This is a genomic window from uncultured Caldilinea sp., assembly GCF_937128415.1.
GTDB lineage: Bacteria > Chloroflexota > Anaerolineae > Caldilineales > Caldilineaceae > Caldilinea.
This window is the reverse complement of the sequence record NZ_CAKZMJ010000081.1, coordinates 1-115,343: the sequence shown is the minus strand read 5'-3', so window position 1 is coordinate 115,343 and position 115,343 is coordinate 1. Positions and strand designations below refer to the sequence as shown.

Annotated in this window: 89 protein-coding genes, 1 tRNA gene and 1 riboswitch (1 of these 91 running past the window's edge); of the genes, 46 read left to right on the top strand and 44 right to left on the bottom strand. The window is 62.4% G+C overall.

Features of this window, described 5'->3' with window-relative positions:
* From hisN to Q0367_RS15420, 4 genes are all read right to left on the bottom strand, one after another.
* Positions 1–388, bottom strand: partial view of a histidinol-phosphatase gene (gene hisN, locus Q0367_RS15435; protein ID WP_297632960.1) — the 5' portion only. It extends 422 nt beyond the left edge of the window; only the first 388 of its 810 coding nucleotides appear in the window; its start codon is at positions 386–388; its stop codon lies beyond the left edge, outside the window.
* Between the two features lie 11 nt (positions 389–399).
* Entirely contained in the window at positions 400–1,605 is a 1,206-nt protein-coding gene (locus Q0367_RS15430) for a hypothetical protein (protein ID WP_297632957.1), read from the bottom strand.
* 120 nt (positions 1,606–1,725) lie between these two features.
* Entirely contained in the window at positions 1,726–2,568 is an 843-nt protein-coding gene (locus Q0367_RS15425) for a VWA domain-containing protein (RefSeq protein ID WP_297632953.1), read from the bottom strand.
* Positions 2,569–2,666: 98 nt separating this feature from the next.
* The gene (locus Q0367_RS15420) at positions 2,667–3,794 is read right to left on the bottom strand and encodes an ATP-binding protein (protein ID WP_297632949.1); all 1,128 of its coding nucleotides are present in this window, start codon (positions 3,792–3,794) and stop codon (positions 2,667–2,669) included.
* A 316-nt stretch (positions 3,795–4,110) separates the two neighbouring features.
* Here Q0367_RS15420 and Q0367_RS15415 point away from each other — a divergent pair, with 316 nt between their 5' ends.
* The 3 genes from Q0367_RS15415 (at position 4,111) to Q0367_RS15405 (ending at position 7,157) form a co-directional block, all read left to right on the top strand.
* Positions 4,111–4,800 carry an RNA polymerase sigma factor gene (locus Q0367_RS15415; RefSeq protein ID WP_297632946.1) on the top strand — a complete coding sequence of 230 codons (690 nt, stop codon included), beginning with the start codon at positions 4,111–4,113 and terminating at the stop codon, positions 4,798–4,800.
* Positions 4,801–4,965: 165 nt separating this feature from the next.
* Positions 4,966–5,559, top strand: a complete 594-nt coding sequence (locus Q0367_RS15410; RefSeq protein ID WP_297632942.1) for a hypothetical protein — start codon at positions 4,966–4,968, stop codon at positions 5,557–5,559.
* Positions 5,560–5,660: 101 nt separating this feature from the next.
* A complete protein-coding gene (locus Q0367_RS15405; protein WP_298983298.1) occupies positions 5,661–7,157 on the top strand; it encodes a polymer-forming cytoskeletal protein in 1,497 nt (498 codons plus the stop codon).
* On the opposite strand, the gene Q0367_RS15400 is transcribed toward Q0367_RS15405, so the two are convergent.
* Genes Q0367_RS15400 through Q0367_RS15390 form a run of 3 tightly spaced genes read right to left on the bottom strand, consistent with a single transcriptional unit; the run spans position 7,114 to position 12,818 of the window.
* A complete protein-coding gene (locus tag Q0367_RS15400; RefSeq protein ID WP_297632937.1) occupies positions 7,114–7,950 on the bottom strand; it encodes a hypothetical protein in 837 nt (278 codons plus the stop codon). The two genes, Q0367_RS15405 and Q0367_RS15400, sit on opposite strands and share 44 nt — an antisense overlap.
* A 30-nt stretch (positions 7,951–7,980) precedes the next feature.
* The gene (locus Q0367_RS15395; protein ID WP_298983295.1) at positions 7,981–10,101 is read right to left on the bottom strand and encodes a serine/threonine-protein kinase; all 2,121 of its coding nucleotides are present in this window, start codon (positions 10,099–10,101) and stop codon (positions 7,981–7,983) included.
* Positions 10,068–12,818 carry a protein kinase domain-containing protein gene (locus Q0367_RS15390; protein WP_297632928.1) on the bottom strand — a complete coding sequence of 917 codons (2,751 nt, stop codon included), beginning with the start codon at positions 12,816–12,818 and terminating at the stop codon, positions 10,068–10,070. The genes Q0367_RS15395 and Q0367_RS15390 overlap by 34 nt, the downstream gene beginning before the upstream one ends.
* A 210-nt stretch (positions 12,819–13,028) precedes the next feature.
* On the opposite strand from Q0367_RS15390, the gene Q0367_RS15385 reads away from it, so the two are divergent.
* The 18 genes from Q0367_RS15385 (at position 13,029) to Q0367_RS15300 (ending at position 33,226) form a co-directional block, all read left to right on the top strand.
* Positions 13,029–13,670 (top strand): winged helix-turn-helix domain-containing protein, encoded by a 642-nt coding sequence (locus Q0367_RS15385; RefSeq protein ID WP_297632925.1) that lies wholly within the window; start codon positions 13,029–13,031, stop codon positions 13,668–13,670.
* Between the two features lie 117 nt (positions 13,671–13,787).
* Positions 13,788–14,483 carry an RNA polymerase sigma factor gene (locus Q0367_RS15380; RefSeq protein WP_297632922.1) on the top strand — a complete coding sequence of 232 codons (696 nt, stop codon included), beginning with the start codon at positions 13,788–13,790 and terminating at the stop codon, positions 14,481–14,483.
* Positions 14,484–14,669: 186 nt separating this feature from the next.
* Complete coding sequence (locus Q0367_RS15375; RefSeq protein ID WP_297632919.1) at positions 14,670–15,449, top strand: DeoR/GlpR family DNA-binding transcription regulator; 780 nt, start codon at positions 14,670–14,672, stop codon at positions 15,447–15,449.
* 63 nt (positions 15,450–15,512) lie between these two features.
* The gene (locus Q0367_RS15370) at positions 15,513–16,556 is read left to right on the top strand and encodes an SIS domain-containing protein (protein ID WP_298983291.1); all 1,044 of its coding nucleotides are present in this window, start codon (positions 15,513–15,515) and stop codon (positions 16,554–16,556) included.
* 34 nt (positions 16,557–16,590) lie between these two features.
* Positions 16,591–17,898, top strand: a complete 1,308-nt coding sequence (locus Q0367_RS15365; RefSeq protein ID WP_297632913.1) for an extracellular solute-binding protein — start codon at positions 16,591–16,593, stop codon at positions 17,896–17,898.
* A 118-nt stretch (positions 17,899–18,016) separates the two neighbouring features.
* Positions 18,017–19,009, top strand: coding sequence for a carbohydrate ABC transporter permease (locus tag Q0367_RS15360; RefSeq protein WP_298983289.1), 993 nt, complete (start codon positions 18,017–18,019; stop codon positions 19,007–19,009).
* Positions 19,010–19,012: 3 nt separating this feature from the next.
* The gene (locus tag Q0367_RS15355) at positions 19,013–19,894 is read left to right on the top strand and encodes a carbohydrate ABC transporter permease (protein ID WP_298983285.1); all 882 of its coding nucleotides are present in this window, start codon (positions 19,013–19,015) and stop codon (positions 19,892–19,894) included.
* Positions 19,895–19,907: 13 nt separating this feature from the next.
* On the top strand, positions 19,908–21,248 hold the full coding sequence (locus tag Q0367_RS15350; protein ID WP_297632904.1) for a hypothetical protein: 1,341 nt from the start codon (positions 19,908–19,910) through the stop codon (positions 21,246–21,248).
* Positions 21,245–22,198: a carbohydrate kinase family protein gene (locus Q0367_RS15345; protein ID WP_297632901.1), complete on the top strand. Its 954-nt coding sequence runs from the start codon at positions 21,245–21,247 to the stop codon at positions 22,196–22,198. The genes Q0367_RS15350 and Q0367_RS15345 overlap by 4 nt, the downstream gene beginning before the upstream one ends.
* A 146-nt stretch (positions 22,199–22,344) precedes the next feature.
* Positions 22,345–22,932 (top strand): PepSY domain-containing protein, encoded by a 588-nt coding sequence (locus tag Q0367_RS15340; protein WP_297632898.1) that lies wholly within the window; start codon positions 22,345–22,347, stop codon positions 22,930–22,932.
* A gap of 141 nt (positions 22,933–23,073) precedes the next feature.
* A complete protein-coding gene (rppA, locus tag Q0367_RS15335) occupies positions 23,074–23,754 on the top strand; it encodes a two-component system response regulator RppA (protein WP_308446299.1) in 681 nt (226 codons plus the stop codon).
* Complete coding sequence (locus Q0367_RS15330; RefSeq protein WP_298983277.1) at positions 23,747–25,168, top strand: cell wall metabolism sensor histidine kinase WalK; 1,422 nt, start codon at positions 23,747–23,749, stop codon at positions 25,166–25,168. Before rppA ends, Q0367_RS15330 begins: the two co-directional genes overlap by 8 nt.
* Before the next feature lie 14 nt (positions 25,169–25,182).
* Positions 25,183–25,467 carry an MFS transporter gene (locus Q0367_RS15325; protein ID WP_298983274.1) on the top strand — a complete coding sequence of 95 codons (285 nt, stop codon included), beginning with the start codon at positions 25,183–25,185 and terminating at the stop codon, positions 25,465–25,467.
* Positions 25,468–25,503: 36 nt separating this feature from the next.
* On the top strand, positions 25,504–26,154 hold the full coding sequence (locus Q0367_RS15320) for a PRC-barrel domain-containing protein (protein ID WP_298983272.1): 651 nt from the start codon (positions 25,504–25,506) through the stop codon (positions 26,152–26,154).
* Between the two features lie 133 nt (positions 26,155–26,287).
* Positions 26,288–28,831: a magnesium-translocating P-type ATPase gene (gene mgtA, locus Q0367_RS15315; protein WP_298983270.1), complete on the top strand. Its 2,544-nt coding sequence runs from the start codon at positions 26,288–26,290 to the stop codon at positions 28,829–28,831.
* A gap of 3 nt (positions 28,832–28,834) precedes the next feature.
* Positions 28,835–29,530 carry a VIT1/CCC1 transporter family protein gene (locus Q0367_RS15310; RefSeq protein ID WP_297632872.1) on the top strand — a complete coding sequence of 232 codons (696 nt, stop codon included), beginning with the start codon at positions 28,835–28,837 and terminating at the stop codon, positions 29,528–29,530.
* Between the two features lie 65 nt (positions 29,531–29,595).
* Complete coding sequence (locus tag Q0367_RS15305; RefSeq protein ID WP_297632869.1) at positions 29,596–31,926, top strand: plasma-membrane proton-efflux P-type ATPase; 2,331 nt, start codon at positions 29,596–29,598, stop codon at positions 31,924–31,926.
* Positions 31,927–31,996: 70 nt separating this feature from the next.
* Complete coding sequence (locus Q0367_RS15300) at positions 31,997–33,226, top strand: class II D-tagatose-bisphosphate aldolase non-catalytic subunit (RefSeq protein ID WP_297632866.1); 1,230 nt, start codon at positions 31,997–31,999, stop codon at positions 33,224–33,226.
* A gap of 13 nt (positions 33,227–33,239) precedes the next feature.
* Here the strand turns inward: Q0367_RS15300 and Q0367_RS15295 are convergent, their stop codons facing one another.
* The 5 genes from Q0367_RS15295 to Q0367_RS15275 are packed head-to-tail and all read right to left on the bottom strand — an operon-like array spanning position 33,240 to position 38,209.
* Complete coding sequence (locus Q0367_RS15295) at positions 33,240–34,286, bottom strand: VWA domain-containing protein (RefSeq protein ID WP_297632862.1); 1,047 nt, start codon at positions 34,284–34,286, stop codon at positions 33,240–33,242.
* A gap of 46 nt (positions 34,287–34,332) precedes the next feature.
* On the bottom strand, positions 34,333–35,340 hold the full coding sequence (locus Q0367_RS15290; RefSeq protein ID WP_297632859.1) for a VWA domain-containing protein: 1,008 nt from the start codon (positions 35,338–35,340) through the stop codon (positions 34,333–34,335).
* Positions 35,341–35,358: 18 nt separating this feature from the next.
* Positions 35,359–36,303 (bottom strand): DUF58 domain-containing protein, encoded by a 945-nt coding sequence (locus tag Q0367_RS15285; RefSeq protein ID WP_298983266.1) that lies wholly within the window; start codon positions 36,301–36,303, stop codon positions 35,359–35,361.
* A complete protein-coding gene (locus tag Q0367_RS15280) occupies positions 36,272–37,303 on the bottom strand; it encodes a MoxR family ATPase (protein WP_297632854.1) in 1,032 nt (343 codons plus the stop codon). The genes Q0367_RS15285 and Q0367_RS15280 overlap by 32 nt, the downstream gene beginning before the upstream one ends.
* Before the next feature lie 42 nt (positions 37,304–37,345).
* Positions 37,346–38,209, bottom strand: a complete 864-nt coding sequence (locus Q0367_RS15275; protein ID WP_298983264.1) for a S1C family serine protease — start codon at positions 38,207–38,209, stop codon at positions 37,346–37,348.
* A gap of 347 nt (positions 38,210–38,556) precedes the next feature.
* Positions 38,557–38,664: riboswitch (TPP riboswitch) on the top strand.
* 206 nt (positions 38,665–38,870) lie between these two features.
* Here Q0367_RS15275 and thiO point away from each other — a divergent pair.
* The 7 genes from thiO to thiD all read left to right on the top strand — a co-directional run bounded on the left by thiO (position 38,871) and on the right by thiD (position 44,122).
* Positions 38,871–40,016, top strand: coding sequence for a glycine oxidase ThiO (thiO, locus tag Q0367_RS15270; RefSeq protein WP_298983262.1), 1,146 nt, complete (start codon positions 38,871–38,873; stop codon positions 40,014–40,016).
* A 71-nt stretch (positions 40,017–40,087) separates the two neighbouring features.
* A complete protein-coding gene (gene thiS, locus Q0367_RS15265; protein WP_297632849.1) occupies positions 40,088–40,300 on the top strand; it encodes a sulfur carrier protein ThiS in 213 nt (70 codons plus the stop codon).
* 68 nt (positions 40,301–40,368) lie between these two features.
* On the top strand, positions 40,369–41,202 hold the full coding sequence (locus Q0367_RS15260) for a thiazole synthase (RefSeq protein ID WP_298983260.1): 834 nt from the start codon (positions 40,369–40,371) through the stop codon (positions 41,200–41,202).
* Positions 41,199–41,834 (top strand): thiamine phosphate synthase, encoded by a 636-nt coding sequence (locus tag Q0367_RS15255; protein ID WP_298983258.1) that lies wholly within the window; start codon positions 41,199–41,201, stop codon positions 41,832–41,834. Before Q0367_RS15260 ends, Q0367_RS15255 begins: the two co-directional genes overlap by 4 nt.
* The gene (gene thiE, locus Q0367_RS15250; protein ID WP_297632840.1) at positions 41,831–42,478 is read left to right on the top strand and encodes a thiamine phosphate synthase; all 648 of its coding nucleotides are present in this window, start codon (positions 41,831–41,833) and stop codon (positions 42,476–42,478) included. The genes Q0367_RS15255 and thiE overlap by 4 nt, the downstream gene beginning before the upstream one ends.
* Positions 42,479–42,671: 193 nt before the next feature.
* Positions 42,672–43,319 carry a TenA family protein gene (locus Q0367_RS15245; protein WP_298983256.1) on the top strand — a complete coding sequence of 216 codons (648 nt, stop codon included), beginning with the start codon at positions 42,672–42,674 and terminating at the stop codon, positions 43,317–43,319.
* Positions 43,316–44,122, top strand: coding sequence for a bifunctional hydroxymethylpyrimidine kinase/phosphomethylpyrimidine kinase (gene thiD / locus Q0367_RS15240; RefSeq protein ID WP_298983254.1), 807 nt, complete (start codon positions 43,316–43,318; stop codon positions 44,120–44,122). The genes Q0367_RS15245 and thiD overlap by 4 nt, the downstream gene beginning before the upstream one ends.
* A 58-nt stretch (positions 44,123–44,180) precedes the next feature.
* Here thiD and Q0367_RS15235 read toward each other — a convergent pair whose 3' ends face one another.
* The 5 genes from Q0367_RS15235 to hypA all read right to left on the bottom strand — a co-directional run bounded on the left by Q0367_RS15235 (position 44,181) and on the right by hypA (position 51,008).
* Positions 44,181–47,429: a BTAD domain-containing putative transcriptional regulator gene (locus tag Q0367_RS15235; RefSeq protein ID WP_298983252.1), complete on the bottom strand. Its 3,249-nt coding sequence runs from the start codon at positions 47,427–47,429 to the stop codon at positions 44,181–44,183.
* A gap of 83 nt (positions 47,430–47,512) precedes the next feature.
* On the bottom strand, positions 47,513–48,520 hold the full coding sequence (locus tag Q0367_RS15230; protein ID WP_297632820.1) for an ABC transporter substrate-binding protein: 1,008 nt from the start codon (positions 48,518–48,520) through the stop codon (positions 47,513–47,515).
* Between the two features lie 94 nt (positions 48,521–48,614).
* Positions 48,615–49,925, bottom strand: a complete 1,311-nt coding sequence (locus Q0367_RS15225) for a nitrilase-related carbon-nitrogen hydrolase (protein ID WP_297632818.1) — start codon at positions 49,923–49,925, stop codon at positions 48,615–48,617.
* 38 nt (positions 49,926–49,963) lie between these two features.
* Complete coding sequence (hypB, locus tag Q0367_RS15220; RefSeq protein WP_297632815.1) at positions 49,964–50,659, bottom strand: hydrogenase nickel incorporation protein HypB; 696 nt, start codon at positions 50,657–50,659, stop codon at positions 49,964–49,966.
* Positions 50,607–51,008, bottom strand: coding sequence for a hydrogenase maturation nickel metallochaperone HypA (gene hypA, locus Q0367_RS15215; protein WP_297632813.1), 402 nt, complete (start codon positions 51,006–51,008; stop codon positions 50,607–50,609). The genes hypB and hypA overlap by 53 nt, the downstream gene beginning before the upstream one ends.
* A 397-nt stretch (positions 51,009–51,405) precedes the next feature.
* Here hypA and Q0367_RS15210 point away from each other — a divergent pair, with 397 nt between their 5' ends.
* The 5 genes from Q0367_RS15210 to Q0367_RS15190 all read left to right on the top strand — a co-directional run bounded on the left by Q0367_RS15210 (position 51,406) and on the right by Q0367_RS15190 (position 57,638).
* Positions 51,406–52,968, top strand: coding sequence for a CpXC domain-containing protein (locus tag Q0367_RS15210; protein ID WP_297632810.1), 1,563 nt, complete (start codon positions 51,406–51,408; stop codon positions 52,966–52,968).
* 5 nt (positions 52,969–52,973) lie between these two features.
* Positions 52,974–54,224 (top strand): CinA family nicotinamide mononucleotide deamidase-related protein, encoded by a 1,251-nt coding sequence (locus Q0367_RS15205; protein ID WP_297632807.1) that lies wholly within the window; start codon positions 52,974–52,976, stop codon positions 54,222–54,224.
* An 8-nt stretch (positions 54,225–54,232) separates the two neighbouring features.
* Positions 54,233–54,820: an HD family hydrolase gene (locus Q0367_RS15200; protein ID WP_297632804.1), complete on the top strand. Its 588-nt coding sequence runs from the start codon at positions 54,233–54,235 to the stop codon at positions 54,818–54,820.
* A gap of 69 nt (positions 54,821–54,889) precedes the next feature.
* Complete coding sequence (locus Q0367_RS15195) at positions 54,890–56,020, top strand: LCP family protein (protein ID WP_297632801.1); 1,131 nt, start codon at positions 54,890–54,892, stop codon at positions 56,018–56,020.
* Positions 56,021–56,222: 202 nt separating this feature from the next.
* The gene (locus Q0367_RS15190) at positions 56,223–57,638 is read left to right on the top strand and encodes an LCP family protein (RefSeq protein ID WP_297632798.1); all 1,416 of its coding nucleotides are present in this window, start codon (positions 56,223–56,225) and stop codon (positions 57,636–57,638) included.
* A gap of 24 nt (positions 57,639–57,662) precedes the next feature.
* Here Q0367_RS15190 and Q0367_RS15185 read toward each other — a convergent pair whose 3' ends face one another.
* From Q0367_RS15185 to Q0367_RS15160, 6 genes are read right to left on the bottom strand one after another with little or no spacing between them, the layout of a single operon-like run.
* Entirely contained in the window at positions 57,663–58,448 is a 786-nt protein-coding gene (locus Q0367_RS15185) for a sugar phosphate isomerase/epimerase (protein ID WP_298983247.1), read from the bottom strand.
* 13 nt (positions 58,449–58,461) lie between these two features.
* Complete coding sequence (locus tag Q0367_RS15180) at positions 58,462–59,136, bottom strand: hypothetical protein (RefSeq protein WP_297632793.1); 675 nt, start codon at positions 59,134–59,136, stop codon at positions 58,462–58,464.
* Positions 59,133–59,627, bottom strand: a complete 495-nt coding sequence (locus tag Q0367_RS15175; protein ID WP_297632790.1) for an acyl-CoA thioesterase — start codon at positions 59,625–59,627, stop codon at positions 59,133–59,135. The genes Q0367_RS15180 and Q0367_RS15175 overlap by 4 nt, the downstream gene beginning before the upstream one ends.
* 24 nt (positions 59,628–59,651) lie before the next feature.
* On the bottom strand, positions 59,652–60,794 hold the full coding sequence (locus tag Q0367_RS15170) for a glycosyltransferase family 1 protein (RefSeq protein ID WP_298983244.1): 1,143 nt from the start codon (positions 60,792–60,794) through the stop codon (positions 59,652–59,654).
* Positions 60,795–60,803: 9 nt separating this feature from the next.
* Positions 60,804–61,277, bottom strand: a complete 474-nt coding sequence (locus Q0367_RS15165) for a GtrA family protein (protein ID WP_297632784.1) — start codon at positions 61,275–61,277, stop codon at positions 60,804–60,806.
* 40 nt (positions 61,278–61,317) lie between these two features.
* On the bottom strand, positions 61,318–62,748 hold the full coding sequence (locus Q0367_RS15160; protein WP_298983242.1) for an O-antigen ligase: 1,431 nt from the start codon (positions 62,746–62,748) through the stop codon (positions 61,318–61,320).
* Between the two features lie 243 nt (positions 62,749–62,991).
* Here Q0367_RS15160 and Q0367_RS15155 point away from each other — a divergent pair, with 243 nt between their 5' ends.
* Positions 62,992–65,451 carry a M28 family metallopeptidase gene (locus tag Q0367_RS15155; protein ID WP_298983240.1) on the top strand — a complete coding sequence of 820 codons (2,460 nt, stop codon included), beginning with the start codon at positions 62,992–62,994 and terminating at the stop codon, positions 65,449–65,451.
* Between the two features lie 326 nt (positions 65,452–65,777).
* Here Q0367_RS15155 and Q0367_RS15150 read toward each other — a convergent pair.
* Positions 65,778–65,868, bottom strand: a tRNA-Ser gene (locus tag Q0367_RS15150).
* Positions 65,869–66,118: 250 nt separating this feature from the next.
* On the opposite strand from Q0367_RS15150, the gene Q0367_RS15145 reads away from it, so the two are divergent.
* Positions 66,119–67,312: a hypothetical protein gene (locus Q0367_RS15145; RefSeq protein ID WP_297632775.1), complete on the top strand. Its 1,194-nt coding sequence runs from the start codon at positions 66,119–66,121 to the stop codon at positions 67,310–67,312.
* 71 nt (positions 67,313–67,383) lie between these two features.
* Here the strand turns inward: Q0367_RS15145 and Q0367_RS15140 are convergent, their stop codons facing one another.
* The 4 genes from Q0367_RS15140 to Q0367_RS15125 form a co-directional block, all read right to left on the bottom strand.
* On the bottom strand, positions 67,384–71,553 hold the full coding sequence (locus Q0367_RS15140; RefSeq protein WP_298983238.1) for an FtsX-like permease family protein: 4,170 nt from the start codon (positions 71,551–71,553) through the stop codon (positions 67,384–67,386).
* Positions 71,546–72,226: an ABC transporter ATP-binding protein gene (locus Q0367_RS15135; RefSeq protein ID WP_298983236.1), complete on the bottom strand. Its 681-nt coding sequence runs from the start codon at positions 72,224–72,226 to the stop codon at positions 71,546–71,548. Before Q0367_RS15135 ends, Q0367_RS15140 begins: the two co-directional genes overlap by 8 nt.
* A gap of 148 nt (positions 72,227–72,374) precedes the next feature.
* The gene (locus Q0367_RS15130) at positions 72,375–75,719 is read right to left on the bottom strand and encodes a glycosyl hydrolase (protein WP_298983234.1); all 3,345 of its coding nucleotides are present in this window, start codon (positions 75,717–75,719) and stop codon (positions 72,375–72,377) included.
* Positions 75,720–75,868: 149 nt separating this feature from the next.
* Positions 75,869–76,501, bottom strand: a complete 633-nt coding sequence (locus Q0367_RS15125) for a deoxynucleoside kinase (RefSeq protein ID WP_297632763.1) — start codon at positions 76,499–76,501, stop codon at positions 75,869–75,871.
* Between the two features lie 410 nt (positions 76,502–76,911).
* On the opposite strand from Q0367_RS15125, the gene bglX reads away from it, so the two are divergent.
* The 10 genes from bglX to Q0367_RS15075 all read left to right on the top strand — a co-directional run bounded on the left by bglX (position 76,912) and on the right by Q0367_RS15075 (position 94,251).
* On the top strand, positions 76,912–79,164 hold the full coding sequence (gene bglX, locus Q0367_RS15120; RefSeq protein WP_297632760.1) for a beta-glucosidase BglX: 2,253 nt from the start codon (positions 76,912–76,914) through the stop codon (positions 79,162–79,164).
* Positions 79,165–79,178: 14 nt separating this feature from the next.
* Entirely contained in the window at positions 79,179–80,957 is a 1,779-nt protein-coding gene (locus Q0367_RS15115; RefSeq protein ID WP_297632758.1) for a sensor histidine kinase, read from the top strand.
* Entirely contained in the window at positions 80,954–81,727 is a 774-nt protein-coding gene (locus Q0367_RS15110) for a helix-turn-helix domain-containing protein (RefSeq protein WP_297632755.1), read from the top strand. The genes Q0367_RS15115 and Q0367_RS15110 overlap by 4 nt, the downstream gene beginning before the upstream one ends.
* 226 nt (positions 81,728–81,953) lie before the next feature.
* Positions 81,954–83,456 carry an ABC transporter substrate-binding protein gene (locus tag Q0367_RS15105; protein ID WP_297632752.1) on the top strand — a complete coding sequence of 501 codons (1,503 nt, stop codon included), beginning with the start codon at positions 81,954–81,956 and terminating at the stop codon, positions 83,454–83,456.
* Between the two features lie 242 nt (positions 83,457–83,698).
* Complete coding sequence (locus Q0367_RS15100; protein WP_297632749.1) at positions 83,699–84,673, top strand: sugar ABC transporter permease; 975 nt, start codon at positions 83,699–83,701, stop codon at positions 84,671–84,673.
* 14 nt (positions 84,674–84,687) lie between these two features.
* Positions 84,688–85,584 (top strand): carbohydrate ABC transporter permease, encoded by an 897-nt coding sequence (locus Q0367_RS15095; RefSeq protein WP_297632745.1) that lies wholly within the window; start codon positions 84,688–84,690, stop codon positions 85,582–85,584.
* A gap of 18 nt (positions 85,585–85,602) precedes the next feature.
* Positions 85,603–88,308, top strand: a complete 2,706-nt coding sequence (locus Q0367_RS15090) for a hypothetical protein (protein ID WP_297632742.1) — start codon at positions 85,603–85,605, stop codon at positions 88,306–88,308.
* The gene (locus Q0367_RS15085) at positions 88,305–90,788 is read left to right on the top strand and encodes a glycoside hydrolase family 3 N-terminal domain-containing protein (protein ID WP_297632739.1); all 2,484 of its coding nucleotides are present in this window, start codon (positions 88,305–88,307) and stop codon (positions 90,786–90,788) included. The genes Q0367_RS15090 and Q0367_RS15085 overlap by 4 nt, the downstream gene beginning before the upstream one ends.
* A 71-nt stretch (positions 90,789–90,859) precedes the next feature.
* The gene (locus Q0367_RS15080; protein ID WP_297632736.1) at positions 90,860–93,229 is read left to right on the top strand and encodes a glycoside hydrolase family 2 TIM barrel-domain containing protein; all 2,370 of its coding nucleotides are present in this window, start codon (positions 90,860–90,862) and stop codon (positions 93,227–93,229) included.
* Positions 93,230–93,252: 23 nt separating this feature from the next.
* Positions 93,253–94,251 carry an alpha/beta hydrolase gene (locus Q0367_RS15075; RefSeq protein ID WP_297632733.1) on the top strand — a complete coding sequence of 333 codons (999 nt, stop codon included), beginning with the start codon at positions 93,253–93,255 and terminating at the stop codon, positions 94,249–94,251.
* A 345-nt stretch (positions 94,252–94,596) separates the two neighbouring features.
* On the opposite strand, the gene Q0367_RS15070 is transcribed toward Q0367_RS15075, so the two are convergent.
* The 11 genes from Q0367_RS15070 to Q0367_RS15020 all read right to left on the bottom strand — a co-directional run bounded on the left by Q0367_RS15070 (position 94,597) and on the right by Q0367_RS15020 (position 108,710).
* Positions 94,597–96,381 (bottom strand): hypothetical protein, encoded by a 1,785-nt coding sequence (locus Q0367_RS15070; protein ID WP_297632729.1) that lies wholly within the window; start codon positions 96,379–96,381, stop codon positions 94,597–94,599.
* The gene (locus Q0367_RS15065) at positions 96,378–98,780 is read right to left on the bottom strand and encodes a hypothetical protein (protein WP_297632727.1); all 2,403 of its coding nucleotides are present in this window, start codon (positions 98,778–98,780) and stop codon (positions 96,378–96,380) included. The genes Q0367_RS15070 and Q0367_RS15065 overlap by 4 nt, the downstream gene beginning before the upstream one ends.
* Positions 98,764–99,933, bottom strand: coding sequence for a MalY/PatB family protein (locus Q0367_RS15060; RefSeq protein ID WP_297632725.1), 1,170 nt, complete (start codon positions 99,931–99,933; stop codon positions 98,764–98,766). The genes Q0367_RS15065 and Q0367_RS15060 overlap by 17 nt, the downstream gene beginning before the upstream one ends.
* A gap of 53 nt (positions 99,934–99,986) precedes the next feature.
* On the bottom strand, positions 99,987–100,325 hold the full coding sequence (gene mnhG / locus Q0367_RS15055) for a monovalent cation/H(+) antiporter subunit G (protein WP_297632722.1): 339 nt from the start codon (positions 100,323–100,325) through the stop codon (positions 99,987–99,989).
* Positions 100,326–100,330: 5 nt separating this feature from the next.
* Entirely contained in the window at positions 100,331–100,621 is a 291-nt protein-coding gene (locus Q0367_RS15050) for a monovalent cation/H+ antiporter complex subunit F (protein WP_297632719.1), read from the bottom strand.
* Positions 100,618–101,109, bottom strand: coding sequence for a Na+/H+ antiporter subunit E (locus tag Q0367_RS15045; RefSeq protein WP_297632714.1), 492 nt, complete (start codon positions 101,107–101,109; stop codon positions 100,618–100,620). Before Q0367_RS15045 ends, Q0367_RS15050 begins: the two co-directional genes overlap by 4 nt.
* 3 nt (positions 101,110–101,112) lie before the next feature.
* The gene (locus tag Q0367_RS15040) at positions 101,113–102,732 is read right to left on the bottom strand and encodes a proton-conducting transporter membrane subunit (RefSeq protein ID WP_297632707.1); all 1,620 of its coding nucleotides are present in this window, start codon (positions 102,730–102,732) and stop codon (positions 101,113–101,115) included.
* A complete protein-coding gene (locus tag Q0367_RS15035; protein WP_297632704.1) occupies positions 102,729–103,235 on the bottom strand; it encodes a sodium:proton antiporter in 507 nt (168 codons plus the stop codon). Before Q0367_RS15035 ends, Q0367_RS15040 begins: the two co-directional genes overlap by 4 nt.
* Positions 103,232–103,699, bottom strand: a complete 468-nt coding sequence (locus Q0367_RS15030; protein WP_297632701.1) for an MnhB domain-containing protein — start codon at positions 103,697–103,699, stop codon at positions 103,232–103,234. Before Q0367_RS15030 ends, Q0367_RS15035 begins: the two co-directional genes overlap by 4 nt.
* Positions 103,692–106,109, bottom strand: a complete 2,418-nt coding sequence (mbhE, locus tag Q0367_RS15025) for a hydrogen gas-evolving membrane-bound hydrogenase subunit E (RefSeq protein WP_298983225.1) — start codon at positions 106,107–106,109, stop codon at positions 103,692–103,694. Before mbhE ends, Q0367_RS15030 begins: the two co-directional genes overlap by 8 nt.
* Before the next feature lie 681 nt (positions 106,110–106,790).
* Positions 106,791–108,710 (bottom strand): serine hydrolase, encoded by a 1,920-nt coding sequence (locus Q0367_RS15020; protein ID WP_298983223.1) that lies wholly within the window; start codon positions 108,708–108,710, stop codon positions 106,791–106,793.
* A 239-nt stretch (positions 108,711–108,949) separates the two neighbouring features.
* On the opposite strand from Q0367_RS15020, the gene Q0367_RS15015 reads away from it, so the two are divergent.
* Positions 108,950–109,585 (top strand): HAD family phosphatase, encoded by a 636-nt coding sequence (locus tag Q0367_RS15015; protein ID WP_298983220.1) that lies wholly within the window; start codon positions 108,950–108,952, stop codon positions 109,583–109,585.
* Here the strand turns inward: Q0367_RS15015 and Q0367_RS15010 are convergent.
* The 5 genes from Q0367_RS15010 to Q0367_RS14990 form a co-directional block, all read right to left on the bottom strand.
* The gene (locus Q0367_RS15010) at positions 109,579–110,535 is read right to left on the bottom strand and encodes a radical SAM protein (protein ID WP_298983217.1); all 957 of its coding nucleotides are present in this window, start codon (positions 110,533–110,535) and stop codon (positions 109,579–109,581) included. The two genes, Q0367_RS15015 and Q0367_RS15010, sit on opposite strands and share 7 nt — an antisense overlap.
* A 26-nt stretch (positions 110,536–110,561) precedes the next feature.
* The gene (locus Q0367_RS15005) at positions 110,562–110,828 is read right to left on the bottom strand and encodes a BON domain-containing protein (RefSeq protein ID WP_297632686.1); all 267 of its coding nucleotides are present in this window, start codon (positions 110,826–110,828) and stop codon (positions 110,562–110,564) included.
* Between the two features lie 357 nt (positions 110,829–111,185).
* Positions 111,186–114,281 carry a PA14 domain-containing protein gene (locus Q0367_RS15000; protein WP_298983213.1) on the bottom strand — a complete coding sequence of 1,032 codons (3,096 nt, stop codon included), beginning with the start codon at positions 114,279–114,281 and terminating at the stop codon, positions 111,186–111,188.
* Between the two features lie 183 nt (positions 114,282–114,464).
* Positions 114,465–115,019 carry a hypothetical protein gene (locus tag Q0367_RS14995; protein WP_298983212.1) on the bottom strand — a complete coding sequence of 185 codons (555 nt, stop codon included), beginning with the start codon at positions 115,017–115,019 and terminating at the stop codon, positions 114,465–114,467.
* Between the two features lie 4 nt (positions 115,020–115,023).
* Positions 115,024–115,299: an acylphosphatase gene (locus tag Q0367_RS14990; protein WP_297632677.1), complete on the bottom strand. Its 276-nt coding sequence runs from the start codon at positions 115,297–115,299 to the stop codon at positions 115,024–115,026.
* Positions 115,300–115,343: the final 44 nt, after the last annotated feature.

Sequence of the window (115,343 nt, the reverse complement as noted above, 5' to 3'; positions counted from 1 at the left end):
GGTTGATCACCCCGATCACCGGGCGTCCATCCTTGACGAGTGCGATCAGTGTGCCGAAGAGGTACGCGCCGGAGATGAACGCCTTAGTGCCGTCGATGGGGTCAAGCACCCAGCGATAGCGGGCGTCAGGGCGATGGCTGCCGAACTCTTCGCCGAGCACGCCGTGGTCGGGATAGGTGCGTTCGATCAGCTCGCGCATGGCCAGCTCGGCGTTGCGATCGGCGATGGTGACAGGCGATTCGTCGGCCTTGAGCTCCACCGCTGCACCGTTGCGAAAGTACGGGCGGATCACGGCTGCGCTCACCTCAGCAAGGCGTTGCGCGAACGGGAGAAATTCCTGCGCTTCATCGATTTCAAGCGCGCCGCTGTATTTGAAGAATGGCGTCATAACCGGAAGCTTCAAAATGGGGATGAGGTTTCAAAATAGACTTCATACTCGGGCAGGTCTGCGGCAGGAATCAGATCCTTGCAGAACAGCCACCACTCTCGCGGCAGTTTCAGTGCGATGGCCAACATCTTCGTGCGCATCAGCGCAAGTTTGAAATTCGAGTGCGCCGAGAATTTCTCGCCGCGCATCGCCCACCCCAGGCCGGCCAAATAGAATTGAGTCGCCGTGATTCTATCCTGCGCCTGCATGCTGCCCAGCACGACGCCCAGGCCGAGTCTTTCTTTGCCGCCCAGGTAATAATCTGACAGCACGATCGGCATCATATCCACCGTCTCGGACTCGGCGGCGTCCGGGAATGTTCGGACAGCCTGCCGCCACAGTCGCTCCGCCTCTGCACGCGCGCCAAGATGGAAGTGGATATAGCCGCTCAAAAATTTGATGCGCAGTGGATTCTCCTGGTCGCGCTGCACCCACTTCAGCGCCTCTGTGTACCGATTGCGTTCAATCAATTCGAGCACAAAACTATAAATGCGACCGGACGTGAGCGGCGCCTGGGCGGCTGCGTATTCCATCCAGGCCAGCGCTTCGTCCACCCGATTCTGCGCCAGGCTGAGCCGCGCCTTAAAATAGGCGAGATCCGACTGGAATGCTCGCGCCTGCGCAGCGTCGTCTAGCGTCGCCGAGGCGCGATTGACGCTGCGTTCGATCTCAAGGAGCGCCTGCTCTGCAAGATCAAAGCGGCGCCAGTGCAGCGCCTTATCCAGATAAATGTCCCAGAGCAGAAAACGTTTCTGCAAGTCCTCCTCTGACAAAATGAGTGTTTTGAGCAGCGCAAAGCCTTCGTCTTGCGGCTCGCCGAGCAGCAGCACCAATGCGCGACGGAGACGCCACGCATTGCGTTGTTCGGCAGAAAGCACTTCCTCGCTTTTTTGGAGAAGTGCGGCGGCCTCGGCAAACTGATCTCGAGACGTGAGATAAAACGCCAGCGAATCGATAGCCATGATCAAGAGATTGTTCAGCCGTTGATTGCCGGCCATTCGCATCGATTCCGGCGTTTGGAACAGGCGCTCGATCAGCTGTTGCAGCAGGACGCGACCGGACTCGTCCTGCTTTGCGAGCAGCTCCTGCCCTCGCAGCAACTTTTCCTCCCAGCTCCCCTTGGTCGGCGTCATGATGCGCTGCCCAGAGTGAGAGAAGGGCGCTTCCATTTTGTTCATCACTCTCTTAACTCCCGCTCTCCACCTCTCCCGCTCTCCCGCTCTCCCGCTCTCCACCTCTCCCGCTCTCCCGCTCTCCACCTCTCCCGCTCTCCCGCTCTCTGATCCTCCATTCCCCGCTCATCCGTCGATCTCTCTCTTGACGGTGGAAAGCAGCGTATCGGCGCGCAGGTCGGGCACATTGTAGCAGACGCCGCCGAGCGCATCGGCCAGCTTCTGCGCCAGGCCGCGATCGAAGGCTGCGTGCTCCATGTTGATGACGATCGACTTCAGCCCCGCCTGCTCGAACAACTCGGCGATGCGCAGCGACTCCTCCTGCGCGGGCATGCCGGTCATGCTGACGTTGCCGGCCCCGTCGGTGAGCAAAATCATCAGGGGGCGAATTTCGCTATCGCGGCGACGGGCGTTTTCCAGCACCTGCCAGGCCAGGAAGAGGCCGCTGCTCAGCGGCGTCTTGCCGCCGACGGGAAGGTCTTGCAGCGCGCGCTGGGCCAGTTCGACGCTGTTGGTGGGCGGCAACACCAGCCGCGCCTTATCGCGTTGAAAGACGATCAGCCCCACCTGGTCGCGACGTTGATAGGCGTCGACCAACAGGCTGAAGATGGCGCCCTTGGTGGCCTCCATGCGTTCGCTGGCCGCCATGCTCCAGCTTGCGTCCACGACGAACAAGATGAGGTTGCCGGTGCGTCGCACGCGCACCTTGCGTTGTAGGTCGCTCTTGCGCAGATGCAGCGCAAGGTCGTTGTCCGCCTGCGCGTGGCGTTGACTTTGATAGGGCGCAGCGGCGCGCAGGGTGGCGTCGAACGCAATATCCTCGGGCCGATCGCCCGCCGGACGGGCTTTGATGTAACGGCCGCGCTTGCGTTCCGTACGCGTGTAGGAGCGCTTGCCGGCGCGCTCGCGCGTGATTCTGTCCAGCGGCGTATCGAGCCGCCTGGCCTCAAAGGTTTCTCCGATTTTCACCGGTTTACGGGCGCCTTTGTTGTCGCCGGGCGATGAGCTTTGCTGAGGAGACGCGTCGGGCTGAGGGACGCCGCCTTCGCCAGCCTCTGGGCTTGGGTTCAGCTCCGACTCATCGCCCTCCAGGCTTTTTTTTCGTCGGTCGCCGCCTTTCCTTCACCTTCCTGTTGCATCTCTTCATCGCCGACTGCATGTTCGGCCTCCGCGCGCGCCTGGCGCATATTGGCCTGAAGCTGGTCAGGATTGAGGACGGAGTCCTGGAAGGGCTGTTTTTTCATGCGGTGAGGCAGCGCCAACTCCGCGGCCAGCAAGATGTCGCGGTCATTGATCTGGAAGCGGCCCTCAAAGGCAGCCTGTGCGCGCGCCGTCTTGAGGATCACAATGTCGGCGCGGTGACCATCGACCTTGAAGCTCGACGTCAGCGCAGCGATGGTGTAGAGGTCCTTCTCCGTGTACTTGACCAGCGGATAGCGTTGCCGCGCCTCCAAAATGCGGTTGCACATCTCCTTTTCGGACTCTTCGTAGGCCGCAATGAACGCCTCCGGGTCTTGCTCGAAAAAGACGCGGCGGCGCAGCACCTCGACGCGTTGCGCGGGATCGCTGATGCCAACGACGTCCACAGCGTGGGCGAAACGGTCCAGCAGCTGCGGCCGCAGGTCGCCTTCCTCCGGGTTCATCGAGCCGACCAGCACAAAGCGCGCCGGATGTTGGAAGCTGATACCTTCGCGCTCGACGACGTTGACGCCCATGGCGGCGCTGTCCAGCAGCAGATCGACCACATGGTCGTCCAGCAGATTGACTTCGTCCACATAGAGCACCCCGCGATTGGCCGCCGCCAGGATGCCCGGCTCGAAGTGACGCTCGCCCTTTTGAATCGCCTTTTCGATGTCGAGCGTGCCGACGACGCGGTCTTCGGTGGCGCTCACCGGCAGGTCGACGAAGGGGGTGGGAACATAGGTCACCGGCAGCGTTCCTTCCCGCTCCAGACGTTCGCGACACTCGTCGCAGAAGAGGTCGGGGCGCTGCGGGTCGCAGTTGAAGCGACACCCCTGCACAACCTCGAGCATGGGCAGCAGTGCGGCCAGGGCGCGCGCCGCCGTCGATTTGGCGGTGCCGCGCTCCCCACGGATCAACACGCCGCCGATCTGAGGATTGATTGCATTCAAGATCAGGGCGCGCTTCATGCGCTCCTGACCTACAATGGCTGTAAATGGATATGTCTGTCGCATGCGATCTTCCTTCGTAAGGTGCGCCGGGGCGCTCGATCCTCGATGGAGCGCGCGGCGATCCTCAATCGATCAAATTGATAATACCTGTCGAATTCCGTTCAACCACAAATTCAGATCACTTCCTCGTGACTTTTCCACTGAATGGATATATTATACTTCACGCCGAAAGCGCCTCACAAACCACTGGCGTCTTTCCAGAGAAATTGCACAGTGCAACTTTATGCCTGCGGCTGCGTATTGTCGAATGACGGCGCATGAATGACAGCGCATGAGGTCGGCGGCGCCGGCCTCGCAGAGAGAAGCGAGAATCGTAGTCATGAACGACCAGGAACAGACCTGGGTCATGCAGGCCCGCCGGGGCGACGCAAAGGCGTTCAGTCGACTTGTGGAAGCCTATCAGCGCCCGGTGTTTAATCTGACGTATCGCATGTTGGGGAATATCGAGGAGGCTGAAGACGCAGCGCAGGAGACCTTTCTGCGCGCCTACAGTCGTCTGGGGCAGTACGACCCGGCGATGAAGTTCTCGACCTGGCTCTTTTCGATCGCAAATCATCACTGCATCGACCGATTGCGTCGGCGTAAAGCCACACAGATTTCGATCGACGACAATCCGATGCTGCAGAATCTGGAAGGCGGGGATCTGCGGCCAGAGCGAAGCGCCCTCCAGGAGGAGACGCGCATCGAAGTCCAAACGATGCTCGAACGGTTGGCGCCGGAGTATCGCTTGCCCCTGGTGCTGCGATATTGGGAGGAGATGAGCTACGAAGAAATTGCCGAGACGATGAATGTGACGGTCGCCACGGTGAAGAGCAGGCTTTTTCGCGCGCGGCAGCAGCTGGCGGCGCTGTACCGCCAACAGGAGAACGAAACGCCGCCCGATGCACAGCACGCATCGTCGCAATCGCTTGCGTCTCGCCCTATGCGCAACCAGGCGCAAGCGGCGGGAGCAGAGCGTGAAAGTTGGCGCGTAGAGCGTGTTGCGTGTTGCGCGGCGTTTGGCGTGTGACGAGATGCAGAATGCGCGCTGCATTATGAAATCACGCACTACGGAACACGCACTACGAAACACGCACTACGAAACACGCACTACGGAACACGGAATACGAAACGCGATCCGTACAAAACGCGGCGGCAATACAATACGCGTTCAAGACGCGGTGGAGGTGACGCAATGAACGGGGCAAACAGGACGGACGACCATCTGCAGGAGACGATGCGCCCCTCGGAACAGGAATTTGCGTGGCTGATGTCGCTGGCGCTCGACGACCGGCTCGACGCTGACGAACGCGTCCGCTTTGAGACGCTGCTGGCGGAGCATGAGGAGCTGGCGCAGGCGTGGCGATCCTGGCAGCGGATCGACCGCCAGTTCGCAGAAACGCCGGCCATTGCACCCTCCTCCGGCTTCGTTCGACGGTTCGAGGCGCGGCTTGCGCAACAGGAACAGCAACGACAGCAGCGCGTGTTGTTGCTTTCCGCTGCTCTGGCCGTGACTGCGCTGGCGATGGTCTTTTTGGCGATCGTCGGCGTCGGCGCGCTGATCTTGTTCACGCAGGGACAATGGGTCGGCGAACAACTGCGCATGCTGGCGTTTGCATACTCATCGCTGAAACTGTGGGCTTCCTCCACGTTTGAAACAACGGCGGCGCTCGCCAGGACGCCTCAGGCGCAGCTCTTGGGCGCCGCCTACGCGCTGCTTGTTGTTCTGATGACGGCCGCCTGGGTGCAACTGCTGCGACGCAGCCACTCAGATGACAGGTTGGCGTGATGGTCGTCTTGGGGATCGCTCAGCCTTCATCCGACCGCTCCATCCAACCGTCAGGCTGATTTTGTGAATCACTGCAACCTATGGACATCAGGGACGACCTTATGCGACTTAACCACCCTTCCATCTTGCAACGAGCGCTCTCGTTGCTTTTTCTACTCGTGATTGCCCTGGCGTTGGGGGCGGCCGCAATTTCGCCGACGACGTTGCAAGCCGCTGCGGCTCAAGCCGGCGACCGGCCGGCGATTGCGCAGCGTCAAGTCTTTTACGATAACCTGCGCGTGCGCAGCGGCCAGGTCATAGAAGGCGACGTCGTCGTCTACCAGGGCAACGTCACGGTGGAGCGAGAAGGCGCCATTCGCGGGGACCTGGTCGTGTACAGCGGCAACGTCCAGATCGAACGGGGCGGCGCCGTCAGCGGCAACGTCACGGCCCTCAGCGGCAACGTCATCGTCGACGGCGCCGTCGGCGGCTCAGTCACGGCGTGGAGCGGAAACGTCAGCCTGGGCGGCGATGCAGTCGTCGACGGCGACATCAGCGTTGTGAGTGGAGAAATCAGCCAATCGCGCGGTGCGGTGGTTCGGGGCAACGTGGTGCGCGGACCCTCCGTCAGCATGAATCTGCCGCCGCTGCCCGGGCTGGGGACGCTGGCGGAGATGCCGCTTGCACCCAAGCCGCAGCCGCCAAGCGCAATAGAGATTTTTCTCGGTCTGGTTGCGCGCACTTTGCGCGCCCTGCTCCTTCTGGGCGTGGCCGTGGGAATCGGCGCGCTGCTGATGGCGTTGCGCCCGGCCTGGGTGGAGCAGACCCGCGCAACCCTGATTGAGCGCACGCCGCTCAGCTTTGCGGCCGGCCTGATTTTCAACCTCTTTGGTCTGGCGCTGATCGGTCTTCTCTGGATCACCGTCTGTTTCCGACCGCCGGCCGTCCTGCTCGGCCTGGCTCTGGCGGCGGTCAACCTGGCCGGGCTGGCCGCTCTGGGCGAGGAGCTGGGACGCAGAATCGAGAAAGCCGTCAACGTCCGGTGGGGTGTGCCCGCGCGCACCGCCGTGGGCATTGTCGTTCCCGGCGCTCTGGTCGCCTTTTTCTGGATTCTCGGCGGCTGTCTCAGCTTCTTCGCCTATCTGATCGCCGTCATTGTCGGATCGTTTGGCGTCGGCGCCATCCTGGTCAACGCACTGAGGCTGGGCGGACAGGCCGCGCCTGCCCTCACGCCTGCGACGGCGCAAGCGGCGCCTCCACCGCCTCCGAGCACCCCGCAGGCCGAACCTGAACCATCGAGCGCAGCGGAGCCCGGTGAGACGCCGGCGGCGCAACCCGTCGCAAACGAACCTGTGGAGTCCTCGACGCCGCTCGGCGCCGGGGAGGAAGCGCCTGCGCCGACGTCTCCTTCCGCAGAGGTTGACGATTTCACGCAGATCAACGGCGTCGGACCGGTCTTCGATCGCCGTCTCAAGGAAGCCGGCATTCTCACCTTTGAAGAACTGGCCCGGCGCCCGGCCGAAGAGATTGCAGAAATTATCCAATGGCCGGTGGGTCGCGTCGTGCGCACGCAGATCATTGAACAGGCGCGGGAGCTGGCGCAGAAAAAAGGACGTTAGGCTCCGTCCACAACAACGCATCGAGCTGAACGGCGCGTGCGCCGGCGGCAAGCGCCTGCTGCACATGCCGTTCGTTGTAGACGCCGCCGCAGGCGATCACGGCGCAGCCCAAATCAAGTTTCACCACCTCCACCACAGCGCGCAGCATCGGTGCGAAGGTGAGCGGGCCGTAGAGATCGCCCAGCAGCGGCGTCATCTTGCCTGTGACCGGATCGCTTTCCATCACAGCTCCCGGTAAAGGCTGCCCGACCACGACGCCGACGGCGCCCGCCTCCACGGCGTTGCGGCTCCATTCCGCTGCGCACTCCAACGGGGGCTTGATCCAGACAGGCAGTTCAACGTTCCGTGTCAGCGCGCGCACTCCATCGCACACCTGCTTGCCGGATAGCATCGTCGGCGGCGCCCATTCCACGCCGACCACAGACAGGGCCTGCGCGACGCGCCGCGCCGCCCTGACCAAATCCACCGGCGCTGCATCCACCAGCTGCACGATCACCGGGCGTTGCAGCCGCTCCCACGCAGAGGCGAAGCGGGCGACCGCCCGGGCCGCGCTGCGGCTGAAAGAAGATTTCGTGACCAGAACGCCGCCGTCCACCTCAACGAGCTGGACCGGCCCTCCGTAGCTGCGTCCTCCTGCGCTGACCGGCCCCACGACCACAGCGCCCAGGCGGGCGACATCGACGGAGCGCAGCGGCAGCTCGCCGAAGCCGGCCGCCGTCGGCGAAAGCAACAGCGGGCTGTCCACTATCAACCCGATCTTATGATTGGGCGCAAGATCAATTTCAATGGACATTCGAGCTTTTCAAAAATCGATCTTTCGCACTCACTCACCTGTGGGCAATACGGCGACCTCGGTGGCGTCCCGGTTGCCGATCAGCACGGCGCCCTCGAACGCCTGAATCACGGCTGTAAAATCGACCGGCGCCGGCTCCACTGCAAAACCCAGCCGCGTCCAGCGTCCCTCTGCTGCCCATAGAGGGGCAAAACGGCCTGTAGGCAGATACAGGCCCTCGGGCGGAGGCGGAATGTTTGGAGGAATCTCGCCCTCCTCCAGCAAGGGCAGCCGTTCCCAGCGGCCCTCGCGTAGATAGACGATGTAGAGATCCCCGGCGTCGTTCAAGCCCACCATATACCCGCGCTCAAACGGCGTCATCTGCGCCGGACCCACCTGTGCAGCCGAGAGAGGACATCCCAATGCCCTGCGTCGCTCCGCCTCAAGACTGTTGACATAACGCAAAAGCGTCTCATCCGCCAGGTTAAGGCAGGCGGCCAGCGTTGCCTCGGTGTCGGGCGTCGGCGTATCGGCGGGAGTGCTCGTTGGCGTGGGCGTCTCCGTAGCGGTGGGAGTGTAAGTCGGCGTCACGGTGGGCGCGTCCGTAGGCGTCGCCGTCGGTGAAGGCGTATCGGAGGGCGTCGCCGTGGCCGTCTCCGTCGGCGGAGGGGCCGGAGACGCTGCGGCGTCGGTGGGTTCGGCGGTCGTCGCAGCCGCCGCAGGGGAGGGGATTCCTGATGGCGTTTCCGTCGGGAAAGCCGCCGCCCCGAGGGGCGTTGCGGCGGCGTCGGCTTCGGGCTCCTCCGCAGGCGGCGTCGGCGTGTCCGTGCCGGGCGGCGCAACGATGGCCGGCAAAGGCGGAGGGTTGCGCAACAGTCGCGGAGTCTGTATGCCCAGGACAACGCCGATCGCCATCACAATGAGGCCGCCCGCGATCGTGAGCAAAATCTCATGCATGGGGGGGAAACGGCGACCGCCTGCCCCGGCGACTGCAGCTTTAGGCGGCGCCAACCGCGCTTCCACCGGCGTCGCCGTCATTCCCGCAGTTTGATGGGATGGGGAGGCGGTGCGCAAGAGCGGATGGGCGCCGCGCGTCGGACCGCCCGGCGCCGGCACCAACACCGTTGTTGACGTGGCTTCCGTCGCAGGCGCAACGGTGGGCAGCGCCGCCATCGTCAACGTGGCGGTCGCCTCCGTCGGTTCATCGCCCCGGCGCGGGGTGCGGCCCGCCGCCAACGCCAAGGCGTCGGCCATCTCATCGGCGCTGGCGTAGCGATCCTCTGGCCGTTTGGCCAGGCTGCGCTGAAGCACTTCGATCATCCGGGGCGAAAGCTGCCGGTAGAGGGCCTCGTCGATGGTGAGCGGCTCATAGACGTGCGCGTGCAAAATTTGCGTCGTCGTGCCGGTGAAGGGCAGGCGTCCCGTGATGCAGCGATAGAGCACTGCACCGAGCGCGTAGATGTCGGCGCGTCCGTCGATTTCCCGGCTGCCTGCACATTGCTCCGGCGCCATATAGGCCGGCGTGCCCACCGTGCGCCCCAGGCTGGTCAGCTCCGGCGCATCGAGCACGCGCGCAATGCCGAAATCGGTCAGCAATGGAATGATCGGATATTCGAGCGCCTCAATCTGAACGCTATGGGGCGCGCCTGGGCTGGCGGGCCGCAACAGGATGTTGCCCGGCTTGACGTCGCGGTGCACGACGCCGCGGGCGTGGGCGGCCGCCAGCGCGCGGGCGATCGGCTCCAGCAAATTGGCGGATTCTTCGGGGCGCAGGCGGCCGTGCTGGCGCAGCAGATCGGACAGGCTTTCGCCTTCGACCAGCTCCATGGCGATGTAGGCGATCTCGCCGCCGGGCGCAGCGCCCACCTGCAAAACGCGCACGATGTGGGGATGGCGCAGCGCGCTGGCGGTCATCGCCTCGTTGCGAAAGCGCAGATAGGTCTTTTCATCGGCGCCGGGCAACAGGAGTTTGAGCGCCACCGTCTGACCCTGCACCTGGTCATAGGCGCGGTAGACGGTGGCTGCGCCGCCGCTGCCCAGCCGCTGCCCGATCAGATAACGGCCAAGCTGCTTGCCGGTCAGATCGGCCAGGCCTGCGCCGGATTCCAGCTCGCTGCGCGATTGTGCGCGATCGTTGTTCAACGCGTCCACTGCACCGAATGCTCCAACCAATTCACCAGAACGCCCTGGATCTCCAGCAAGGGAAGCGTGGGTCCGCCGTCGATTGGAGTCACATACAGCCGCCAGACGCCGCCCCGATCACTGGCGAAGACGACCAGTCTCCCATCCGGGCTGATCGCCGGCAGCCCATCTTGGGCGGGATCGTTGGTCAGTTGCACCAGCGAACCGTCGCGCAACGAAAGCCGATAGACATCCATGTCGCCGTCGCGCGTGCTCATGAAGACGATGGCGCCGCCGTCCGGCGACCAGACCGGTCGCAGGTCGTTGCCATTGTCGGTCAGCCGTTGCCGGTTGCTTCCATCGGCGTTGATCAGATAGAGGCCTGGGTTTTCGCCCCGGTCATCGAAGCCGTTGAAGAGAATCCGTTCGCCCCCCGGCTCCCAAGCCGGATCCTTGCCGAAACCGAGGTCGATCTCCTCGCCGGTGTTCAGCGAGCGCACATACATGCGCGGGCGCCCGGGACTGGTGCGCGTGCTGCTGTAGACGATCCTTGCGCCGTCAGGAGACCACGAGGGCGGCGCATCGCGCGCGTCCTCCGCCGCCTGGGTGATGCGCTGCGTGCGCTCGCTGGGGCTGAGAGAGGCCGCCAGGTCAAAGAGCGCGATCCCCGGCTCGGTGAAGGAGGCGCTGTGAAAGGCGAGCAGTGCGCCGGCGTGCGGCGCACTGACCTGAGCGCCATCCGCAATCAACAGCGTCGAGAGGCCGCCGACCTGAGCGGGGGCAGCGTAGATGTTGTAGCGGTTGCCCTCCTGGGTGGAATAGAGAATGCGACCGGCGCCCGCCGCCAGGGTCTTCTCGATGTTGGCGAGCGCCTGTGCGCGCATACATTCGGCCTCGAACTGCGCCAGCGGCGTATCGGCGGCTCCCTCCGGCAGGACGGCGACCGCCGCCTGAAGCGCGCTTGCTGCGCTGCAGATGCGACCTTCTACCTCCAGGCGTCCGGCGTAGTTGAGCAGCGCGCCCCAGAGATTTTGTCGCACCGGCTGCGCCTCGGCGGGATCTACGCTGAGCAACGCCGCCAACGCGCGCTGGATGGGCGCCGCCGTCTCGTCGTTCGGGCGCAGGGACAACGCCAACTCCAGCTCCTGCGCGGCGGGCTCGAGCCGTCCGGCGATGAGATGCTCCGTCGCCAATCCGATGTGGCTCTCGAAGAGGCGGTCGGTGATCGTCTCGCGCTCGTAGTCCGGGTCGATGCGCTGGATTGAGGTGTACGCGTCGACCGCCGCCTGCCAGTTTTGTGCGGCCAGCGCCTCCTCCGCTTCCTGCCAGCGCTGCTGCAATTCCTCCGGCGGCGTGAGCGTGACTGCGCCCTCTGGAAGCAATGTGGGCCCAGGCGGAGGAGTGGGGGCGGCTTCCTCCTGTGGAGTGATTTCCTCCTGCGGGTTGACCGCAACAAGCGGCGTCACAGCCGTGGGTGCAACCGTCGGCGACGCCCCAGGCCCTGCGGCGTCGCCGACCCCAAAGGTGGACGCAGTGGGTGCGTCGACCGGGGCCGGCGTCGCCGCGTCCATCGTGCCGACGCTCTCAAGCGAATGTAACGGCGCCCCGGGCAACAGGCGAAGGGCAGCCCACCCCGCGCCGAAGAGCAAGAGCGCCGACAGGGCGACGCCGAGCAGGGCGGCCGACCATCGTTTTCTCGTCGATGCAGCGACTGCGGACGGCGACGGGCGACGTTGCTCTGGCTCCGTCGGGCGCGCCTGCACGCCCGGCACAAGCACCCGCACGTTCGTAGACGTCGCAGGCACGGCCTGCAAGGCAGGCAGGGTGGCGGTGGCCTCCACCGGCGCCTCTTCATGAAGCGTCGGCGTTTGAATGAGTTCTTCCAGCGCCTCCGCCAGTGCGTCCCCCGATGGATAGCGGTCGGCGGGGTCTTTGGCCAGAGAGCGACGCAGGATTTCCACCGCCGCCGATGGAAGCGTCGCCAGCGCGCTCTCCGGGATCGTCAGCGCTTCGTAGACGTGCGCATGCAGAATTTGGGTGGTCGAACCGGTGAAGGGAGGACGTCCGACCAGACAACGATACAAGACGGCGCCCAGCGAATAAAGGTCAGAGCGCCCGTCGATCTCGTGGCTGTCTGCGCACTGTTCAGGCGACATATAGGTCGGCGTGCCGATGGTGCGCCCCACGCCGGTCAGCTCAGGCGAATCGAGCGCGCGTGCAATGCCAAAATCGCTGAGCAAAGGGATGAAATGGCCTCTCAACGCCTCGATGAAGACGGCGCCTGAAGCGTCTGCTGCACTCGGTTGCAGCAGGATGTTGCCCGGCTTGACGTCGCGGTGAACCACGCCCTGGGCATGGGCGTAGGCGAGCGCGCGGGCGATGGGCGCCAGGACAGCGGCGGCGTCGCGGACGACCAGTCGGTCGCGCGTCTCGAGCACTTCGTTCAGCCCCGGCCCCTCGACCAACGCCATCACGAGATAGGCGATGCCGTCGCTCGCCTCATACCCTTCCTCCAGGACAGGCACGATATGGGGGTGAACGAGTCGGCGGTGTGTGCGCGCCTCCTGGCGGAAGCGCTCGCGCACCGTGGCGTCGGCGTCCGGCAGCAGCACCTTCACCGCCACCGTTTGGCGCGTCTCTACATGAACCCCGCGATAGACGGCGGCCATCACGCCGCCGCCCAGGCGCGCTTCCAGTCGATAACGGCCCAGCTGATAGCCCGTCAGCAGGCCGCGCGCGGCGTCCATCGCCGCGCGCGGCGACGTCAACGGTCCCTGCCCGGAGTCAAACGATGACCGTCCTGCTGGCGGCATACCCTTACAACCAACCTCAGGAATGACCCTGCAATCTTTGCAACTCGCCCCTGCATGCTGCTATAGTTTCAACGAACGGCGGCGCGCAGAAAGTTCGCCGCGTCATGCAACAGCTTGCAAACGAGTATAGCACACTGAGCGAAGAGGCGGCTAAAGGAGCGCAGGGTGAGCAGGCATGGACGACTGGTCTGCCTGAACGGCCCGATGGCCGGACAGGAAATTGAGCTCTGTGAGGAAGTGACGACGGTCGGCCGCGCGATGGAGGCAGGCGTGCGGCTCGAGGACCCTTACGCGTCGCGACGGCACGCCGAGATTCTGCGCCTGGAGCAAGGCTATCAGGTGCGCGACCTGCACAGCAAAAACGGCGTTTTTGTCGACGGCAGACGGTTGGAGCCGGGCGGCTCTGCCTGGCTGACGGACGGCGTAGAGGTGCAGTTCGCCTCGACGCGCTTCCGTTTCTACGACCCCGCCGCCACGGTGACGGCGCCGGCGCTGTTCGCCGTCGGCGAGCCGGGGTTGCGCGTGGACATCGCTACGCGCCAGGTGTACATCGACGGCGTGCTGCTCGATCCGCCGCTCAGCGCCAAGCAATTCGATCTGCTCTGGTTCCTCTATCAGAATCGCGGCCGCGTGGTCAGCAAAGATGAAATCGCCCAGGCCGTTTGGCCCGAGGCGCAGGGCGACGTCTATGACGCCAACATCGATCGCATGGTCAGCCGCGTGCGCAGCCGCATCGAGCCGGACGGCGACGAGAATCCCCGTTTTATCCACACCGTGCGCGGCTACGGCTACATGCTGGAAGCCTGATGAGCGTACGAAAACGGTCCGATTTCGGTCTTAAAATTTTCAAGTTCCCCTAATCTTCCTTGGGTATCATGGTCTTTGAATTGCGTATTTTGCGCAGTTGCACAGAAAGGAAAGACCATGACCTACCGTGTCACCACGGCGACCTCGGCGCTCTATGCGCTGTCGCCCCAACCCACCGGTGCGGCGACATTGACGTGGGAGCCTGCGCCGAGTCAACACCTTTCCGACCATGATCGAGCCATCCAGGCTGCCCGCCGCGGAGATGAGCGCGCCTTCGGCAGCTTGATCGACCTGTACCGCGCGGCGGCGGAGCGCGTGGCGCAGCAGATTTTGCACACCGAAGAAGCCGCCGCCGACGCCGTGCAGGAGGCGATGATCAAGGCGCATCGGGCGATGGCGCGCTTTCAAGAAGGCAACTTTCGCTCCTGGTTTCTGCGCATCGTCACCAACACCTGCTACGATCATCTGCGCCAGCAGCGCCGGCGCGCCTCCGTCAGCCTGGACGAGCTGACCGAGCGCGCCGGATTGGACTACCTGCCGGCGGAAGAGGCGATTTCGCATTATATGGATGAAGACCCGGAGACGCTTGTGCTGCAGAACGAGGGCATGCGGCTCCTGCTGTCGGCGATCGAGGCGCTGCCTTCCTACCATCGCGACGTCGTGATGTTGGTCGACGTGCATGGGTGCGACTACGCCGAAGCAGCTGAAATCTTGGGGCTGCCGCTGGGCACGGTCAAGTCTCGCCTCAGTCGCGCCCGCGCCGCGCTGCGCGACCAACTGGTCCGCTCCGGAATCGTCGCCGCACCGATGTAAACCGCTATTCACGGTAAACCTCTATTTACGGCTCCTATTTTTCGAGGGGTTCGGTGTACTACAACCGAACCCCTTTTTTATTGCGTAAAAAAACGATTGACAAGTCAAACTTTTCGCAGTACAGTATGAGTGTTCATGATTGTTTAATGATTACTTGCGATCTTATCGGTGTTCCACGGTGTCAAGATGCAGGAGCCTATCGCAGAATCAGCACTGGAGCGTCAACGGCTGCTGCTGGAGTGGATCGAGGCGCGGCAGCGCGTGACCGTGCCGGAGATCACGGAGCGCTTTGCGGTCAGCCCGGCCACGGCGCGGCGCGACCTGGACGCGCTGGCCAGTGAAGGCAAGGTGCGCCGCGTGCACGGCGGCGCCATCGCCGTGCGCCGTGCGCCGCCGGAGCCGCCGGTGATGCAGCGCGCGCTGGAGCAGGCCGATGAGAAAAAACGCATCGCTGCGCTGGCTGCGTCGCTGGTCAAAGATGGGGAGACCCTCTTTCTCAGCAGCGGCACCACAGTGATGGAGGTGGCGCATCAGCTGCGCGAGCGGCGCAATTTGACCGTCTTCACCAACTCGCTGCTGGTGGTCAACGCGCTGGCGGGCGCGCCGGGCGTGGAGGTGGTGGTGTTGGGCGGCGTGCTGCGCGCCAGCGAAAGTTCGCTGGTGGGCGCATTGACGTTGCGCGCGCTGGCCGAGCTCCGCGCGCTCAAGGTCATCTTTGGCGTGCGCGCCATCGATCTCGAACAGGGGCTGACCAACAACGCGCTCGAAGAGAGCCTAGTCGACCGCGAAATTCTGCGCATCGGCAACGAGGTGATCGTGGTGGCCGACCACACCAAGCTTGGGCGGGTCTCGACCGTCTTCGTGGCGCCGCTCGACGTGGTGGACATCCTCGTAACCGACGCTGCTGCGCCGAAGGAGATCGTGCAGTCGTTGCGCGAGCGCGGGATCGACGTGCGCATCGCGTGATGCATCGATGACGAATTTTGTGAATCGCACTCATCAAACATACAAACGAGAAGGATTTTTTCCATGACAGACCTTTCCACCTCTTTCGGGGTTCACACTCGCCAGGAAATTTTTTCCCAGCCAGAAGCGTGGCGCGGGGTGCTCTCTGCGCTCAACGCCGAACAGCAGGCGGCGCGCACGCTTTACACCTCCGGGCGCTTTGACCAGGTCGTCTTCATCGGCTGCGGTTCGACCTATTATCTCTCGCTGGCGGCGGCGGCGGCGCTGCAGCGCGTGGCCGGCGTGCGCGCCTGCGGGCTGCCGGCCTCGGAAGTTTGGCGCAACCCGTTCGCTCTGCCGCCTGCAGAGCGCACCTTGCTCGTGGCGGTCAGCCGCTCCGGCGAGACGACGGAGACGCTGCGCGCATGCGAAGCGTTCCGTCGCAACGGCGAGGGAGCCATCCTGACCTTGAGCTGTTATCCAGGCCGCGCGCTGACAAATCTTGGCGACCTCAACCTGGTCTTCCCATCGATTCAGGAAGAGAGTGTGGCGCAGACGCGCGCCTTCACCGGCCTCTATGTGGCGACGTTGGCGCTGGCTGCGCTGTGGGCGGACGACGCCGCGCTCTTGGACGAGCTGCATCGCCTGCCGGACGCGCTGGCGCCGCTCTTGGCGAAACACGCTCCTGCGCTAGAGCAACTGGGCGCAGACCTGAGCCTCGATCGTTTCTACTTCCTGGGCTCGGGCCTGCGCTATGGACTGGCCTGTGAGCTGAGCCTGAAAATGAAGGAGATGACGCTCAGCCACAGCGAGCCGTTCTATTTTATGGAATTCCGCCACGGGCCCAAGTCGATGATCACGCCCACCGCCCTGGTGGTGGGGCTGGTTTCCGAGGAGCGCCGCGACGATGACCACACCGTCCTTGCAGAGATGGCTGCGCTGGGCGGGCGCACGCTGAGCATCGGCGCCCATCAGGTGGACGTCGCTTTCGGCAGTGCATTCAGTGCAATTGCCAGCGCACCGCTCTATCTGCCCTTTGGCCAAATTCTGGCGCTGGGGCGGTCGCTGGCCAAGGGATTGAATCCAGACCGGCCGGAGCATCTGGATGCCGTTGTTGTTTTGGAGTAAGTCGTCCATTTTTCTTCTGGAGGAGGAAGACAACATGCAACGCAAGATTTTCGCTCTGCTCATCGTGATCGCTTTGCTGGCGGCGGCTTGCGGCGCGCCTGCGGCTGCCCCTGGAGGAGCTGGCGAAGGCAAAATCACACTTCGCCTCTGGTCCCATCAGAATCCCTCGTTCATTCAGGCCAATGAGACGGTGATTGCAAAGTTCATGGAGGCGAACCCCGACATTGAAGTCAAATACGAGCAATTCGAGTATGACCAGTTCATCCAGGCCTTGCAGACCTCGATGCAGGCGGGCACAGAGGCGGACGTCATCGAAATGTTCGGAACCTGGGTGTGCTCTTACGCCAGGGGTGGACGGCTGGCCGAAACACCGCTGGACGTGATGAGCTATGCGGAGGCGCAGGAGCTTTTCTTCGAGGCGCCGCTGAACGGCTATTACTGCGACGGCAAGCTCTACGGCCTTCCGAATGAGTTCAACCTCGAAGTCGGCGGCGCGCTGGTCAACCCTGCGCTTTTCGAGGGAAAGGACGTCCCCTATCCGCCTGTATGGAACACCATGGACGAACTGCGTGAACAGGCGTCGCGCCTCAGCGAATTCGACGGCGACATCATGGTGCGCGCCGGCTTTCACTTCATCGGCGGCGACGGACTGCCCTTCCTGTTGCTCGAAGGCATTCTCGAACAGGGCGGCAGTTACTTCGCCGAAGACGGCAAGCATTTCACCTTCGACACGCCGGAGGCCATCGCCACCATCCAACTGATGATGGACATGGTGCAGAAGGATAAGCTGGTCGATCCGGTGCTGTTCAACGCAGAGAGCAATCCACCTTACGATGGCTTCTTTGCGGGCGTCGTCGCGGCCAGCTTCATCGGCTCCTGGGCGGCCGGACAGGGGCTTGTCAACTATCCGGACTTCAAATTCGATTACGTCAATACGCCGGTGCTCTTTGGAACCGAGCGAAAATACGCCGCCGACTCCGGTTGGGGCAAGGTGGTCTCCGTCAACAGCAAACACCAGGAAGCCGCCTGGAAGTTGGTCCGCTTCATGACCGCCGAGCAAGAGAATGCCATCACTTTCAACGGCGTGACCGGCACGATCCCGGCCTTGAAGGCGCTGGTGGAGAATCCGCAGCCTGTGTTGGAAAAGGCGCCCTGGATCGAACCGACCTTCAAGCTGCTGCCCTATGGGCGCTACATCGGCGATCTCACCGATCGCGACAAGCTTTTCTACGAGATCATCTACCCGGCGATCTTGCAGGCGCTGCAAGGGAGCATGACGGCGGAGCAGGCGGCGCAGACGATCCACGCCCAGGCCAATGAGATGGTCGACGCAGCCCAGTAAACGACCCTGTTTGTTCTTTCACGCAGAGGCGCAGGGGCGCTAAGCCTTGCGCACTCAGCGCCTCTGCGGTGAGTCTTTGAACGAAGGCCGCTTGGTTGATCCGGCAAGGAAGCGCAGCATGACGCAAGCAGTGATGGCAAGACACGCAGGCGAGCCGCGTAAGGAGCGATCCGGACTGCGGCCGGGGCAGCGCGTTTTTGTTTGGGGGTCGTTGATCCCGATTTTTCTTTATCTCGGCGTTTTTGCTTTGTTCCCCATGGTTTGGGTGGTGGTGCTGAGTTTCTTCAATTATTCGCCGGTGCGCGTCGGCGACGGACCGCTTGGCCTGGGGGGACGCAATCCATTCATCGGGCTGGACAATTTTGCAGCCATGTTCGCCGACACTCGGGCCGGGCAGATCTTTCGCATCTCCGTGAAAAACACGCTGATCTTCGCCTTTTTGGTGCTGGTCGTGAACCTGGCGATCACGTTGCCGCTGGCGGTGTTGGTCGAAAGCGTGCACAACCGCGTCAAGGGGCTGTTTCGCGCCATCTACTTTCTGCCGACGGTCAGCTCGGCGGTGGCGGTGGCGATCATGTGGGGCTATGTCTATCACCCTCAACAGGGGCTGCTCAACAACTTCATCAAGCTGATCGGGCTGACGCCCCCCAAGGCCTGGCTCACCGACCCGAGCGCGTTTGTGTTTGGCGTGCCGCTGGCGATGATCGCAGTCATCATCGCCTACGTCTGGATGGATTTCGGCTACAATCTGGTGATCTTCATCGCCGCGTTGCAGGGCATCCCCCACGAGCTGCGCGACGCCGCGCACATCGACGGCGCCACCGGCTGGTCGGAGTTTTTTCACATCACGATCCCCTTGTTGCGTCCGACGCTGCTCCTCGTCTGCACGCTGACGATGATTTCGTCCTTCCAGGTCTTCGTCATTTTTCAGGTGATGACCGGCGGCGGCCCGCAAAATCAAACGCGCTCGTTGACGATGGAAATTTACGAAAACGCCTTTCGTTATCAGGCGATGGGCTGGGCAGCCTCGATGTCGCTTGTCCTGTTCGCCATGGTGTTGATTGTGACGCTGGTGCAATTCCGCATCCTGCGCACCGACTGGGAGTATTGAACCATGAGCGCCGTTCAACTCGCCGCCTCTTCGTCCCAACAGACGCCTCACCGACGGCGCAGCGCGCGACCACTTGTATGTCTGCTCGTCTACGCCATCTTGTTGCTCGGCCTGGCGGTGACGCTGGTGCCTTTTATTTGGATTCTGTTGACTTCACTCAAGCCGGCCAGCGAGATCGTGCGCATCCCGCCGACCTTCTTCCCGGAGCGCTGGACGCTTGACAGTTATCGCACCATCTTCACCGACCCCAAGGTGCCGCTGGCGCGCTTTTACTTCAACAGCGCCTTCGTCGCCATCAGCCGCGTGCTGATCACGCTGTTCACCAGCTCGCTGGCAGGCTATATTTTCGCCAAGTACACCTTCCGCGGCAAAAATCTGCTCTTTGGCTTCATCCTGGTGCAATTGATGATCCCCTTCCAGGTCGTGATGATTCCGGCCTATCTGATCCTGGTGCAACTGCGCCTGATCGACACGCTTTGGGGCTTGATCATTCCATCGATGGTCGATGCCTTTGGCATTTTCCTGATGCGTCAATTCATTTCCACGTTTCCGAACGATCTCCTGGACGCCGCCCGCATCGACGGCGCCGGAGAGTTCACCCTCTATCGCCGCGTGGTGATGCCGAACCTCGGCGCGCCGCTGGCGACGCTGGGCATCTTCACCTTTATGGCGACCTGGAACGACTATCTCTGGCCCCTGATCGTGATCACCACGCACGAGCGGCGCACGCTGCCGTTGCTGCTTACGTGGTACACTTCCCAGCACGGTCAGCGCTACGATCTGACGATGGCGGCTTCGATCCTCGTTTTGCTGCCGATTCTGGTGGTCTATATCTTCTTCCAACGCTGGATCGTGCGCGGGGTGGCGCTCACCGGCATGAAATAGCTCAGGAGCCCTCATGAACGAACGCATTGTCCTTGTCGGCGCGGGGAGCGCAGTCTTCACCGCGGGATTGATTGCAGATCTGATCCGGTTGGGCGAATCGGCCGAAGTCATCCTGGTCGATCCGAATCCTGACGCGCTTCGCGTTGCCCTGCGTCTGGCGCAGAAAATGACGGACGCAGCCGGAGCGCCGTTGCATCTGTGCGCAACGCCGGATCGCCGCGCAGCGTTGCCGGGCGCCACCGCCGTCATCTGCACCGTCGGCGTAGGAGGGCGCCGGGCCTGGGAGCAAGACGTTTTCATCCCCCGGCGCTATGGGATTTACGCTCCCGTGGGCGACACGGTCGGCCCGGGCGGCTCCTCCCGTGCGTTGCGCATGATTCCCGCCATGGTCGCCATTGCGCGCGATGTGCTCGACCTGGCGCCGAATGCGCTCTTTTTCAACTATAGCAACCCAATGGCGCCGATCTGTCGCGCAATTCACAAGGCGACCGGAGCGCCTGTCGTCGGCCTTTGCCACGGCGTGATGGAGACGGCGCGCTATCTGGCGCGCGTCCTGAATGCGCCGGCGGAGCAGCTGCGTTACATCGCCACGGGCATCAACCATCTCACCTGGTTTACGCAGGTGTGGGTCGGGGAGGAGGACGCCATGCCGAGGCTGCGCGCGATCGCCGCCGAGCGCGCAGCGCGACCGCCCGAGCCGCTGCCGTCGAGCGACAGCCCCTACGAATCGCCGGAAGATCACCCCTTTTCCTGGCGATTGATGCACTGGTTCGGCGCGTTTCCCGCCCCGTTGGACCGTCATGTGACCGAATTTTTCCCGCAATTCTTCCGTGACGGCGCGTACTGGCATAAGCATCTAGGGGTTGACGCCTTCAGCTTTGAGGGAACCATCGCCGACGGCGACCGCGCCTTCGCCGAAATGCGCGTCGTCGCGCTGGAGGATGCGCCGCTGCCTCCGACCTATCTCGCCCGTTTCAGCGGCGAACATGAACAGGTGATGGACATCATCCGCGCTGTGCGCACCAACGCCGGAATGGTGGTTTCAGCCAATCTCCCCAACTCCGGACAGGCGCCCTCGTTGCCCAAAGACGCCATCGTCGAAGGACCGGCCCTGGCGGACGCGTTTGGGGTGCGCGCGTTGCAGCAGCCGCCGCTGCCGCCGGCGCTGGCCGGCGTCCTGGCGACGCGTTATCAGTGGGTTGAGACCATCGTGGACGCTGCGCTGGAGCAGAGCCGGGAAAAGTTTGTGCAGGCTTTGGTTCTCGACGGCTATGTGCATTCGATCGATCAGGCCGTTGCGCTGGCCGATGATTTGCTGGCGGCGCAGGCCCCTTATTTAGGATGGAGGATATGAAAAAGTTTGACGTCGTCGCCGTCGGCGACCTCAACGGCGACCTGATTCTCTCCGGCGACGTGACGCCCGTCTTCGGTCAGGTCGAAAAAGTGATCGACGACGCCACGCTCACCGTCGGCGGCTCGACGGCTATCTTTGCCTGCGGCGCCGCGCGATTGGGGCTGCGCGTGGCCTTTGTCGGCAAAGTGGGCTGCGACCCCATCGGCGACTTTCTGCTCGACGCCTTGACGGCGCGCGGGATCGACGTCGCCGGCGTGCGCCGAGACCAGACGGTGAAGACCGGTCTCACCACCGTGCTTTCGCGCGGGGCGGACCGCGCCATGCTCACCTATCTCGGCACGCTGGCTACGCTGCACTCCGCCGACATCGCCATGGAGATCGTGGCGCAGGCCCGACATCTGCATCTGGGCAGCTTTTACATGCTGAATGCGCTGCGGCCGCACATTCCTCGCCTGTTCGCCGAGGCGAAGGCGCATGGCCTCACCGTCTCGCTCGACACCAACTACGACCCCACCGAACAGTGGGCGGGCGGCATTGACGAGGCGCTGGCGCACGCCGACATCTTTCTGCCCAACGAAACGGAACTTAAGGCAATCGCACGCTGCGAGGATTGGCGAACCGCGCTGGCGCAGCTGGCGGCGCGCACACCGATCGTGGCGGTCAAGCGCGGCGGAGAAGGGGCGGCGGCGCAGCGCGGGCAGCAAGTCGTCGAGGTCTCTGCACCCAAGGTTCAGGTCGTCGACGCCACCGGCGCCGGCGACTCCTTCAACGCAGGCTTCGTTTACGGACATCTGGCCGGCTGGCCGCTGGCGCGCGCCCTGGCCTTCGCCGTCGCCTGCGGCTCGGCGTCAACGCGCGCAGCGGGCGGCGTGGAGTCGCAGCCGACGTTGGCCGAAGCGATGGCGTTGATGAATTTGGACTGCTCTCAAACGCAGCAGATGGCGCATTAGAAAAATCTCAGATTGACTTCATCGAAAGCTCATCGGCGCGTCCCATGCTATAGACAAGCTGGCGATGAACGAGCCGGCGAGTCTAAGCGAAGAATGTCGAGAAGTTTTCAAACAAGTCAATCGGAGGTACCATCATGAAAAGCACCATGCAACACAAATTGTTCGTCGGCGCTGCGGCGGCCCTTCTGCTGCTCGGCGGTGTAGGAGGGGCTACTGCGCTGGCCAGCAACGGCCGCTTGTCGAGTCAACAGCCGACCGGGAACGTCGCCGCTCCGGTGGAGACGAAGACGGAGATGCAGACGCCGAAGTACACCGGCAGCATCCCGGTTGCGGAACAGGGAGCGGAACTGAGTGAAGCGGAGGAAGCGGCGCAGCTGCAGTCGTGGGCGAAGATCAGCGCCGCCGACGCCGAAGCGGCGGCCCTCGCCGCCCATCCAGGCGCTCAAGTCGTCAAGAGCGAGCTTGACAATGAGAACGGCTCTCTTGTCTACAGCGTGGAGCTGAACAACGGCAAAGATGTCAAGGTCGACGCCGGCACCGGAGCCATCCTTTTCGTAGAGAGCGGCGAGGACGACGAGGAGACGTCGGCGGCTGAGGAGCAAACCGAGCTGGAAGAGGCCGACGATAGCCAAGAGGAGCGCGAGGCGGCGGATCACGACAATGTTCAGGAAGAACATGACGGTCAGCCTGACGACCATGCTGAAACGCCAGGAGTGGAAGACACAGCCGGGTGAGCGTGCATTAAGGCGCATTGCATGAGCGACGGCGAGGGTTGGGGGCGAGCGGCCTGACCCTCGCCGTCGCATTGTCGGCGGCGTCCGGCGCGGCGGAGGAGAGTGAGTGCTTTGGAGAATCCATAGGGAGGAATGAGACGGGTGCGCGTGCTGGTGGTGGAAGACGAGCCAAAAATTGCTGCGTTTTTGAAGCGCGGTCTGGAGGAGAACGCTTACGCCGTCGATGTGGCGAGGGACGGTGAGGAAGGCCTGGCCTGGGCGCAGGCCTTCCCATACGATCTGATCATTCTGGACATCATGTTGCCCAAGTTGGATGGGGTGACGCTGTGCCGCCGTCTGCGCGCCGAGGGCAACCGGGCCAACATTTTAATGTTGACGGCCAAAGACGACATCGAGGATCGCGTCGCCGGGCTGGACGCCGGCGCCGACGATTACCTGGTCAAGCCTTTTGCCTTCCGTGAGCTGTTGGCCAGGCTGCGAGCGCTGCAACGCCGCGGCGGCGAGCAGCGGACGACGCGGCTGCAAGTGGCCGATCTCGTCTTGGACCTGGTTTCACACCAGGCGATGCGCGGAGGGCGCACGATCGAGCTCACGGCCAAAGAATTCGCGCTGCTGGAGTTCCTGATGCGTCATCCCAATCAGACCCTGAGCAGGACGGTCATCGCCGAACATGTGTGGGACTATGATTTCTACAATCAATCGAACGTCGTAGATGTTTACATTCGCTATTTGCGCAAAAAGATCGACGATCCTTTCAACCTGAAATTGATTCAGACGGTGCGCGGCATGGGCTATCGATTGACGGACGCCAACCATGATTAAAACGTTGCGTCTGCGCATGGCGTTGTTGACCGGCGCCCTTGCGGCGGCGGTGACGCTTCTGTTTGGCGCTTATCTCTATTTCACCTTGCGCATCCAGTTGTTGAACGCCCTGGACGATGCGCTGCGCGCGAGCGCCACCCAGTTCATGGGAATGCTCGAACAAGAGGATGGGCGTCTTGGCTTTGCGCAAGGCGACCTTGTCGCTCAACGTTCGACCCCGCGCGAGGACGTGATCCGTCTGGTGGCGCCCGACGGTCGCATTCTGGATCAGATCGGCGCCGTTGACGCGCCCGTTTTGGCCAGCACGCTGCAACCAGAGGGGGGCGTCTACACCTACGTCGTCGCCGGCGACGCAACGCAATCGACCGGCGAGGCGACAGGCGACGTCCAGCAAATCGCCGGCGAGACGCTGCGTCTGCTCAGTTGGCCGGTGCGGCTTCATGGGCAAACGGTCGCCTATTTGCAGGTGGGGCGCTCGCTTGAAAGCGTCGAAGAGGCGTTGAACGCGCTGCTGTTCTTGTTGCTGGTGGGGGCGCCGTTTATGCTTGGGGCCGGGATCGGCGGCGGCTATTGGCTGGCGGGGCGCACCCTTGCGCCCATCGACGCGATCCGGCGCAAAGCGGCGGAAATTAGCGCGCAGGATTTAAGTCAACGGCTGGCATTGAATCTCCCTGACGATGAGGTGGGCCGCCTGGCGCGAACTTTTGATGAGATGTTGGCGCGACTGGACGACGCTTTCCAGCGACAGCGCCGTTTTGTCTCGGACGCCTCGCACGAGCTGCGGACTCCGCTGACGATCGTGATGGGTGAGATCGAAGTCGCATTGGCGCAGCCGCGCGCGCCCGAAGCCTATGTGCAGACGCTGTCCTCCGTCTACGATGAAGTGGAGCGCATGCGTCGACTGACAAACGATCTTCTGTTGTTGGCGCGCAGCGACAGTGGACGTTTGCAGCTGACGCGCACCAAGCTGGATCTATCCGAATTGATCGCCTCGTTGTGCGAACAGATGGAACCGCGCATTGGCGAGGCAGGAATCGATCTGAGGCTTGATCTCACGTCTCCGTTGTGGGTGGAGGCGGACTTCGACCGTTTGCTGCAGCTCTTTTCCAATCTGCTCGACAATGCAATCGTGTATGCTCCTGGCAGCCCTCTGACGATCAAAACTTTGATTCAAGATGAGAACGCTGTGGCCGTCATCGCCGACGCCGGGCCAGGCATCCCGCCGGAGCACTTGCCGCATATTTTCGATCGTTTTTACCGCGCAGATCCGGCGCGCAGCAGCGACAACAGTGGACTAGGGCTGTCCATCGCCTTTGAGATTGCCCGCGCCCACGGCGGCGACCTCCAGGTGCAAAGCGCGCCGGGCCAGGGCGCCACTTTCATTCTGTATCTACCCAGAACGCAGAAAGCTTGAAAAGTGCAAAAGATATGGACGCTTCCCAATCACCGAACAGCACCACCTACATTCTGCCGGCAGAGCTTTTTCCCACTCAATTGCGCGCAACGGGCGTCGGCTTCGCCGCAGCCAGCGCCAAAGTCGGCGCAACATTGGGGGTGTTTTCGTTGCCGTTGCTTCAATCTGCGCTGGGCGTCTCCGCTGTGTTGATGTTGATGATTGTGGTTAGCATATCCGGGCTCATTGCGACCTGGGTTTTTGCCATTCACACAGGCTTGCTAACGCTCGAAGAACATCAGTCCTCAGCATTGCCGTAGTTTTTTAGCTTATTGAGATCATGAAAGGAGCATCTTATGGACCTGCCGCTGAATGTAGACGTTTTCTGTGAGAAGGAGCTTTGTGGGAAATCGACGCGCCTGATCATGAATCCGGAAAATAAAGAAGTCACCCACATTGTTGTGGCGGAAAAAGCATTTCCTCATGCGGAAAAGCTGGTGCCGGTCAGCATGATCACGGAGTCGACTCCGCACGGCATCTGGCTGCGCTGCTCTGCGGCGGAGCTGAAAACCATGGATGATTTTGTGATCGAGCGCTTCGTCTCGCTCGATGATTTGGAAGAAGGAGCGACAGGCGCCAGCAGTTATTACTTATACTGGCCGGCGAACTACATCGGAACTATCGGAGCCCCGGGGGCGATGTCGATCCCTTATGAAGTTGAACGCGTGGAAGAACAAGTCCCGGCGGGTGAAATTTCTATGCGGCGCGGCGTCCAGGTGCGGGCCAGCGATGGGCCGGTTGGCAAGGTCGATGAACTTCTGATGGATCCCGCCACAAACCGCATCTCACACCTCGTCATGCGGGAAGGGCACCTGTGGGGCGCAAAAGAAGTCACCATCCCTGTGTCAGAGATCGCCAAGATCGAAGAAGAAGTCATCTACTTGAAGCTATCTAAAGAGGAAGTGGCGAAACTACCTGCGACGCCGTATCGACGGAAACGGGACTAATGCCAAAACGTTGCTTGCCAATCTCCTGGTTTTAATCGTATATTCGCCGTCATCTTCCAGAACGCGTCTGGAAGATGACAGCTTACTTTGCAAATCAGAAGCGTTTGCAAATCAGAGACGATGGAAATCGTTCATGGCGTCGGAAATTTCTCACGACACGCAACACCCCTACTGGTCGCAAGCGCCGGAATCGCTTTTTACTCAGCTGCAGAGTGCGCCGTCCGGGCTGAGTCAGGATGAAGCGCTCCGTCGCCTGGAGTCTTTCGGAAAGAATACAATCGTCGCAAAGCGGGAGATGACCCCGCTTGTCTTGTTCCTGAGTCAGTTCAAAAGCTCGATTGTCATCATCCTGATCGTGGCCACCGTGATTTCGGCGTTCGTACAGGACTGGCCCGATGCGATCATCATCCTGGCCATTGTGCTCGGCAGCGCCGTCCTGAGTTTCATCCAGGAATACAACGCCGGCAACGCCGCCGCTCGACTCAAAGCGCAGGTCGACGCCAAAGCCACCGTCTTGCGCGACAATCGCCCCCAGACCCTCTCCATCGAGTCCATCGTCCCCGGGGACGTAGTCCTGCTTTCAGCCGGCAGCCTCATCCCTGCGGACGGCGTCGTGCTCGAAGCCAAGGACCTTTTTGTCAATCAGGCGGTGCTCACCGGTGAGACGTTCCCGGTGGAGAAGAAACCCGGCGTCGCACCGGCGGATGCAGCTTTAACCGACCGCGTCAACTGCATCTTCATGGGAACAAGCGTGCGCAGCGGCAGCGGCAAAGCGCTGATCGTGGAGACCGGCGCGCGCACCGTGTTCGGCCAAATCGCCAAACGCTTGACGCTGCGTCCGCCGGAAACGGAGTTTGAACGGGGCATCCGGCGGCTGGGCTACCTGCTGACGGAGTTCATGCTGGTGATGGTGGCCGCAATTTTTGCGTTGAATGTCTTTTTCCAGAAGCCGATCCTGGATTCGCTGCTTTTCTCCGTGGCGCTGGCCGTAGGTTTGACCCCACAGCTGCTGCCGGCCATCATCAACGTCAATCTGGCCAGAGGCTCGCAGCGCATGGCGCAACGCGGCGTGATCGTGCGCCGGCTCGCCTCCATTGAAAATTTCGGCAGCATGGACATCTTGTGCACGGACAAAACAGGAACCCTGACCCTGGGCGTCGTCCGGCTCGATCACGCCTACGATATACGGGGAGAGGAATCCGAGCGCGTGCGCCGCGCCGCCTGGCTCAATGCGCATTTCCAGACCGGCATCGCCAATCCTTTGGACGAAGCCATCCTGGCTTCCGTGGAGACGCCTGTCGCAGAGGCTGTCAAAGTTGATGAAATCCCGTATGATTTCACGCGTAAGCGGCTGAGCGTCGTGGTGGAAGAGCAGGGCCAGCGGCGTCTCATCTGCAAGGGCGCCCTGGAAAGCGTCCTGGCGGCTTGCACGCACGTGATGGACGCCGAAGCACAGGCGACGCTGACGCCCGCCGTCGCGCAGGCCATTCACAACAATTATTGGGCGTGGAGTGCACAAGGGTATCGCGTCTTGGGCGTGGCTGAAAAGATAGCGCCTCCTAAAACTGCATATGACCGTTCGGATGAGGCCGACCTGACGCTCTTGGGCTTCTTGCTCTTCTTTGATCCGCCCAAACCCGGCGTCAAAGAGACGATCGATCGGCTGAGAGCGTTAGGGGTGCGTTTGAAGATCATCACCGGCGACAACAAACTGGCGGCGCGTCACATCGCCGAATCGCTGGGATGGTCCGCCCCTGTCATTCTGACCAGCGCCGACCTGGATCAGCTGCGCGACGAAGCCCTCTGGGTTCAGGCGGAACAGACCGACATCTTCGCCGAAGTGGATCCGAACGAAAAAGAACGCATCATCCTTGCCTTGAAAAAGACGCGTCATGTCGTTGGCTACATGGGCGATGGCATCAACGACGCCCCTTCGTTGCACAGCGCCGATGTGAGCATCTCCGTGGCGAACGCCGTCGATGTGGCGCGCGAGGCCGCCGACTTTGTTCTGCTCAAACAAGACCTGGCGGTTTTGGCGGAAGGAATTGTCGAAGGGCGCAAAACATTCGCCAATACGCTCAAATACATCTTTATGGCGGTGAGCGCCAATTTTGGAAACATGTTCAGCGTGGCCGGCGCCTCGCTCTTCTTGCCCTATTTGCCTCTGTTGCCAAAACAAATCTTGTTGTTGAACTTTCTCACCGATCTGCCCGAGATGACGATTTCCACCGACAATGTGGATGATGCATGGGTGCAGACGCCGCACCGTTGGAACATCGACTTCATTCGCCGGTTTATGCTGATTTTCGGCCCGTTAAGCTCGATTTTCGATTACATGACCTTCGCCGTCTTGCTCTGGTGGCTGCGCCTGCCGGAGGCCTCGTTCCAGACCGGCTGGTTCTTGGAGTCCGTGATTTCGGCGCTGCTCGTCGTCCTTGTGTTGCGCACGCGCTTGCCCTTCTTTCGCAGTCGCCCTGGTCCGCTGCTGCTCGGCGTGAGCGCGCTCGTCATCGTCGTCGCCATCGCCTTGCCCTATTCGCCGCTCGCAACGGTTTTCGGGTTCGCCCCGCCGCCGGCGTCGGCGCTGCCCTGGATCGCCGGCATCATCGCACTGTATGTCGTCTCTGCGGAGTGGGTCAAACATTGGTTTTATCGAACCTGGAAGGAGAGGAGTTGACAGATGCCGGCCACGCTTCACATCGAACATCATTTCAACGCCACCGCCACCGTACGCGATATTGTCATCGGCATGTCGGACGGTCTCACCGTGCCCTTTGCGCTGGCGGCGGGCATTTCCGGCGCAGGCGCGGCGACGAACATCGTCGTCACGGCGGGATTGGCGGAGATTGCCGCCGGCGCTATTTCCATGGGGCTGGGCGGCTACCTGGCGGCTCGCACCGACCAGGAGCACTACGAGAAAGAGCGCCAGCGAGAGGTGGATGAAACCGTGCAAACGCCCGACGCCGAAAAGGAGGAGGTCGCGCAGATCTTTCGCGAATACGGCTTAAGCGAAGCTGAACTTCGGCCAATCGTCGATGCGTTGAGCCAGGACCGCGACAAATGGGTCGATTTCATGATGCGCTATGAACTCGGCCTGGAGAAACCTGAACCGCGCCGCGCCACGCGCAGCGCCCTCACCATTGCGCTCTCTTACATAGCGGGCGGTTTGATCCCGCTTTCCCCCTACATTTTGCTTCCGAGCATCCGGGAAGCCTTGCCGGCTTCCGTCGGCGTCACGATGTTGGCGTTGTTGGTTTTTGGCTATGTGAAAGGCCGCTTCACCGGCATCCATCCGTTTCGGTCGGCGGCGCAGACCGTGTTGGTGGGTGGGGTGGCCGCCATGGTTGCATTCATGCTGGCGCGCTTGATTGGATAGGAGAAGTCGTTTCTGTCATCGGATAATATCGAAACCATCTCGAAACAATAAGAAAGGGTAAAAAGATGGAATCGAATCAGACCCTTGACGGCCTGACAAGCGCGGACGCCGCCGCACGGTTGAAGCAATATGGCCCCAATGCGATCCCGGAAACCAAGCCCCATCCGGTGCTCAACTTTCTCAAACACTTTTGGGGGCCGATCCCCTGGTTGCTTGAAGTGATCATCCTCTTGCAGCTTTTTCTGGGCAAAATCGCCGAAGCCATCATTATCGCCGTGCTCGTTCTCTTCAACAGCATCGTCAGTTCGATTCAAGAAAAGCGCTCCGCCGACGCCTTGAGCATGCTGCGCCAGAATCTCCAAGTGACGGCGCGCGTTCGCCGCGATGGGCAGTGGACCGTCCTGCCGGCGGAGCGGCTGGTTCCCGATGATCTGATCCACATTCGCATGGGCGACCTGTTGCCGGCGGATGTGAAGCTTGTGGACGGTGATCTCCTCATCGATCAATCCGCCCTGACCGGTGAATCGATGCCGGTGCAGGTTTCCGTCGGTGCAACGGCTTATGCGGGGGCAGTGGTCAAACATGGAGAAGCCAACGCCGTCGTCACCGCCACCGGCGTGCACACCCGCTTTGGACGCACCGCCGAGCTGGTGCGCAAGGCCCATGTCCAGAGCAATCTCGAACAGGTGGTGTTTGCAGTCACCAGAACATTGATCATCTTTTCGGTCTTCCTGGCGGCGGCTATTCTGGCCTATGCGTTGTGGCGGCAGACGCCGCTCGTAGACGCTTTACCCTTTGCTTTGATTTTACTGGTGGCCGCCGTGCCGGTGGCCTTGCCGGCGACGTTCACCATCGCAACGGCATTGGGATCCCAGGAGCTCTCCCGACAAGGCGTCCTGGTCACCAACCTGACCGCCATCGAAGAAGCCGCCGGCATGGATGTGCTCTGCACCGATAAGACGGGAACCATCACCGAAAATCGCCTCAGCGTCGTCGATCTCCATCCCTACGGCTCGCTCAGCCCGGAGGAGCTGCTCAAATTCGCCGCCATGGCAAGCGATCCCGCCACCGAAGACCCGATCGATGCTGCGATCTTGCAGCGCGCCCAGGCGCAAGAGGCGTCGCCGGACTTCACCAAACGCACGCAGTTCTTGCCTTTCGATCCTGAAACGAAACGCTCAGAAGCGTACTATCAACTCGAGGCGGGAACGCTTCATGTCGTCAAGGGCGCCCCGCACGCCGTTGCAGCGATCTGCCAAAATCCACCCTCCTCCCTGGAGGCGGAATTCGATCGGCTGGCGGCCCAGGGCTATCGCGTGCTCGGCGTGGCGCATGGAGATGGACAAAATTTACAGATGAGCGGCTTGCTTTCGCTGCAGGATCCGCCGCGCCAGGATTCCGGCGCGTTGATCAAACAGCTGCAGGACTGGGGCGTCCGCGTCATCATGATCACCGGCGATGGATTGCCGACGGCGCAGGCGGTGGCGAGACAGGTCGGGCTTGGCGACCGCGCCTGCACCCCGCAAACCCTGGCGACGGCTGCGAAAGCATGGTCGGAGTGCGACGTCTTCGCCGAAGTGCTGCCCGAGCATAAATTCGACATCGTCCAGACGATCCAAAAACAGGGACACATCGTCGGCATGACCGGAGATGGCGTCAACGACGCGCCTGCACTGCATCAGGCGCAGGTGGGCATCGCCGTCGCCAACGCCACCGACGTCGCCAAAGCGGCCGCCAGCCTCATCCTCACAACGCCAGGCCTGGCAAATATTCGCTCCGCTGTTGAAGTGAGCCGACAGATTTATCAACGGATGTTGACCTACACCCTCAACAAAATCGTCAAAACCATCCTGCTTGGCCTCTTCTTGAGCCTGGGATTGTTTCTGACCGGAAACATGGTCATTACGCCGCTGTTGGTGGTGTTGCTGATGTTCGCCAATGATTTCGCCACCATCGCCATCACCACCGATCGCGTGCGCGCCTCCGACCGGCCCAATCGGTGGCGCGTTGCGGCGATGGCGGCGCCTGCTCTGGCATTGGCGTTGCCGCTGCTTCTCCTGATGATGGCGTTTTATGCCGTCGGGCAACATCTCCTCCGCCTTTCTCTGGCGCAACAGCAGACAGTTTCGTTTCTTGCGCTTGTTTTCATCGGCCAGGGCATCATCTATCTGCTGCGAGAGCAGCAACATTTTTGGCGCTCGCGTCCCAGCCCTACAATGATAACCGTTTCCGTCCTCGTCGTTCTGGCCAGCATTGCGTTGGCTACGTTCGGCCTCTTCACGGCGTCGATTCCTTTCTGGGGGGCGCTGGCTTTGCTTCTAAGCATCGCCGCCACTCTGATTGCGCTGGACTTTCTGAAAGTTCGACTTTTTGCACGAACTCATCTTCACGGTTGATATCAAAAACACTCATCTTGCATCTATATCAATCTATATCTAAATTTACACCCAATAGAGAAGACGCTTTATGACGCCCAATCTTCAACAGACCGTCCGACGCTTGATCGAACTGCGCGAACGCGAACAGCTTCCGCTGACGCTGCTGGCCGTCTGTCCCAACTCGGCGGCGGTGCTGGAGGCCGCGGTGAAAGTCGCGGCGCGCTGTCATGCGCCGATGCTCTTCGCCGCCACGCTCAACCAGGTGGACCGCGACGGCGGCTACACCGGCTGGACGCCTGCGCAATTCGTCGCCAAGATGAAACGCTGCGCCGTGCGCTACGGCTGCACTGCGCCGCTCTATCCCTGCCTGGATCACGGCGGGCCGTGGCTCAAAGATCGCCACACACTGGAAAAATTGCCGCTTCACCAGGCCATGCATGAGGTGAAGCTCAGCCTCACCGCCTGCCTGGAGGCCGGCTATGCGCTGCTCCACATCGACCCCACCGTGGATCGCACGCTGCCGCCAGGAGAAGCGCCGTCCGTTCCGGCCGTGGTCGAGCGCACGGTCGAGCTGATCGAGCATGCGGAACAGGAGCGGCGACGGCTGAACCTGCCGCCGGTCGCCTACGAAGTCGGCACCGAAGAGGTGCACGGCGGGCTGGTGAATTTCGACAATTTCGTCGCCTTCCTTGACCTGTTGAAGGCGGCGCTGGAGCGACGCTCGCTGCTGCACGCCTGGCCTGCCTTTGTCGTGGCGCAGGTCGGCACCGATCTGCATACGACCTTTTTCGATCCGGCTGCCGCGCAACGGCTGACCGAGATCGTGCGCCCCACCGGCGCGCTGTTGAAAGGCCACTACACCGACTGGGTCGAAAACCCCGCCGACTATCCCAGGGTGGGCATGGGCGGCGCCAACGTCGGTCCGGAGTTTACAGCCGTTGAGTTCGAGGCGTTAGAAGCGCTGGAGCAACGGGAGCAGCGGTTGTGCGCTAACCGGAAATTGCAGTCCGCCTGTTTTCTGGCGGCGTTGGAGGAGGCGGTGGTCGCCTCCGGCCGCTGGCGGAAGTGGCTGCAGCCCGACGAGATCGGCAAACCCTTCGCCGAGCTGACGCCTGCGCGCCGACGCTGGCTGGTGCAGACCGGCGCGCGCTACGTCTGGACTGCGCCGAAGGTCGTCGCTGCGCGCGAGCAGCTCTATGCGCATCTTGCTCTCGTGCAGGCGGATCCGCACGCCTACGTGGTGGAGTCGGTGGCGCGATCGATCGAGCGCTACGTCGATGCGTTCAACCTGTACGACGCCGCCACGCTGCTCGGATAAAGTTGAGCGCCCTTCACACCGGATTCCAGCGTAGCGACAACGCCGCCGCCAGGATGCTCAGAAGGGCGCCTGCGCCGGCGAAGAAGGCGCTGATCTCGGTCGTTTCATAGCGGGTGATCAGGTGGGTGGGCAGATCGAAGAAGGCGTTGTGCAACTCGGCGGCGCTCTCCGCCGAATAGTATTCACCGCCGGTCATCTCGGCGATGGCGATGAGCGTCTCTTCGTCGATGCCACGACGGAAGCCGCCGCCTCCGCCGCCAAAGCCCATCCCGCCGCCAAAGAACGGTTCATAGCCGTCGAAGGGGCCGCAATCCATCCGTCCGCCCTGCGCAGTGCCGAAGCCGATGGTGTAGACGCGCACGCCGCGTTCCACCGCCTGTTGTGCAGCCTCCAGCGGCGGCGGCCCGGCGTTGCTGGCGCCGTCGGTGAGCAGCACGATGATGCTGGGTGCATAGGCGCCGGGCGCGACGGGCGTGGGCGCCGGATCGCTGCTGCGGCGCTGAGAAGGCGCAACGTTTGGGTCCACCTCGGCGATGGCGTCGAGCGATTCCAGGATTGCGCTGCCCACCGCCGTGCGGCGTCCGGTCAGTAAACTCTGGATGACGTCGCGCAACACCCGCTTGTCGGCGGTCGGAGGATGCACCATCTCCGCAAAGCCGGCGAAAGCCACCACCCCGATCTGCGCGCCCGGCGGCTGGCTTTCGATGAATTCGATGGCTGCACTTTTGGCGGCCTGAAATCGATTCGGGGGAATATCGGTGGAGCACATGCTGCGCGAGACGTCGATGGCCAGAAGGATGGTCGTCTGATTGGTGGGCATGGCGACGACGGCCACCGGACGGCTCATGGCGAGGACCAGACAGGCGACAGCGGTCAACAGCAAAGCGAAGGGAAGATGACGCCGCCAGCGCGACTGTTTCGGCAAGGCCGGCTTTAACAGCGACAGGCTGGAAAAGCGCACCGTGAAGCGTCGTCTGCGTCGCAACATCCACCAATATCCATAGATCGCCAGCGGAATCAGCGCCAACAGCGCCAGAAACCCCGGCCAGAGCACCGTCATCTTTCACCTCCCTCTTCCTCCGGGGCGCGCGTAACGTCACCTCAATTTATAGCGCCCGTCCAAACCATAACATCGACAGGAAACCTCCGCTCAAAATGAACAGCATGGCGACGCCGGCGAACAGCGCCGTGATTTCAGTGCGCTGCGGCTTGACGACAAGCTCCAGCTCGAGCGCTTCGTAGATAGCGCTTAATTCCTCCTCGGTCTGGGCGTTGTAGTACGCGCCCGCCGTCATTTCCGCAATCGTCTGGAGCATGGCCTCGTCGAGCCGCGTATGATAGGTGAGACCGTCGATCACGATGTTGACGCCCGCGGGGCTGCCGACGCCGACGGTGTAAATGCGCACGCCTCGATCGGCCGCAATCTGCGCCGCCTCCAGAGGATCGGGTGGGGCCGTATTTTCGCCGTCGCTGAGCAGCACGATGGCGGCGGATGCATAGCTGCCCGGCGGCGCAGGCGTCGGCGTCGGAGTGGGCGTCGGCGTGAGATTGCTGTAGACGGCGCCGCTGGGTTCCGGCGTGGCGAAGATTGTGTTGAGCGCAGTGAGAATGCCGGAGGCCAGCGAAGTGCCGCGTTCCGGCTGGAGGCGCTGCAACGTGGCCAACACCGCCGCGCGGTCGGTGGTCGGCGGCTGCACGGTGAAGCCGCTTTCGCTGAACGCCACCACGCCCACCTGCACGCCGGGCGGCTGCCGCCCGACGAACTCCATGGCGGCCATACGCGCCGCCTCCATGCGATTGGGCTTGAGGTCTTCTGCGGCCATGCTGCCCGACACATCGAAGGCCAGCAGCACGACGCCTTCGATGTGGGGAAGACGCAGTTGCGCTTCCGGCCGCGCCAGCGCCAGGCAGAGCAGGATCACGCCCACCAGCAAAAGCGCATAAGGAAGATGCCGTCGCCGGCCAGGCGCTTGTCCGGCCGCGTTCTGCACCAGTCCCAGCGCGCCGCGCGCGGCCAGCAGTTGTTCGCGGCGCCGTTGTGCGCGCAGGTAGCCCAACACCAGCAACGGCGTCGCCAGCAGACTCAGCAAGGCGTAGGGCCAGAGAAAACTCATGAGAATCGTTCTTTCAAGTCAACGGTGGCGCCGTCTCTGCTTGCGCAGCGCCGCAAAACGCACGATCGCCTGCACCAAATCCTCCTGCGTGGAAAGCGCAAGCGGCTCGACGTCCGCGCGGCGGAAGAGCTCGGCCAGCTCCACCTCGCGCTGACGGGCGAGCGCCTGATAGGCTTCCCGAAACCGCCGGTCGCTTGTGTCCACCGTCACCTGCTCCCCTGTCTCTGCGTCCTGCAAAACGATCAGACCGATGTCCGGCAGCTCCCGCTCGCACGGGTCCCAAAGGCGGATCGTCAACACTTCATGGCGGCGGCTCAGCAGCTTGAGCGGACGCTCCCATCCTGCCGCGCTGATAAAGTCCGAAACGACGAAGAGCAACGAGCGCTGCTTGATGACGGTGAGCGCATTGGTCAGCAACACAGAAAGGTCGGTGAAAGGCGCGGCGGGCAACCTGGGCTGTTTCAGTAGCTCGTTGATCAGCCGCAGCACTTGCAGACGGCCGCCGCCGGCGGGAATGCGCTGCTGCACGCGATCGCCGTATAGAATCGCGCCAACTCGATTGCCGTGGCGGGTCAGCAGGCGGGCGACGGTGGCGACGAAATCGATCAAGGCGTTGCGCTTCTGCCGACTCCATAGCCCGAAATCCATCGAGGGGCTTAAGTCCAACAGAAACCAGGCCGTCAGCTCCCGGTCTTCGTGATACTGACGCACATAGGGCGCATCCATGCGCGCGGTGACGTTCCAATCGATGTAACGAATGTCATCCCCTGGCTGGTACTCGCGCAGATCGGCCAGGTCCACGCCATAGCCGTAAAAAAGCGTGCGGTAGTCGCCTTGCAAAAGGCCGTCCAGGCGGCGAATGACATGCCACTCCAGACGATAGAGAAGTTGCTCCGGCGCGCCGACGCCGCGCGCTTCCTCCGCTGCAAGGCTACGGTCCGCCTCGACGTCTGGCCGGCTCATACGTCCTGGGTTCATAGGTGGCAGCCTCCGGCTGAGGAATGCGGGCCAAAATCTGATTTAACAGGTCGTCTGCGCTCACGTTGTCGGAGAGCGCCTCGTAAGAGAGCACGAGACGATGGCGGATCACATCGTGGGCCATATCCAACACGTCCTGTGGCAGGGCGTAGGCTCGCCCGCGCATGTAGGCCAGCGCCCGCGCCGTCAAAATCAGGTTGATCGAGGCGCGAGGGCTGGCGCCAAAGGTGATGTAGCGGGCCAGGTCCTTCAGTCCCACCTGTTGCGGGAAGCGGGTGGCGTTGACGATCTGCACCGCATATTCGATGAGCGCCGGATCGACGTACACCTCGTCGACCTCGCGCTGAAGCGCCATCAATTGATCGGTCGTCAGCACGCGCTGCACCTGCGGAAGCGCAGCGGTCATGCGCTCTACAATGACGAACTCCTCGGTGAACGAGGGATAGCCCACCAACACCTTAAGCATGAAGCGATCCACCTGCGCCTCCGGCAAGGGATAGGTGCCCTCGATTTCGATGGGGTTCTGGGTGGCCAACACCAAAAAAGGCTGCGGCGCCGGATAGGTCTCGCGGCCGATGGTGACCTGTCGCTCCTGCATCACTTCCAGAAGCGCGCTCTGCACTTTGGCCGGCGCCCGGTTGATCTCGTCGGCCAGGAGCAAATTCGCGAAGACCGGCCCTAACGAAGTCTGAAAATCCCCGGTCTTCTGATTGTAGATGCGCGTGCCGACCAGGTCTGCAGGCACCAGGTCAGGCGTGAACTGGATGCGTTTAAACTCTCCGCCGATCGCCTGGGCCAGCGTCTTGATCGCCATCGTCTTGGCCAGGCCCGGCACGCCTTCCACCAGGATGTGACCACGCGCCAGCAACGCTACGATCAATCGCTCCAGCAGATGATCCTGGCCGACGATGATTTTCTTCACTTCGTAGAGCAACTGCTCGATGAGAAGATTCTTTTTACCGTCGGTGGGAGGTGAAGAGGACATTGCGATTCTCCTTCATAGAATGGCTGCGCCTGTGCGACGAAGCTAATAGGGAGGAATTTCTCCACCGCCGCCCGCCGCCAGCGTAATCGGCACGGCAAATCCGATGCCGATGAAGACATTCTGGTCCGTAGGATTGGCCAGGCCGGTGACGACGCCGATCACATGGCCGTTGCGGTTCAACAACGGTCCACCCGAATTGCCCGGATTCACCGCCGCGTCAAATTGAATTAATCCCTCCAGCCGCGGGCCGCCGTCTGGAGGTCGAAAGGTGCGGTCGAAGCCGGAGATGACGCCGGCGCTCATCGAGGCGTAGAGGCCTAGGGGATGGCCGACGACGTATGCTTCGTCGCCCACGCGCATGGCGCGCGGGTTGCCCAGCACGGCGGGCGCGATCAAGGTGGGTGGCAGCAGCGGCGCAAGCAAGGCGATGTCCAGCTCCGGTCGAGCCTCGAGGATCGCTGCAGGCGAGCGAAAGCCATCGGCGAAGGTCAGCGTGATGGCAAGCGAATTGGTCACGACGTGGAGGCTGGTGAGCACGTTGCCGCTGAGGTCGATCACGATGCCGCTGCCGATGCCTCCGATGTGCTCCGCTTCGGTGCGCTCCTCTGCGTTGCGTGCATCGGTGCGCTCCGTTTGCACCAGCACAAGAGAGGGGCGGATCACTTCGTACACATACGCAGAATACGCAGGCGGCGGCGTTGCGGAGGCCATCGCCTGCACGACGCTTTCATTGACGTCCTGCAAAGAAAGCGGCTCGGGCGGCGGAAAGAGCCGACTGTGCAGCCACAACGCCGCAAGTGTGATAAAAACGCCCAGCAGCGCCGGCGTCACCCAGTGGAGGAAAGGGACAAGCCAGGGAAAACGACCTCGCCGGCCGCGGATCGAATTGTCGTCTGTCGCGTTCATGGGCGAATGACGAAAAGAACATGCTTTCCGGCTCAGAAAGCGCCTTTGCGGGCATTATAGCACCAGAAATGAGAAGAAAAATGAAAATTTCATGTGAATTTGAATGAATACGCAAAAATTTTACAGCAATTTTACAAAATCGGCGTCCGCGCCACCGGCGACGGACGCGCCCCTTTTTGAATGGAGCCGTTGTGAACATGAGCCGATGGAAACGTTAGCCGATGAAACGTTTTTGACAGGCGGCCTGCCCGCCGATAAAATTTCATCATGAACAAGGCCGATTCGCCGCAAAGGAAGAAGGCTGACGGCCTTATGAATGCACCTTGAGACAGTTCAAACTTTCGATCTGGGCCCGTTAGGGGAGCCTGAGGACAGGCTGAGAGGACCGCTTTTGCGGTCGACCCTATGAACCTGATCTGGGTAATGCCAGCGCAGGGAAACGGATTCGCTTTGAAACAAGGCGACGCCACCCTGCGGGGTGGCGTTTTTGATCGGCCGCATCGCTGCGAGCTGAACGCCCCCCGCCTCCACTCTCAAGCTCCCCCACCGGCTCTACAAGATCGGTCGCAGCGGAGGCGATGACCTCCGCGCACAACCGGAGCTGCGGCTCGTAGCCGCAGGCGCTGGCTCATGGCGGTTCATGCAACAAAGGAAATTCCCTATGACAAAACAGCCAATCGATTCCATTTTAATTGTCGGAGGGGGCGTCTGCGGCCTAGGCGTCGGCTGGCGTCTGGCGCAGGCGGGCCGGCCGGTGACGGTGCTTGAGCGACGCGAGATCGGGCCGGGCAGCCTGCCTGCCGCCACCTGGGCGTCGGCGGGCATGCTCGCGCCCCACGTTGAAGCGGAGCCGGGCGAAGAGAAACTCTTGCCGTTGCTCCTGGAGAGCCATGCCCGCTGGCCTGCCTTCGCCCGCGAACTGCAAGAAGCGAGCGGCGTCGACGTCGGCTACCGCACCGAAGGAACGCTGGTCGTAGCCTTGGATCGCGATCAGGCCGAACGGCTGCGCTTTCAGTACGAATTTCAGCGCAGTTTGGGCCTGGAGCTGGTCTGGCTTTCCGGCGATGCAGCCCGGCAGCGCGAGCCGCATCTGAGCCGTCATGTCGTCGCCGCCCTGTACAGCCCCCACGACCACCAGGTGGATAACCGCCAGGCGCTGCTTGCGCTGCGTCAGGCATTTCTGGCCGCAGGAGGGGTGCTGCGCGAACGTGCGACTGTGGCCGAAATTCTGGTGGGAAACGGTGAAGTCCAGGGGGTGCGTCTGGCTTCGGGCGAGACGCTGCACGCTCCCGTAGTGGTCATTGCCGCCGGCGCCTGGTCGGCGACCCTGCCCGGCCTCCCGCCCGAAGCGCAGCCGCCTGTGCGTCCGGTCAAGGGGCAGATGTTGGCGCTGCAAACGCCGCCGAACGCGCCGCTTCTGCGCCACGTCGTCTGGGGGCGGGACGTCTATCTGGTTCCACGCAAGGATGGCCGGCTGCTCGTCGGCGCCACGGTGGAGGAGAAGGGCTTCGACGCTCAGCTGACAGCAGGCGGCGTCTATCAGCTCCTGCGCCGCGCCTGGGAGCTTTTGCCGGGCATCGACGAGGCGCCCCTCATCGAGCTGTGGGCGGGTCTGCGGCCAGGGAGTCGAGACGATGCGCCGATCTTGGGCGCGACGTCGGTGCAAGGGCTGATCCTCGCCACCGGCCACTATCGCAACGGCATCCTGCTTGCGCCGATCACGGCGGACGCCGTCAGCCATCTGATCTTGACCGGAGAGACGCCGGAAAGTATTCGCAGCTTTGGGATCGAACGGTTTCATCGGTAGAGGAGGGCGCGAACAAACGGCTCCCAAGTGAAAAGCGCTGGAAGGTGAAAGGATGAAAGGGGGGTGAAAAGATGAACGAGATGACGATCGTGGTGAACGGCGAACGTCTGCCGTATCGGGCGCAGACCGTCGCCGAGCTGGTGGCGATGCAAGGGATTGCGCCGGACCGCGCCGGGATTGCGGTGGCCGTCAACGGCAAGGTGATTGCGCGCAGTCGCTGGGGGGAACATCAGTTGCAACCCGATGACCGGGTTGAAATCGTGAAGGCGGTGGCCGGCGGCTAGAAAACCGATCGCACAGAGGACTGCAACCGGTAAGTTTCGTGAATTGCACAGGAAAAGGAGGCACAGTCATGACCCCATCGGTGGAATCCCCATCATCGCCCTCCGTAGAGGCAGCGGCGAAAGCGACGGCGAAGGCTGCGCCGCTCGTCATTGCAGGTCGCACCTTTCGCTCGCGGCTTTTTCTGGGCACCGCCCGCTATCCCAACCAGCAGGTGATGCTGGACGCCCTGGAGGCCAGCGGCGCCGAGGTGGCGACCGTCGCCATCCGTCGCGTTTCGCTAGGTGGCCAGAGCGAAACCGTCTTCGATCTACTCAAGGATCGCTATTTTATTTTGCCCAACACCGCCGGCTGTTACACGGCGCGCGACGCCGTGTTGACTGCGCACCTGGCCCGCGAGGCGCTGGGGACGAACTGGATCAAACTGGAGGTGATCGGCGACGACGAGACGCTTTTCCCCGACGTCGAGCAACTGCTGCAGGCGGCGCGGGAATTAGTCGCAGACGGCTTCGTCGTGCTGCCCTACTGCAACGACGATCCTGTGACCTGCAAGAAGCTGGAGGCCATCGGCTGCGCGGCGGTGATGCCGCTCGCCGCGCCGATCGGTTCGGGCATGGGCGTGCGCAACCCGTACAACCTTCAGATCATCCGAGAGCAGTGCCGGGTGCCGGTCATCGTCGACGCCGGGGTGGGCGTCCCTTCGGATGTCGCCATCGTGATGGAGATGGGCTGCGACGGCGTGCTCCTCAACTCCGCCGTGGCGCAGGCGCGCGAGCCGGTGAAGATGGCGCGCGCCATGCGGTTGGCGGTGGAGGCGGGCCGTCTGGCCTATGAGGCGGGTCGCATGCCGCGGCGGCTTTACGCCAGCGCATCCAGTCCGCTGGAGGGGCGCATTCAGCTATGAGCCTGCCCGAGCCGCCCTTGCTGGTGATCACCGATCGCCGCATGGCGCGTCGTCCGCTGCCCGCCGTCGTCGCCGAAGCGCTGGCGGGCGGCTGTCGCTGGCTTTTGGTGCGCGAAAAAGACCTGCCGCGATCTGCGCTCATCGCCTTGGTGAAGGAAATTCTCGACCTGGCGCGTCCCTACTCGGCCTGGGTGAGCGTCAGCGCCGATGCACAGGCGACGATCGAGGCTGCAGCCCACGGCGTGCATCTCCCTCAGGGCGTCGATGTGCACTCCGCCCGAGCGCAGATCGGCGCAGCGCGATGGATCGGCGTCTCCGCCCATTCCCAGTCCGAAGTGGAAGCTGCAGCCGCTGCGGGCGCAGACTATGTCACGCTCAGTCCGATTTTCTCTACGCAGAGCAAGCCCGGCTATGGCCCGCCTCTCGGGCTGACGACGTTGCAACAGGTGGCGCAGGCCGCCCCGATCCCGGTGATCGCCTTGGGCGGGATCACTGCAGAAAACGCAGCCGGGTGCATGGAGGCGGGCGCAGCGGGCGTGGCGGTGATGGGAGAGGTTATGCGCGCCGCAGACCCGGCGACGGCGGTGCAGCGGCTGGTGAAAAGCATTCAAGAAGGGAGAACTCGGCGATGAGACGCAACCTCGACTGGTCAGTGTACGTGATCACAGACCGCCGCGTGGTGGGGGAACGCGATCTGCTGGCGGTGATGCAGGCCGCCATCGAAGGCGGCGCCACGGTGGTGCAGTTGCGCGACAAAAGCGCCACGACGCGCGAACTGTTGGAGCTTGGGCGCGCGCTGCAGCGCCTGACCCGCCCCGCCGGCATTCCTTTGATCATTAATGACCGGGTGGATGTCGCCCTGGCGCTGGACGCCGACGGCGTCCACGTCGGCGACGACGACATGCCGCCCGAGCTGGCGCGGCGCCTCCTCGGCCCAGACCGCCTGCTGGGCGTTTCCGCCGACAGCGTGGAGGCGGCGCAGCGAGCGGAGCAAGCTGGCGCCGACTATTTGGGCGTCGGCGACGTCTTTGGCACGAGCACTAAACCCGACGCCGGAGCGCCGATTGGCCTGGAGCGGCTCGCCGCCATCGTGCGGGCGGTGAACATCCCGGTGGTGGGCGTCGGCGGGGTGACGCTGGCGAACGCGCCTGCGGTGCTCCAGGCCGGCGCAGCGGGCGTGGCGGTCATCTCCGCCGTGTTGGGCGCTGCGGACCCGGCGGCGGCTGCGCGCACGCTTCGTTCTATGCAGATCGATCTGTCACGGCGTAGGCGGTGACGCGCGTTGCAGCGTAGGTTCGGCTTTCAGCCGGACGTCCCGGCAGAGCCTCGGAGCGCAAGATGAGCAAGAACGCCCGACTTCGAGATGCATCTATGGATTCCCAGAGTGATTTGTTCAACTCCATCAATCGCTGGCGGACTTCATTTGTGAAAAATTTGTGAAAACGTTGGTCAAAAAGGAGCAACCCAACATGACGCTCTCCGCAACCCTCTGGCAGACCTACCAACCCCTCGCCGAAGCGTGTTTGCGGCATCCCTTTGTGCAGGGGATCGCCACGGGCGCACTTCCGACGGACGCGTTCCGCTTTTACGTGGGACAGGACGCCTATTTTTTGCAGGCGTTCGCTCGCGCCTATTGCATCGCTGCAGCCAAATCGCCGGACTGGAATGGCTTTCGCGCCTTTCACGCGCTGGCCGGCGGCGTCATCGAGGAACTGACGCTGCATGAACAGTACGCCGCCCGCTGGAGCGTCGATCTCCACGCGCTGTCGCCCGCCACCGCCACGCGACGCTACACCGACTTCCTGCTCGCCACCGCGTGGGGCGAAGATGTGGGCGTGACTGCTGCGGCGATGGCGCCCTGCATGCGGCTCTACGCCTATCTGGGGCAAGGCCTGGCCGAACAAGGCGTCGCAGCCGATTCTCCCTACGCAGCGTGGGTGCGCGCCTACAGCGGTCAGGAATTTGAGGCATTGGCCCGTCGGTTGGAGTCGCTGGTCGATGGCTACGGTCGCGACCCCGACGCCGCCCACGGCGCCTACGCCTACGCCATGCAGTGCGAGTACGATTTCTTCCAGATGGCCTGGGAGGCCGGCGCACAAGCAGGAGGCGCCCGATGAAAAAAGTGTTGACCATCGCCGGTTCAGACTCCGGCGGCGGCGCAGGGATTCAGGCCGACCTGAAAGCCTTCGCTGCACGCGGCGTCTACGGCATGAGCGCTATCACCGCGCTCACGGCGCAGAACACCGTCGGCGTCTTCGGCGTCTTCCCCGTGGCGCCCGAATTCGTGGCGCAGCAGATCGACGTCGTCATGGAAGACCTGGGCGCCGACGCCTGGAAGACAGGCATGCTGGCCAACGCCGCCATCATTCAGGTGGTGGCGGAGCGGGCCAGGCGCTATCGCATCGAACGGCTGGTGGTGGATCCGGTCATGGTGGCCAAGAGCGGCGACCCGTTGCTGGAGCCGGAGGCGCGCACGGCGCTCATCGAGCAGCTCCTCCCGTTCGCCTACCTGGTGACGCCCAACCGCCATGAGGCGCAGGTTCTGGCCGATATGAAGATCCATACGCTGGAGGACGCCCGCAAGGCGGCGCAACGCATCCATGCGCTGGGGCCGCGCTATGTGCTCGTCAAAGGCGGGCACCTGCCCGGCGCCCTGGAAGCTGTGGACATTCTCTACGACGGTCAGCGCTTTGAGGAGTTTCGAGCCCCACGCATCGAGACGAGCAACACACACGGCACCGGCTGCACGCTGGCCTCCGCCATTGCGGCGGAGCTGGCCAAGGGCGCCGACGCAATCCAGGCCGTGGGCGAGGCCAAGCGTTACCTGACGGCGGCGCTGCGCAGCGGCGCATCCCTGCGTCTGGGGCGGGGCCATGGGCCGTTGAACCATTTCCTGGGACAGACGGTGGCGGCGGTTTGAAGAAACTTCGTCAGGCGCGTCCTGCGTCGCGAGGACGCACGCATGGAGCTCGAACGTTTCAGCCGCTTGCGCTGAGCGTGCGGAAGAGCGCCTTCGTCTCCGGCGCAGGGTCTACATCCAGCTCCTCGCGCAACGTCTGGACGCAGCGTCGGTGGACGCGCGCGATCTGTCCATAGTCGCCCAGTCCGTGATAGGCGATCATCAAGTGACGATAGGCGCGCTCCCAACAGTTGTCCTGCGCAAGCATGCGCTGACAGAGGTCAATGGCGTCCTCGTAGCGCGCCTCTTCGAGCAGGCGCTCGGTCAGCCGATCCGCGTTTTCCAGAAAGATCATCGCCAACCGCTCGCGTTCGGCGATGGCCCAGGCTTCGTAGCGGGCGTCGGGCAGATATTCTCCTTGATACAGGGCCAGCGCCCGCTCCATCCGATCTGGATCGCTGCGGGACGCCTTCACCTCTTTGAGAAATTGATCGACGTCGATCCACAGGTCGGCGGAGGGGCGGATGCCGTAGGCGGCGCCATCGCGGACGATGTAGGCCGATTCGGCGCCGGCCGTGCGCGCCGGCTCCAGGACGGAATAGAGGGCGTTGAGAGCAAATTTGAAGTTCTGCTGCGCCGTGACCGGGTCCACCTCGGGCCAGAGCGCCTCACAGATTTGCTCGCGATCCAACATCTCTCCGCGATGAGTGATCAGAAGTTGGAAGAGCAGCCGTGCGGGCTTGCGTTTCCAGCCGTTGGGCGGGATCGGCTCGTCCCCGCGCCAGACGCGGAAGGCGCCTAACGTCTGCACGCGCAACTGATAGCCGGGATGCAGCTCGACTCGGGAAAGGTTCAGCGCATCGAGCAGGGAGGTGGCGTAGTCGGACTCCCAGCCGTTGCGCGTAGCCATCAACAGCAAGGGCGTGAAGACGCGCTCATCCGCCGCGCCGACCAGCGTAGGCCGCGTCCAGAGGAACCCATAGCCGTTCGCCCGACAGGTCGTCAGCACTTCGGGCAAGAGCTGCGCCAGACGGTCGAACTGCTTTTGGCGGAAGCAGGACAGGGCCAGCCAAAGTTGGGCGCTGCAACGCCCGAACGGGTCGCTGCACGCCTCAAAGCCGGCGACGGCGCGGCTTAGCCACGCCTCTGCGCCGACGAAATCGCCGGCGAGGACGTGGCCGGCGCCCAACGTCAGCCGCACCATGCTGGCGCTCCAACGGTCGCCGGCATGCTCTGCGATGTCCAGCGCCTCTTCCGCACACCGCAGGGCAGCGCTCAGGTCGCCGGCGTAGCCATAGGTGCGACAGAGCCCCCACCCGGCTTCGACGCGCAACCGCGGCACGGCCAGCATCCGGCTGAACTCCACACCTTTCTCGTAGCATTGGCGCGCCAGCGCGTAGGCCTCGGCGCGATTGGAATAGACGCCGAGAAGCTGTCGGGCGTGCCCCTGTCGGATATGCGCCATCGCCGTGATGAGTGGTGAGCGCAGCATCTCCCCGCGGCGCACGCCCTCGACGGCGGCCTGATAGGCGCGCTCCGCCTCGCCTTGAAAGGCGCAGATCAACGAAAGCAACAACAGCGTCTCGCGGTGTGCGCGCGGCGTCTGCACCGGCGTCGCCTGTTCGGCCTGCGCTTGCGCCTCCAGCCCCTCGCGCGCCTCGCGCAGGCGACCGGTGCGCAGCAGCATGTGGAAGCGAAGCTCCTCGTTGGAGGAGCCCTCTGGCCGCAGGCTTTCGGCGCGACGGCGCAGACGCTCCGCCTCCTCGATGCGACCGGCGTTCAGCTTGTTTTCGGCGAGCATCTCGAAGAGGCGAATCTGCGCTTCGCGATCCTCGTAGCTGTCGCTGAGCTGCTCCGCCTCTTCCAGCAGGCGTTCGGCCTGGCTGGGGTCGATGGTGTCGAGATAGACGCGCGCCTGACCGCGCAGCGCCCGCGCAATGCCATCGGGTTGGCCCCACGCGCGCCAGACTGCTTCCGCCTCTTTGTACCAACGCATCGCTTCATCAAAGCGGCTGCGCAGCCGTTCGAGCTTGCCCAGCGTAAGCAACAACATCGGATGCCGATGCAGCACGTCTGTGGGCAGAGCGGCGAAGTAGGCCGCCAACGTGTCGAGCCGCCCGGCCGTCACCAGCCGGTTCGCGTAGACATCGAGGAGCGTCGCCACCTCCTCCCACGCCTTGGCTTCGAGCAGATGGTGGATGGCGCCTTCCATGTCCTGCTGCTCGATGAAATGGTCGGCGGCGATGCGATGCCACCTTCGCTGCTCTTCCGGCGACGCCTGTTGGCGCAGAAAAGTGTGAAAGATGTAATGGTAGCGCAGCGGGCCGCCGGCCGTCTCCACGACGAACAGCTCTCGCTCCTTCAGGTAGGTCAGCATGGAATCGGCGGACATGCGTTGTGCAGGCGAGGCCCCTCGCAGCAAGGCGTCGCAGGCGGCGGGCGTCAACTCGCGCAACGTCGCCGTCACGATCAGAAAGTGCTGCACGTCCGCCGGTTGTCGGGCGAAAACTTCCTGCGCCAGCAGATCGAAGAGCGCCGCCGGTGAGACCGCCCGCCAATGGGGCGACCAGTCACGCGAGGCGAGCGCCTGACCGCGCAAGTTCTGCCAGATCAACTGGAGCGCAATCGGCCATCCTTCAGTGTAGTTCAGCAGCGCGTCGATCTGCGCAGAAGAGAGAGACAGGCCATAGTGCTCCGTGAAGAGGGTTGCGATTTCCGATGCGGTGAAAGCGAGCGCATGCTGGTCAAGCAGGAGCGCTTCCCCGCGCAGGCGCAGGCGGCGCAAGCCGGGCAGGGCAATCGGCGGCCGCCCCGCCAGCAGGATGTGCAGGTGAGGCGGCGCCAGATTGACCAGCCGATCCAGCAGCTGAACCATGTCGCTGTTGTGGAGCACGTGATGCACATCGTCGACCACTAGCAGCGTCGGCGCATTGAGCGAGGCGCTCAGGGCGTTGACGACCTGACCCAACACCCCGCGCCAGGGCAGCGGGCCGAGGTCGCCGTCCCAGCCCTCGATCACGGAGGTCGGCAGTCCGGCGATGGCGGGCAGCGCGCGCCGGATCGCATGGCAGAGATGGAGCAGAAAGACGGCGGGATCGCCGTCTTCGTCGCTCACTGCATACCAGATCAGCGGCTGCGCTTCGGCGGTGAGCTCCGCCAACGCCGTGCTCTTGCCGCAGCCCGCCTCCGCCTGCAAGAGCGTCAGCCGATAGTCGAACGCTTGTTTGAGCCGTTGCACCACACGCGGGCGGCGCAACATGCGCGGCTGCAAGGGCGGCGGCGTGATGCGTGTGTAGATGACCTGGGGAGCGAGATAATCTATTTTCACAGCGATGACCCCGGCGCCTCGGGATACTCAGCCAATCGAGCATCGATCGTCGAGGAGCGGCGGCGTTCTTCCTCGACCTGCCTTCACCGGACAGCCATTTCCCAAATTTCGGTCGTAAAGGCGGACTCGACGTCCACAGGGGCCGGCAACGCTTCATATTCGGCCAGCATCGCCGCCAGCTTTTGCCACTGCTCCAGCGACTGCCATCCGTAGCCATGCTCGCTTGCGGCGTCGCGCAGCTCCGTCTCCAGCATAAAGCGCATGTGTTCTCGATCGGTTTCCGGACCGGCGTAGCGAAGCACAATTTCCACCGCCTCCTCGGGATGGGCGGCGGCGTACTCGACGCCGCGCAGCGCCGCGCGCAGAAAACGCACCAGCGCCTCCGGATGCTCCTCGATGAAGGCCTCGCTGGATACGTAGGCCAGCCCCAGCGTCGGCACGCCGTAGTCGGCCGCGTCCCACAAGGTCAGATCATACCCCCATTTTCGGATCAAAAACGGCTCGTTGGACTTGAAGAGCGGATACACGTCCACCTGGCCTTCGGTGAGCACGCGCGGGTCGAAGCCGACGTTGACGAGCGCAACCTTGGCGGGGTCGGCGCCGGCTGCATGCAAGAGCGCAAAGAGGTCGGGAGGCGGCGTGCCCTTATAGCCGACCGTGCGCCCTTCCCAGTCTTTGGGCGTCGAGAGACCTGCATCGGCGAGGGCGGCGAACGCCTGCTGCCCCTTTTGTCCGATCAGGGCGATGGAGACAACCGGCAGCCCCGGCTCGGCGCGACGCTGCAGCACCGTGGCGGCGTCCATGGTCGTCACCTGCACGGCGCCGGCGACGAGCAGCTGCACGTGCTCTCCGCGTCCGGGCGAATGTTCGATCGTCACGGCGAGCCCTTCTTCGTCGAAGAAGCCTTTTTCCTGCGCCACATAGGCGCCGACGAAAGGCAAATTGGCCTGCGGCTTGTACCCGGCCATGAAGGTCATGGCGAAGCGTTGCGTCTCGCCATTGACCGACGCGCCCCCTGTTCTGGCCTCGATCGGCGAGCAGGCGGCTGCAAAAAACAAAACCAAACCAAAGAACAAAGTGCGCAAAACCATACGAACCTACTCCGCAATGTGGATAGTGGGATGAAATGAATAATTGGATGATGCCGTGGTGCGTGTTCCGTGGTTCCGTGTAAAATCTTTTTCCTTACTGTGGGCGTGGCTCCTGGTCGTCGAGCGCGTCCATCTCATCGGTTTCCTCGTCATAGCGCACCGGACGAGGTGGAGCGGGGGCTGGCGGGCCGACGATCGTCCAGCCGACTTGCTCCTGCGCCGGGTGAAGCGAATCCGGCGCTGTGTGAGGGAGCGGCCAGCGGCTGGTGACGGAGGCGATGACCGGCAGGTCGTCCAGGGAGAGCTCGGGGGGCCTCTGCGTCGGTGCGTTATGCGCCGCCGGGGGATTCGGCGGCGCATGCTGTTTCGCTTCGAGCAGCGGAGGCTCCTGCAGCTGGCGATGGACTGCGGCGAGCAGCTGGTGCGCCTGGGCCGCTGTGAGCTGGCTGCGGACGCGCACCTCGCTGCTTTCCCACAGGGCGCGCAGTTCGGCGAAATCCCATTCCGTAGTGAGCACCCCCTCGCTGGCGGCGTTGCCCATTTCGACCAACACGCCGTTGAGGCGAGGCGTCAGCTCCTGCGGCGCAAAGATGGCGGATTTGCCGACATAAGTGGTGGTGGGGCGACGCTCAAAAGGATTGGGGCCGACCAGAAACGAACAGGCGGTGTAGAGCTGATTGTCCTGCATGCGAGCCAAAGCGGCGGCGCGCAATTTGTTGTACTCCACCTGGCTGCTCGCGGCTGCAACGATGATCAGCGCCTCCGCGCCTTGAAAGGCGAGCAGTCGTCCCACTTCTGGAAAGAGCGCATCGCCGCCGATGATGACGCCCAGCGCACCGACTTCCGTATGGATGACATGCCAGTTGACGCCGGGCTGGCAGTAGCGCTCGTCTTCGCCGGAGAGCATCACCTTGGCCTGGACGCCGAGCAGCGCGCCATCCGGGCCGAAGACGCCCGTCAGGTTGCGGATCACGCCGTCTAACGGGTCGGGCAGGTAGAGGCTGGGCGCCACGATCGTCATCGCCGATTCGCGCGCCAGCTCGCCGAACAGGTGAAGATATTGCGTCCACAGCTCCGGCGCGGCGACGTCGAGCAGGTCCGCCAGGCTGAGGCGCAAGTCGGCCCGCAGCAGGTTCGCTGCGCCGCTGGAGAGCGAGCCGACGAACTTCTGCCAGAGCGAGGCGTTGCGTCGTCGCCCCCGGTCGACGCGCTTGAGCAACCTCGAGCGGAAGTCGCCCAACAGCGGCGGCGCCAGCATCAGCCCCCCTAGCTCCGGGAAAACCACCAGCCGTGCGCGCTTATTTTCCGCTGCGCGCAGGAACCGGCGTAGATTTTCGCGATAGTCATCGATTGTGGCCGGAAGTCGCAGCCGTTGTTGGACGCATGCGACGGTGTAACGTTCCAATTGGGATATCCTCGCCCTATGTTTGCTTGATTCTGTGGTCAACGAGCCGGCGCAGCCGACGCTGCAGTCGCCGCTTCCCAGTGTCGCGCCACCAGGAACTCGATCCAGCGCTCGATCCCTTCGCCGGTGCGCGCCGAGGTTTCGAAGAGGGCGGCGTGGGGGGCGATCGCCCGAACATTGGCGACGGCGCCGGCGTAGTCGAAGTCCGTTGCTGCGGCAAGGTCCATTTTGGTCAACACCACGACGTCGGCGCTGTGGAACATGGGTGGGTATTTGTTGGGCTTGTCCTCGCCTTCGGTGGTGGAGAGCAACACCACGCGCAACGCCTCGCCCAGGTCATAGTCGGATGGACAGACCAGGTTGCCCACGTTCTCGATGAACAGGAAGTCGAGCTCCTCGAGCGCCCATCCTTCCAGCCGACGCGCCACCAGTTCTGCCTCCAGGTGACAAAGTCCTCCCGTTTCGATTTGGCGCACGGGCGCGCCGCTGCGCGCCAGACGACGCGCGTCGTTCTCCGTCGCCAGATCGCCGACGATGGCCGCCACGCGCCAGTTGCGCTCGAGCATTCTGCGCATCGTCTCCTCCAGCAGCGCCGTCTTGCCTGCGCCCGGGCTGGAGACAAGGTTGACGACGAAGACGCCGGCCGCCTCAAATCGGGCGCGCAGCGTGCGCGCGATCTCGTCATTTTTGTCGAGCACTGCTTTGCGCAGCTCTAGGATGCGCGGTTTCATCATGATTCTCCTCGATCTCGATCGACTCCACCTGAAGCTCACGACCTTGCAAAAGTCGCAAACGGGATGCGCCGCACTCTGGACAACGATAGACAAAAGGCGGCGTTAACGTTCGCTCTGCATTGCACTGGCTGCAAAACACCCGCACAGGCACGCGCTCGATCGCCAGTTCCGCCCCCTCCGCCAGCGTGCCCTGCGCCGCCACCGGGAAGCTGAAGCGCAGCGCGTCCTCCACCACGCCGGCCAGGTCGCCGAGGCGCAGCCGCACGCGCGTGACTCGCACGGCGCCGGCGGCGCGCGCCGCCTCTTCGACGATCTCGACCAGATTGCAGGCGATAGACAGCTCGTGCATGGCGCTTTCTTTTCGTCGATTTTCCTGCGGCTCTTGGATCCGCCAAGAGCCTGCGGCTTGCTTGAATTCCTCAAGACCTTGCGGCTCGCCGAGCGCATGCGGTTGCAAGCCGCACGGGGTCTCATGAAAGACCCTCGCATAGGTCATCGCCTCCAGCGTGACGGGAAGATGCGCCAAAAACCTGCACCTGCAAGCCACGCCATCCTTGCCGCCTCTCTGCAATTCTATTGCCAGCTTCCACTGCGCAACTTTTGTTAGTAGTATACCATACGCTGAATTCGCAGCGGATTCGCCATCGACGCCTTTGGTCGCAATTCTGATTTGCTATACAATGGGAGCGATTGTCGACAAACAGAGCAGGCAGCATGGCTGTCATTCAACCTGAGGACCAACGACTATGAGCGGCATTCTTTTGCCCGGACAGGAAAAACAGCCGTCTTCCGGCGGCATCGAATTGCCCAAAGGCTTTGTGCGACGCCGCGAGGAAGCCGAAGCCGCTGAGACAACCGGCGCAACGCCGACCTCCCCTGAAACCATCTCTGGCGAGACAACCTCCGCCGCCCCAGAATCTGCGCAGCCGGGGCGCCGGACGGGAGCGCCGGGTGAGGATTTGCTCTTTCCACCCAGCGCGGCGCAGGTGCAATGCCCAAACTGTGGGACGGTCTATGTGATTCCGGTTTTTACCATCATCGATCTGGGCGTCAACCCCGAGTTGGGGCCTGCGCTGTTGAGCGGGCAGGTCAACATGGCGATTTGCCCGCGCTGCGGCGCCGGCGGCGCCCTCAGCGCGCCGTTGATGGTGCATGAACCGGCGCACGAGTTTCTCGGGGTCTACGTGCCGCCCACCAACGGCGACGACGCCCAACGGCAGCGCATCATCGGCGACCTGATCCAAAAGCTCATGCGCAAGCTGCCGACCGAGGCGCGCCGCGGCTATATGCTGCAGCCCAAAGAGTATCTGGATTGGAACCGTTTCATCGAAAAGCTTTGGGAGTTTCAGGGCGTCACGCCGGAGATGCTGCGCAGGCAACGCGATCAGGTGGCCGCCATCCAAAGCCTGGCGCGGCTGGCCGACGACGAGGGCGCGCTCAACATTGCGTTGGAACGCTACAAAGGGCTGGTCGACCGCCAGTTCTTCTCGCTGCTCGATCGCCTGATGATGCTCTCGGGCAGCCAGGGCGACAGCGAGGGAGTGAAGGCGCTGCAGGCGCTGCGCCGCGCGCTGCTGGAAAAGACCGAAACCGGTCGCGAGCTGAAAGCCTTGCAGGATCGCGTCGAAGAGACGGTGCGGCGCATTCGTCCCAACGCCACGCGCGAAGAAGTGTTAAACATCCTGCTCGACGCCTGGAACCAGCCCGACGGCGAATCCGTAGCTGCTTCCGCAGCGCTGGCGTTGGCGCCGCTGCTCGACTATCAGTTCCTGCTGGCGATTGCAGAGCGGCTGGAGCGCACGACAGACCCCCAGGCGCGCGAGCATCTGGAGAAATTGCGCGAGCTGGTGTTGGCGGTGCAAGATCAACAACGCGCGCTGCAACAGGACGCCGCCGCCCAGGCGCAACAGGCGTTGCAGGCCGTCCTGGAAGCCACCGACGTCGAAGCCGCGCTGCGCGCCAACGCCCACCTCATCGACGAAACGTTTCTGGCTCTGTTGGCGGCCAACATTCAGCGCGCCGAGCAGAATAAGGCGACCGCGGCGGCGCAACGTCTGCGCAAAATCTACGACGCTGCGCTCCAAATCATGCAGGAGCAGATGTCGCCGGAGCTGCGTCTGATCAACGATCTGCTCAACGCGCCCGACCAGAAGAGCCAACGCAAGCTGCTCGAAGAAAACCGCCGGCTTCTGAGTCGAGACTTCATCGAGGCGCTCAAGCAGCTAGAAGAGGAGTTCCGCGAGCGAGAAAATCGCGACATCGCCGACCGCATCAAATCGATCCGCGCTCAGGCTGCCCTGATGTTGTGACGCCGATGCCAGAACTTGCCGCGGAAATCATCACGTCGGGCACGGAGATCCTGCTCGGCGACATCGTGGACACCAACGCTGTCTGGATCGCCCAGCAGCTGCGCGAGGCCGGCGTGAACCTGTACTACAAGACCACCGTCGGCGACAACGAGCCGCGGCTGCGTGGGGTCATCGAACTGGCGATGACGCGCAGCGACGTCGCCATCATCACCGGCGGACTGGGGCCGACGGTCGATGACGTGACGCGGCAGGCCGTCGCCAATGCCACGCGCCGTCCGCTCGTCCTGCACGAAGGCGCGCTCGCCACCTTGAAAGAGCGTTTCGCCCGCTTCGGCGTGACGATGACCGAAAACAACATCCAGCAGGCGATGATCCCGGAGGGCGCCATTCTGATTGAAAATCCGGTCGGCACGGCGCCTGGCTTCATCGTGGAGACCGAACGCTGCGCTGTAATCGCGCTGCCCGGCGTGCCCCGCGAGATGAAGGCGATGATGACCGCCAGCGTTCTGCCTTATCTGCGCGCCCGCATGGGCGGCGGCGCAGTGATCCGGCGGCGCATCCTGCGCACCTTCGGCATCGGCGAAAGCGCCATCGACGCACGGCTCGGCGATCTCATGCGCCGCAGCAACCCCACCGTCGGCCTCGCAGCCAAAACCGGCCAGGTGGACATTCGCATCGCCGCCCGCGCCGACGACCCGGAAACGGCCGAACGTATGCTCGACGCCATTGAGGCGGAGGTGCGCGCCGCCGTCGGGCCGTACATCTACTCCACCGATCCGGAGGAGCGTTACGAGACGATGCTGGCGCGCCGGATGATGCAGGCGGGCGTCACGGTGGCGTTGCTGGAGACCAACACGCGCGGCGCGCTGGCGGAGCGGCTGGCGACGGCTCTGCCCGATCAGACGCCGCTGTGCAAGCGCGTCGTCGCTCCCGAAGAGGCGCCGGCGGAGCTGTCGGGCGCCTTGCAACTGGAGGAACTCGACTCGGCGGCGCGCGAGGCGCTGGCGCGCCGGGCTGCCATGTGGCTGCGCTCGGAAAGCGGCGCAACGCTGGGGCTGGCGCTGGTGGGAACCGCCGGCGCAGAGGAAGGCGTCTTCGGCCGCATTCCCGGCGAGACATGGCTGGCGCTCGACGACGGCGAACGCGTGCACACGGTGCGCATCCCCTTCGGCGGCCGCGACGAATTCACCCATGTTCGCATCGGCAACCAGGCCCTGATCGAGCTGCGTCGTTGGCTCGACGCACACCACGGCTGATTCCGCTCATGCACGAACCTGACAGACCACCGATCCCGGCCCTGTTGACCGTTCTTGAACATGCCTGCGCGCTGAAACGCCTGCCGCGCACCGGATGGCTGCTCAACGGCGTCGTCCCTTGCGAATCGATCGCCGACCACACGACCGGCGTTGCACTGCTCACGCTGGCGTTGGCGGATGCGCTCAACGCCGACTGGCAGGCGCAGGGGCTGGAGCGTCCGCTGGATGTGGGCCGCGCGCTGACGCTCGCCGTATTGCACGACCTCGCCGAAAGCCGCGTGACCGATCTCCCCAAACGCAGCACAACGTTGATCGGGGCGGAGGTCAAACGTCGCGCCGAAAACGAGGCGTTCTCCATGATTGTAGGAGCGCTGCCCGCCGCCAATGACTATACGAGCCTATGGCGGGAATATGTTGAAGACGCCAGTCCGGAAGCGCGTCTCGTGCACGACGCCGATGCGCTGGAGATGGTGCATCAGGCGTTGCTCTATGAGCGCGCCGGCCATCGCACTCTGGATGAATTCTGGCGGGGACATCGCTGGCATTATCGTCTATGCGAACAGTTATTCGACGTATTGCGCAACGCGCGCTCTTGATGTAAAGTAATACCCGACGGGGAGGGCCACATTCCTGTTCAATCACAACCGTTGAGCGAGGACGGAACGATGCATCGATCTGCTCAGCCCAATTTTCTGTGGCGCCGATCTCTGTCGATTTTTCTGCTCTTATGTTTTGTGGCGAGTCTTCTCCCCGGCTGCTCAGGAGCCACCGCCAGCGCAGCGCCTGGAAGTCCATCCGTTGCCCATGAAAACGCCCCATCGGCCATTGTGCTGACCTCTGTGGAGCAACCCGCGCAGCCGACGACGCAGCCTTCCTCTTCATCGGCGCCGTCGTCGCCTCCACCCTCACCCGCAGAAGCGCAGGCGGCGGAAACAGACGCAGCCACGGTCGACGATCCGAACCCCCTCTTGAAGACGACCAATATTCTTCTGTTGGGAAGCGATCGGCGCCCGAACATGCCCAACTGGCGCACCGATGTGATCATGATCGTGGCCGTCGATCGCGCCAACAAGCGCGTGGGCGTCATCTCGCTGCCTCGCGACATTTATGTGGATGCGATACCCGGACGCCGCGGCAACAAGATCAACGTGATCGACTATCTCGGCGAGCGAGACGAGCCGAACGGCGGCGGCCCCAAATTGCTGGGGCAGGTGATCGAGGAGAAGATCGGCGTGCCGATCCATCACTACGTGCGCGTCGAATTTGATGCAGTCAAGAAGCTGGTCGACGCCATGGGCGGCCTTGAGATCGAGATCGATTGCCCCCTCTACGACCCATACGGCTACGACCAGGGCGGGGCGCCGCTGGCGCTGGACGTCGGCGTGCATCGTCTCAACGGTGGGCAGGCGCTCAGCTACGTGCGCAGCCGGCGCATCGGCGGCGACCTTGAACGGGAGCGCAGACAGCAGCGCTTCATCTGGGCGGTGCGCACGCAGATTCAGAACGAAAACCTGCTGCCGCGCATTCCCGCCATCTATCAGGCGCTGCAAGGGTCGGTCTATACAGATTTGAATCTGATCGAAGCTGTGAAGCTGGTGCGCCTGGCGATGGAGCTGCAGAAGGAGGACGTGCACGGCTTCGTGGTCAACGATCCATCCATGATCCGGGCGGGTTACGCCGGCGCAATGTGGGTGTGGTATCCCAACTGGCCGAAGATCGCGGAAGCGGCGCAAAAGGTCTTTGAACGCCCTGCGCTCTTTAACGAAACAGAGGATGGCGAATTTCGCTGTCCATGACAGATGACGAAAGATGCAAAGGTGGCCGCGGCGCAGGCTCGATCGACTGCTCGCCCGGTTAGGCGATTTTCGTCAAAGTTATAGTATAATGAGCGTTTAAGAGCCGCCTGAGGGCTCCTAAACGCTCAAATATTTTATGTATGCATATGAATGGAACAGCAGCGCGCTCTTCCGATTCATCTGCATCAGGAGTCAGGTTTGCATGTTGTCAGACCGGAGTCGGATCATTTCGCTTGTGCTGGCGCTGTCGTTGGCGCTGACGTCATGCTCGAGCGGTGTGTTTCAAGGCTCGCGCGGGGTGCAGAAGGCGGCGCTGGAAGCCCTCCCCAAACCGCCGCTGGACATCACCGGAAGCCACAAACCGTTGCCCGGCGTCGAGGCGCGCAGCTACAATCCACCTTCTCCTCCGATTCGCCCTTTTTCTGTCAGTCGCACATTGTCTTCCGAAACCGCAGCCGCTGCGGGCCTCGGAGCGTTGTGGATGGGGCCGCCTGCGCCTGATCGCTTCTCGACCGCCTATCCGCCGGTTGGGCCTGCCTTCAACTGGAGCCAGACGGAGAACTATCTCTTGCTCGGGACCGACCATCGACCCGGGTGGACGAGCTGGCGCACCGACACGATCATGATTGTCGGCGTCGACCGCGCCAACAACCGGGTGGCGGTGTTCAGCGTCCCGCGCGATCTTTACGTGCAGATTCCCGGCTATGGATGGGGGCGCATCAATCAAGTTGACAATATTGGCGAAAACATGAATCCAGGCGGGGGGCCGGCGTTGCTTTCGCAGGTGCTGGCTAACACGCTCGGCATTTCGACCAAACACTATGTGCGCGTGCGCATGGACGGCTTCGTAGACCTGGTCGATGCGATCGGCGGGGTCACCGTTCATCTGGATTGTCCGTTTTACGAGCCGATTTTCAACCTAACCACCAACCGTTGGGACTATTTTGCATTGCCCGCAGGCGACGTGTGGCTCGACGGCGAGTCGGCCTACTGGTTCGTGCGTCTGCGCTATCGAGAAAGCGACATTGGCCGCAATCAACGCCAGCGCGAGTTTCTGTGGGGGCTGCGCAACCAGATGCTGCGCACGAATTTGCTGGCCAATTTTTTCCCGCTCTACAACGCATTTCAGAACATGATCTCCACGGACTTGAACCCGCTGGAAATTCTCGACCTCCTCACCTGGGGCATCCAGCTTGACCCGGGCAGCGTGCGCGCCAGCGGGTTGACGCTGCAGGACTTACAGAACTACACGACGCCCGAAGGCGCCTCGGTGTTGCGCATCGCCGACCCTGCGCGCGTGCGCGCCGTCGTCGAAGGAATCTGGAGCGCGCCGGCCATGGCGGAATCCTATCGAAAAGATCCAACGGCCTGTCCGCCCTTGCCGCCGGGCGTCACCTTCGCTGCGGAAGCAAACAGCCCCACGACGCCTGTCGTTTTTGAGACCGATCTCGATAGCCTGACGGCCCCGGAAGCGCCGGCGCAAATGGATGGAGAGACGGCGCCTGCCGAGGCCACCCCGGTGGAAGCGACGCGGAACGACCCGCCGTCTACGTTTGTCTTTCCCACGCCGACGCCGGCGCCCGTCAGCCTGTGGGAGGACCCCGCCGACGGCGGCTAGCCGCAGCGAAACACGGAATACGAATCACGCCCCGATCTCGGCCAGCCGCTCCTTCACCAGCTCGCGGCTGGCCACCAGCCAGCGTTCATGGCCGAAGATTTCCAACGTCATCGTGCCATCGAAGCGGAAGTCGCGCAGGACCTGCAGCTCATGTTTTAATTTGATGCCTCCCTGCTTGGGCGCGCCGAACGGCAGGTGATCGTCGGCGGAGCCGTCGTTGTCGCTGATGTTGACGTGCACCAGGCGATCCGCCAGCGCAAACATGTAATCTCGCGTCATGCTGCGCGCCGTATTGATGTTGCCGTGACCGACGTCAAAGGTTAGCTTCAGCTCCGGCAGGCGGAAGAAAATTTCGCGGAAGTATTTGAGTTGATGCTTGTTGTTGGGGCTGTTCTCCAGCGTCACCTGCACGCCCTGCTCGGCGCCGTGCTTGATCAGCAGCTGATAGGCCTGGCGGTAATATTCATAGCCCATCTCCTCCGTGAGAAACTCCGGCCAGCCGACGAAGTGCGTCGTGCAAAACGGAGCGCCCACGATGTGCGCGACGTCGATGCAGCGCCGCAGCTCATCGAGCGCCGCCTGCCGCACCAGCGGCGAAGGGCTGTTCAAAGGCAAATAGGGCGCCGCATGGACGACGACGCGCAGCCCACGATCGTGCAGGGCGGCGCGCACGGCCTGCCAGTCGGTCGATTCCGGCGCCGCACCCGGCGCTTCGACGGTCAGGTCCAGAAAGTCAAATCCCATGGCGGCGGCGCGCTCGATCTCGGTTAAGATCGGTGCGCGCGGGTTGTTCATCATTCCGAAAAGCATCGATGCTTCCTCTCTATTTTATGGTGCGTTTCCAGGTCCATCCCAGCGCCGTCGCAGCCAACGTCCACAGGCCGATCGCGCAGAGAACCATGCCCCAGCCCGGCGCTTGGGGCCGATTGTAGAGCGCGCTGATGGCGGGCAGGACGGCGAAGAATTGCTGCATCGGAAGCAGCGCCGCCGCAATGCTCAACAGCCCGATGAAGAGGCCGACGATCCGGCGTGGAAGCAAGGCCAACAACGGGCTGAACGCCATCGCCAGCAGAGAGGCCGCCAGCGCCGCCGCCTGCTGCCGAAATTCTGCGGTCAACATGCGCTGAGGCGTCCAGGCCGGCGGCAGAAGGTTGAGCGCAGCCACGACCGCCAGCGCCAGCAGAAGCGCTCGCATCGGCCAACCGTAGCGCAGCTCCGCCCGAAAGGCGATCAAACTGGCGGTCAGGCTGATCGCCAGCAGCGGCAGATAGAATCCTTCGCGCCAGAGCGACAGCTCGCCGCGGCGGATGGGCGCGAGGAACTTGACGTACTCGCCCAAATCCAGCCCTGTGATCACCAGGCCGGCCGCCTTGTGATCGACCCAAGGGCCTGTGTAGCCGAGGAAAGCCAACAGCAACGCAGTCGGCCACAGCCAGCGCAGCAGCCTCTCGAGGGATGTCAACCCGGCGTCAGGGCGTTGAGGCGGCGCTGTGCTCATGCGCTGCGTCCCGCTTCCAACAGCCGCTGTCGATGCCGCGCCTCGCCCTCGGCGAAGCGACGGCGATCCTCTTCGGTCTCCAGCAGCAGCGGCGGCACCAGCGTCGGGCGACGGTCATCGCCGAGGGCCACATAGACGAAGTAGGCGCTGTTGGTGTGCACGCGCTCGCCGGTCAACAGATGCTCGGCCTCCACGCGCAGTTCCACCTCGATGCTGGTGCGCCCCACCCAGGTGATGCGTCCATGCACCAGCACCAGCCGCCCCAACAGCACCGGACGCAGAAAGGTGACGCGGTCGACGGTCACGGTGACGGCCGGCCGTCGCGCATGGCGGCTGGCGATGATGCCGCCGCATTCGTCGCAAAGCTTCAGAATCACCCCGCCATGGACGTTGCCCAGGCTGTTGGAATGCTCCGGTTGCATGAACATCGTCATCGTGAGCGCCGATTCTTCGGGTGAACGAGGCGCAAGCGGGTTTTCAAGCGTGCTCAAGCTTCATCTCTCCTCAAATTTCAATCACATTGCCAGGAAACGTTCATAGGCTTCCAGCAAGCGCCGGGCGCTGCGCTCCCAGGTGAAATGCGCGGCATGCTGAAGGCCGGCCTCGCGAAGCTGACGGCGCAGCGCCTCGTCCGTCGCCAGGCGCACCAAGCCCTCGGCGATGCTGTGCACCTCCTCCGCCTTGACATAGAGCGCGCCGGGGCCGCCCGCCTCCGGCAGGCAGGAGTTGTCGCCTGTCAGCACCGGCGTTCCGCACGCCAGCGCCTCGACGATGGGTAGGCCGAAGCCCTCGTAGAGCGATGGATACGCGAAAAATTCAGCCGCGCTGTAGAGGGCGGGCAGGTCAGTGTCGTCTATGAAACCGGGGAAATGCACATGCTCGCGCAGCCTCAGCTCCTCGACGCGACGAAAGATCGCCTCGTACAGCCAGCCTTTGCTCCCTGCGATCACCAACCGATGCGGGAGATTCGCCTCCGCTCTCGCCAGGGCGAAGGCCTCGATCAACCTGGTGAAATTCTTGCGCGGCTCGAGGCGACTCAAGGCGAGAATAAAAGGGCGGTCGCCGATGGCGTAGCGTTCGCGCACCTGGCGCTGTCGTTGCAAGTCGCGCACGGGACGAAAATGGCTGTGATCGACGCCGCCTTGCACGACCGTAATGCGTTCGGGCGGCACGCCCCACTGCTCGGTCAGGTCGCGCGCCGTATGATGGCTATCCGCAATAATTCCATCGGCGCGGCGCACGCTGCGCGGGACGACCACATTCAGGTAGTGATGCAAGCTGGGCAGTGCAGCGTCCGGGTAAAACAGAAAGGCGAGATCGTGGATGGTCAACAGTTTGCGCCGCGCGCGCGTCGGCGCAAGCACGAAATCCGTGGCGTGAAAAAGGTCGAGCGGTCCGCCGGTGAACCACTCCACGCGCGGCAAGCCGATGTCTAACCGATGCCAGATGCGCACCAGGTTGCGTTCGCTGATGGGAGTGGCGTGCAGCGGCAGGGGCGCCCCGCTGCGCTGCGCTGCGTTCACCGGCCCGGCGACAAAAAGGCGTAGATCATAGCCAGGATTCAGGCGGACCACCGCCTCGATCTGGCCGCGTACGATGCGCCCAATGCCTGCCTGTTGACGAACTGCGGGGGTGTAATCGACCGCAATGACCGTCAAACCCACCTCTCACGCGCGCGTGCGGAAGGTCCAAAGGCGATTGGCAGTGAAGTTCCAGAAGAGCACGACGCCGATCGCCGTCGCCAACGCAAAGTTGTTGTTGATGGCGTGCGCCAGCGTCGGATCGGCGATCAGCGTCGCCCAAAATGTTTCCAACCCGTGGCTGACGGCCCAGAAGACGGCGGAGTTGATCATGAGGCCGATCACGCTGACGATGGCAAACTGCCCGAGCTGAAGACCCGCCTCGCGGCTGCGACTTTCGGGAAACGTCCAGCGTCGATTGAGGGTGAAATTTTGCACTACGGCCGCAACGAAGCCAACCGCATTGGCTAGCCGCGGGTCGAGACGCAGCCCCAGCATCAAAATATTGAAAAGGGTCATATGAGTGACCATGCCGGCGGTTCCGACCATGGCGAACTTGATGAAGCGCTTGACTTCGCGACGATTGGAGTCGCTGAGGGGAAGAGAATGCAATGCGTTCAATGGAAGCCCTCGAATAAAACCTGGCATGAAACCAAAAAATCTAATCGGTATGAAGAATCGTCAACCAAAGGCCAATATACACTAAAATGCCGCGCACAAAGAGGTTATCCACCAGGTTGTGCACTGCGAGATGGGCGACCAACCCCAAAACGCCGACCGCCACCGCCGCCCGCCAACGCTGTTGGCTGTCGACCGGTGAAACAGCACGGGAGCGCCGCCAGCTCCACGCCACGACCGCGCCCCACAGCGCCAAAAAGACGGCGAATCCGAGCAGTCCTGTTTCGGCCAGCATGTTCAGGTAGATGTTGTGTGCATGGCCGAGCGGATCCTCCCAGCGCGGCAGGCGCACCTCGGGATAGACCGCAGCGTAATTGCCGGCGCCGACGCCGAACCAGGGCGAGCGCTCCCACATGCGCTGCGCCGCCACCCAGTGCGCCAGGCGCTCCACCACGGCGAAGTTTTCATCGGTGACCGGCTGCGCCAATACATCGGTCAGGCCAAAGTACGCAGGGAGATCGGCGAGGCGATCGGTCAGCGGCTTCGGCAACATCGCCGGGGAAAATGCGCCCAGCGCCAGCCAGATGGCCAGCAACAAGGCGCTGAAGGCGGAGATCAGCGCCGCCCTGCGACTGCGCAGCACCGCCACCGCCAATGCCCCTGCAAAAGCGCCAAACCACGCCCCGCGGCTCCAGCTCGCCAGCACGCCGAGTGCAATCAGGCCGGCGGCTGCGGTGTAAAACAACGCCCAGACAATTTGTCGCCAGCGTTGCTCCTTGCAACGCGCCGCCTCCCCCCACGCCCAGATCGCCAGGCTCAGCGCCATCGGCAAGGCGAGGCCGAGAAAGCCGCCGAACGGGTTGGGTTGGTCAAAAGCGCCGCTGGCCCGCATAAAACGGCCCAGAATGATGAAATGCTCGGGGCCGACTTGAAAGATAAATTGATAAAGTCCAAGAATTGCCTGCACGCATGCGCCGAGAACGAGCGCAGCCGCCAGCCATCTGCTTCGCTCCGCCGTCAGCATCGTCGGCGCAACGAGCAACAGCACCGGCAATTGCAGCCATTTTATCACTTCGCTCACGCCTTCGCCTAAATCTACGGCGAAAAACAGTGAAACAAAGAGCGTTGCAGCAAAGACGCCGGCGAGGCTGCTCACCGGCGACCAGCGCAAGGACAGCGTGCGGCGTCGCGCGCCGTCGAAAAACCACAGCGCCACTCCCGCCGCCAGCAGCAAGTCGGTGACGCTGGCGACGCCAAGGCGCAGGCCGCTTGTGAACGGCACAAACACCGCAAGCGGCAGCCAGATCAGCCAGGGCCAGCGCAGGACAAGCGCGACGGCGCCGGCTGCCAGGAGGAGGCCGGTCAGTTCAGGCAAGGGCAGGAGCGCAATCGCCGCCGCCAACAGCAACAAGCCGAGTGCGTGGCGCAAAGGGCGCTCAACGGCGAAACGGCCCGGCCCCACCAGTTCACTCATTCCCATGCATCCATTTCGAACAAACGAAGGGTTGTCAGGATCACGGCGCGCTGTCGTCCCTGGTCAAATTCCTGCCTGATCCTAACGAGATTTCGATTTTTCTGCAACCCTGCATCCTTGCAGTTGCCTTGCGATTGAGCGCCGATCGGGCGCCGTTCGTTACTTTTCAGCCGTTTTTGCGTCAAGAGAAGAGGAGAAGCCGAGCGATCTCAAAACAGCAGGACATTCAAGGGAAAACGGCGCATGCACACCGCCTCCAGACGAAACCCCACGCGTAGCGCAAGACGGCTCCTGATCTTCCTCTTGCTCGTCGTCTTGACGACAACGACGGTCGGCAGCCCGAACACGTATGGACAGGACGATGCTCTGCTCACCGCTCCGTTTGGCCCGGCGCTCTTCCTCATCCGGGCGGAGGGTGAAACCCCGCCTGCGCTGTTGCCGCCGACGACGGTCGTGCACGCCCGCCTGGATGCGCCGTCTGCAGACCGGTGGGTGGCCAGCGGCAGCCTGGAGGACGCCGCTCTCCTGGCGAGCGCCGGCCTGGATGTGCAGATCGTCGATGCAGACACCGCCGGCGCCATCTACTACATCGCCGATGCGACGGCCCCGCGCGCCGCAGAGCTGGCCGCCGGCGTTGGCCGTCTGCTGTGGCGCAGTGAGGCGCACCTGCTTGTGGCGACGGACGCAGACCATGAGCTGACGCTGCTGGAGACCCTTCCGCCTCAAGGCGTTCCCGTCTCTTTGTTGACTGCGGCTCCACTGTACGTCGATGAGGCGCCGCCGGCCATCGCCGCTGCGCAGGCGACTGCAATCGATCCGGCGGTCGCCGCCTTGCTTGCTCAAGTTACGCCTGCGGAGCTTCAGACCCTGGTGAGCCAGCTCAGTGGGCATACGCCTGCGCCGGTCGGCGGCGGCGCCGTGACCATTCACACGCGATACACGTTCGCCGGCCGCCTGCGCGATGCAGAGCAATTTGTCTATGAATACTATCAACGTTTGGGATTGAACGTGCGCTACGCTCCCTGGAGCTATGGTCAATACAGCGGGCGGAATGTGGTGGCCGAGGTGCGCGGTTCAACGCAGCCGGAGCGCGTGCTGTTGGTCGGCGGCCATCTCGATTCGATGTCGAACGCGCCGTATTCCAGCGCGCCGGGAGCGGATGACAACGCCACGGGCACGGCGGCGACGCTGGTGATCGCACGCCTGCTCGCCGCCTATCGTCCTGCGCTGACGGTGCGTTTCATCCACTTCACCGGCGAAGAGCAAGGGCAGTGGGGCAGCAAAGTCTACGCAGGGGCATTGCGTCGGGCCGGAGAACAGGTGCTCGGCTTCATTAACCTCGACATGATCGGCTGGGACGGCGACGGCGACCGCGTTGTGGAAATCCACACCGGGCGCGGCCCCAAATCCAACGCGCTGGCCGACCACTTTCTGGAGCGCAACGGGCGCTACGGCCTCGGCCTGAACTTTGAGCGCAAAACGACAACCGCCAGCCGTTTCTCCGATCATTCGCCCTTCTGGGACAACGACTACGCCTCGTTCCTGGTCATTGAGAATTTCTTTGACGACGCCCTCCCTAGAGACCGCAATCCAAACTATCACACCACCGGAGACGTTGCCACGCAAGTCGATTACGACTATGTGGCGCGCATCGCCCGCGTGGCGCTGGCGACGGTGGCGGAGCTGGCGGGCTACACATTGGAAGGCCCGCCTGGTGCGCCGACGCCCACGGCGACGCCCTCGCCCACCCTCACTCCTCCGGCGACGCCGACGACCCGACCTGATGCTTGCGCCTCCATCCTGCTCAACGGCGACTTTGAGGGCAGCGGCGGCTGGCAGTTCGGCTCGACGCCTTTCCCGGCGCGCTATACGGCGACCCCCGTCTACAGCGGCGCACGCGCCGTCCAGCTCGGCATTCCGACGGGCTTCGCCAACCGCCGCGCCTACTCGACGGTCTTTCAGCGCATCACCATTCCCGCCGACGCCGAAACGCCGGTGCTGCTCCGCTACATGGAGCGCACCTACGGCGCGGCCGACAACGCCGACTATCGCGAGACGCTGCTGCTCAACAGCAACTATGGCTTCGTGGCGCGGCTGACGCGCAGCTTCGCCGCAGGCGACGAGACGTGGCGCGAGCGCGTCTTCGACCTCAGCGCCTACCGGGGGCGGACGCTCGTCATTTACTTCAACGTCTACAACGACGGCGCAGGCTCGCAGATGTGGAGTTTCCTCGACCGCATCGAGCTCGGGAGCTGCGTGCGCATCAGCAGCCCGGAAACGCCGACGCCCGAACCGACAACAACGCCCGAGCCGGATGCAACGCCGACGCCGACCGCCGAGCCTACGCAGGAAAGCAGGCTCACCCTGTCGCTGACGCCCGACCGCTTCTATCTGGGTTCGCTTTTTGAAACCGCCGTGGTCACAGGTGTGGTGCAACTGGGCGAGCAACGCGCAGGCTTCGCATGGAGTGCATCGACCGACGCCGCCTGGCTGCAGCTGACGCGCGTCTCCGAGGCGGACCGGGAGCTGCTGTCGGTGGCGCTCTCCGAAACGCCGCCGGAGGACGGCGTCTATACGGCGACGGTTCGCATCGAAGCCGCCGCCTTGCCTGACGTCGTCCTGGAAGCGCCTGTGCTTTACGTGCAGGGAGAGGTGCAGCGACTCTACTTGCCGAACATCGCAGTTGAATCCTCCGCTCCATAGCGGCGTCGCGCAACAGATTATTTGCTTACGTTGCGCAGTTCGATGACGCCTTCGCGGAAAATGTCTCCTTTCAGGGAGTGGAGGGAATTTCAGAAAGGATTCCGGCGACCCGGGTTCAGGCGAGGGAATCCGCCATAATCACCACAAAGACGCCAAGGCGCAAAGGACACTCATAAGAGAGGAAAAGATGCAAATCCTCGTATTCCTTGCGTATTTCTTGGCGTCTTCGCGCCTTTGTGGTGATATTTCAGAGCGAGCATCTTCTGCGTAATGGAGTTATTTAGACGAAAGGCTTCGGAAACAGCTCCGAAGCCTTTTCTTTGATGTGGCGGAGAGGGAGGGATTTGAACCCTCGAGGGTGGTTAGCCCTACCCGTTTTCGAGACGGGCGCACTCGACCAGGCTATGCGACCTCTCCTCGTCGACAGAATGAATGCACAACTTCAATGATAACATGGGTGCGCCAGGCTGGCAATTTGTCGCGCACAGGAAGCGGCTTTTCTCCATGGCGTCCATCGGTCAATCATCCCATAGTGTAATCGCATTTTTCAGACAAACTGACGCTGACGCAGGGCATGCGAACGTGATAGCGTGATCTCCAGACGTCAACTTGCAGGAATTTTCAGGCGTCAGACCGCTGCGTCTATCGTTGGGCTCTGGAGGCTTTCATGAAACGCGTCTTTCTTGCGCTTGCGATCACGCTGCTGCTTCTCGTCGCGCCGCTCGGCGTCGCTCTTTCCAATATGGAGGCCGGCAATTGGACGAAATACGCCGGCAATCCGATCCTCTTTTACGGCGCGCCGGGCAGCTGGGACGATTTCAACGTCTACGCCGTGCACGTAATGTACTTCGACAAAAACACGCCGGACCGCAACGACGACGAATATCGCATGTGGTATTCAGGCACGTCGTTCACCCGCAACAGCAAGGACATCGGATTCGCCACCTCGAAAGACGGCATCACCTGGTCGCGCTATGTCGGCAATCCGGTGATCCGCAGCGGGAGCTTTGGCTACTGGGATTATGAGCGCATCAACGCTCCTTCGGTGATCTACGACAAGGAAGAGCGCATTTGGAAGATGTGGTATGCGGGGTACGCCAGCTATTTCTCCGGATTCGGCATCGGGTACGCCACCTCGACCGACGGTATTCACTGGGAAAAATACAACAGCCAAGGCAATGAGGCGGGGCTTGTGTTTGAATCCTCCGGTTATGCCGATGATTTCGACGGCTACAGCATCTTTTCGCCCGACGTGCTCAAGTTCGATGGAAAGTACCACATGTGGTATGCAGGGTTCGGCGGCGCATTCTCGGGCAACCAGATCGGCTACGCCTACTCCAATGACGGCGTCACCTGGACGCGCTACATCAAACCGGGTGCGCAACACGCCGAGCCGGTGCTGTCCGTCGGTGGCCCCGGCGCATGGGATGAAGGCGAGGTGGCCTCTCCCTCCGTGATTCGTCTGAACGACGGTTCACTGGTGATGTTCTACCAGGGCAGCAATTTGGATCAGACGCGCACCGGCATCGGCCGCGCCTGGTCCACCGACGGCGGCAAGACATGGACCAAAGACCCCAACAATCCTCTCGTCACAGGCTCGCCGGCCGGTTCATGGGACTTCAACCGCGTCTTCTATCCTTCCGCCGTGCTCAATCCCGACGGCAGCATCTACCTCTGGTATCACGCGCGCAGCCGCAACTCGGACCTCACGCCGTTTAAGCTGGGCCTGGTCTTCGGCGAGAACGCGCCGATCATCTATCCGACGCCGACGCCGACGCTGCCGCCCGGCGTCACGCCGACGCCGACGCCGCCCGATCCGGGGTTTGTCATGTTGCCTATGATTCAGAAAGGAGCGCCGTAGTTCAGATGCACGGCTTGATCGCTTTTCTGTGCAATCTGCGGTTTCCTTACGACCGCAGATTGCACAGAAGTTCATTCATAGCGGAGCGCTTCGGCCGGGTGGACGCGTGAGGCCTGCCAGGCCGGCGCAAGCGTGGTCAACAGCGAAAACAGATAAGCGGTCAGCGCCATCAACCCAATCTGTGACCATGGCGCCCCGACCACTTCTTCTGTAATCTGCGGGAAGAAAGAAAGCACCAGGTTATCCCCCAGCACGACGCCGGTGAGCACACCGATGGCCAGCCCTGTGAGCGACACAAAGCTGGACTCGATCAGAAAATTCAGCCCCACCATGCCGCGTTGATAGCCCAGGGCGCGCAACATGCCCACCTGCTGACGACGCTCATAGACCGAACGCGTCGAGATGACGCCCAACGCTGCAATGCCAACGAGGAGTCCCAGCGCCATGAAACCCTGCAACAGTTGCAGCGCGCCGCCGGTCAGCCGTTGGCGTTGCGCGTACTGGTCGGCGAGCGTGACGGCGTCGAGACCGCTTGAAACAAACGCAGCTTCGATGGCGGCGGCGACCGAACGCGCATCTTCGCCAGGCTTCGCTTTCACGTAAATGCGGTCTCCTGTCACCGGGATGCTGCGCAGATGTCGCAGCGTCGTTTCACTCCCGATCAGCGTCGATGAAACGAGATTGGCGTCTTCGGCGAGCACACCGATCACCTGCACGGTGTGCTCGCGACGCACGCCGTCGGCACCATCGGTCGCCAGCGTCAGAAAGATGTCGGGGAGGACCTCTCCCTGGCTCTCCTCCAGACGCAGCGGCGGCAGAAATCGGTTGCGGCGCTCGACGCGCACCGAAGCCTCACCCGATTCGAACTGAGAAATCGTTTCTGGAGTCTCTTCATCAGACAGATCGGACGGCGCAAAGGGAAAGACCGGCGCTGCGTCGAAGAGATGCGGCCGCGCAATCACAACGTCGTCGCGCGTCGCCAGCGCCTCCCACACGGCGGCGTCGTCTTCATAGCCCGCCGCCCGGCTGCGCAGGCGATAGACCTGCTGCGCCGATTCGATGTATCCTTCATTGACGCCCGCCATGCTCGTGCGGCGAAATCCACCGCTCTCGCCCGCCACCTTGCCTTCCATCCACTGTTCGGTCACCAGGCCGACGGCGGCAATTCGCTCCAGTAGAGGATCGTTCCTGAGGGAAGCGAGCGCAGTCGGAAAGTGCTCGACAGGGTTGAAAAAGCTGAGCAGCGTCGGCGAGACTTCGATCTCGAAGCCGGCGGTCTGGCGCTCATCCAGCTGCGTCAACGACTGCGTGGTGTGAATCACCACCGCCATCACCACCACAGTCGCCATGATCATGGCGAAGAGCGCCATAGTCATGCCGGTGCGAAAACGGTTGCTGAGCGGATAGGCGATGGCGGTGCGCAGCACGGGGCGCAGCGACGGCGCAAAGCCCAAAATGGCGCTGACAAGGCCGCTGAGGAGATCGGCGTTGAACATAATGACCAAAATGGCGCCGACGATAATCAACGGCCCACCGAAGGTGAAGACCGTGGGCGCCTGCGCCGGGTCCCAGGGGAAGCGTTCGGGCAGCCACTGCGGCGCCAGGGCGCTCCAGGGAGGCGACCAGATGACCAGCAAGCCTGCTCCAAGGAGCGTATAGACGAAGCGATAGCCGGCCTCGTTGCGAACAGGCGTCAATTCCAGCAGTCGGCCTGCGAGCACGGCGAGCGCATAGAGCAAGAGCGTCACGGCGATCAGGGTCAAGCTGAGCAATTGGACGTTTAGCGCCAGCGCCAACAGATAAACGCCCAGGCCCAGCGCAGCGATAGGCCAGAGCCAACGCCAGATGACCCCTGACCAGGAGCGGCGGCGCGCCTCCGCTTCATCCGGCAGGTCGCGGATGGCGGTTGCGATGTTCATGCGCGTCACTCGCCAGGAAGCGAGGGTCATGGCAAGCCAGGTGATGAGTACGCCGACGCAGTAGGCCACGACAATCGACTGCCAGGAGATGGCGAAGCTGACGGCGAAGATGCCGCCGACCTGTGCGTTGATCACGCCCGTCATGTCGTTGAAAAGCTGGCCGATGAACTGAGTCATGGCGAAGGTGACGCCGACGCCGAGCAACACGCCGAGAGCAGCAGCCGCAAGGTTGTAGACCATCCCCTCGGCCATAAAGCTCTGCACGATTTGGCTGCGTTGCACGCCGATGGCGCGCGCGACGCCGATCTCCGTCCGACGCTCGGCGGCGAGCATGACGAAAATCAGCACGATCAACAGCAGCGCCGCCAGAATCGAGAGAGAGCCAAAGACGCTGAAGAGCGAAGCGAAGAGGCCGCCGCCGACGGTGGCCGCCGCTACAATGGTGGCCTTGTTGAGCGGTTCGATCTGCTCAAATTGATTGAGGTTGGCGACGGCGGTGGCGAACTCTCGACGCACCTCGTCGGGCAGATCGAGCGTCAGCAGCCATTCCCGCACCGTGGGAGACGCAAGCAGCTGGCGCAAGGCAGGCGTATCGACGCCCGCTTCGCCGGCGGACAGCAGCGCCTCGACGTCTTGCCGCGTCATCTGTTCAATCTGGAAGGCGCTCAATACGCTTTCCAGAACGCCGGCCAGCAGCGGCGGCAGCTCTTCTGCGTCCTCCAGGCGCACCGCTCCGGCCTCAGGCAGATCGGTGCTCAACTGCGTCAACCGGGTGCGCACATCCGGGCGGGCGAGCATGGCGGCGATGGCGGCGACTGCGTCATCGTCGAGGGCGAGCAAGCGCAGTCGTCTGCTCACCGCTTCGGTGTGTTGCATGCCCGTCATTGCGTCCCCCTGGTTGGAGACAAGCACCGAATTAACCTTGTCGGGCATGAACAGAAGCTGCTGCGCTTCATCCAGCCGGAGCATCACCACCGGCGTCAGCGCGCTCAGCGGGCCGGCCTGATCGACGACGGCGCGCACCCGATAGCGCACGGGCAGCGGGCCGATGTAGATTTCGAGCAGATCGCCGGTGCGCGCACGGAGGCGCTCCGCTCCCAGGCGGTTGAGATAGAGTTCACCCTGACGCAACTGCAGCCCAAATCGTCCAAGGAGGTTGTCCAGTTCGTAGCCGAGCGTATTAAGATTGACGGCGCGCAACAGGTCGGCGGCGAAGTCGTCCAAGGACGCGCTCAGGGCGCCCGTCAGGTTTAGACGAGAAGGATCGACTTCCAGTGTTGCGGCGCTGCCGGTGAGCGGCTGTGTGGCGGTGATGACACCCGTCAACGGAATTGAGAGAGTCGTCGTCACCTCGCCGGAAGCCGCCTCGATCGCCTGCGCGCTCTGCAACAGAACAGCAAGCTCGCGCAGCGTCAGGCTGTCTCGGCCAAGCGCACGCAGCGGCGTCGTATCGACGCCCAGGGCGTCCAACGTGTCAAGACGAATATCGAGATCGGGCAACGCCTCCGCATCGACGACGGTGAAGAGCGCACCCAGTCCGGCCAGCGCCTGGAGTGCATCCAGATCGTCGAGCGTGGCGGAGAGGGGCGCCGACGCCTGCAGCTCGCCGAACTGCTCCGTCAGCGCCGGGACGAGGGAGAAGAGATTGCCGGCCTGGAGGAAGATGTTGCCCACCCCAGGCTGGAGCGTCCCCATCGTCAACTTCTCGCCTTCCACGCTGGAAAGACCGAAGCCGGAGGCGTAGTCGTCATCGACGGCGAAAATGAACCCGAACGGTTCGCTTTGCCCGGTGGTGACGTTGCGAACGATGGTCGGGAAGACAATGGCGCCGGCCACGTCGTCGATCAGCGGTTCTTCGGCTGCGGCCGCGCGCAGCCGCGCCAGCCGATCTTCGTCGATGCTCGGCAGGCCGCCCTGCGCCAAAGCCAGCACGCTGCTCAGTCCACCCTCCATCAACCTTTCGAGCGTCTGCTGCGTCTGCTGCGCCTGCGCTGGATCGACGTTTGGATTGGCCATGTTCGCCAGCATCGAGAGCAACGGCGGCGCAATAATTTCATCGACCTCGCCATACGCTGCGATGGCCTGTTTCTGAATCGAGTAGCGCAGCGTGTCGCCGACGCCCAGTGCGCTCACTACGATGATTGTGCTGAGCGTCAGGCCGATGATAATCAGCACCGACTGTGTGGGGCGTCGCAGCATGTTGCGCAGCCCGATCTTCATCAACACGGGGTTGCGCAGCCACAAAAAGGCCAGATAGAGCAGAATGGCGGTGACGCCGCCCACCAACAACGCAATCACCTGGAGAGAAAGATTTTCAAGCATAGACGATCCGTCCGTCTCGCATATGAATGATGCGGTTGCATGCAGCAGCGACGTCGGGGTCGTGGGTGACGACGACGAAGGTCTGTCCAAGCGCTTGGTTGAGTGTGCGCATGAGCGTCACGATCTCGTCGGCAGTTTTACTGTCGAGCGAGCCGGTCGGTTCATCCGCCCAGACGATCGCCGGGTTGTTGACGAGGGCGCGCGCCACGGTCACCCGTTGGCGTTCTCCGCCGGAGAGTTCCGCCGGGCGATGATGTGCACGGTTGGCCAGTCCAACTTGCTCCAACGCCTCTAGCGCGCGTTTGCGCGCGGCGCTTGGACGCATGCCCGCGACGAGCAGGGGCAGCTCGACGTTTTCGACCGCCGTGATCACAGGCAGCAGGTTGTAGGTTTGAAAAATAAAACCCATCCGTTGCGCGCGGTGGCGCGTGCGCTCTCTGTCGTTCATTGCAGAAAGACGCACCCCCTCGATGTAAACTTCCCCGTCGTCGAATTCATCCAGGCCGGAGAGACAGTTCAGCAACGTCGTCTTGCCACAGCCGGAAGGCCCCATAATGGCGACCATTTCCCCGGGCTGCACGGCGATGTCCACCCCGCGCAGCGCATGCACTTCGACCTTGCCGTTGCGAAACCATTTTTGCACCGAGTTTGCGGAGATGATCGGTTGTTCCACAGCGCGCATCCTTCCCAAGATGCAATGCAATACAAAATGTTTGAATTCCACTACGGAGAAAATCGAGAAAAGGTTTCTCCACCTCTGCGCATTCATCTCCGGCGTCGAAGGGACGAGGCTGGGGAACAAGGGGGATAAGGGGGTCTTGCTATGGAGCAGCTTCAAACAGACCGTCATCCGTTGCTGCGATAAAACGTCCATCTGCCCATGCCAGCGCATAGACGCTCCGCCCCGCCAATCCGGCGAAACTCCAGGAAGCGCCGCCATCCTGGCTCCACCAGAAGCCGGCCCGCTCGCCGCCCGCCCAAAGCAGCGAGCCGTTTGGGGTTGCGGCCTTGTCCAGTCGTATCACCGTCGTCGAGGGAATGGACTCGAGCCGTTCCCAGGTTGCGCCGTAGTCTGGGCTGCGCCACAGGCCGTCGGCTGCGCCTGCCCACAACGCGCCGTCGTCGGTTTGCATCAGGGCGTAGATCGTCTGCGAGGAGAGCGCGCCGGGCAGCTTGAACCAACTTGCGCCGCCGTCATCGCTGCGGAAAAGTCCTTCGATGGCGCCGACCGTAAATTGACCGGGCGTCGGATGCCGTAAAATCGACAGAATGCTGAGCGTCTCCAACCCTGCGCCGAGTCGCTCGAGCGTCTCGCCGCCGTCGAGGCTGACGCCGATGTCGTTGCCCCAGGTTCCGGCCCAGAAGCGCTCCGGCGCATTGGGGTCGGGACTGACGGTGAAAAACGTCACGCCCTCCAACCCTTGCGCTGCACGCCAGCGCACGTCGGCGGCGAAGGCATCGTCGGTGAAAACGACGGCGCCGCTTGTGGCGACCAAAAGGCGACCGTCCGCATCCAGGGTCATGTCCCAGACAATCCAGGGCGGGCTGACCGCTCGCCAGCTGGCGCCTGCATCCTCGCTGCGATAGACGCCCACCGGCGTGCCTGCAAGCCAGCGCATGGCGTCCTTTGGATCGATCACCAGTGCAGCGACCGTCGTCGGCAGTCCCTCCACTGTGCGCCAGTTTGTCTGAAGGTCAAGCGCAGCGTCGACTTCGGCGAGAAATGCGCCGTTGGTCGTCGTCCAGAGCATGTGGCGCCCGACGCGCACCCCTTCGGTGAACTCCAGATAGTCGAACAACCCACCGTCGACGCGACGCCATTCCCCCTTTGCTTCGAGTCGCCATAGGCCGGTGCGGCTGCCCGCTATCTGCGCGCCGCTTTCGCAGCAGTCGAGCACGGCGTACAGACGACCCTGCAATTGTTCCGGACCAAAGGGCGCCCACCGATTTGAGCCTTCGTCCCATTGCAGCAGCCTGCCGTCGCTGCGAGCGACAAGCTCCCCCTGAGCGCCGAGAAAGAGGCGGGGAACGTAGTTGGCGTCGGCGGCGCTCCGTTCCGCAATGGGCAACGAGGGCAACCGTCGCCAGCTCGCAGCCGTGCGTAGATAGACGCCGGCGTCGGTCGCTGCAAACCACCTCTCTTCAGAGATCGCGAGGTCAAACACGGAGCGGCCGGCAAGCCCCAGCAAACGCCAGCGCCCCGTCGGCTCGTCTGCGCACCAGAGGCCGCGTCCCTCCAGGCCGGCGCACCAACCGGCGTCCGTTTTCATCACCACATGCGCGTAAACGGACGGGGCGGCGGCAGGCGCCCAGTCCGCTTCGCCCCGCCTCCAGAAGAGGCCGCGGTTCGTGGCTGCGAGCGTGAACTCGTCGTCGACGGCTACATCGACGACGAGCCGTTCGGCGTGCACAGGCGTCACAGGGGAAAGCGAGAGTGTTCCGGTCGAGGTCGCTGCGCCTCGCCAGAGCTGACCGTTGCGATTCTCCGTCAGCCAGACGGTCGGCCCTTCTATCTCCTGTGCATTGAAGACGCGCACGCGCATCGGCTCTCCCCAGCCCGGTGGAGAGGGCAGTGGACGCCACATCGGCGCAAAAGTGGATGCAGGGAAGTCGGCTTCGTTCGAGAAAGACTCCAGACGCACATGACGAAACTGAAAATTTTCCCAGCGCCACCAGCGGAAACTACGCGCCGGATTGCGCATCCCGCTGACGATGCGGATCGTGTTGCGACCTGGCTGCACGGCCTCTGCAGGCAGGGCGATGCGCGCTGTAGCCCAGGTGCTGGTCGGGTCGGGGCGCGTGCGCGCCGGCAGCCGGGCAATCCATCGGCCGTTGATCCACACCTCGTTGGTCGGCTGGTCGATCTGCATGGTCTCGAGCACGAGCGTCTGCCGCCGCCCCGCCGCCGCTGCGCCGACGAAAAATTCTCCTTCCCAGGCAGGGCTGAAGCGTTCGCCGCCTTCATAGAGATGCACCCAATGGGGATGGAGCTCCCCGCGGTCGCCTAACCGAATGATGACGTCGGGGGCCAAAATTTCGACGACGCGGCACGGATTGACGGCGGCGCAAAAATAGGCCGAAGGAGGCGCTTCGTTGTGAGAAATGCCCTCAGGCGCCGCCGATGCGCCTTCGTTTGCATCTGCCACCCTGCGCGCTTCGTGACGCTCCACCAGCGCATCGTAGGCCGGCGTGGTGCGGCCTTCGCCCTGCCAGAGCGCATAGCCATAGCCATCTTCGGCGGCGGTCAGCTCCCAAAAGGCCATGCGCTCCAGCCAGGGATAGCCGGCGGCGAATTCGATGGCGGCGAGCGTATATTCCCGCTGTTGCGCAGGGGTCACCACCTGCCACCGGTCGGCGGGATCGGGCGCGGAAGTGCGCCAGCCCATTTCGGTGACCCAGATGGGCTTGTGGTCATCGCCGTTCGCCTCCATGAGGCTGCGATGCAGCTCCAGACGGCGGAAATTGAGGCGATCCGGCGCCGGCGCTTGCTCCGGCGGCTGACCAAAGCCATAAGGATGAGCCGCCAGCGCGTCGAAAGAGGCGCCGGCTCCGGCGGCATACAGTTCGCGCAGATAGTCCAGATCATTGATTGCGTTCGCCCCGTCTCCGAGCGTAAAGGCCAGTCCGGCGGCCGCCACCGGCAGATGCGGAGCAGCCTCCTTGACGACGGGGTAGATGTGCGCCAGCATCGCGGCGTAGGCGGCGGCGTCCGGTCGCTTCCCCTGCCATTCGAGCGCAAGGTTTGGTTCGTTCCAGAGAATGACGCCCGCAAGCTTTTCGCCGTAACGTTGGACGACGCGTCGCACGAATGCAGCGTAAGCGTCGAGATCCCAAGGCGTCGGCGACGCATCGTCGAGCGCCCAGTCGGGCGCGCGATCCAGCCGGGCGACGACCTCGACGCCTGCGAAGGTGGCGGCGCGCAGCGCTGCATCGGGGACCTCCCAGTAAAAATAATTCGGCGTCGGCTCGATGTCGCCCCAGGAGAAGACAACGACGACGAAATCGGCGCCGGCCTTGCGTGCGGCCAGCAGATGGGCGGCGTCTCCCCGGGCGACGTGCATGCCGAGCTGCGGCCGATGCGCCTCGGGGAACGTGGCATGCGGTGCGCTGAACGCCGCCAGGAACAGTATCCCCACCCAGACAAACGCAAAGCACAATTTGTTCATGGCAAAGAGCGTACTGCTACTCTGGGAAAACGTCGGTAAGAGTGGATTCAAGTTGTCGGGGCTGCCGCAGGAGCGATGACAGCCTTATGCGGATGGCGCCGGATAAGGTCGGAGTCGGAATTTTTTAGACGCTTTTGATGCTGCAAATTTCATTCGGTGAGAACGCTCAAGCGCTGCTCGATCGTCTTCAGCACTTGTTGGATGTTTGGCAACGCCAGCAGCGTCGGCGTGGAGGCGTCGAGCACGATCAGACGCTGCGGCGCAATGCCCTGCACCCATGTCTCGAGCTGTTGTTGGAGCACCGGCAGGCTGTCGATGGAGGCGATTTCGATGGGGCGCGCTCGCCGCTTCATGCGTTCTGCGAGCTGCTCTAGCGGCGCTTGCAGCAGAATGTAAAGGTCAGGTTCAGGTTGGAGGGCGCGTGCGAAGCGATAGAAACGCTCACACAGCGCAAATTCGGCGGCGTCCAGTATGCCGAGGGCGTGAAAGCCGCGCGTAAAGACGTAAAAATCTTCGTCCAGTCCCCCGTCGACCAACCCGATCCCTGGCCGGCTGCGGATCGCCAGCTCCTGTTCTGCGCGCAGGAGGAGATAGTCGATCTGATTGGCGAGCGCATAACGGCGCCCTTGCCCCGCCCTTAAGTCTTCGACCAGCAGGCGCTGAAAAGGGCGCTCGGCGTGCTGCTCCAGGCCGGTGGCAAACGGCGCCACCTGCTTCAGGCGCTCGACCAGCGTCGTCTTGCCGACTGCGGTGTTGCCGATGACTGCAATCAACGCGCCCAAGCCGAAAACCTCCGATGGTTTCTGCCGGGGAGATCGCGAAGCGGGGGACGTTTACCCAGGCGTCGCGCCGCTCGCTTGGAGTGGGAGAAAGCGACGCAAACAAGTCGCTCATACAGGCGTTGCTCAACTTCGTTCATGGGGATATTGTATCATTAGGTGAAAGTGCATTCTATTTTGCGTCTGTGACACAGATCTGCAACTCATTTAACAAAGTCGACTTGAGACTCTTCATCATGATGGTTTTCCACGGCTCATTCGTCTGTTTTGTGCACGCTCTTCATCGTTTTTGTTAATACATGCTCGCCCTCCGTTCCTGTAGAATTTCTCTAGCACCCGCCCTGCTTCTTGGCGTCTCTGTGTATAATTCAAACTGAATCAATCCCCATTTGATGAAAAAGAGGAGTGTAAATGTGAACAACTCTCACAACGTCGAGACAAACGCGCCCAGATTGTTTGACGCGGACATTGCGGCGCAGGTCGAAAAGCTCCTGGAGCGCATGAGCCTCGAGGAAAAGATCGGCCAGCTCACGCAGATCGGTGGAATCAGCGGTTTTGTCCCCGGGCCGGAGCCGGAGGAGATCGTGCGTCGGGGCGGCGCCGGGTCGGTGCTGTGGCTGAATGACCCCAAGCGCTTCAATGCGTTGCAAAAAATTGCGGTCGAGGAGAGCCCCTCCAAAATCCCACTGCTCTTTGCCCTGGATGTCATCCACGGCTATCGCACCATTTTCCCTACGCCGCTGGCGATGGCCGCCTCTTGGGATCCTGACGTTCCTGAACGGGCGCAGGCAATTGCGGCGCGGGAGGCGCGGGCCGCCGGCATCCACTGGACGTTTGCCCCCATGATCGACATCGCCCGCGACGCGCGTTGGGGGCGCATTGTCGAGGGCGCAGGCGAAGACCCTTACCTGGGCGCTGCGATGGCGGCGGCGCAGGTGCGCGGCTTCCAGGGCGAGTCGCTCGGCGCGCCTGACCGCATGTTGGCATGCGCAAAACACTTTGCTGGCTATGGCGCAGCGGATGGCGGTCGCGATTACGATCCCGTCTATCTGCCCGAGACGCTGCTGCGCAACGTCTATTTCCCGCCCTTCCAGGCTGCGTTGAAGGCTGGCGTTGGCACGTTCATGAGCGCATACATGGATTTGAACAACGTGCCGGCAAGCGCCAACCGATGGCTGCTTCACGACGTTCTGCGAGAGGAATGGGGGTTCGAGGGCTTCGTCGTCAGCGACGCCTTTGCGGTCGCTAACCTCGTAACGCAAGGCTTTGCATATAACGCCCGGGATGCGGCGCTACGCGCGCTGCGCGCCGGCTTAAATATGGACATGGCCTCGGCTACGTATCTGCAACATGGTGCGGAGCTGGTGCGGAGCGGCGCCATTGCCGAAGCCGACATCGATGCCCTGGTGCGCCCGATCTTAGCCATCAAAATTCGCATGGGGTTGTTCGAGAACCCCTATGTAGACGAGTCTCGGCTGGAGGAGATCCTTTCCCGACCGGAGCATCGAGAAGAGGCGCGCCGAGCAGCCCAGCGCTGCATGGTGTTGTTGCGCAACGAAGGCAACCTCCTGCCGCTTTCCAAATCTTTGCAAAACGTGGCCGTGATTGGCCCGGTGGCCGACTCGATGGAGGCGCTCGAAGGACCTTGGCTGGTCTTTGGCCATCAGCCTGCAGCGGTCACCATCCTTCAGGGCATCCGCGAGAAGTTGCCGCATGCGCATGTGACCCATGCTCCTGGCCCTGAAATTCGCCGCGATTATCCATCGCCGTTCGACGCCTTGATGGAGACCTTCTCCGGTGCGCCGCGCCCGGCTCCACAGACGCCTGAGGAGGCGGAAGCCGCCTTCCAAGCAGCTGTGGAAACGGCCCGCAATGCCGATGTCGTCATCATGGCGCTGGGAGAAACCGCCAACATGTCCGGCGAAGCAGCCTCGCGCGCCTCGCTCGATTTGCCCGGCCGCCAAGAAGAGTTGCTGAAGGCGGTGGTTGCGCTCGGCAAGCCTGTGGCGCTTGTGCTTGTCAACGGGCGTCCGTTGAGCATCAATTGGGCTGCGGAGCACGTCCCGGCGATCCTGGAGGCGTGGCACCCAGGTTCGGAAGGCGGCCGCGCCGTTGCCGATGTCTTGTTCGGCGACGTGAATCCGGGCGGCAAGCTGCCGGTCACCTTCCCGCGCGCAGGCAGCCACGAACCACTCTACTACGCGCGCAACATCACGCACGCGCCGGAGGGCAGCCGCATGTACAGCGCTCGTTACTGGGATGGACCGCCCACGCCGCTCTTTCCCTTTGGATATGGCCTGAGCTACACGACCTTTGCGTTCGACAACCTGACTGTGAATAAACCCGAGATTAAGGTGGGAGAGGTTGCCATCGTCACCGTGAACGTGACGAACACCGGCTCCGTCGCTGGCGACGAGGTGGTGCAGCTCTACATCCATCAACGGGCGGGGAGCGACTCGCGCCCGATGCGCGAGTTGAAGGGGTTCAAGCGGGTCACTCTCGAGCCGGGCGAAACAAAGACGGTGACTTTTCACCTCGGCCCTGATGAGCTTGGCTACTGGAGCACAAGCGCAGGCGAATGGGTGCAAGACGCGGCCACTTTCGATCTATGGGCAGGCGGCGACTCGCAGGCGTCTCTCCACGCCGAGCTGCGCGTCATGGAATAACGCCGGTTGCGCCCATGGTGAAGGGGTTGGTCGGACAGAACAGACGGCTGGCGGTGAGGCTGATCTTTTTGATCAGCCTCGCCATTATTCCGGTCAACATCCTGGCGGTGGTCCTGACGCGCATCAGCATCGCCGATTTCCAATCCCGGCTGCGTGAATCCTATCGCAATGAGTTGACCACCCACATGTTGCGGATCGACGCCGAGCTGCAAGACATCGAGGAGGAGGCAATGGCCTTTATCACCGCTAACATCTTCGAGCTCGCCCTGGGCGCTTCGCCGGACGATCCGAGCATCTTGCGCATCCGGCTGTACGACGACTTGCGCCGCGTTCGAGAACGGCTAGACCTGGCCACTGTTGTGTGCCTAAAGCACAATCCCTCTGGCGAAGTTGCAGTGGCGTTTGGTCAGTCGCTGGCCGGCGCTAACTATGACGCCGCGACGATTCAAGCCATCAAGGCGCTCTGCGCAGATCCGAACCTCTTGCAGCGCTCGGCGAACCGCTATGTCGTCGTCACGGCCGGACGCCGCACGTTTTTGCTAAAGAACTATCCGAACAGGGCCTATACATTCGCCTTCTTGCTCGACGCGCGCGATTTGCTGTCCGGCGCCTCCAATCTGCGCGCCTCCGAAGGCGAACAGTTTTTTCTGACGGATGACGCAGGCCATCCGCTGGTCGCCATGATGGCCGATGGCGAGGTCGTGAGCGTTGCGAACGACGTAAGCCGCCCCTTGAGCGTAATGCTTGGGGAGCGCAGGGCAGCCGACGTCATCGCTGCTTCATCTGAACGCATGGACTATCGCCTGGTGCGCGTGTTGGATGCAAACAGCCTGGCGGCCAGAATCCCGCTGACCAACCGCATTCTCCAGATTGTCGCCTTCCTCAGTTTCCTGATCATTCCGCTCACCTGGCTGACGATTCGGCAGCTCGCGCTCAAGCCGATCCAAGTGCTGGCGGACGCCATGCATGAGGTCGAGGCCGGAAATCTGCAACACCAGGTGACCGTTCAGGCGAACACTGACGAATTCCAGTATCTGTACGAGTCGTTCAACCGCATGGTCGCCCAGATCGACTTGCTCACCATTCAGTCCTATGAAAATGAAATTGAACGATTGCAGATCGAATGGGAGAACCTGCGCCTTCAGATCAACCCCCACCTTATCCTTAACTCGCTCAACATGATCTATAGCCTGGCGCAGTCGAAAAATTATCCGGTCATCCTGGAATATGTGCGACGCCTGGCCGACTATTTCCGCTACGCCTTGCGGCAGAATGGGGACCTGGTTCCGCTGGCGGCCGAGATGAGCTTCGTCCAAAACTATCTGGAAGTTCAGAAAATTCGTTTCCCCGACGCGTTCACCGTCTCCTATGCCATCGATGAAGGGCTGGAAGATGCGCTTACGCCGCCGCTGCTGATCCAGAATTTCGTTGAAAATAGCATCAAGCACGGGTTAAAATTGGGCGACGTCACCGAGGTGGCGATCGAGGTGCGCAGGCAAGGCGACGCCATGGTGATCACCGTTTCGGACACGGGCAGCGGCATCGCCCCGGAGATTTTGGAAAAACTGACGAACGGCGAGATCATCGAAAACAAAACCGGCCGACGCATCGGCGTCTGGAATTGCCGGCGACGTCTCCGCTATTTTTACGGCGACCGCGCCAGCCTGACGATCGCCAGCGTCCTTGGCAAGGGAACGCAGGTGCGCATCGTATTGCCGATCGTGAGAAACCGCTCTGAGGGCGCCGGAGTATCGGCAACGACCTCCCCGTTGGGCATGGAGAGGAAAGCATGAACCTGTTGATTGTCGATGACGAGAAATACGCCATCCAGGGGATTCTGGACGGCGTTGCATGGGACAAGCTGGAATTCAAAGAGGTGCTTACGGCCAACAGCTTCGCCCAGGCGGTTGAACTCTTCGAGGCCAGACGCATCGACGTGCTGCTGTGCGACATTGAAATGCCGATGGGCAGCGGGCTCGACCTGATCGAATGGGCCAGGGAGCACTCGCCGGACACCGTCAACATCATTTTGAGCTGCCATGACCGCTTCGACTTTGCGCGGCAGGCGGTCAAGCTACAATGTCTCGATTACGTCATGAAACCGGCCACATCGGAGGCGTTGCTTGAGGTGCTGGGCAAGGCCATCATCGAAGTCAAAGCACGGCGTCGACAGGCGCTCTTGCAAGAGGTCGGCGAACAGTACGCGCACATCGTTGCGCCCGTGGAGGAGAGCGCCGGCAGGACGAGCCTCGCCGAGCAGGTGGCCCAATACATCCTGGCGCATATCGACGCTGCGTTGACGGTTGAGGAGCTTGCCGACCGATTTTACGTCAGCGCCGATCACCTGACCCGCTCCTTCAAAAAGCGTTACGGCAAGACGATCATCCAGTACATCGCCGAGCAGCGCATGTTCCTCGCTGGCGAGCTGATCCAACATACGCCGTTGACGATCACAACGATCGCCGAGAAGGTGGGCTACGCCAACTACCCCTACTTCGTGAAGATGTTCCGCAAGCATTACGGAATGACGCCACGGGAATACGCGCAACAATATCGCAAATAGTCGGATTTGTGAAGCTTGTTCATCGCTTCCGGCTATATACACCCTTCCCCTTCTGCTGTACGATCCGTTCACCGGTTTCCAGGTTGATATGTTAATAGCGCGAGGCTGCGTGGAGCGTGTTGCGTAGAAGATTCCGACGCGTAGCGCGCAACACGGAAAACAGAAAAACATTGCCTGGCAGTCAGCAATCCCGAATCACGCACACGACAGAAAAAAGGAGTCAGCCATGAAGAGAGTTTTGCTTGCGATCGCGGCATTGGCGCTTGTCCTGAGCGCAGCAGCCTGCGCCCCTGGGGCCCCCACCGGCGCACCATCGGACCAATCCGCTGCGACCGGCCAGCCCGAAAAAGTGATCATGACCTATCTGCACGGCGGCGCGCCGCCCGCTGACATGCAGCTCGTGGTGGACGCCATCAACCGGCGGATCCGCGATCGGATCAACGCCGAGATCGAGTATTATCCTCTGCCCATTTTCGAGGCGTTCACCGGCAAGTATCACGTCCTTCTCTCCAGCGGCGAGCGGATCGACCTGATGGTCATTCCTTTCCAAAACATCGTCCCCTACGTGGACGCCGGCCTGCTCAACCCGCTGGATGAGCTGCTGGCGCAGCACGCGCCGACGATCATGGCGCTGAGCCAGGAGTTCCCGATCCTCCAGACGGCGACGGTGCGCGGAGAGGTCTACGGCGTCGCGCCGGTCAATGCCACCTATGGCGTCCAGACCGGTTTCATCGTGAATAAGGATTGGGTGACGGAGTTCCAGATTCCGGAAAAAGAGATTTACACCCTCGACGAGATGGGCGAACTTTTCGGCGCAGTCAAAGCCAAATATCCCGACATGTATCCGGTCTGCGTCAACCCCAACATTCTTTTCCTGTCGCCTTTCCCAATCGATAGTCTAGGAGCGAGCGCCTCCTCCGGCGTGTTGATCGGCCTGGAGAGCACCCAGATCGTCAATCTCTGGGCGAGCCAGGAGTATGAAGATTTTGTTTTGAAGATGCGCGAATGGTACGAGGCCGGCTACATCCCGCCTGACGCCGCCACGACCACCGCCACGCTGGCCGAGCAGACGAACGCTGGCGTCTGCGCCGCCTACCCCATGATCATGGAGCCTGTGCAGACGACAACCACCAAAGCATCGTTCGGTTTTGAATCGGTGGGCATGCCGACCAGCATCAACTATTATCCCTCCTTGTCGCCGAACGGATCCGCCAACTGGAGCGTGCCCATCACCGCCAAGTCGCCGGAGGCCGCCGTCAAATTCCTGGACCTGATGTACGCCGACCATGAGCTGGCGAACATGCTGCTCTGGGGCATCGAAGGCAAGCATTTCGTCAAGACGGACGTGGAGCAGGTCATTGCCTTCCCTGAAGGGGTGAACGGCCAGAACAGCGGCTATTACGTGACCTATGGTCTCTACGGCGACCGCCGCTACGAATACCAGTGGGACGTGAGGGCCACCAGGCGCTTCACCGACGAATACACCGCCGCCAATATGAAAAATCCGACCAAAGCTGTAGGCTATATGTTCGACCCCACCGGCTACACCAACCAGATCATCGCCATTGATGCGGTGGTGAACAAGTACAACGTCGCACTGTTAACAGGCAGCGTCGCCGACGTCAGGGGCACGCTGGAGAAGATGAACGCCGAGCTCAAGGCCGCCGGCATCGACGAGGTGATCGCCGCCAATCAGGCGCAGTTCGATGCGTGGTTGGCCTCGCGTTAGGCGCGACCTACAGGGTGCGCCTCCGGCGGGTGCGTTTGGCCGGAGGCGCACTTGGTAGGCGCAAACTTGTCGCTGCGCTTGCTCGAATTCGTCTGAGACCTTGTGGTCCGCCGAGAATGTGCGGCTTTGAGTCGCACCTACGAGGATTGCCGGATGTTCTTGTGAAAAAAACTTGAGCCGGACTCGCCAGGCAAGCGCCGGATTTCCAACCGGCGGAAGGCTTATCGAACAAGGAAATGCACATGTCGAGCCAATCGTTGGTTTCTTCCGAAACTACGCTGCTGAGAAAGACGGCGGTCGCCAGGCGGCGTCGCAACTGGTCGAAGATCACGGCGACCTACTTGCTGTTGCTGCCGGGGCTGGTCTATCTGTTCTTCAACAATTACCTGCCTATGGTCGGCATCGTCATGGCGTTCAAACGCATCGATTTCCGGCTGGGCATCTTTGGCAGCCCCTGGAACGGCCTGGAGAATTTCCGGTTTCTCTTCGCCTCCGGCGACGCCTGGATCATCACGCGCAACACCATTCTCTACAACGTAGTGTTTATTGTGCTGGGCATCGTGGTGGGCGTCTCGCTCGCCATCCTGATGTTCGAGCTGCACGAACAGAAGATCGCCCGCGTCTACCAGACGTTGATCCTTTTGCCGATGTTGATGTCGTGGGTGGTCGTCAGTTATCTGGTGTTCGCCCTGCTCAGCACCGAAACCGGTTTTATCAACAAAACGATTCTGCCGCTTTTGGGCGTCAATCAGCCGATCGCCTTCTACCAGGAGCCAAAATACTGGCCGTTCATTCTGGTGCTCGCCAACATGTGGAAGGGGATCGGCTTCGGCATCATCGTCTATCTGTCGTCGATCCTCAGCATCAATCCCGAATATTTTGACGCAGCGAAGGTGGACGGCGCCTCCAAGTGGCAGCAGATCCGCCACATCACGTTGCCGTCGCTGAAGCCGGTCGTCATCATTATGGTCATCCTGAACATGAGCCGGATGTTTTACTCCGACTTCGGGCTGTTCTACCAGCTGCCTCGAAACTCCGGCCTGCTTTACGACGTGACGCAAACGATCGACGTCTATGTCTACAATGCGCTGATGACGCAGAACAACTTCGGCATGTCCGCTGCGGCCGGCCTGTATCAATCGATCGTCGGCTTCATTCTGGTGATCGCGGCCAACGCAGCGATCAAGAAGATCAGCCCGGAGCATGCGTTATTCTAAAGGGAGCATCGAAGATGAATCAGAGTATGCGCAAAGAAAACTTTGCCTGGAAAGCGACGGCGCACATTGTTTTGGCGTCCCTGACCGTGTTGACGGTTCTGCCGTTCGTCCTGTTGATCTCGGCTTCGGTCACGGAGGAAAGGAGCGTCATCGCCAACGGCTACAGCTTGATTCCGCCCGCCTTTAGCCTGGCGGCGTATGAATACATCCTTGCAGAATGGGGGCAGATCGGCCGCGCCTACGGCGTGACTGTTCTCGTGACGGTCATCGGGACCACCGTCTCGCTGCTGATCACCTCCATGTTCGCCTTCGGCCTTTTGCAGAAGGGCGTGCCTGGCCTGAAGGTGATTCTAATCTTGCTGTTGGTGACGATGCTCTTCAACGGCGGCATCGTGCCGACTTACTATGTCTACACCCGCATTTTGCAGGTGCGCAATACGCTCTTTGGGCTGATCGTGCCCAATTTGCTGATGAATGCGTTCACCGTCATCCTCGTGATGGCGTACATCCGCCACAACGTGCCCGCCGAGCTATTTGAAGCTGCGGAGATGGACGGCGCCAATCTCTTCCACATTTTCTTCCGGATCGTGGCGCCGCTCTCCACGCCGATCCTGGCGACCGTGGGCTTGCTGACCGCCATCACCTACTGGAACGACTGGATCAACGGCCTGTACTACATCACGAAGCCAGAGCTGTACACCATTCAACTGTTGCTCAATCAGATCAACCAAAATATCACGTTTCTCGCCAGCAACGCTTCCAAGCTCGGCAACGTGGACTTGAGAAGCCTGCCCAGCGCCACCATCCGCATGGCGATCGTGGTGGTCGCTATCTTGCCCATCCTGCTGGCGTATCCGTTCTTCCAAAAGTATTTCGCCAAGGGCATTGCGCTCGGCGCAGTTAAAGGCTGATTTCCACCAGAGGCCAAGATGAACATCAAGATCCAAAAGCTCCTGGCGAACCAGGGAGACAACTATATTCTGCCGTTCTTCTGGCAGCACGGCGAGGACGAAGCCACGCTGCGCGAATACATGGCCGCCATCTACAACGCCAACATCCGCGCCGTATGCGTGGAAAGCCGCCCCCATCCCGACTTTGCCGGCCCGCTGTGGTGGCGCGATATGGACATCATCCTCGACGAAGCCCGCAAACGAGGCATGAAAGTCTGGATTCTGGACGACGCCCATTTCCCGACCGGCTACGCCAACGGCGCGCTGCGCAATGCGCCCGCCCGGCTCCACCGTCAGAGCATCGTTTGTCAAACCATCGACTGCGCGCCCGGCTCGAAGGTGACAATTGGTCCGGACAGGCTGCGCCGGCCGTCTCCTCCTGAGCCGACGGAGCTCGAACGTCTGATTCTCCAATCGGGCAGAGCGGCCCCGCAGCGCATCTTCACGGACGACCGGCTGCTTGGGGTCTTCGCGGCGCGCCTGGATGGCAGCGCCGCCGTCGAAATGCTCGACCTGTCGGATCGCGTGATCGAAGACGCCCTGGAATGGACGCCGCCGGCGGGGAAGTGGCGTCTTTACATCCTGCATCTTTCCCGTAACTTTGGCGCACGCCGCGATTACATCAACATGCTGGACGCCGAGTCCTGTCGCGTGCTGATCGACGCAGTGTACGAACCTCATTACGCGCGCTACGCCGCCGACTTTGGCAAAACGATCGCCGGCTTCTTTTCCGATGAGCCAGAGCTGGGCAACGGCCATTTGTATGCTTTCGGCAACGTGCTCGGCGTAGACCAAGACCTGCCCTGGAGCCGTGCGCTGGAGCAGCGGCTGGCACAGTCGCTAGGGGAGGGATATCCACGACTGCTCCCCCTTCTGTGGGAAAACGAGGCCGATGCAGCGACGACCGCACGGGTTCGATACGCCTATATGGACGCGGTGACCCGTCTGGTGGAGACGTGTTTCTCTCAACAGATCCGGCGATGGTGCGAAGCGCACGGCGTCGAATACATTGGCCATATCATCGAAGACAGCAACCAGCATGCGCGGACCGGCTCCAGCCTGGGCCATTTCTTCCGCGGACTCTCCGGCCAGCACATGGCCGGCGTGGACTTGATCGCCCGACAGGTGATGCCCCAGGGCGAAGACCGGATCGGCGTCGGCGGCGTGGTGCCGGCCATGGATCACGAGTTCTTCCATTTCGTGCTCGCCAAACTCGGCGCATCCCACGCAACCATCGATCCCATCAAGCGCGGTCGGGCCTTATGCGAGATCTTCGGCGCCTATGGCTGGGGTGCAGGCGTGCGCCTGCAAAAATATTTGACCGACCACTGCCTGGTGCGCGGGATCAATCATTTCGTCCCCCATGCTTTCAGCCCGAAGGAATTTCCCGATCCCGACTGCCCGCCGCATTTCTACGCCGGCGGCCACGATGCGCAATACCGCCATTTCGGTCATCTGATGGCGTATATGAACCGGGTCTGCGAACTGCTCAACGGCGGCCGTCGCATCGCCCCCGTCGCCCTTCTCTATCACGCCGAGGCGGAATGGACCGGCCGCTGCATGCTCATGCAAAAGCCGGCGCGGCTGCTCACCGAACGCCAGATCGATTTCGACATCGTTCCCCAAGACGTCTTCCTGGAGCGCGAGCGCTATCGCACGGCGATCGGCCCAGGGCTGCGCGTCCATACGCAGGAATATCGGGCGCTGGTCGTTCCGACCGCCCAGTTCGTCACCGAGGCGTTTGCCTGCGGCGCCCTCGAGCTGCGCGAGGCCGGCTTCCCGGTGGCGTTCATCGACTCTCTGCCCGAAGGGCTGTGCAACGGCGACGATCCTGAGCGCGAACGCGAGTTGCTGGCGAAGCTGCAAGCGTGCGACGTCGTCCCCCTGCATGAACTCGTTACATGGCTCGATGAAAAAGGCATTGCGGACATCTCGTTCTCGCCTCCCTCTCCTTGGCTTCGCTATCTCCGCTACCGCTATGAGGACGGCGGTGAACTCTATTGCCTTGTCAACGAAGGAGCGACGCCATATCGAGGAACGGTGTGGCTGCCGAGCGCAGGCCCTTGCTACGCATACAACGCCTGGGACAACCGCCTCGAGCGCCTTTGCGTGCAGCCAGATGCAAGCCAACCGGACAAAACAGCGGTTCAGGTGGAAATCGAACCGCTGAAGAGCCTGCTCATTCTCTTCGACCGCACGCCGCCGGAGGAGCTGCAGGAACCGATGACGTGCACAGGGCAAAAAATTCCGCTGCGCAAGGGCTGGATGCGCAGCCTCTGCGCAGGGATCGAATATCCCCGGTTCGGAGAGCCGCAGGCGGTGGATCTGCCCGATCGCCTCGCCGAAGAGGCCCCGCGCTTTTCGGGATTCGTGCGCTATGAAACCGACTTTCACCTCGAGGCAGGGGGCAAGGTCGTGCTGGAGATCACAGATGCGCACGAAGGCGTCGAGGTCTTCGTGAACGGACGGAGCGCCGGCGTCCAGATCGCGCCGCCGTTTCGCTTCGACCTCTCCAACCTGGCGGCGCCCGGCGAAAATCGGCTGCGCATCGAAGTTGCGACCACTCTGGAGCGGCAGGTCGGCGCAGAAGGCTTGATGATGGGATTCACCTTTGGAGAAATCATTTCGCTTTCCGGCGTCACCGGCGAAGTGAATCTATATGTGGAAAGGAGAGAAGCGCAATGAAGTATAAAGACCCCACCCTCCCCATTGAACAGCGCGTCGCAGACCTGTTGAGCCAGATGACGCTCGAAGAAAAGGTGGCGCAACTTTGCGGCCTTATGCCTCTCGCCTTTTGGGGGCCGCAAGGCGTCAATCAAGCCAGGATGCAGGCGATGCTCCCCCACGGCATCGGCCAGATTTCCGGCGTCGGCGCGATGGGTGGAGTGCAAATCAGACGAACCGTGGAGGGGCTCAATCAGATTCAACGCTATCTGGTGGAGCAGACGCGGTTGGGCATCCCGGCCATTTTCCACAACGAGGCGCTCAATGGCCTGGTGGCGCCGCAGGCGATCAACTTTCCCACCGCCATCGGCCTGAGCGCCGCATGGGAGCCGAAGCTGGTCGAGCAGATGGCCGACGTCATCCGCCAGCAGATGGTCGCCGCTGGAATGCGGCAGGCGCTTTCGCCGGTGATGGACGTCGCCCGCGACGCGCGTTGGGGACGCGTTCATGAAACCTATGGCGAAGATCCCTATCTGTGCAGCGCCATGAGCATCGCCTTTGTGCGCGGCTTGCAAGGAGCAGACTGGCGTGAAGGCGTGATCGCCACCGGCAAACACTTCTTGGGCTATGGCCTCAGCGAGGGCGGCCTCAACTGTGCGGCCACCCACCTCGGCGAGCGTGAGCTGTACGAATGTTTCGCCCGTCCCTTCGAGGCGGCCATCCGCGAGGCGGGTCTGGCTTCCATCATGAACTCCTACTCCGAGATCAACGGCGTCCCCTGCGTCGCCTCTAAAGACGTGCTCACCGATCTGCTGCGCAGCAAAATGGGCTTCGATGGCTTTGTCGTCTCAGATTATTTCGCCGTTCGCCGCTTGCTCACGCAGTTCCATGTCGCCGCCGACCTGGAGGAGGCCGCCATTCAGGCGCTGGAGGCCGGTCTCGACGTCGAGTTGCCCAATCCAGAGGCGTACCCGAACCTGGTGCAAGCCGTGCGCGCAGGCCGAGTGGAGATGGCGCTGATCGACCAGGCGGTGCGCCGCACACTGACCTGGAAGTTCCGGCTCGGCCTTTTTGAACAGCCCTATGCGCAGGTTGACCAGGTTGCAACCCTCTTCTCGGACCCGGAGCCTCGCCGCCTCTCGCAGCAACTTGCGGCGAAGTCGTTGGTGCTGCTTAAAAACGACGGGCTGCTGCCGCTGCGTAAAGACCTCAAGCGCGTCGCCGTGATCGGTCCGCACGCCGACAGCATGCGCGCCTTTTTCGGGTGGTACACCTTCCCGCCCATTCTCGAGCTGATGCGCGAGATCATGCGCAACCCTGAGACGGCTGTCTCCCTCGGCCTTCCTTCCGACGACGCTCGGCGCTCTCAGATGGACGAGGCAGAGATGCAGGCGATGAAAGAAGCCGTGGCCGATCTTCAGGCGGTGGAAGACCTCGAGGCGGCGATCAAAGCGATGTATCCGGCGGTCAGCGTGCGCGAAGCCATCCAACAGCTTCTTGGGCCGGGCGTCGAGGTCGTCTATGCACAGGGTTGCGACCTCACCGCTCCCTCGACGGAGGGCTTCGCCGCCGCGGTTGAAGCCGCCAAGGGCGCCGACGCCGCCATCGTCGTCTTGGGCGACCGCTCCTCCATGCTGAACGGGACCACCGGCGAGGGTAAAGATCGTGCGTCGCTGGCGCTGCCCGGCGTGCAGCAGCAACTGTTGGAGGCGGTGTGGGCGACGGGAACGCCGACGGCGCTGGTGCTGATCAACGGACGGCCGCTGGCGGTCAACTGGGCCGCCGAACATGTCTCCGCCATCCTCGAAGCGTGGTATCCAGGCCAGGAAGGCGGCCCGGCTATCGCCGCCGCACTCTGGGGTGAGATCAACCCCGGCGGCAAACTTCCGGTCACCATCCCACGCAGCGAAGGCCAGATTCCCATCTACCACTACCACAAGATGGGCAGCGGCTATCAACGGCCGGAGGAGAACACGCTCAGTCAGTACACGGACATCCCGAACACGCCGCTCTACGCTTTTGGGCATGGCCTGAGCTACACCCGCTTCGAGTATAGCGACCTGCGCATCCATCCTGCGCAGGTGGACAGCCGCGGGCAGGTTGAGATCGCCTGTGACGTGACCAACGTCGGCGAGCGGGCCGGCGACGAAGTGGTGCAACTTTACCTGCGCGACCGTCTGGCGCGCGTCACACGGCCGGTGCAGGAGCTGGCCGGGTTCAAGCGGATCAGCCTGGCGCCGGGCGAACGCTGCACGGTGACCTTCACCGTGGAGATGCGCCAGCTTGGCTTTTACAACCATGAAATGCGCTTCGTGGTCGAGCCTGGCGCTGTTGACGTGATGGTCGGCGCCGGCTCGGATGACATTCGGCTGCGCAGCGAATTCGAGATCACCGGCGAGGCGGTCGAGGTGATGGGCGATCGCGCCTTCACTTCACAAGCGCGGGTGGAAAATGTCGACGGCGGAACGGGCGCCGCAGGTTTAGCATCCTTGCAAGAATAGGCGCTTTGATCTCTCTCCCTTCCTGGAAGTTCTGAGCTTTCGGGAAGGGGGGTATTCTAAGAAATAGGCTTATGAGAAAGCAAGACTTCAACCGAGAGTGGCGTCTTTGCAAAGAAGGCGGAGCCGGCGTGCAGATCGTGGATTTGCCGCATGATGCTATGCTCCACGATGCGCGCGATCCTGACAGCCCAGGCGGCAGCGCAGTGGGCTTCTTCGTCGGCGGCGTTTATGTGTACGAAAAGACCTTCCTGGCGCCGGTCGACTGGCGGGACAAGTGCGTCATCTTTGAATTTGAGGGCGTCTACAGAAACAGCAAAGTGTATCTGAACGGGCAGGAGGCCGGAGGCAGGCCCTATGGGTATTCTCGGTTCTTCGTTCACGCAGATTCCTTTTTGCAGTATGGAGCAGAAAACACGATCCGCGTGGTGGCGGATAATTCCCAAATGCCGAACAGCCGCTGGTATTCAGGCAGCGGCGTCTATCGTCCGGTGTATCTGCACGTCTTGAACCGGATGCACATTGAGCTAGACGGCGTGAAGGTCTCCACCCTCTCCTATGCGCCCGCCAGAATCCTGGTGGAAACTCGCGCCACTGGCGGCGAGCTTGCAGTCGAGATTCTCGATGGCGACACTGTCATTGCGCGCGGAGAGGGTGCAGCGGCCCAAATCGACATTCCCAACGCCAGGCTCTGGTCGGCGGAAACGCCTCACCTTTATCGTTGTCGCGTGACGTTGCGAGACCACCATGGCGAGATCGTGGACGAGGTGATTGAGCGCTTCGGCGTCCGCAAGGTGGAATGGAGCCCCCAAGGTTTGTTCATCAATGGCCAGGAGACGTTGCTGCGCGGGGGCTGCATCCACCACGACAACGGCGTCCTCGGCGCTTGCTCTTATGCTAAAGCCGAAGAACGCCGCATTCGCATTTTGAAGGGGCTGGGCTTTAACGCCATTCGCAGCGCCCACAACCCCGCCTCGAAAGCGCTGCTGGAGGCGTGTGACCGCTATGGCATGTACGTCATCGATGAAGCCTTTGATATGTGGTATATGCACAAAAACAAATATGACTACGCTTCTGATTTCGATGACTGGCATTTGGAAGACCTCAAGGCGATGGTCGAAAAGGATTTTAACCACCCTTCGGTCATCATGTATTCCATCGGCAACGAAATGTCAGAGCCATATCAGGAACGAGGCGTTCAGCTAACACGGGAGATGGTGGACTATTTTCACCGCCTGGATCGCAATCGCGCGGTGACGGCCGGCGTCAACCTGATGATGATTCATCTGGCCAGTAAAGGCAAGGGCATCTACAAAGAAGGGGGCGGCCTGGCCGGCGAAGACGAAATCTCTAAAAAGAAAAAGCAGAGCGCTTCGGGAAGCCTGTTCTTCAACATGCTCGTTTCCGTGATCGGCACCCGTATGAACAACATGACCCGTTCAGACGCCGTCGATCGGGTGACCAGTCCGTGTCTGGATGCATTGGATATCGCCGGCTACAACTACGCCTCCGGTCGCTATAAGCTGGAGGGGAAGAAGCACCCCAACAGAGTTATCTACGGCAGCGAGACCTTTCCGCAAGACATCGCCAAGAACTGGGAGATGGTCAAACAACTCCCCTATCTCGTCGGCGATTTCATGTGGACGGCCTGGGACTATCTGGGCGAGGCGGGCCTCGGCGCGTGGACCTACGACGGCACCGGTTTCCACAAGCCTTACCCCTGGCTGCTCGCTGGGTGCGGCGCAGTAGACATTCTGGGCAACGTGGATGCAGCCGGGAAATACGCCGCCGTGGTGTGGGGCGTAGAGAAGCGCCCATATATTGGAGTGCGCCCTGTCAATCGCTCCGGTCAACGCGTCACCAAAGCCATCTGGCGCGGCACGAATGCACTGTCTAGCTGGTCGTGGAAACATTGCGAAGGCAAGAAAGCGGAAATCGAAGTGTACGCCGACGCCCATGCTGTCGAGCTCTTTCTCAACGGGAAGTCGCTGGGCAAGAAGAAAATCAAAGCCTTTCAGGCCATGTACAAGACTCGATACGCTCCTGGCGTTCTCAAGGCGGTCGCCTATGATCGCAATGGGCGCAAACTCTCCGAAAGCGAGCTGGTTTCCGCAACCGGCAAGACGCGCCTTGCGCTCAAGCCCGAAGAATCCGCCATCCAGGTCGGCGAACTGCTCTATGTCAACGTCGAACTCGTCGGGGAAAACGGCGTCGTGGAGAGCAACGACGACCGCAAACTCACCGTCCACGTCGAAGGTGGCAAGCTGCTGGGCTTTGGCAGCGCCAATCCCTGCACCGAAGAGCGCTTCGACAGCGGCAGCTACACCACCTACTATGGCAGAGCGTTGGCGGTGGTGCAGGGAGGAGAAGCGGGCGAGATGACGATACGCGTCAGCGGCGATGGGCTGGAGCCGGCCGAGGCGACCATCCGGGTGACCGAGTAAACCTTTGCGAAAGGAGCCAATCGATGAAAACCGAGACCCTTATGTTGCAGAGCAACCCGAATGTCACGTTGACCACCTATCTGCTCGACGCCTCGCCAGAGATGCCGAATGCAAGGGTGCGGCCGGCGGTGTTGATCTTTCCTGGAGGTGCGTATCGCTTCTGTTCAGATCGCGAAGCCGAGCCGGTCGCAATGGCCTTTCTGTCGCAAGGCTATCACGCCTTCGTGTTGCGTTATTCGCTCAATGAGCATGCGGCCTTTCCCAGGCCGCTCCAAGACGCTGAAGCAGCGCTCGAGCGCATCCGCACCAATGCCGGAGCCTGGGGCGTCATCCCCGACAAAGTGGCCGTGTGCGGTTTCTCGGCGGGAGGGCATCTGGCTGCTGCGCTTGGAACCATAGGGCGCATTCGCCCCAACGCGCTGATCCTGGCGTACCCTCTGATCCTTGACGACCTGGCCGATCTGCTGCCTGCGCCGATCCCTTCGCTGGAACAGAAAGTGGACGCGCAGACGCCGCCAACTTTTCTCTTCACGACCGCTGACGACGCGCTTGTGCCGGTGCGTCATTCGCTCGAATTCGTCTCGGCGCTCGAGCGGGCGGGCGTTCCCTTTGAAGTGCACATCTTTCAGGAAGGCGCGCATGGTCTGTCCCTGGCAAAACCTCATACATCGAGCGGTCTCAAACAGATGGTCAACCGAGACGTCGCCCGCTGGATCGATCTGTGCATTGCCTGGCTAGAAAATCGTTTTGGCGGGTTCGCTTCTGATCGAGAGTTGCCTGCGACAATGGCAACTCCAGAAGCGACCTGCTACAGTGTGGATGTTCCCCTGGAGATGTGCTGGAGCAATCCGGAATGCAGGCAGTTGATTCTTTCTTATCTGCCGGGGATCGATCAAAGCCCGAATTTCAATCTGGCGTTGCGCGTGTCGCTGCGGACGATCAACGCCCACACCCAGGCGTTGGACGAGATTGCGCTGCATGAGCTAGATCAAAAGTTGAGGGCGATTCCGTTGGAGCCATGACTCTTGAAGGTCTTTAACAAAATCTTTTGGGAATCTGTGTAGGCGCTGCTCGTCGCAGCGCTTCCTTATATACCTGGTCATTGTGGCCAGGCTAAACTCAAGGTGAATTTCTTATGTTGAAAGTCCAGAACCTCAGGATCGACTACCCTTTTAGTTTCCGCTAAACGTCACATGACAACGAGAAAGAGATGACAAACAGCAATTGGCAGTTCACAATGTGGTTGACAAAAAACATAAAGAACTCAGTTCTGCCCCATTTACCCAAGAAGATCGATGCGTATCACTGCCTCAAGGGGCTGCTTGACTTCTATTTACCGGAAACAAAAGCTCCTTAAAAATTGTGGATCATCGCTCTATCCACCCCAGCGGCGCAAACGGCGCGGCGATCGCCTGGCCCGCTTGCAGCGGCGTTGCGTATTCGCCGTCGTACACCTGCAAACCTACTTCGACCAGATAGCGCCCCGGTCCCGCCCATGCCGGCCAGCGGATCCTATAGCGGTCTTCGACCACGACGCCTTCCGGCCAGCGGTCGGTGCTCCACCGCCCATAGCCGGGCGACCGTCGCCACTCCCACGCCAGGCTGCCATCCTCGGCCACCACGCGCAACGTCGTGCGCCAGTCCTGCGTCGGCGCGCGGTTGCTGCGCCAATACAGGACAACCTCCTCGCCTAAGGACCAGTCCACCAGAGACAGCTCGCCGAAATCGAGCGGCTCGACCTGGTGTAGGCGCGGCGTCCATTCAACCGGCTTCGGCGGCGCCATAATGGGCAAAATCACGCCGACAAGTCCGTACACGCTCAGCCCTGCGAGGAACACAAGCAGCGCGGCGGCCGCCAATGCACGCCTGAAAAACGCCCAGCGTTGCAATCCTTCCAACCACAACACGACGATGGCGCCGAGGGCCGGAAAGAGCAGTCGCCCCTGGTCGGTGCCCAGCGCCACCAGCGAATATCGCCAGACGCCGAACGCTGCGCCGAACAGCGCCGTCGCCAGCACGGCCAATGCAACGCGCTCGTCCGGCGCGCGCGCCTTCCAGCTGTGCAGATAGCCCAGCAGACTGAGCGCCGTCAATGCAGCGAGCAGCGCATACACCCAATCAGCCATCGGAATGTGGCCGGCGCCGCCGAACTTGCCCCAAAACGACAAAAACCACCCCTTCAACAGCCAGGCCGTATCCGCCCATGTCCACGGCGTCGTGCGCAGGTCCACGGTCTGGCGCACCAGCGCCATGCCTGTTGGATCGCCGTAAAGTCGCCAGTTGCGCCACAGCCAGGGGCTGGCAATGACAAGCGCCGGCACAAAAACGAGGGCGCCGTGCAGCAACCAGCGCCGCCATGAAGTTAGCGTCGCATCCCAGGCTGTCTTCCATCCCACCCTTGTCGTCTTTCTATGATGGGCGCAGAGTGCGCCGAGGAAGATAGCCATCGCAACTGCGGGCCACAGGGCCGCCGTGCTGGCCTTGGCGAGAAGACCCAACCCCAGCGCCAGCGCCGTTCCGCCGAGGGCCCGATGCAGACGTCGCTGCGCATTGGCCGCGCTGGCGCGAAAAATGACCAGCGCGCCCCATAGCGACAACGTCCCAAAGAGCGCAGCCGGGCTGTCGTTGCTCACGGCGCCGCCGAGGAAAGCAAGCTCCGGCAGAAAGGCCGCCACGCCCATCGCCGTCAACGCCAGGCCGGGCTGCCGCGGCCAGGCGGCGTTCGCCAGCGCATAGACTGCGGCGACCGTGGCTGTGCTCATCAGAACCGACCACAGCCGCGCCAGGTGAAAAGCGAGCACGCTCCCGCTCCAGGGAAAAGCCTCTCGCTGCGTGTGGATGAAAAAGTTGGGCGACCAATTCGCCTCAGGCTGAATCTGGACGTCGGGATTGGCGCGTAGAAAGTCAAACGCCGGCTCCGCCAGCGAGGCCAGCGCAGCCGCGCCGATGTGAGCCAGCGGCGGATGTTTGCCTTGCGTCACCTGCGGCCCTTCGGGCAGGCTGCGCTCCCTCGCCAGATAAACTACATAGGCCCAGTGATCCGCCTCGTCGGGCGCTTCGCCGGCCGGATTCCAGATGCTGTAATGGAGCGCCAGCGCAAAATGCGCCATCACCAGCAGCGTCGCCAGCCAGCGCATCCGGCCCCGACTCATGGTTTCACCTCCAGCCGCCCCAGCTCCAGCCGCGCCTCCGTTTGATTCAACGGCTGCAACGGCGCATCCGGCTGACCGGGTGGATACAAACCGGCGTAGATTGTGTAAACGCCCGCCGGGAGATCATCGGGCAACCAGACCTGGTGCGTAAAGTCCAAAAGCTGGCCGCTGCGCCACCGCTCGAACGGCGTGAACGCACCCGCTAATGGCTCATCTTTTTGCGCCGCCATTTGCCCTTCAGCGTTTACTACGTGAATAAATGTGGTCAACGGCTGCTCCGGCTGCTGAATCGACCAGAATAGACGCACATCGAGCGGGCGACCAGGTTGCATGGCGCCGAGCATGGCCGCCTCCAGCCGCACCGAGCCGTAATCTGCGCCTACCGGCGATGGATGGACGGCTCTTTCCGTCAGATTCAGGTTGACCACGAACAGCGCAAGCACGACAAGCGCAGCAAGCGCCAGACGAAGGGCAAAAGACCGGGAGAGTGGGAGCGTAGGAGAGCGGGAGAGGGGGAGAGCGGGGAAGAGAAGAAGAGCGCTGAGCGCAACGGCGCTGAGCAGAAGGCCAAGCCAGAGCGCAGGCGTCGGCGCCAAGCGCACCTCGACGCGCGGCTCGCCTGCATCGAGATCGACGGCCAACAGCCCTAAAGCGCCGTCAGGATAGGCTGGAGTTGCAACGCCGTCCACGAACACCTGCCAGGCTGGAAAGTAAAAACGGGAAAATCGCAATATCAACGGCGCGTCTGCGTGGATGCGCCACGCCCCGTGTAGATACCCCTGTTCTTCAGGCGTGGCCGTGAATGCAGCAGCCGCTGCGTCGGGCTCCGGCGACGTCGGCGGCCGGCCGACCGCCCATCGCTCTTCCTTCACCCAGCGCGGTAGAAATTCTCCCGTCCACGTGGCGCCCACCTGCCCGTGCTCGGCGTCGAACCGCCACATCTGTTCACGGGTCAATTCATTCGCAACAAATGGTGCAGGCGTCGGTGCCAACCCGGCGACAGCGTAGACGACGCTATAAATTGCCAGCAACCCGCTGACTGCGCCGGCAAAAGGATCGGCGCGCCTCTCCGGCAGACGGCGCGTCGCCGCCTCGAGCAATGTGGCGGCCATGCATGCAAATGCCAATGCCAGAATTGTCTGCCAGCGCCACGGGAATTGCAACTTTCCCAGCGTCGAGGCCAACCAGGACCAGAGGCCCGCGCTGGCGGAGGTCATCAGAAAAATTGTCATGACGCTGAGCGCCACGGCGAGCGCAAGATGAGGCCGCAACGGCGAAGTGCGCCAGAAAAGCATCGCCAGCAGAGCTACGGCCAGGAGCGCGAACAAATAACCGGGGAGAGGGACGGTCGGCTCCGTCGCCGTCGGGTATCGATACACCGCTGCATCGCTCGCCAACGTCGCCCAGCCGGCGAAATGGCTGCGGAAGCCCTCGCCCGCGGGCGCAGCGCCCAATCCCACCCAGTCGGCCTCCAGCAGCGAAGGCGCCAGATGAAACGCACTCAGCGCCAGACCGAATACGAGCGGCAGGAGGATCACCGGCGTCAGCGCAAAACGGCTGCTTGGGTGATGAGAGAGCGGGAGAGGGGGAGAGCCTGAGAGCGGGAGAGGAGGAGAGCCTGAGAGCGGGAGAGGGGGAGAGCCTGAGAGCGGGAGAGGGGGAGAGCCTGAGAGCGGGAGAGGAGGAGAGCCTGAGAGCGGGAGAAGAAGGGCGCACCCAAGAGCCGCCAGGACCGCCATGAGAGCCGTCAGGTTGTGCGTCAGGACGAGGCCGGCCCAGGCCAACGCCGCAAGCGTAAACCATCGGCTGGACAGGAGGCGACGCAACAACGCCCAAAACCCGCCTGCGGCGCCCTCCACAGCGGCGAATTGTCCCAGTCGAAAACTCGAAAACGCAATCAACGGCAGCCAGAAAAAGGCGGCGAACTCCGGCAAGGCCCCGCGCACGAAGAGATCATACAGGCGATAGGGAAAGGCCAGATAGAGCACAGTTCCTGCGATGGCGACGGTCGGGCGTGCCCAGCAGCGCAGCAACGCGATCATGGACAACGCCGAAGCGCCGAACCAGAGCGCCAGCGCCAGCCGCGTGGCAGTGAGCAGATCTACACCTATGAGATGTAAAAGCGCAGGGAGATAGTAGAACGCCGGCGCATAGTAATGGAGCACCGGATAGCCATAGCCAAAGGCGAAATCGGGAAACCAACGGGGCAAAAGGACGCCCATCTGCAGCGCCTCGGCCAGGGCGCGCACGCGATGCAGGTGAAAGAGGCCGTCGGGCGTGTCAGGCCAGGGCGACGTCCCCCAGTAGAGCGCCAGCGCAGCAGCGGCTGCAACCAGCGCGTATCCAGCTCGTGCGCGTCGTCGGTCGTTCACCGGATGGAAATCAGTCGGATGCTCCATTCAGCGCCGCCGCCATGCGTTGCAGCCCTTCCTCCAGGGTGCGACGCGGGCAGCCGAAGTTGAGCCGCACAAAACCTTCTCCTCCTTCGCCGAACCATGCGCCGTCGTTGACGGCCAGCTTCGCCTTGCGCAGGAGGAAGTCGGCGGGTTTGCCGCCGTCGACGACTTCGCGCAAGTACACCCAGAGCAAATAGGTGGCCTCTGGGCAGGTGAACCGGACGTTGGGAAGATGTTGTTCAAGGAATGCGACGGCGAAATTGCGGTTGGCTGTGAGATAGCTGCGCAGCGCCTCGAGCCACGGGTCGCACTGGGTGTACGCTGCCTCGGCCGCCACCATGCCCAGAATATTGACGTGGGGAGTGATGCCCGCCATCGCTCCCTCCACCTGCTTGCGCAGCGTTGGATTCTGAATGATGGCGAAGCTGGCGCCCAGCCCGGGGATGTTGAAGGTCTTGCTCGGCGCCATCAGGGTGATCGTGCGTTGGGCAATCTCCGGCGCCAGGCTGGCGATCGGAATGTGGCGCGTGTCGTCCAGCAGCAGGTCGCAGTGAATTTCGTCGGAGCAGATCACCAGGTCGTGCGCCTCGCAAAAGGCGGCGATCTCGCTCAGCTCCTCGCGCGTGTAGGCGCGTCCGACCGGATTGTGGGGGTTGCAGAGCAGAAAAAGCCTCGTCTGCGGCTGGATCGCCTCAGCCAGCCCTTCCATGTTCAGCTCGTAATGGAGACGACGCCCGATTGAACGCACCCGCAGCGGAGCGGATTGCAATGTGCGATGCTGGTTGATGGGCGCCGTCAAAAATGGCCCGTAGACCGGCGTGTTGATCAGGACGCCGTCGCCTCGCTCGCCGATGGCGCGGCTGACGACGTTCAAGCCGCTGACCAAACCGGGAAGAAACAAGATTTCTTCTGGCCGAATCTCCCATCCGTAGAGCCGCATCATGCGCTCGACCAGGGCGCGTTTCAGCGGCTGGGATTCGAGGCCATAGCCGAAAACGCCATGCTCCACGCGACGGGCCAAAGCGTCGATAATGGGCTGGGGCGAGGCGAAGTCCATGTCGGCCACCCACATGGGGAGCACATCTTCCGGGAAATAGCCCCATTTGGCGCTGTCCGTGCCTCGGCGTTCAATGACGCGATCAAAATCGTAGGACATGATCTTTCACCTGATGAAAGCTGACTGCCGGATGAACGGGAGCCGGTTGACAATCACTGGTCGCTTGCGTCCTTCGCCATGTCGTCATAGTTGAGATGTTTGCGCTTCACCGGCCCGGTGCGGTAGGCGGCGCGCGACATGGCGGAGGTGGCGATCGGGAGCGTCGCAAAGAGCAAAGCGATGAGCAAAATCATGCGATAGAAGAGGAATTCCTCGAAAAAGTAAAACCCGGCTGCCAGCAACATGGCGCTGATGCCGACCGTAGAAGCTTTACCGCCGGCGTGCATGCGCGAGAAGACGTCGGGCAGACGCACGATGCCGATGGCGGAGACCAGCATGAAAAAGACGCCGAAGGCGCTCAATAAGACCACAAAAATTTCCAGCAGCGACATAACGCCTATTCCTCGTCCGACTCCCAATCCTGCAGGTTGGACTGTTCAATATAGCGCGCCAGCATGACTGTGCCGACAAAGCCGAGCACTGCGGTGACGATGGCCGCGTCGAGCAGCGCAGCCGCCTTGCTGCGCATGGCCAGCAGGGCAAAGATGCCGATGGCGTGACTCGTAATGGTGTCAAAAGCCACGGTGCGGTTGGGGGGGTTGGGGCCGAGATAGAGCCGCACAAAACAGATCATCAAGGAAAACGCCATGATGGCCAGCAACACTTCCAGCCAGAAATCGAGCGTCATGCAATGACTCCTCCGCGCGTGACGCGCAAAATGCGCCGCTCAAAATCGTGCTTGATCTTCCGCCGCACCTCCGACGGATCTCCCATGACCAGGTTGTGCACATACAGCACGCGTTGCCCCTCGGGGTTGCGGCCCACATGGATGCTGATGGTGCCCGGCGTGAGCGTGATCGAGCTGGCGAGAATGGCCGTCTCCAGGTCGCTGCGCACGTCGAGCGGGATCTCAACGATGCCCTGGTCGAGTTTCGGATCCGGCGACAACACGTAGCCGGCGACCTGCACGCTGGCGACGACAATGCTCCAGATCATAAAGAGCACATAGCCAAAGATGCCCAGAATGGTTCCGGCGTAGCCCCGATAGATCACAGAGAGCACCAGAAAGCCAAGCACAAACCCGGTCGCCAAGGTGGCGATGTCGACGCTCTCCTGAAGCGCGCTCCAGGAAATCGCCAGGATGAGGTTCATCAAAAAGATATTGCGCGTGTGCATGCATCACCTCCCTGCCAGCTCCGTCGCCTGCGATGCAGCGGTCAGTCCCCACTCCGGCGGCGCGATGCGGAGGTCTTGTTCGGTCAACGTGGGGCCAACCGCCTTCACATAGGCGGCGCGATCGATGGCCTGATTCGCCGCCGTCTGCACCATGTCAAGCGCAGGCTGTGCAACCAATCCTAGCGTCAGACTGAGCGCAACCAACGCGATCACGGGCGCCACCGTCATCCACGCATAATTGGGCGCCGTCTGCCGCCGCTGCGTGAGCGGCTGTCGATGCGGCTTCCCCCAGAAGATGTACTGCCAGAGCCGGATCATGCTCATGGTTGTCAACAGGCTCACGAAGACGCTCACGCCCGCGATCGCCCACTGACCGGCGGAAAAGGTGACTTCCAGCAGCCCCAACTTGCCGATAAACCCGCTGGTGGGCGGGAAGCCGGCCAATGAAAAGGCGGCGATAAAGAAGACGGTCGCCTGCAAGGGTTTGAGTCGAACCAATCCTCCGAGTTCATTCAGTTTCCCTGTGCCCATCTCCAGCTCAACGGCGCCGCCGCCGAGCAAGAGCGCCGTTTTGACGATCTGATTGTGCACCAGGAACAGGATCGCCAGCGCCAGGCCAAAGCCAATTCCATACGGGTTCGGCGTCATGGCGACGGCCAACCCCATCACCATGTAGCCGATCTGGCTGATGATGTGAAAGCTGAGCAGGCGGCGGATCGTCGGCTGGGCGAAGGCGCCCAACACGCCGACCACCATCGTCAGCCCGGCGATCGTCATCAACAGCGGCTGCCATTGATTGAGCAGCCATGGGAAGAAAAGCGGGAAGACGCGATACATCGAATACATGCCGACCTTGGTCAGCACGCCGCTGAAAAGGGCGGTCACGGCCGGATGGGGCGTGTGATAGCTGCTGGGCAGCCAGAAGAAGACCGGAAAGACGGCGGCCTTGGCGCCAAAGGCAATCAGCAGCAGTCCGGCGATCATCGCCTGCACCAGGTAGGGGGCGTCGTTCATGCGCACGGCGATGTGCGCCATGTTGAGCGTGCCGAGCGTCCCATAGGTCACGCCCGCCGCCAACAGCAGCATCATCGAGCCGACCAGGTTGAGCACAACATAGCGGATGCCGCCGTTGAGCTGGCTGGGCGTGCCGCCGACGGTCAGCAGCACAAAGCTGGCCATCAGCATCACTTCATAAAAGACGTACAGGTTGAAGAGATCGCCCGTCAGAAATGCGCCGTTCGCTCCCATCAGCAAAAAGAGCATCATCGGGAAAAAGCCGAGCTGGGCTCGTTCGGAGTCGATGGTCGCCAGGGCGAAGGGAAAGATCAGAACGCTGAGCAGCGCCACCATCACCAGCATGATCGCGCTGAGAGCGTCCAGATACACGGTGATGCCGAAAGGCGGCGTCCAAAGCCCCATCTGGTAGGCCACCGGCTCGCCGTTCAAGACAAAAACCAGCAGAAAGACGGTCACCGCCAGATTGACGAGGACGCCGACGCCCACCAGCGTTTGCTGAATCTGGAGCCGCCGAGGGAATTGCATGAATTGCAGGAACATCCCCACCGCTCCCAAAAGCAGGGGGATGGCCACAGGCAGGGTGATCACGGTCGGATGAAGGCTCATTCGCGCGCGACCTCTCGTTCTGCTTCAGGGTGATCGTACACTTCGTCCAACTCGTACTGAAGGATGTCGTAATCGTCAGCTGCATCGGGCAGCTTCATGCGCAGCGTAAATTCCGCAAAGGGGTCGGAGGTGTTGACCACCGTCGCCAGCTCGCCCGGCGCCAGGTCGCTGCCGGTGAGGGCGTCGCGGCGATAGACAAGCGCCACGATGAAGGCGGTGACGCCGAAGCTGATCACGATCGCCGTCAGAATCAGCGCCTGCGGCAATGGATCTGCATAGCTGGCGAACAACACGTCGGCGCCTTGCGGGGCGCCCCCCATTTCTTCAGGCACGATCGGTGGTGCGCCGCGGGTTAAGGCGCTGGTGCCGAAGAGGGCAAGGTTGACGGCGTGGGTGAACAACCCCAACCCTAGAATCAGCTTGATCTGTCCGCGTTGCAAGACCAGGTAGGCGCCGCAGGCAAACAGGACGCCGACCAGCAGCGCCAGCATGAATGCTGTCATCGGTGACGATCCTCCCTTTGTCTTTCAAGCCGCGTTTGCTCTGTCACGGCGGCTTCGGCGGCTTCGCCCAGTCGCAACAGGTAGGTGATCGCCATGCCCACCACGACGAACATCACGCCCAGGTCGAACAGTTGCGGCGTTCCAAATTTGAGCTTTTCTCCGGCCATAGAAAATTCGAGCCAGATGCTGCGGAAGAAGCCGCCGTTGTACATGCCCAACAGCGCCGCCCCCACCGCAATGGTCAGACCGGCGCCGGCCAGTGGAACCGCCCACGGGCCGTAGCGGTCGCGCGTGGCCTGCGCGCCTCTCGCCAGGATCGTCAATTCGATGGCCGAGGCCGCCACCAGTCCGGCGATAAAGCCGCCGCCAGGCATGTCATGGCCGCGCAGGAAGAGAAAGATGGCGATCAGGAAGATGACGGGCGTCAAAATTTTATCGACCAGGCGCAGGTAGATCTCAATCATGTCCGACCTCCGTCGCCTCATGCTTCATGGGAGAAACCGGATGCGCGCCATCCTCGCCGGCGCTGCGTGCGGCGACGATGCGCCGACGCAGTTTGTGAATTTGCGGGCTGCGCAGCAGGGCGTAGCCGCCGAGCGCCGCCAGCCCCAACACGGTGATCTCCCCCAGCGTATCGTAGCCGCGGAAGTCCACCAAAATGACGTTGACGACATTGGTGCCTTTGCCGAGCGAATAGGATTTTTCCAGGAAATAGGGGCTGATGCTCTCCCCAATCTGCGTCACATGGTTGACCATGACCACGGTGAAGCCGAAAAAGCCCATGGCGATGGCCACGAACAGTCGAAACGCCCGGCGTCGGTCGTCCTCGATAAAGGGATCGGGGCGCACGCGGAAAAAGACGAGCACCAGCAGGATGACGGTCAGCACCTCGATCAGCAGCTGCGTCAACGCCAGATCGGGGGCGCCAAAGACGATAAAAAAGATGGTGACGGTGATCCCGACGACGCCCAACGAGATGATGGCGCTCAGGCGAGAGCGGGCGCGCACCGTCGCCAGCGCGCCCAGGATGGCGAGCGCAAAGATCAACCATTCGGCGATGCTCGGAATCTCCAGCGAGTCGAGCAAAACGCTGGTGCGCGCTGTAGGGAAGAAAAGCGCATAGACCACCACCGCCACCCCCGCCAGCAATGTGACGCTGACCTGCGGCGCCATCGGGCTGCCCTGGATCACCGTAGTGAGCCGGTAGGCGAAATGATAGATGGCGTCGATGGTGGCGTCATAGACGGCCAGCGAGCTGAATTTCTCCGGCACAGCCGCGAACGCTCGACGCACGCGGTTGCGAAGGGCGAAGACTCCAACGCCCACCGCAATTGCGGCCAGGCTGGTCAGGAAAACCGGCGTTAGCCCGTGCCACAATTTCAACTGGAGCGTCGTCGGCTCTCCAGCAATTGCTGCAATGGCAGGCGCAAAGAGCAGGTTCTCATACGCGCCTGCAAAAAACGCACCGACGGTTCCCAGGAGCGTCAAGAGCAGCGCCGGCGCAACAAACCCCGGCGAAGGCGCATGATGCAGATGCGCGGGATGTTCATCCGCCTGACGACGGAAGAAGGCTTCCCACGCCAGCGTCACGATGGCGCCCACCATAAAGAGCGCAGCCAACACCGAGGCTGCGTACATCAGCCCGCCGACGAGGCCATCGCCATGCTCCAGCCGTTGAAAGCCCTGCTCCAACATCAGCTCCTTGGCCAGGAACCCCATCGTCGGGATCACGCCGGACATCGAAAGCGCGGCCAGCACCACCGTCGCCGCCACGAGCGGCATGGCGCGCGCCAGGTTGGCCAGCCTGCGCAGGTCGCGCGTGCCCATTGCATGGTCGACGATGCCGGCGCTGAGGAAGAGCGGCGCTTTGTAAAGCGCATGCGCCAGCACGGTGACGACGAACGCTTCATAGGCGTATTTCTCGCGGAAGGCCAGCAACATCACCAGCGTGCCCAACACGGCGACGGTGGCGTAGGCGAGCAGCGCCTTCATGTCGGTGTAGCGAATGGCGCTGACGCCGCCGAGCACCATCGTGAAACCGCCGACCAGGAAGAGCGTCCAGAACCAGAGCGGCAGCTCGCTGAAGGCCGGATGCAGCCGCGCCAGCAGAAAGACGCCCGCTTTCACCATCGTCGCCGAATGGAGATACGCGCTGGCGGGCGTCGGCGCCGCCATCGCCCCCGGCAACCAGAACTGGAAGGGAAACTGCGCCGATTTGGTGAAGGCGCCCAGGAAAATCAAGACCAGGGCGACCGGCGTGATGGATGCAGCGGCGATGTCGGGAGCGGCCAGAATTTCACTGATATTGAACGAGCCGACGTGCAGCCCTAGCAACACCATGCCGGCCAGCATCGCCAGGCCGCCGGCCGTCGTGACGATCAAGGCGCGGCGAGCGCCTTCGGTGGCGCCTTTGTAGTCGCTTTTGAAAGCGATCAACAGATAGCTTGTGATGCTCGTGCCTTCCCAGAAGATGAAGAGCGTCAGGAGATCATCGGCCCACACCAACCCCAACATGCTCGCCATGAAGCCATAGAGCACCAGGTAGAAAAAGCCCTGTCTCGGCTCGCCCTCGAAATAATAGGCGGTGTAGAAGGCGATGCAGGCGCCGACGCCGGTGATGATCAGGCCGAAAAAGAGCGCCAGCCCATCCAGACGCAGGGCAAGCTCCAGGCCCAGCGTAGGCGCCCACGCATAACGTTCTGCAATGAAATTGCCCTGGGCGACTGTGGGCAGCTGCAACACCTGCCACACGGTGATTGCAGCAGGCGGCAGGGCGCTGAGCCAGGCGAACCATAGAGAGCGATGAGGTTTCAGGAGCCAGAATATCGGTGCAGAAACAAAGAGTATGACCAGACTAAGCGCAAGAGCAGGCACGATGTGTTCTCTCGTCTTGTTCGTGATCCTCGAAAGAAGTGCGAGTCGACGTCGACTCAGAGGATTGGATGCAGTTCGCGCCGGCGCGGGCTGCGTTCATTTTTTGAATCTGGTGAAGAGATTTCCGGGTGTTTTGGTCGCTCAGAAATCTCGCTTCTCGATAAAGCATACATGACTTGGACGCTTCCTGCAAACAAATTGGGGCGCCTCGATCTACTGCAACCCATGCAGCAGTTAGACGATGCACTCAGACAAATTGGCGAGCGAAGCTCCCCACGGTTCTTACGACATTTGCGCGGTTTCCATGCACGGCATTCCACCTGGAGCCGCGGCAATCCTGTAGGGGATTCGTCGGTTGACGCTCCTCACCGGTCAACTTATACTGGGTTTGGGACGACGGCGAAGATTTTTATATCAGGAGGGTGTCTCCATGCAGCTCTTCCGACGGCTCTTCTCACAGGACAGGAGCGAATCATCGTCTGTTGAAGATCCCAAGACTGCGTTCCACACTCGCGTCCAGCCTCATTCCCATCTCCTCGTTGCTCTCTCCATCGCACTCATCGGCTTACTGGGCTTTCTGATCGTTCTCCTCATTGCCGTAGCCGCTGGGTGAAACGACGCGCCCTTTCACCAGCCGGTCTATTGGGGGGTGAACTTCAGGGTGGAATGCGAAAGCGTCCGCTACAGCATGAAAGCCAGGAAATTCCAGTGCCACAGCACCCAGACCACGCCTAGAGCAAGCAGCGTGAGCACGGTGTAATGCAGGCGGCTGAACCAGCCCCAGTAGCGCCTCAGCCAGCTCAGGACGGTGAAAAACGCCATGCCGAGCGCAAACAGTGCGATCGCCGTTGGCAGCAGAAGCAGGGCGGAAAGCAGCGGCGGCTCGCCAAAAAAGATTCTGGGCACGCCATAGTCGGGATGAATGTCCCCCAGTACACCCACAAGCATGAGCAGAAACGCCGTCAGCGCAACGCCGAAAAGCCCCGCCGTCCAACGCGCCAGGCCGGCTGCAAATGAAGCTCGCCCTGTCCCCCGGCGGGCTGCAAAGGCGACCACCCAACCGAATATGGATAGCAGCGTCATCAACAGGGCGCCGCCGACCAGGGGCGCTGTAAAGGAGAAGGTCGCGTACCAGGGCGCCTTATAAGAAGTGAAGGGCGTGAAGTCGTTGAAGTGCAGCCAGATGCGACCGGCGGCGTCCTTCTGAAAGAGAAGCCTGTCCTGACGTTCAGAATGGCGAAAGAATCCAGGCTCGATCTCGGCGTAGGTTTCCGTCCTTCCACCCATAAAGACCCGCACCGTTCCCTCGTCTGTGAGCTGGACAAGCGTCGGCTGAAGCAGTTGAAGAACTTTTTCGATCGTGGTGTAGTTTGCGCGTGCAGCATGATATTCACCGAGATACTGGGCGGCGCGCTGCGCTGCGTCCGCCGGTGGATTCACAGGCGTAAACGAGGCCGGGAAGTACCGATCCATGAATGCGCGAAAGAGTGCATCGCGCACCAGGGCGCCGCCAAGCGCATTGTAGGAGACGTATAGCCCCACTCCTTCCTCCGGAACGAGAAATAACCCCGTATGAAAGAGAGGCGTGTCGCCGGCATGATGGAGGATGCGCCGTCCGTTCACCGTCATTGTCATGAAGCCGTGCGCCATTCCATCCAGGCGAGGATCGGGCGTGAAGAGCTGGCTGTGCATCCGTTGCGCGGTCTCTTCCTGGAGGATGCGCGCATCGCCGAGACGGCCGTTCTGCAGGTGGGCCATCATGAAACGCGCCATGTCGCCTGCAGGCGCACTCATAGCGCCCGCAGGCGTGGCGGAGATAAACTCGAAGCCGCCGGTGCGATAGACGCCGTTGTCATAGAAATAACCGCCGGCGAGATGGGGCGCCAGTTGCGCCGGCAACGGCTGTCGAAAGGTGCTGGCGGTCATTCCCAACGGCTCAAAGATGTGCTTCTCTACGTAGCTTTCAAAAGGTTCGCCCGTAACGCGCTGCACGATATATCCCGCCAGCGCCGTCCCATAGTTGGAATAGGCGCTCACCTGTCCAGGTGGAAAGACGCGCTCCGGCAGGTGCCGCTTGAGATACGCCTCCAGCGTAAGCAATTCCTCCGCAGAGAGCACGAAAAGCCCCTCGCCGATGTCTTCAAAGCCGGGCGTGTGCGCCAACAGGTGCGCAAGGGTGATCGGCTCCGGGAAAGTGGCCGGGATCGGAAAGTCCAGATAGGCGTTGACGTCGGCGTTCAGGTCCAGCCTGCCCTGTTCGACCAGTTGCATGACGGCCGTCCAGGTCACCAGTTTCGACGTCGAGCCGGGGCGAAAGAGGGTGCGCTCAGGATCGACCGGCGTGCGGGCTTTCAGGTCTGCATAACCGTAGCCCTTGGCTAAAAGGACGCTGTCCCCCTGCACGATGGCCAGTGCTGCACCTGGAATGTGATGGCTCTCCAGGTGGGCGGCCATCAGGCCATCCATGAACGTCTCGAGGTCGACGGGATCGATTGGATTCTCCGATTGCGCTGTCGCCGGAGTGGACAACAGGGCGAACACCAAAAGCGCCGGCGCAAGTGATCGAGTCAAGAGGGTGAACAGAGAGAAGGCGAGCTTCATGGTAGGCTCCTCAAGCGTCTGCGCAACGGCCCCAGCGTTCATGCGCGCAGATTCACAGGAACGCCCGCGTTCGATGGTAGCTCAGGATTCGAGTTCATGCAAAACTGCAAGCGCTTCAGCTTTTTGCTGCAAGTCCCTCACCTGAGCGACAATCCTGGAGGCGCTGCAGCCCGATTCGCCTTCGTTGGCTAGCGCCAATTCCATTATCTCGTGATGCATGGAAGGCCAGGAGTCTTTTTGTGGAAGCTACGAACATGGATTCGATCCTCTTTGACCTGGGCAACGTGCTTGTGCACTACGATCACAAGCGCGCCCTGTCTGCGCTGGCGGCGCTCTACGGCGTCGACGCCGAGAAGGTTCTCCACCTCCACCAGGAGATCGCACCCGCGTTCGGGTTGGGGCGGATTGAGCCTGAAGAGGTGGTTGACCTGTTCAACGAACGCTTTGGCGCCGAGCGCAGCCTGGAGCAATTCGCAGAGGCGTTCTGCAGCGGCCTTGCGCGCGACGACGCCGCACTGGCCTACGCCGTGAGTTTACGGCAAGAAGGTGAACTGGCGATCGGCGTCATCAGCAACACCAACGCCATCCACGTCGCCTGGCTCGACGACCATGCGCCGGAGCTGAAGGAGTTCGATCTGGTGATGATGAGCAATGAAGTCGGGATGTGCAAGCCGGACCCAGAGATTTTTGAGCTGGCGATGGAGTTGCTCAACGTCCCTGCCCAGCGAATTCTCTATATCGATGACCTGGAGGAAAATGTCGAGGCGGCTCGCAAACTGGGCATGACGGGCGTCGTGCATTCCGATTGGGCGCAAACGCGTCGCCAGATCGAGGCATGGCGCGCCGCACGCCGCCACGCCGTCCGTCCTCAGTGAACGCCGAGCCGATGCAGGCTGCGACGCCGGTCTAGTCGCGTCAGGCCCAACGTTTGCGCGTAAGCAACCGCCTCTGCATATTCGCTGCGCGTCAGACGTCGATTCAACTCGGCGTAATGCTGGGCGTCGACGCGACCGGCCGGGTAGTACTGATCCATGAGATTCACGTACGTGTTGAGCGACACTTCTTCCGCCACAAAGCGCAGGATGGCCTTGGTTTCCTCCAGAAACCCCGGCATGACGAGATGGCGCAGCAACAGCCCGCGTTGCGCCAGACCATGCTCATCGATGACCAGGTCGCCGACTTGCCGATGCATTTCCAGAATGGCCCGGCGCGCCGCCTCTGGGTAATCTTTCGCTTTCAGATAGCGTTGTGCAAGCTGAGGAGTCCAGAACTTGAAGTCCGGCATGTAAATGTCCACGACGCCGTCGAGCAGGCGCAGGCTTTCCGGCGAATCGTAGGCCGAGGTGTTGTAGACGATCGGCAGCCGCAATCCCCGTTCGACGGCAATGACCAACGCCTCCAACACCTGAGGAACGACGTGCTCCGGCGTCACCAGGTTGATATTGTGGACGCCTTGCGCCTGCAGCTCGAGCATCATGGCCGCCAACCGCTCCGGCGACGTCTCCACGCCCACGCCTTCCTGGCTGATCTCGAAGTTCTGACAGAAGACGCAGCGTAAATTGCACCAGGCGAAGAAGATCGTCCCGCTGCCGCGCCACCCGCGCAGGCAGTCTTCCTCCCCGAAGTGCGGGAAGTAGCTGCTCACCCGCGCATAACGGCCGGTCTTGCAGACGCCCGTTTTGTCCGCAAGCCGGTCGACTGCGCAGTCTCGCGGGCAGACGCGGCACTGCGCCAATCCCGCCACCGCTTCCCGCGCCCGTGCGTGGAGCTCGCCGCTTCGATAGAGCGCCATGTAAGCAGGTTTGAATCGAGTCTCGCTTCGCATCACCTTGCTTTGCATTAATTTGCGATTTAATTCGCAACGCGCAATTCATTGACAATCCGGTCAAACTTCAGCCCCTTTGTCTGCAAGGCATTCGTGATCACGGTTTCGATGCGTTGTTTCTCCGCTTCGCTGTGGACAACGCCGCGCAGGTGAATCACGCCCTTCATGCTTTCCACAGTAAAAATATCGGCATCGGGAATCATCGGATCCACCGCCAGCGCCTCGCGTGCAGCCGCCTGCAGGCGATCATCTGCAAAATTCTGACTGGGTTTACCGAGAAAGGGGATTTTCATCGTGCGCCTCCTCGCATCAAATCAACGGACTTCTGGACACAAAACGCCATCATCGTGTTGAACGCGCCGCATCCTGCAGAAGACATCTCAAAATGAGACGAAGACATCTCAAAATGAGACCCCATCCCAAAAAAGGAAACAAGCGAGCAAGCACCGATCAAAATTATAGCATAGTTTTGTAGCGCAGAGGACGTAGCTTTTCACGAGCTCGCTGCGGATTTTAAGCCCAGCATAACAATCATCTGCCAGGAAGCTTGCAAGCTTCCTGGCAGATGGCGGCGGAAATTTTACATTCACCGAGCGCCCGGCGCAGGCAGTTGCGCTGTTCCCCACCTTTTATCGGCGGAGACGTCTGATTCAGCCGCCCCCGCCCCCTGGCTCCTCCGGTGGACTCGGCGTTGCGTTTGGCGCGTCCGACGGCGCTTCGCCAGAAGCCCGTAGCTGCTCGAAGTTGAAGGTGACGCCCGCCTGCGCACTGAAGTCGTCGGTCGCCACCAGAATCACCAGCCGCTGCGTCGCGATCACTGCGCCGTTGGGCCAGGTGGCCGGCATGACGAAGCTCATCAGGAAGTTGCCTTGAGCGTCGCTCGGCGCCGAGGCGTAGCGCACGTAGCTGTCTCCTTCGCCCACCGAGCCATCCAGCCGCACGAGGTGTACGTAGAGCATGGTGTTGGGTGGGAAGCCGCCGCCGCTGACCGTCACCGTCACGCCGGGCTGACCGGAGCCTGGGCTGACCTGCGCGTAGGGGTTGGGCGTCGGCGTCGGCGAAGCGGGCGGCGTGCTGGTCGGCGTCGGCGTGAAGGTGGGCGTCGCCGTCGGCGCTGCCACCTGATAAGCGAAGACGCTGCTCACCGAGACGCTGAAGTCGGGCGTCGCCACGGTGACCACAATGCGCTCCTGCGTGATGGCGCCGCCGTCCGGCCAGGTCGCCGGCATGGTGAAGATGAGCGAGTAGCGACCGGTGCTGTCCGTCTGGCCAGAGACGTACGCCATCCGCGCGCCGTCGCCTATCGACGCATCGAGCGGCGCCAGGTAGACCGCCACCGCTGCATTGGCCGGGAAGCCGCCGCCGGATGCGACGACGCGCGTGCCTGCAGGACCGGCGGCGGGCGCCAGGTTGATCGACGGATTGGCCGGCGTTGCAAAGAAGTCAAAGGTGGCCGTGGCCTGCGCAGCGAAATCGCCCGTCGCCGCCAGGATGACCAGCTTGCCGGTGGGGATGGGGCTGCCGTCTGACCAGCGTTCTGGCATCGTCAGCGCGGCGGTGAAATTGCCGTTGGCGTCGCTTGTGGCGCTCTGAATCGGCGGCGCGGCGCTGAGCGCGCTGGCGCGCACCACGCTGCCCAGGTAGAGGTTGATGGCGCGATTGGCCGGGAAGCCGCCGCCGCGCACTGTAACCTGCGTGCCGGGGCCGCCGGAATTGGGGTTGACCTCGACGTAAGGATTCGGCGCCGCGGTGGGCCGCGGCTGCGTCACATCGAAGTCGGCGGCGGCGCTGACGCGGAAATCTGCAGTCGCCACCAGCAGCGCCAGCTTGCCCGGCGACACCGGGCTGCCATCCGGCCAGGTGGTCGGCACTGTAAAGCGCAGGCTGCCGTTGCCGAAGCGGTCGCTGCTGCCGCTGGCGTAGACTGTGGCGCCGGCCGCCTCGGCGGCGCGCACGTAGGCGCCGAGATAGAGATTGACCGCCGTGTTGGGCGGGAAGCCGCCGAAGCTCACCGTCACCTGTTCGCCGACCGGCCCGGAGGAAGGATTGGCGTCGGCGAAAGGATTGGGCGTGGGCGGCGGCGTGGGGGTGCGGGTGGGCGTCGGCGTGCGCGTGGGCGTGGCCGTGGCGGGGAGGCGCTCCCACCAGAAGGTGATGAAGGCTGCACCCCGGTTCTGATAGTACTCGACCACGATGTGATGGCGCCCGTCCAGGCGACGGTCGGCGGTGTAGGTGGTGGCGCCACTCATATCGCGCCACTCGTCGATGATGCGCTGACCGTCGATGTAGACGCGCACGCCGTCGTCGGAGCGCACGTAGAAGCGGTAATCCCCGCGGGCGAACTCGAGCGTGCGCGACCAGCGCACCGAATACTCCACCGTCCCCAGCCCAGGCGCAGGCGCAACGTTCGTCCAGTTGAAGTCGATGGCGCGATCGTTGCGCACATGCACCGGCGCGCCGGAGAGATGGCGGTTGTTGAAGTACTCTCCGCGCCACTCTGGGAAGGAGGGTGGAGGCGTCGGTTCCAGCCGCCTCCAGCCGAAGGTCATGTAGGCAGGCTGACGGCGCTGGCCATAGTCGATGTAGATCGTGTAGGAGCCTTGCTCGAGCCATACGTCGGTGCTATAGGCGCCGGCGACGCCGCTCCACTGATCGAGCACCAGGCGGTTGTCCACCCAGATGCGCACGCCGCCGTCGCTCTCGCCGAAGAAGCGATACGTTCCGGCGGCGAAGTAGAGCGGACGCGACCAACGCACCGAGAAGCCTGTGGCCGGAAGGCCGGGCGCCGGTGCGCCGAAGCCCCAGTTGAAATGGACGGCAGGGTCGTGACGCACGAGGCGCGGCGCGCCCTGCAGCGACGGGTTGTCATAATATTCGCCGCGCCAGGCCAGCCCTGCCGGCGGCGTCGGCGTCGGGACGGGCGTGCGCGTCGGCGTCGCCGAGGGCGGAAGCGTCGGCGCAGGGGGCGCGGCCACCACCGGCGGCGAGCCGAGATAGTCGGTGAAGGCGCGCGAGACCCAGCCACGCGTGCCGTCCCACAGTTGACCGAAGAGCCACGTTCCCGTCGCATCCTGTCCGAGCACGCCGATGCGCGTGCCGTAGGTCAACGTGCGGATGACCGGGTAAACCACGCCAGGGCCGGTGCGCATGTTTAGCCCGCGGCTGGAGACCGTCGCAACGCCGTAGCCAAGGTCTTGCACGTCGCGCGTCGCAGTGGCGGAAGGGACGGTTGGAGAGGGCGTCGGCGTGGGCGGGGGCGTGGCCGTCATCTCGCGCACCAGCAGCTCGAAGGGCGCGGCGGCCGAGCGATCCCCGCGCAGCGAACGCGCCACCACCTGAAGGTCGCTCACGTCTCGCCAGAAGAAATCCAGCGGCGTCACAAAGACCAGGAAAAAGCGACCGTCGGCGTCGGTGGAGCCGCTGACCAGCGTCGCCTGCACAGGTTCTCCGTCCTGAACGCCTTCCAGGTTGACGAACACAACTTCGTTTGGCTCCCAGCCGGCGCCGGAGACCGAGACCGTCTCGCCGGAGGCCGCCGCAATCGGAGCAATGGCAATGATCGGCCCCTGGTCGGAAGGCAGCGGCGCCTGCTCCAGTGGGCCGGCCGCAATCGGGCGAATCACACAGCCGCTGAGCGTCGCAGCCAGCAAAAAGAGACCCGCCAGCGATGCCAATCGCAGGCGCGCTATCTTGACGGCCAGGCTGCTCACGCGGCCAGAGATCAGGCGATTCCATTGGTTTTTCATAGGCTCACCGTTTTTTTGGATCGATCAAACGAACGCTGTCATTACATAAGACGTTCGTCAATGAGGCGAAGTTCCGAAGACTTTGCGGCGGCTGGAGCGTTTCAGCCGCCGGCTTGCGCTTTTGCACAGCGTTCAGCCGTCGACGTTGCGCGGCGTGTCAACCGAATGGCTTCAGGACGAGGTTCAGCGGTAGAAATCGATCCAACGCAGCGAGAGCACAGGATGTCGCGCGTCGAGGAAGCCAGAGGGCAGCGTGACTTCGATGTGCCCTTGTCGCAATGGAATGGTGGGAAGGTCGCTGTTTTCGGCGACGATTTCGACGCGCGCCCAGAAAGGGTCGCCTTCGCTGAGGGGGAGGACGCCCTGTTGGGTGACCAGAGACTGCAAAACCGTGGAAGGGTCTTGGCTGGAGACTGAGATCTCCAGTCGTCGTTCGCCGTTGTCGAAGACCGCCTGCTCCAACCCTTGCAGGTGGAAAGCCACCACGATCGGCTCGCCGATCGGGCCTGGGAAGCGCACCTGCGCAGCGCCGATGCCGCGTTCGCTGTGGACGTCGATGCGAACGCCCTTCTCTTCGACGAAAATGCTCACCTGGTCGCCTTGCTCCACCGTCTCCACGACAGGCGCCGATGGAGCAGGCGGCGGGGTGATCGGTCGGCAGCCTGTCACCAGCAGCGCCATGCAGCAGGCGTAGAGCGCCAGACGAATCGGCGCCGGGCAAAAGGTGGAGTGGGTCATGACATTATCCTCGAATCGTGAAATCGCGAAATTCTCCTGTTGCGTCCAGCCAGTGGAGGTCGACGAAATCGACGCGTGCGGCGGGCGGCCCTTCGTGTAGCCACGCTGCGAATTTGCGTAGATTGGCCTCCGGTCCTTCGGCCACCACGCGCACGGTGCCGTCAGGGCGGTTGGCCACCCAGCCGCGCAGGCCGAGCAGCTTCGCCTGGTTGTTCGTATAGTAACGAAAGGCGACGCCTTGCACGCGCCCGTGAATCGTCGCCTCAATGCGTTTGTCCATCGTCGCTCCTCCGCTCAGAGGTCATGTGCAAATCAGTTTCAGCG

Excerpts from the sequence above, each read along its gene's own strand:
- Q0367_RS15130 (WP_298983234.1), bottom strand. The coding sequence starts at position 75,719 with ATGAACAAATTGTGCTTTGCGTTTGTCTGGGTGGGGATACTGTTCCTG.
- Q0367_RS15275 (WP_298983264.1), bottom strand. The coding sequence starts at position 38,209 with ATGAACGCGACAGACGACAATTCGATCCGCGGCCGGCGAGGTCGTTTT.
- Q0367_RS15145 (WP_297632775.1), top strand. The coding sequence starts at position 66,119 with ATGAAACGCGTCTTTCTTGCGCTTGCGATCACGCTGCTGCTTCTCGTC.
- Q0367_RS15020 (WP_298983223.1), bottom strand. The coding sequence starts at position 108,710 with ATGAAGCTCGCCTTCTCTCTGTTCACCCTCTTGACTCGATCACTTGCG.
- Q0367_RS15430 (WP_297632957.1), bottom strand. The coding sequence starts at position 1,605 with ATGAACAAAATGGAAGCGCCCTTCTCTCACTCTGGGCAGCGCATCATG.
- mnhG (WP_297632722.1), bottom strand. The coding sequence starts at position 100,325 with ATGTCGCTGCTGGAAATTTTTGTGGTCTTATTGAGCGCCTTCGGCGTC.
- Q0367_RS15360 (WP_298983289.1), top strand. The coding sequence starts at position 18,017 with ATGACGCAAGCAGTGATGGCAAGACACGCAGGCGAGCCGCGTAAGGAG.
- Q0367_RS15355 (WP_298983285.1), top strand. The coding sequence starts at position 19,013 with ATGAGCGCCGTTCAACTCGCCGCCTCTTCGTCCCAACAGACGCCTCAC.
- Q0367_RS15110 (WP_297632755.1), top strand. The coding sequence starts at position 80,954 with ATGAACCTGTTGATTGTCGATGACGAGAAATACGCCATCCAGGGGATT.
- Q0367_RS15000 (WP_298983213.1), bottom strand. The coding sequence starts at position 114,281 with ATGAAAAACCAATGGAATCGCCTGATCTCTGGCCGCGTGAGCAGCCTG.
- Q0367_RS15060 (WP_297632725.1), bottom strand. The coding sequence starts at position 99,933 with ATGTCCTACGATTTTGATCGCGTCATTGAACGCCGAGGCACGGACAGC.
- thiO (WP_298983262.1), top strand. The coding sequence starts at position 38,871 with ATGACAAAACAGCCAATCGATTCCATTTTAATTGTCGGAGGGGGCGTC.
- Q0367_RS15325 (WP_298983274.1), top strand. The coding sequence starts at position 25,183 with ATGGACGCTTCCCAATCACCGAACAGCACCACCTACATTCTGCCGGCA.
- Q0367_RS15410 (WP_297632942.1), top strand. The coding sequence starts at position 4,966 with ATGAACGGGGCAAACAGGACGGACGACCATCTGCAGGAGACGATGCGC.
- Q0367_RS15180 (WP_297632793.1), bottom strand. The coding sequence starts at position 59,136 with ATGAGCACAGCGCCGCCTCAACGCCCTGACGCCGGGTTGACATCCCTC.
- Q0367_RS15070 (WP_297632729.1), bottom strand. The coding sequence starts at position 96,381 with ATGAGTCGGGGCCGGATGCGCTGGCTGGCGACGCTGCTGGTGATGGCG.
- Q0367_RS15330 (WP_298983277.1), top strand. The coding sequence starts at position 23,747 with ATGATTAAAACGTTGCGTCTGCGCATGGCGTTGTTGACCGGCGCCCTT.
- Q0367_RS14995 (WP_298983212.1), bottom strand. The coding sequence starts at position 115,019 with ATGACCCACTCCACCTTTTGCCCGGCGCCGATTCGTCTGGCGCTCTAC.
- Q0367_RS15090 (WP_297632742.1), top strand. The coding sequence starts at position 85,603 with ATGAACATCAAGATCCAAAAGCTCCTGGCGAACCAGGGAGACAACTAT.
- Q0367_RS15310 (WP_297632872.1), top strand. The coding sequence starts at position 28,835 with ATGCCGGCCACGCTTCACATCGAACATCATTTCAACGCCACCGCCACC.
- Q0367_RS15200 (WP_297632804.1), top strand. The coding sequence starts at position 54,233 with ATGCACGAACCTGACAGACCACCGATCCCGGCCCTGTTGACCGTTCTT.
- Q0367_RS15305 (WP_297632869.1), top strand. The coding sequence starts at position 29,596 with ATGGAATCGAATCAGACCCTTGACGGCCTGACAAGCGCGGACGCCGCC.
- Q0367_RS15035 (WP_297632704.1), bottom strand. The coding sequence starts at position 103,235 with ATGACAGCATTCATGCTGGCGCTGCTGGTCGGCGTCCTGTTTGCCTGC.
- Q0367_RS15075 (WP_297632733.1), top strand. The coding sequence starts at position 93,253 with ATGAAAACCGAGACCCTTATGTTGCAGAGCAACCCGAATGTCACGTTG.
- Q0367_RS15160 (WP_298983242.1), bottom strand. The coding sequence starts at position 62,748 with ATGAGTGAACTGGTGGGGCCGGGCCGTTTCGCCGTTGAGCGCCCTTTG.
- Q0367_RS15255 (WP_298983258.1), top strand. The coding sequence starts at position 41,199 with ATGAGCCTGCCCGAGCCGCCCTTGCTGGTGATCACCGATCGCCGCATG.
- Q0367_RS15230 (WP_297632820.1), bottom strand. The coding sequence starts at position 48,520 with ATGGTTTTGCGCACTTTGTTCTTTGGTTTGGTTTTGTTTTTTGCAGCC.
- Q0367_RS15400 (WP_297632937.1), bottom strand. The coding sequence starts at position 7,950 with ATGTCCATTGAAATTGATCTTGCGCCCAATCATAAGATCGGGTTGATA.
- Q0367_RS15280 (WP_297632854.1), bottom strand. The coding sequence starts at position 37,303 with ATGTCCTCTTCACCTCCCACCGACGGTAAAAAGAATCTTCTCATCGAG.
- hypB (WP_297632815.1), bottom strand. The coding sequence starts at position 50,659 with ATGATGAAACCGCGCATCCTAGAGCTGCGCAAAGCAGTGCTCGACAAA.
- Q0367_RS15245 (WP_298983256.1), top strand. The coding sequence starts at position 42,672 with ATGACGCTCTCCGCAACCCTCTGGCAGACCTACCAACCCCTCGCCGAA.
- Q0367_RS15380 (WP_297632922.1), top strand. The coding sequence starts at position 13,788 with ATGACCTACCGTGTCACCACGGCGACCTCGGCGCTCTATGCGCTGTCG.
- Q0367_RS15080 (WP_297632736.1), top strand. The coding sequence starts at position 90,860 with ATGAGAAAGCAAGACTTCAACCGAGAGTGGCGTCTTTGCAAAGAAGGC.
- mgtA (WP_298983270.1), top strand. The coding sequence starts at position 26,288 with ATGGCGTCGGAAATTTCTCACGACACGCAACACCCCTACTGGTCGCAA.
- Q0367_RS15415 (WP_297632946.1), top strand. The coding sequence starts at position 4,111 with ATGAACGACCAGGAACAGACCTGGGTCATGCAGGCCCGCCGGGGCGAC.
- Q0367_RS15295 (WP_297632862.1), bottom strand. The coding sequence starts at position 34,286 with ATGACGGTGCTCTGGCCGGGGTTTCTGGCGCTGTTGGCGCTGATTCCG.
- thiE (WP_297632840.1), top strand. The coding sequence starts at position 41,831 with ATGAGACGCAACCTCGACTGGTCAGTGTACGTGATCACAGACCGCCGC.
- Q0367_RS15285 (WP_298983266.1), bottom strand. The coding sequence starts at position 36,303 with ATGAGCCGGCCAGACGTCGAGGCGGACCGTAGCCTTGCAGCGGAGGAA.
- Q0367_RS15140 (WP_298983238.1), bottom strand. The coding sequence starts at position 71,553 with ATGCTTGAAAATCTTTCTCTCCAGGTGATTGCGTTGTTGGTGGGCGGC.
- Q0367_RS15320 (WP_298983272.1), top strand. The coding sequence starts at position 25,504 with ATGGACCTGCCGCTGAATGTAGACGTTTTCTGTGAGAAGGAGCTTTGT.
- Q0367_RS15345 (WP_297632901.1), top strand. The coding sequence starts at position 21,245 with ATGAAAAAGTTTGACGTCGTCGCCGTCGGCGACCTCAACGGCGACCTG.
- Q0367_RS15375 (WP_297632919.1), top strand. The coding sequence starts at position 14,670 with ATGCAGGAGCCTATCGCAGAATCAGCACTGGAGCGTCAACGGCTGCTG.
- Q0367_RS15155 (WP_298983240.1), top strand. The coding sequence starts at position 62,992 with ATGCACACCGCCTCCAGACGAAACCCCACGCGTAGCGCAAGACGGCTC.
- Q0367_RS15010 (WP_298983217.1), bottom strand. The coding sequence starts at position 110,535 with ATGCGAAGCGAGACTCGATTCAAACCTGCTTACATGGCGCTCTATCGA.
- Q0367_RS15050 (WP_297632719.1), bottom strand. The coding sequence starts at position 100,621 with ATGACGCTCGATTTCTGGCTGGAAGTGTTGCTGGCCATCATGGCGTTT.
- Q0367_RS15350 (WP_297632904.1), top strand. The coding sequence starts at position 19,908 with ATGAACGAACGCATTGTCCTTGTCGGCGCGGGGAGCGCAGTCTTCACC.
- thiD (WP_298983254.1), top strand. The coding sequence starts at position 43,316 with ATGAAAAAAGTGTTGACCATCGCCGGTTCAGACTCCGGCGGCGGCGCA.
- Q0367_RS15365 (WP_297632913.1), top strand. The coding sequence starts at position 16,591 with ATGCAACGCAAGATTTTCGCTCTGCTCATCGTGATCGCTTTGCTGGCG.
- Q0367_RS15210 (WP_297632810.1), top strand. The coding sequence starts at position 51,406 with ATGAGCGGCATTCTTTTGCCCGGACAGGAAAAACAGCCGTCTTCCGGC.
- Q0367_RS15005 (WP_297632686.1), bottom strand. The coding sequence starts at position 110,828 with ATGAAAATCCCCTTTCTCGGTAAACCCAGTCAGAATTTTGCAGATGAT.
- Q0367_RS14990 (WP_297632677.1), bottom strand. The coding sequence starts at position 115,299 with ATGGACAAACGCATTGAGGCGACGATTCACGGGCGCGTGCAAGGCGTC.
- Q0367_RS15040 (WP_297632707.1), bottom strand. The coding sequence starts at position 102,732 with ATGAGCCTTCATCCGACCGTGATCACCCTGCCTGTGGCCATCCCCCTG.
- Q0367_RS15100 (WP_297632749.1), top strand. The coding sequence starts at position 83,699 with ATGTCGAGCCAATCGTTGGTTTCTTCCGAAACTACGCTGCTGAGAAAG.
- Q0367_RS15065 (WP_297632727.1), bottom strand. The coding sequence starts at position 98,780 with ATGGAGCATCCGACTGATTTCCATCCGGTGAACGACCGACGACGCGCA.
- Q0367_RS15045 (WP_297632714.1), bottom strand. The coding sequence starts at position 101,109 with ATGCACACGCGCAATATCTTTTTGATGAACCTCATCCTGGCGATTTCC.
- Q0367_RS15190 (WP_297632798.1), top strand. The coding sequence starts at position 56,223 with ATGTTGTCAGACCGGAGTCGGATCATTTCGCTTGTGCTGGCGCTGTCG.
- Q0367_RS15290 (WP_297632859.1), bottom strand. The coding sequence starts at position 35,340 with ATGAGTTTTCTCTGGCCCTACGCCTTGCTGAGTCTGCTGGCGACGCCG.
- Q0367_RS15300 (WP_297632866.1), top strand. The coding sequence starts at position 31,997 with ATGACGCCCAATCTTCAACAGACCGTCCGACGCTTGATCGAACTGCGC.
- Q0367_RS15260 (WP_298983260.1), top strand. The coding sequence starts at position 40,369 with ATGACCCCATCGGTGGAATCCCCATCATCGCCCTCCGTAGAGGCAGCG.
- Q0367_RS15095 (WP_297632745.1), top strand. The coding sequence starts at position 84,688 with ATGAATCAGAGTATGCGCAAAGAAAACTTTGCCTGGAAAGCGACGGCG.
- thiS (WP_297632849.1), top strand. The coding sequence starts at position 40,088 with ATGAACGAGATGACGATCGTGGTGAACGGCGAACGTCTGCCGTATCGG.
- Q0367_RS15420 (WP_297632949.1), bottom strand. The coding sequence starts at position 3,794 with ATGCGACAGACATATCCATTTACAGCCATTGTAGGTCAGGAGCGCATG.
- Q0367_RS15405 (WP_298983298.1), top strand. The coding sequence starts at position 5,661 with ATGCGACTTAACCACCCTTCCATCTTGCAACGAGCGCTCTCGTTGCTT.
- Q0367_RS15195 (WP_297632801.1), top strand. The coding sequence starts at position 54,890 with ATGCATCGATCTGCTCAGCCCAATTTTCTGTGGCGCCGATCTCTGTCG.
- Q0367_RS15185 (WP_298983247.1), bottom strand. The coding sequence starts at position 58,448 with ATGCTTTTCGGAATGATGAACAACCCGCGCGCACCGATCTTAACCGAG.
- Q0367_RS15085 (WP_297632739.1), top strand. The coding sequence starts at position 88,305 with ATGAAGTATAAAGACCCCACCCTCCCCATTGAACAGCGCGTCGCAGAC.
- Q0367_RS15030 (WP_297632701.1), bottom strand. The coding sequence starts at position 103,699 with ATGATTGAGATCTACCTGCGCCTGGTCGATAAAATTTTGACGCCCGTC.
- Q0367_RS15370 (WP_298983291.1), top strand. The coding sequence starts at position 15,513 with ATGACAGACCTTTCCACCTCTTTCGGGGTTCACACTCGCCAGGAAATT.
- hypA (WP_297632813.1), bottom strand. The coding sequence starts at position 51,008 with ATGCACGAGCTGTCTATCGCCTGCAATCTGGTCGAGATCGTCGAAGAG.
- Q0367_RS15205 (WP_297632807.1), top strand. The coding sequence starts at position 52,974 with ATGCCAGAACTTGCCGCGGAAATCATCACGTCGGGCACGGAGATCCTG.
- Q0367_RS15340 (WP_297632898.1), top strand. The coding sequence starts at position 22,345 with ATGCAACACAAATTGTTCGTCGGCGCTGCGGCGGCCCTTCTGCTGCTC.
- Q0367_RS15115 (WP_297632758.1), top strand. The coding sequence starts at position 79,179 with ATGGTGAAGGGGTTGGTCGGACAGAACAGACGGCTGGCGGTGAGGCTG.
- Q0367_RS15105 (WP_297632752.1), top strand. The coding sequence starts at position 81,954 with ATGAAGAGAGTTTTGCTTGCGATCGCGGCATTGGCGCTTGTCCTGAGC.